This window comes from Citrobacter sp. Cf116 (assembly GCF_030336505.1).
In the GTDB taxonomy this organism is placed as follows: Bacteria; Pseudomonadota; Gammaproteobacteria; order Enterobacterales; family Enterobacteriaceae; genus Citrobacter; species Citrobacter freundii.
Window position 1 is genome coordinate 1 of the sequence record NZ_JAOWEQ010000024.1, and the last position, 115,343, is coordinate 115,343.

At 52.1% G+C, this 115,343-nt stretch carries 113 protein-coding genes, 1 tRNA gene and 1 other annotated feature (1 of these 115 running past the window's edge); of the genes, 71 read left to right on the top strand and 43 right to left on the bottom strand.

Translation table 11 applies throughout. The annotated features are described in order from the left end of the window. Positions 1-215 precede the first annotated feature (215 nt). Both OGV74_RS01215 and mdtD read left to right on the top strand, forming a co-directional pair. On the top strand, positions 216-920 hold the full coding sequence (locus OGV74_RS01215; RefSeq protein WP_003023753.1) for a FadR/GntR family transcriptional regulator: 705 nt from the start codon (positions 216-218) through the stop codon (positions 918-920). Position 921: 1 nt separating this feature from the next. Continuing rightward, the gene (gene mdtD / locus OGV74_RS01220; RefSeq protein WP_003840564.1) at positions 922-2,349 is read left to right on the top strand and encodes a multidrug transporter subunit MdtD; all 1,428 of its coding nucleotides are present in this window, start codon (positions 922-924) and stop codon (positions 2,347-2,349) included. Here the strand turns inward: mdtD and rbsR are convergent. The 7 genes from rbsR to kup all read right to left on the bottom strand — a co-directional run bounded on the left by rbsR (position 2,315) and on the right by kup (position 10,261). Beyond that, positions 2,315-3,307, bottom strand: a complete 993-nt coding sequence (gene rbsR / locus OGV74_RS01225) for a ribose operon transcriptional repressor RbsR (RefSeq protein ID WP_003023757.1) — start codon at positions 3,305-3,307, stop codon at positions 2,315-2,317. The two genes, mdtD and rbsR, sit on opposite strands and share 35 nt — an antisense overlap. Before the next feature lie 3 nt (positions 3,308-3,310). After that, positions 3,311-4,240 (bottom strand): ribokinase, encoded by a 930-nt coding sequence (gene rbsK, locus OGV74_RS01230; protein ID WP_003023758.1) that lies wholly within the window; start codon positions 4,238-4,240, stop codon positions 3,311-3,313. Positions 4,241-4,381: 141 nt separating this feature from the next. After that, positions 4,382-5,272 carry a ribose ABC transporter substrate-binding protein RbsB gene (gene rbsB / locus OGV74_RS01235; RefSeq protein WP_003023760.1) on the bottom strand — a complete coding sequence of 297 codons (891 nt, stop codon included), beginning with the start codon at positions 5,270-5,272 and terminating at the stop codon, positions 4,382-4,384. Between the two features lie 24 nt (positions 5,273-5,296). Then, on the bottom strand, positions 5,297-6,262 hold the full coding sequence (gene rbsC / locus OGV74_RS01240) for a ribose ABC transporter permease (RefSeq protein WP_003023762.1): 966 nt from the start codon (positions 6,260-6,262) through the stop codon (positions 5,297-5,299). A 5-nt stretch (positions 6,263-6,267) separates the two neighbouring features. After that, positions 6,268-7,773, bottom strand: a complete 1,506-nt coding sequence (rbsA, locus tag OGV74_RS01245; protein ID WP_003023764.1) for a ribose ABC transporter ATP-binding protein RbsA — start codon at positions 7,771-7,773, stop codon at positions 6,268-6,270. Positions 7,774-7,780: 7 nt separating this feature from the next. Then, on the bottom strand, positions 7,781-8,200 hold the full coding sequence (gene rbsD / locus OGV74_RS01250; protein WP_003023766.1) for a D-ribose pyranase: 420 nt from the start codon (positions 8,198-8,200) through the stop codon (positions 7,781-7,783). Between the two features lie 192 nt (positions 8,201-8,392). Then, positions 8,393-10,261 carry a low affinity potassium transporter Kup gene (kup, locus tag OGV74_RS01255; RefSeq protein WP_003023768.1) on the bottom strand — a complete coding sequence of 623 codons (1,869 nt, stop codon included), beginning with the start codon at positions 10,259-10,261 and terminating at the stop codon, positions 8,393-8,395. A gap of 329 nt (positions 10,262-10,590) precedes the next feature. On the opposite strand from kup, the gene ravA reads away from it, so the two are divergent. Both ravA and viaA read left to right on the top strand, forming a co-directional pair. After that, positions 10,591-12,087 carry an ATPase RavA gene (gene ravA / locus OGV74_RS01260; RefSeq protein ID WP_048217015.1) on the top strand — a complete coding sequence of 499 codons (1,497 nt, stop codon included), beginning with the start codon at positions 10,591-10,593 and terminating at the stop codon, positions 12,085-12,087. Then, positions 12,081-13,532 carry an ATPase RavA stimulator ViaA gene (viaA, locus tag OGV74_RS01265; protein WP_086504704.1) on the top strand — a complete coding sequence of 484 codons (1,452 nt, stop codon included), beginning with the start codon at positions 12,081-12,083 and terminating at the stop codon, positions 13,530-13,532. The genes ravA and viaA overlap by 7 nt, the downstream gene beginning before the upstream one ends. A 3-nt stretch (positions 13,533-13,535) precedes the next feature. Here the strand turns inward: viaA and asnA are convergent, their stop codons facing one another. Further along, positions 13,536-14,528 (bottom strand): aspartate--ammonia ligase, encoded by a 993-nt coding sequence (gene asnA, locus OGV74_RS01270; protein WP_003827009.1) that lies wholly within the window; start codon positions 14,526-14,528, stop codon positions 13,536-13,538. 151 nt (positions 14,529-14,679) lie between these two features. Between asnA and asnC the strand changes: the two genes are divergently transcribed. The 20 genes from asnC (at position 14,680) to phoU (ending at position 35,165) form a co-directional block, all read left to right on the top strand. Then, on the top strand, positions 14,680-15,138 hold the full coding sequence (gene asnC, locus OGV74_RS01275) for a transcriptional regulator AsnC (protein ID WP_003023780.1): 459 nt from the start codon (positions 14,680-14,682) through the stop codon (positions 15,136-15,138). 88 nt (positions 15,139-15,226) lie between these two features. Continuing rightward, positions 15,227-15,676, top strand: coding sequence for an FMN-binding protein MioC (gene mioC / locus OGV74_RS01280; RefSeq protein ID WP_003023782.1), 450 nt, complete (start codon positions 15,227-15,229; stop codon positions 15,674-15,676). A 372-nt stretch (positions 15,677-16,048) separates the two neighbouring features. Next, entirely contained in the window at positions 16,049-17,938 is a 1,890-nt protein-coding gene (mnmG, locus tag OGV74_RS01285; RefSeq protein ID WP_003023784.1) for a tRNA uridine-5-carboxymethylaminomethyl(34) synthesis enzyme MnmG, read from the top strand. Between the two features lie 101 nt (positions 17,939-18,039). Further along, the gene (rsmG, locus tag OGV74_RS01290; protein WP_003023788.1) at positions 18,040-18,663 is read left to right on the top strand and encodes a 16S rRNA (guanine(527)-N(7))-methyltransferase RsmG; all 624 of its coding nucleotides are present in this window, start codon (positions 18,040-18,042) and stop codon (positions 18,661-18,663) included. Positions 18,664-19,277: 614 nt separating this feature from the next. Then, positions 19,278-19,658, top strand: a complete 381-nt coding sequence (atpI, locus tag OGV74_RS01295) for a F0F1 ATP synthase subunit I (protein ID WP_003023790.1) — start codon at positions 19,278-19,280, stop codon at positions 19,656-19,658. A gap of 7 nt (positions 19,659-19,665) precedes the next feature. Continuing rightward, positions 19,666-20,481, top strand: coding sequence for a F0F1 ATP synthase subunit A (gene atpB / locus OGV74_RS01300; RefSeq protein ID WP_003023792.1), 816 nt, complete (start codon positions 19,666-19,668; stop codon positions 20,479-20,481). A gap of 46 nt (positions 20,482-20,527) precedes the next feature. Then, the gene (gene atpE / locus OGV74_RS01305) at positions 20,528-20,767 is read left to right on the top strand and encodes a F0F1 ATP synthase subunit C (protein WP_003023794.1); all 240 of its coding nucleotides are present in this window, start codon (positions 20,528-20,530) and stop codon (positions 20,765-20,767) included. Between the two features lie 59 nt (positions 20,768-20,826). Then, complete coding sequence (gene atpF, locus OGV74_RS01310; protein ID WP_003023796.1) at positions 20,827-21,297, top strand: F0F1 ATP synthase subunit B; 471 nt, start codon at positions 20,827-20,829, stop codon at positions 21,295-21,297. A gap of 14 nt (positions 21,298-21,311) precedes the next feature. Next, the gene (gene atpH / locus OGV74_RS01315) at positions 21,312-21,845 is read left to right on the top strand and encodes a F0F1 ATP synthase subunit delta (protein WP_003023799.1); all 534 of its coding nucleotides are present in this window, start codon (positions 21,312-21,314) and stop codon (positions 21,843-21,845) included. Between the two features lie 12 nt (positions 21,846-21,857). After that, on the top strand, positions 21,858-23,399 hold the full coding sequence (gene atpA / locus OGV74_RS01320; RefSeq protein WP_003023802.1) for a F0F1 ATP synthase subunit alpha: 1,542 nt from the start codon (positions 21,858-21,860) through the stop codon (positions 23,397-23,399). A 50-nt stretch (positions 23,400-23,449) separates the two neighbouring features. Beyond that, positions 23,450-24,313 (top strand): F0F1 ATP synthase subunit gamma, encoded by an 864-nt coding sequence (gene atpG, locus OGV74_RS01325; protein ID WP_003023804.1) that lies wholly within the window; start codon positions 23,450-23,452, stop codon positions 24,311-24,313. Between the two features lie 26 nt (positions 24,314-24,339). After that, the gene (gene atpD, locus OGV74_RS01330; RefSeq protein ID WP_003023806.1) at positions 24,340-25,722 is read left to right on the top strand and encodes a F0F1 ATP synthase subunit beta; all 1,383 of its coding nucleotides are present in this window, start codon (positions 24,340-24,342) and stop codon (positions 25,720-25,722) included. 20 nt (positions 25,723-25,742) lie between these two features. Beyond that, positions 25,743-26,162: a F0F1 ATP synthase subunit epsilon gene (locus OGV74_RS01335; protein WP_003023809.1), complete on the top strand. Its 420-nt coding sequence runs from the start codon at positions 25,743-25,745 to the stop codon at positions 26,160-26,162. Positions 26,163-26,810: 648 nt separating this feature from the next. After that, on the top strand, positions 26,811-28,181 hold the full coding sequence (gene glmU, locus OGV74_RS01340) for a bifunctional UDP-N-acetylglucosamine diphosphorylase/glucosamine-1-phosphate N-acetyltransferase GlmU (protein ID WP_003023811.1): 1,371 nt from the start codon (positions 26,811-26,813) through the stop codon (positions 28,179-28,181). A 224-nt stretch (positions 28,182-28,405) separates the two neighbouring features. Then, positions 28,406-30,235 (top strand): glutamine--fructose-6-phosphate transaminase (isomerizing), encoded by a 1,830-nt coding sequence (glmS, locus tag OGV74_RS01345; RefSeq protein WP_086504702.1) that lies wholly within the window; start codon positions 28,406-28,408, stop codon positions 30,233-30,235. A 335-nt stretch (positions 30,236-30,570) separates the two neighbouring features. Further along, positions 30,571-31,611, top strand: a complete 1,041-nt coding sequence (gene pstS, locus OGV74_RS01350; RefSeq protein ID WP_003023814.1) for a phosphate ABC transporter substrate-binding protein PstS — start codon at positions 30,571-30,573, stop codon at positions 31,609-31,611. Between the two features lie 144 nt (positions 31,612-31,755). Continuing rightward, positions 31,756-32,715, top strand: coding sequence for a phosphate ABC transporter permease PstC (pstC, locus tag OGV74_RS01355; protein ID WP_003023817.1), 960 nt, complete (start codon positions 31,756-31,758; stop codon positions 32,713-32,715). After that, complete coding sequence (pstA, locus tag OGV74_RS01360) at positions 32,715-33,605, top strand: phosphate ABC transporter permease PstA (protein WP_003023819.1); 891 nt, start codon at positions 32,715-32,717, stop codon at positions 33,603-33,605. Before pstC ends, pstA begins: the two co-directional genes overlap by 1 nt. A gap of 46 nt (positions 33,606-33,651) precedes the next feature. Beyond that, entirely contained in the window at positions 33,652-34,425 is a 774-nt protein-coding gene (gene pstB, locus OGV74_RS01365; protein ID WP_003023821.1) for a phosphate ABC transporter ATP-binding protein PstB, read from the top strand. 14 nt (positions 34,426-34,439) lie between these two features. After that, complete coding sequence (gene phoU / locus OGV74_RS01370; protein WP_003023824.1) at positions 34,440-35,165, top strand: phosphate signaling complex protein PhoU; 726 nt, start codon at positions 34,440-34,442, stop codon at positions 35,163-35,165. 84 nt (positions 35,166-35,249) lie between these two features. Here phoU and yieH read toward each other — a convergent pair whose 3' ends face one another. After that, positions 35,250-35,915 (bottom strand): 6-phosphogluconate phosphatase, encoded by a 666-nt coding sequence (gene yieH / locus OGV74_RS01375; protein WP_016151219.1) that lies wholly within the window; start codon positions 35,913-35,915, stop codon positions 35,250-35,252. A 167-nt stretch (positions 35,916-36,082) separates the two neighbouring features. Here yieH and adeP point away from each other — a divergent pair, with 167 nt between their 5' ends. After that, the gene (gene adeP / locus OGV74_RS01380; protein ID WP_003023830.1) at positions 36,083-37,420 is read left to right on the top strand and encodes an adenine permease AdeP; all 1,338 of its coding nucleotides are present in this window, start codon (positions 36,083-36,085) and stop codon (positions 37,418-37,420) included. A gap of 54 nt (positions 37,421-37,474) precedes the next feature. Here adeP and OGV74_RS01385 read toward each other — a convergent pair whose 3' ends face one another. The 10 genes from OGV74_RS01385 to OGV74_RS23345 form a co-directional block, all read right to left on the bottom strand. After that, a complete protein-coding gene (locus OGV74_RS01385) occupies positions 37,475-38,041 on the bottom strand; it encodes an NADPH-dependent FMN reductase (RefSeq protein WP_003023832.1) in 567 nt (188 codons plus the stop codon). A gap of 30 nt (positions 38,042-38,071) precedes the next feature. Then, positions 38,072-38,818: a 4'-phosphopantetheinyl transferase family protein gene (locus OGV74_RS01390; protein WP_086504701.1), complete on the bottom strand. Its 747-nt coding sequence runs from the start codon at positions 38,816-38,818 to the stop codon at positions 38,072-38,074. A 166-nt stretch (positions 38,819-38,984) separates the two neighbouring features. After that, positions 38,985-39,944 carry an HTH-type transcriptional regulator YidZ gene (gene yidZ / locus OGV74_RS01395; RefSeq protein WP_003023837.1) on the bottom strand — a complete coding sequence of 320 codons (960 nt, stop codon included), beginning with the start codon at positions 39,942-39,944 and terminating at the stop codon, positions 38,985-38,987. Then, positions 39,913-41,094, bottom strand: a complete 1,182-nt coding sequence (locus tag OGV74_RS01400; protein ID WP_286520164.1) for an MFS transporter — start codon at positions 41,092-41,094, stop codon at positions 39,913-39,915. The genes yidZ and OGV74_RS01400 overlap by 32 nt, the downstream gene beginning before the upstream one ends. Before the next feature lie 182 nt (positions 41,095-41,276). After that, positions 41,277-42,641: a tRNA uridine-5-carboxymethylaminomethyl(34) synthesis GTPase MnmE gene (mnmE, locus tag OGV74_RS01405; RefSeq protein WP_003840593.1), complete on the bottom strand. Its 1,365-nt coding sequence runs from the start codon at positions 42,639-42,641 to the stop codon at positions 41,277-41,279. 105 nt (positions 42,642-42,746) lie between these two features. Next, complete coding sequence (gene yidC, locus OGV74_RS01410; protein WP_003023844.1) at positions 42,747-44,393, bottom strand: membrane protein insertase YidC; 1,647 nt, start codon at positions 44,391-44,393, stop codon at positions 42,747-42,749. Positions 44,394-44,395: 2 nt separating this feature from the next. Next, positions 44,396-44,653: a membrane protein insertion efficiency factor YidD gene (gene yidD / locus OGV74_RS01415; RefSeq protein ID WP_003023846.1), complete on the bottom strand. Its 258-nt coding sequence runs from the start codon at positions 44,651-44,653 to the stop codon at positions 44,396-44,398. Beyond that, entirely contained in the window at positions 44,617-44,976 is a 360-nt protein-coding gene (gene rnpA / locus OGV74_RS01420; protein ID WP_003844432.1) for a ribonuclease P protein component, read from the bottom strand. Before rnpA ends, yidD begins: the two co-directional genes overlap by 37 nt. A gap of 17 nt (positions 44,977-44,993) precedes the next feature. Further along, entirely contained in the window at positions 44,994-45,134 is a 141-nt protein-coding gene (gene rpmH, locus OGV74_RS01425; protein ID WP_003023858.1) for a 50S ribosomal protein L34, read from the bottom strand. 228 nt (positions 45,135-45,362) lie between these two features. Then, entirely contained in the window at positions 45,363-45,518 is a 156-nt protein-coding gene (locus OGV74_RS23345; protein ID WP_418219453.1) for a hypothetical protein, read from the bottom strand. Positions 45,519-45,740: 222 nt separating this feature from the next. On the opposite strand from OGV74_RS23345, the gene dnaA reads away from it, so the two are divergent. The 5 genes from dnaA to yidA all read left to right on the top strand — a co-directional run bounded on the left by dnaA (position 45,741) and on the right by yidA (position 52,736). Continuing rightward, the gene (gene dnaA / locus OGV74_RS01430) at positions 45,741-47,144 is read left to right on the top strand and encodes a chromosomal replication initiator protein DnaA (protein ID WP_003023861.1); all 1,404 of its coding nucleotides are present in this window, start codon (positions 45,741-45,743) and stop codon (positions 47,142-47,144) included. Positions 47,145-47,148: 4 nt separating this feature from the next. After that, positions 47,149-48,249, top strand: a complete 1,101-nt coding sequence (dnaN, locus tag OGV74_RS01435; protein ID WP_003023863.1) for a DNA polymerase III subunit beta — start codon at positions 47,149-47,151, stop codon at positions 48,247-48,249. After that, on the top strand, positions 48,249-49,322 hold the full coding sequence (gene recF / locus OGV74_RS01440) for a DNA replication/repair protein RecF (RefSeq protein ID WP_003023865.1): 1,074 nt from the start codon (positions 48,249-48,251) through the stop codon (positions 49,320-49,322). Before dnaN ends, recF begins: the two co-directional genes overlap by 1 nt. A 28-nt stretch (positions 49,323-49,350) precedes the next feature. Continuing rightward, positions 49,351-51,765, top strand: coding sequence for a DNA topoisomerase (ATP-hydrolyzing) subunit B (gene gyrB, locus OGV74_RS01445; RefSeq protein ID WP_086504700.1), 2,415 nt, complete (start codon positions 49,351-49,353; stop codon positions 51,763-51,765). A 158-nt stretch (positions 51,766-51,923) separates the two neighbouring features. Next, entirely contained in the window at positions 51,924-52,736 is an 813-nt protein-coding gene (yidA, locus tag OGV74_RS01450) for a sugar-phosphatase (protein ID WP_003840602.1), read from the top strand. A 4-nt stretch (positions 52,737-52,740) separates the two neighbouring features. On the opposite strand, the gene cbrA is transcribed toward yidA, so the two are convergent. After that, entirely contained in the window at positions 52,741-53,859 is a 1,119-nt protein-coding gene (cbrA, locus tag OGV74_RS01455) for a colicin M resistance lipid reductase CbrA (RefSeq protein ID WP_086504699.1), read from the bottom strand. 99 nt (positions 53,860-53,958) lie between these two features. On the opposite strand from cbrA, the gene OGV74_RS01460 reads away from it, so the two are divergent. Next, on the top strand, positions 53,959-55,185 hold the full coding sequence (locus OGV74_RS01460; RefSeq protein ID WP_286520168.1) for a YidR family protein: 1,227 nt from the start codon (positions 53,959-53,961) through the stop codon (positions 55,183-55,185). A gap of 1 nt (position 55,186) precedes the next feature. Here the strand turns inward: OGV74_RS01460 and OGV74_RS01465 are convergent, their stop codons facing one another. Further along, on the bottom strand, positions 55,187-55,519 hold the full coding sequence (locus OGV74_RS01465) for a YceK/YidQ family lipoprotein (protein ID WP_003023879.1): 333 nt from the start codon (positions 55,517-55,519) through the stop codon (positions 55,187-55,189). A gap of 238 nt (positions 55,520-55,757) precedes the next feature. Next, positions 55,758-55,830 (top strand) — a sequence feature (ROSE (Repression Of Heat Shock gene Expression) occurs in the 5'-region of heat shock genes and acts as an RNA thermometer to modulate expression.). On the opposite strand from OGV74_RS01465, the gene ibpA reads away from it, so the two are divergent. The 6 genes from ibpA (at position 55,824) to OGV74_RS01495 (ending at position 59,956) form a co-directional block, all read left to right on the top strand. Continuing rightward, complete coding sequence (ibpA, locus tag OGV74_RS01470; protein WP_003023882.1) at positions 55,824-56,237, top strand: small heat shock chaperone IbpA; 414 nt, start codon at positions 55,824-55,826, stop codon at positions 56,235-56,237. (Overlaps the previous feature by 7 nt.) 92 nt (positions 56,238-56,329) lie before the next feature. Further along, positions 56,330-56,758, top strand: a complete 429-nt coding sequence (ibpB, locus tag OGV74_RS01475; RefSeq protein ID WP_003023884.1) for a small heat shock chaperone IbpB — start codon at positions 56,330-56,332, stop codon at positions 56,756-56,758. Positions 56,759-56,882: 124 nt separating this feature from the next. Next, entirely contained in the window at positions 56,883-58,544 is a 1,662-nt protein-coding gene (locus tag OGV74_RS01480) for a putative transporter (protein WP_286520169.1), read from the top strand. A gap of 185 nt (positions 58,545-58,729) precedes the next feature. After that, positions 58,730-59,077 carry a YidH family protein gene (locus OGV74_RS01485; RefSeq protein WP_003023888.1) on the top strand — a complete coding sequence of 116 codons (348 nt, stop codon included), beginning with the start codon at positions 58,730-58,732 and terminating at the stop codon, positions 59,075-59,077. After that, positions 59,067-59,429 (top strand): DUF202 domain-containing protein, encoded by a 363-nt coding sequence (locus tag OGV74_RS01490; protein WP_003023890.1) that lies wholly within the window; start codon positions 59,067-59,069, stop codon positions 59,427-59,429. The genes OGV74_RS01485 and OGV74_RS01490 overlap by 11 nt, the downstream gene beginning before the upstream one ends. 14 nt (positions 59,430-59,443) lie before the next feature. Further along, positions 59,444-59,956, top strand: a complete 513-nt coding sequence (locus OGV74_RS01495; RefSeq protein ID WP_003023893.1) for a radical SAM protein — start codon at positions 59,444-59,446, stop codon at positions 59,954-59,956. 2 nt (positions 59,957-59,958) lie between these two features. On the opposite strand, the gene dsdA is transcribed toward OGV74_RS01495, so the two are convergent. Together dsdA and dsdX are read right to left on the bottom strand one after the other, a co-directional pair. Then, entirely contained in the window at positions 59,959-61,281 is a 1,323-nt protein-coding gene (gene dsdA, locus OGV74_RS01500) for a D-serine ammonia-lyase (protein WP_086504698.1), read from the bottom strand. A 17-nt stretch (positions 61,282-61,298) separates the two neighbouring features. Next, entirely contained in the window at positions 61,299-62,636 is a 1,338-nt protein-coding gene (gene dsdX / locus OGV74_RS01505; RefSeq protein ID WP_086504697.1) for a D-serine transporter DsdX, read from the bottom strand. A 229-nt stretch (positions 62,637-62,865) separates the two neighbouring features. Here dsdX and dsdC point away from each other — a divergent pair, with 229 nt between their 5' ends. Then, positions 62,866-63,792 carry a DNA-binding transcriptional regulator DsdC gene (gene dsdC / locus OGV74_RS01510; protein WP_048218936.1) on the top strand — a complete coding sequence of 309 codons (927 nt, stop codon included), beginning with the start codon at positions 62,866-62,868 and terminating at the stop codon, positions 63,790-63,792. 78 nt (positions 63,793-63,870) lie between these two features. After that, a complete protein-coding gene (locus OGV74_RS01515) occupies positions 63,871-64,953 on the top strand; it encodes a cellulase family glycosylhydrolase (RefSeq protein ID WP_086504979.1) in 1,083 nt (360 codons plus the stop codon). Here the strand turns inward: OGV74_RS01515 and emrD are convergent. From emrD to tisB, 3 genes are all read right to left on the bottom strand, one after another. Next, complete coding sequence (gene emrD, locus OGV74_RS01520; RefSeq protein ID WP_044714253.1) at positions 64,880-66,064, bottom strand: multidrug efflux MFS transporter EmrD; 1,185 nt, start codon at positions 66,062-66,064, stop codon at positions 64,880-64,882. The two genes, OGV74_RS01515 and emrD, sit on opposite strands and share 74 nt — an antisense overlap. A gap of 193 nt (positions 66,065-66,257) precedes the next feature. Beyond that, complete coding sequence (locus tag OGV74_RS01525) at positions 66,258-67,091, bottom strand: EamA family transporter (RefSeq protein WP_071687108.1); 834 nt, start codon at positions 67,089-67,091, stop codon at positions 66,258-66,260. A 123-nt stretch (positions 67,092-67,214) separates the two neighbouring features. Further along, a complete protein-coding gene (gene tisB / locus OGV74_RS01530; RefSeq protein ID WP_003840643.1) occupies positions 67,215-67,304 on the bottom strand; it encodes a type I toxin-antitoxin system toxin TisB in 90 nt (29 codons plus the stop codon). Positions 67,305-67,825: 521 nt separating this feature from the next. Between tisB and ivbL the strand changes: the two genes are divergently transcribed. From ivbL to ilvN, 3 genes are all read left to right on the top strand, one after another. Next, on the top strand, positions 67,826-67,930 hold the full coding sequence (gene ivbL / locus OGV74_RS01535; protein ID WP_286520175.1) for an ilvB operon leader peptide IvbL: 105 nt from the start codon (positions 67,826-67,828) through the stop codon (positions 67,928-67,930). A 107-nt stretch (positions 67,931-68,037) separates the two neighbouring features. After that, entirely contained in the window at positions 68,038-69,726 is a 1,689-nt protein-coding gene (gene ilvB / locus OGV74_RS01540) for an acetolactate synthase large subunit (RefSeq protein ID WP_003023911.1), read from the top strand. 3 nt (positions 69,727-69,729) lie between these two features. Next, complete coding sequence (ilvN, locus tag OGV74_RS01545; protein ID WP_003023914.1) at positions 69,730-70,020, top strand: acetolactate synthase small subunit; 291 nt, start codon at positions 69,730-69,732, stop codon at positions 70,018-70,020. Between the two features lies 1 nt (position 70,021). On the opposite strand, the gene OGV74_RS01550 is transcribed toward ilvN, so the two are convergent. Then, positions 70,022-70,807: a DeoR family transcriptional regulator gene (locus tag OGV74_RS01550; protein ID WP_003023916.1), complete on the bottom strand. Its 786-nt coding sequence runs from the start codon at positions 70,805-70,807 to the stop codon at positions 70,022-70,024. Between the two features lie 323 nt (positions 70,808-71,130). Here OGV74_RS01550 and rbsK (OGV74_RS01555) point away from each other — a divergent pair, with 323 nt between their 5' ends. The 8 genes from rbsK (OGV74_RS01555) (at position 71,131) to OGV74_RS01590 (ending at position 80,116) form a co-directional block, all read left to right on the top strand. Beyond that, on the top strand, positions 71,131-72,051 hold the full coding sequence (rbsK, locus tag OGV74_RS01555; RefSeq protein ID WP_003844463.1) for a ribokinase: 921 nt from the start codon (positions 71,131-71,133) through the stop codon (positions 72,049-72,051). Positions 72,052-72,078: 27 nt separating this feature from the next. Then, on the top strand, positions 72,079-73,395 hold the full coding sequence (fucP, locus tag OGV74_RS01560; RefSeq protein ID WP_003023919.1) for an L-fucose:H+ symporter permease: 1,317 nt from the start codon (positions 72,079-72,081) through the stop codon (positions 73,393-73,395). A gap of 11 nt (positions 73,396-73,406) precedes the next feature. Then, positions 73,407-74,420: an aldose 1-epimerase family protein gene (locus OGV74_RS01565; RefSeq protein ID WP_071687106.1), complete on the top strand. Its 1,014-nt coding sequence runs from the start codon at positions 73,407-73,409 to the stop codon at positions 74,418-74,420. A 153-nt stretch (positions 74,421-74,573) separates the two neighbouring features. Next, positions 74,574-75,167, top strand: coding sequence for a response regulator transcription factor UhpA (gene uhpA, locus OGV74_RS01570; protein WP_003023923.1), 594 nt, complete (start codon positions 74,574-74,576; stop codon positions 75,165-75,167). Further along, positions 75,164-76,666 carry a signal transduction histidine-protein kinase/phosphatase UhpB gene (gene uhpB, locus OGV74_RS01575; RefSeq protein WP_086504696.1) on the top strand — a complete coding sequence of 501 codons (1,503 nt, stop codon included), beginning with the start codon at positions 75,164-75,166 and terminating at the stop codon, positions 76,664-76,666. Before uhpA ends, uhpB begins: the two co-directional genes overlap by 4 nt. Positions 76,667-76,675: 9 nt before the next feature. After that, complete coding sequence (locus OGV74_RS01580; RefSeq protein ID WP_003023927.1) at positions 76,676-78,004, top strand: MFS transporter; 1,329 nt, start codon at positions 76,676-76,678, stop codon at positions 78,002-78,004. A 142-nt stretch (positions 78,005-78,146) separates the two neighbouring features. Beyond that, positions 78,147-79,538 (top strand): hexose-6-phosphate:phosphate antiporter UhpT, encoded by a 1,392-nt coding sequence (gene uhpT, locus OGV74_RS01585; RefSeq protein WP_003023929.1) that lies wholly within the window; start codon positions 78,147-78,149, stop codon positions 79,536-79,538. Positions 79,539-79,663: 125 nt separating this feature from the next. Beyond that, positions 79,664-80,116, top strand: coding sequence for a DUF1198 family protein (locus tag OGV74_RS01590; RefSeq protein ID WP_003023933.1), 453 nt, complete (start codon positions 79,664-79,666; stop codon positions 80,114-80,116). Between the two features lie 66 nt (positions 80,117-80,182). Here OGV74_RS01590 and OGV74_RS01595 read toward each other — a convergent pair whose 3' ends face one another. Together OGV74_RS01595 and OGV74_RS01600 are read right to left on the bottom strand one after the other, a co-directional pair. Next, positions 80,183-80,506, bottom strand: coding sequence for a helix-turn-helix domain-containing protein (locus tag OGV74_RS01595; RefSeq protein WP_086504695.1), 324 nt, complete (start codon positions 80,504-80,506; stop codon positions 80,183-80,185). Beyond that, entirely contained in the window at positions 80,490-80,849 is a 360-nt protein-coding gene (locus tag OGV74_RS01600) for a type II toxin-antitoxin system RelE/ParE family toxin (protein ID WP_032937135.1), read from the bottom strand. The genes OGV74_RS01595 and OGV74_RS01600 overlap by 17 nt, the downstream gene beginning before the upstream one ends. A 214-nt stretch (positions 80,850-81,063) precedes the next feature. On the opposite strand from OGV74_RS01600, the gene nepI reads away from it, so the two are divergent. After that, positions 81,064-82,254 (top strand): purine ribonucleoside efflux pump NepI, encoded by a 1,191-nt coding sequence (nepI, locus tag OGV74_RS01605; protein WP_032937137.1) that lies wholly within the window; start codon positions 81,064-81,066, stop codon positions 82,252-82,254. A 49-nt stretch (positions 82,255-82,303) separates the two neighbouring features. Here nepI and gmuD read toward each other — a convergent pair whose 3' ends face one another. Together gmuD and OGV74_RS01615 are read right to left on the bottom strand one after the other, a co-directional pair. Beyond that, positions 82,304-83,686, bottom strand: coding sequence for a 6-phospho-beta-glucosidase GmuD (gene gmuD, locus OGV74_RS01610; RefSeq protein ID WP_286520180.1), 1,383 nt, complete (start codon positions 83,684-83,686; stop codon positions 82,304-82,306). 94 nt (positions 83,687-83,780) lie between these two features. After that, a complete protein-coding gene (locus OGV74_RS01615) occupies positions 83,781-84,074 on the bottom strand; it encodes a YicS family protein (protein WP_008323809.1) in 294 nt (97 codons plus the stop codon). A gap of 130 nt (positions 84,075-84,204) precedes the next feature. Here OGV74_RS01615 and OGV74_RS01620 point away from each other — a divergent pair, with 130 nt between their 5' ends. From OGV74_RS01620 to nlpA, 10 genes are all read left to right on the top strand, one after another. Further along, a complete protein-coding gene (locus tag OGV74_RS01620) occupies positions 84,205-84,621 on the top strand; it encodes a GNAT family N-acetyltransferase (RefSeq protein WP_003023951.1) in 417 nt (138 codons plus the stop codon). A gap of 90 nt (positions 84,622-84,711) precedes the next feature. Continuing rightward, positions 84,712-87,510 carry a transcriptional regulator DagR gene (dagR, locus tag OGV74_RS01625; RefSeq protein WP_086504694.1) on the top strand — a complete coding sequence of 933 codons (2,799 nt, stop codon included), beginning with the start codon at positions 84,712-84,714 and terminating at the stop codon, positions 87,508-87,510. Positions 87,511-87,630: 120 nt separating this feature from the next. Beyond that, a complete protein-coding gene (locus tag OGV74_RS01630) occupies positions 87,631-88,056 on the top strand; it encodes a PTS sugar transporter subunit IIA (RefSeq protein WP_003023957.1) in 426 nt (141 codons plus the stop codon). 12 nt (positions 88,057-88,068) lie between these two features. Further along, positions 88,069-88,554 carry a PTS sugar transporter subunit IIB gene (locus OGV74_RS01635; RefSeq protein ID WP_003023959.1) on the top strand — a complete coding sequence of 162 codons (486 nt, stop codon included), beginning with the start codon at positions 88,069-88,071 and terminating at the stop codon, positions 88,552-88,554. Positions 88,555-88,579: 25 nt separating this feature from the next. After that, positions 88,580-89,329, top strand: a complete 750-nt coding sequence (locus OGV74_RS01640) for a PTS mannose/fructose/sorbose/N-acetylgalactosamine transporter subunit IIC (protein ID WP_003023960.1) — start codon at positions 88,580-88,582, stop codon at positions 89,327-89,329. Beyond that, on the top strand, positions 89,326-90,186 hold the full coding sequence (locus tag OGV74_RS01645) for a PTS system mannose/fructose/sorbose family transporter subunit IID (RefSeq protein ID WP_005121522.1): 861 nt from the start codon (positions 89,326-89,328) through the stop codon (positions 90,184-90,186). The genes OGV74_RS01640 and OGV74_RS01645 overlap by 4 nt, the downstream gene beginning before the upstream one ends. Positions 90,187-90,189: 3 nt before the next feature. Beyond that, entirely contained in the window at positions 90,190-91,299 is a 1,110-nt protein-coding gene (gene dgaE, locus OGV74_RS01650) for a D-glucosaminate-6-phosphate ammonia lyase (protein ID WP_032950567.1), read from the top strand. After that, a complete protein-coding gene (dagF, locus tag OGV74_RS01655; RefSeq protein ID WP_086504693.1) occupies positions 91,286-92,029 on the top strand; it encodes a 2-dehydro-3-deoxy-phosphogluconate aldolase in 744 nt (247 codons plus the stop codon). Before dgaE ends, dagF begins: the two co-directional genes overlap by 14 nt. 210 nt (positions 92,030-92,239) lie before the next feature. Beyond that, positions 92,240-93,178, top strand: a complete 939-nt coding sequence (locus tag OGV74_RS01660) for an Rpn family recombination-promoting nuclease/putative transposase (RefSeq protein WP_086504692.1) — start codon at positions 92,240-92,242, stop codon at positions 93,176-93,178. A 123-nt stretch (positions 93,179-93,301) separates the two neighbouring features. Then, positions 93,302-94,120 (top strand): lipoprotein NlpA, encoded by an 819-nt coding sequence (gene nlpA, locus OGV74_RS01665; RefSeq protein ID WP_048217041.1) that lies wholly within the window; start codon positions 93,302-93,304, stop codon positions 94,118-94,120. Between the two features lie 28 nt (positions 94,121-94,148). Here nlpA and OGV74_RS01670 read toward each other — a convergent pair whose 3' ends face one another. The 3 genes from OGV74_RS01670 to OGV74_RS01680 form a co-directional block, all read right to left on the bottom strand. Next, complete coding sequence (locus OGV74_RS01670; RefSeq protein WP_003023973.1) at positions 94,149-95,051, bottom strand: carboxylate/amino acid/amine transporter; 903 nt, start codon at positions 95,049-95,051, stop codon at positions 94,149-94,151. Positions 95,052-95,169: 118 nt separating this feature from the next. After that, positions 95,170-95,475: a putative quinol monooxygenase gene (locus OGV74_RS01675; protein WP_071696258.1), complete on the bottom strand. Its 306-nt coding sequence runs from the start codon at positions 95,473-95,475 to the stop codon at positions 95,170-95,172. 1 nt (position 95,476) lies between these two features. Continuing rightward, complete coding sequence (locus OGV74_RS01680) at positions 95,477-96,484, bottom strand: zinc-binding alcohol dehydrogenase family protein (RefSeq protein ID WP_032937145.1); 1,008 nt, start codon at positions 96,482-96,484, stop codon at positions 95,477-95,479. 104 nt (positions 96,485-96,588) lie between these two features. On the opposite strand from OGV74_RS01680, the gene OGV74_RS01685 reads away from it, so the two are divergent. Further along, entirely contained in the window at positions 96,589-97,491 is a 903-nt protein-coding gene (locus OGV74_RS01685; protein ID WP_003844479.1) for a LysR family transcriptional regulator, read from the top strand. Positions 97,492-97,527: 36 nt separating this feature from the next. Here OGV74_RS01685 and OGV74_RS01690 read toward each other — a convergent pair whose 3' ends face one another. The 3 genes from OGV74_RS01690 to OGV74_RS01700 form a co-directional block, all read right to left on the bottom strand. After that, positions 97,528-99,024 carry a C69 family dipeptidase gene (locus OGV74_RS01690; protein WP_005121531.1) on the bottom strand — a complete coding sequence of 499 codons (1,497 nt, stop codon included), beginning with the start codon at positions 99,022-99,024 and terminating at the stop codon, positions 97,528-97,530. Between the two features lie 342 nt (positions 99,025-99,366). Beyond that, entirely contained in the window at positions 99,367-99,831 is a 465-nt protein-coding gene (locus OGV74_RS01695) for a hypothetical protein (protein WP_032950552.1), read from the bottom strand. Continuing rightward, positions 99,831-100,601: a winged helix-turn-helix domain-containing protein gene (locus tag OGV74_RS01700; RefSeq protein ID WP_286520311.1), complete on the bottom strand. Its 771-nt coding sequence runs from the start codon at positions 100,599-100,601 to the stop codon at positions 99,831-99,833. The genes OGV74_RS01695 and OGV74_RS01700 overlap by 1 nt, the downstream gene beginning before the upstream one ends. A gap of 576 nt (positions 100,602-101,177) precedes the next feature. Here OGV74_RS01700 and OGV74_RS01705 point away from each other — a divergent pair. Beyond that, on the top strand, positions 101,178-101,795 hold the full coding sequence (locus OGV74_RS01705; protein WP_003023988.1) for a helix-turn-helix transcriptional regulator: 618 nt from the start codon (positions 101,178-101,180) through the stop codon (positions 101,793-101,795). A 74-nt stretch (positions 101,796-101,869) separates the two neighbouring features. After that, positions 101,870-104,674, top strand: coding sequence for an intestinal colonization autotransporter adhesin MisL (gene misL / locus OGV74_RS01710; protein WP_086504690.1), 2,805 nt, complete (start codon positions 101,870-101,872; stop codon positions 104,672-104,674). Between the two features lie 115 nt (positions 104,675-104,789). Here the strand turns inward: misL and OGV74_RS01715 are convergent, their stop codons facing one another. The 3 genes from OGV74_RS01715 to OGV74_RS01725 form a co-directional block, all read right to left on the bottom strand. Continuing rightward, the gene (locus tag OGV74_RS01715; protein WP_086504689.1) at positions 104,790-105,164 is read right to left on the bottom strand and encodes a Rap1a/Tai family immunity protein; all 375 of its coding nucleotides are present in this window, start codon (positions 105,162-105,164) and stop codon (positions 104,790-104,792) included. 405 nt (positions 105,165-105,569) lie between these two features. After that, a complete protein-coding gene (locus OGV74_RS01720) occupies positions 105,570-105,746 on the bottom strand; it encodes a hypothetical protein (RefSeq protein WP_016151199.1) in 177 nt (58 codons plus the stop codon). Positions 105,747-105,923: 177 nt separating this feature from the next. After that, positions 105,924-106,154 (bottom strand): SymE family type I addiction module toxin, encoded by a 231-nt coding sequence (locus OGV74_RS01725; protein ID WP_286520188.1) that lies wholly within the window; start codon positions 106,152-106,154, stop codon positions 105,924-105,926. A 128-nt stretch (positions 106,155-106,282) separates the two neighbouring features. On the opposite strand from OGV74_RS01725, the gene OGV74_RS01730 reads away from it, so the two are divergent. Continuing rightward, positions 106,283-106,444: a YlcI/YnfO family protein gene (locus OGV74_RS01730; RefSeq protein WP_071701125.1), complete on the top strand. Its 162-nt coding sequence runs from the start codon at positions 106,283-106,285 to the stop codon at positions 106,442-106,444. A 10-nt stretch (positions 106,445-106,454) separates the two neighbouring features. Here the strand turns inward: OGV74_RS01730 and OGV74_RS01735 are convergent, their stop codons facing one another. The 3 genes from OGV74_RS01735 to OGV74_RS01745 form a co-directional block, all read right to left on the bottom strand. Beyond that, complete coding sequence (locus tag OGV74_RS01735; protein WP_048241889.1) at positions 106,455-106,862, bottom strand: hypothetical protein; 408 nt, start codon at positions 106,860-106,862, stop codon at positions 106,455-106,457. Next, the gene (locus OGV74_RS01740) at positions 106,849-107,688 is read right to left on the bottom strand and encodes a hypothetical protein (RefSeq protein ID WP_286520195.1); all 840 of its coding nucleotides are present in this window, start codon (positions 107,686-107,688) and stop codon (positions 106,849-106,851) included. The genes OGV74_RS01735 and OGV74_RS01740 overlap by 14 nt, the downstream gene beginning before the upstream one ends. An 87-nt stretch (positions 107,689-107,775) precedes the next feature. Beyond that, positions 107,776-107,870, bottom strand: a tRNA-Sec gene (locus OGV74_RS01745). Positions 107,871-108,161: 291 nt separating this feature from the next. Here OGV74_RS01745 and OGV74_RS01750 point away from each other — a divergent pair. From OGV74_RS01750 to OGV74_RS01775, 6 genes are all read left to right on the top strand, one after another. After that, positions 108,162-109,544: a glycoside-pentoside-hexuronide family transporter gene (locus tag OGV74_RS01750; protein WP_086504688.1), complete on the top strand. Its 1,383-nt coding sequence runs from the start codon at positions 108,162-108,164 to the stop codon at positions 109,542-109,544. A 10-nt stretch (positions 109,545-109,554) separates the two neighbouring features. Next, positions 109,555-111,873 carry an alpha-xylosidase gene (yicI, locus tag OGV74_RS01755; RefSeq protein ID WP_086504687.1) on the top strand — a complete coding sequence of 773 codons (2,319 nt, stop codon included), beginning with the start codon at positions 109,555-109,557 and terminating at the stop codon, positions 111,871-111,873. A gap of 322 nt (positions 111,874-112,195) precedes the next feature. Beyond that, positions 112,196-113,749, top strand: a complete 1,554-nt coding sequence (locus tag OGV74_RS01760) for a BglG family transcription antiterminator (RefSeq protein ID WP_003024005.1) — start codon at positions 112,196-112,198, stop codon at positions 113,747-113,749. Positions 113,750-113,775: 26 nt separating this feature from the next. Next, the gene (locus tag OGV74_RS01765) at positions 113,776-114,246 is read left to right on the top strand and encodes a PTS sugar transporter subunit IIA (RefSeq protein WP_003024008.1); all 471 of its coding nucleotides are present in this window, start codon (positions 113,776-113,778) and stop codon (positions 114,244-114,246) included. A 19-nt stretch (positions 114,247-114,265) separates the two neighbouring features. Next, positions 114,266-114,586: a PTS fructose transporter subunit IIB gene (locus OGV74_RS01770; RefSeq protein WP_003844521.1), complete on the top strand. Its 321-nt coding sequence runs from the start codon at positions 114,266-114,268 to the stop codon at positions 114,584-114,586. A 26-nt stretch (positions 114,587-114,612) separates the two neighbouring features. Beyond that, positions 114,613-115,343: the 5' portion of a PTS fructose transporter subunit IIC gene (locus OGV74_RS01775; RefSeq protein ID WP_086504686.1), read on the top strand. 361 nt of this gene lie beyond the right edge of the window; the window shows 731 of its 1,092 coding nt (coding positions 1-731); the start codon lies at positions 114,613-114,615; the stop codon falls past the right edge of the window.

Consider the following 115,343-nt stretch of genomic DNA (forward strand, 5'->3'; position numbering starts at 1 on the left):
GCTTGTAATCCGTTGTTCCGTGTCAGTGGAGGCGCATTATAGGGAGTTATTTCAGGCTGACAAGGGGAAATTTAAAATAACTTTCTGAGTGCGTGTTTTTTCACCAAAACAACCATTAACATGCCATAAAATAAGCAAATTGCCGTTTTTGCAGCCGCAATCACACTTCCAGGTGGCATACTAATGAATAAGAAAAAGAGTAAGGAAGAACATTCATGCCGTTAAATGCCCAACAGCTAGCCGCACAGAAAAACTTGTCCTACGTTCTGGCCGAAAAGCTGGCTCAGCGAATATTAAAAGGTGAATACGCGCCGGGCGCTATATTGCCTGGCGAAATAGAGCTGGGCGATCAGTTTGGTGTGAGTCGCACCGCGGTAAGAGAGGCGGTAAAAACGTTAACGGCAAAAGGTATGGTATTACCACGCCCACGTATCGGCACACGCGTCATGCCGCAAGCAAACTGGAACTTCCTCGACCAGGAGCTGCTCACCTGGTGGATGACGGAAGATAATTTCCCGCAGGTCATTAAACATTTTCTGGTGATGCGTATCAGCCTGGAGCCTCAGGCGTGTTTACTGGCGGCGACTATTGGTACGGCTGAACAGAAAGCGCACCTCAACACGCTGATGGAAGAGATGGTCGAGCTGAAAAGAAACTTCAGACGCGAACGCTGGATTGAGGTTGATATCGCCTGGCATGAACACATCTATGAAATGAGTGCGAATCCGTTCCTTATTTCCTTTGCATCTCTGTTCCATTCGGTTTACCAGACCTACTTTACCTCTATTACCTATAACGATGTGGTGAAACTGGATTTGCACCAGGCCATTGTCGATGCAATAGATGATAACGATGGCGATCGCGCCTTTGCTGCTTGTCAGGCATTGCTGATAGCACCGAACGTGCTACCGGATAAATAATATGTCAGAAAAGAAATCACGCAGTATGGCCGGGCTACCGTGGATAGCAGCCATGGCCTTTTTTATGCAGGCACTAGACGCCACTATCCTCAATACCGCCCTACCCGCAATAGCACATAGTCTTAACCGCTCTCCGCTCGCCATGCAGTCGGCCATAATCAGCTATACCCTGACGGTCGCGATGCTGATCCCGGTAAGTGGTTGGTTGGCAGACCGATTTGGTACCCGACGCGTCTTTATGATTGCTGTTAGCCTGTTTACGTTGGGATCGCTGGCCTGTGCGCTGTCCAGCTCCCTAAGCGAGCTGGTGATTTTCCGTGTCATTCAGGGGATCGGTGGCGCCATGATGATGCCCGTTGCCCGTCTGGCGTTATTGCGTGCCTACCCTCGCAGTGAACTGCTTCCCGTGCTTAACTTCGTCACCATGCCTGGACTTGTGGGGCCGATTTTAGGTCCGGTATTGGGCGGTGTACTGGTTACATGGGCCAGTTGGCACTGGATCTTCCTGATTAATATTCCAATTGGCATTGCCGGTATCTTCTATGCTCGCAAATATATGCCGAACTTCACCACCCCACGCCGCGGTTTTGATATGACCGGTTTCTTTCTGTTTGGTTTGAGCCTGGTGTTGTTTTCCAGCGGCGTTGAATTGTTCGGTGAGAAGCTTGTCGCTACCTGGGTCGCACTCGGTATTATTCTTGCCAGTGTGTTGTTACTACTCGCCTATATTCGCCATGCTCGTCGTCACCCAACGCCACTTATATCTCTTCCAATATTTAAGACTCGAACCTTTTCTGTTGGGATCGCCGGCAACCTCGCCACTCGCCTGGGCACAGGCTGCGTGCCCTTCTTAATGCCGCTGATGTTGCAGGTAGGCTTTGGATATCCGGCTCTGATAGCCGGTTGTATGATGGCGCCAACGGCGTTGGGTTCAATTCTGGCAAAATCCATGGTGACGCAGGTTCTGCGCAAACTCGGCTACAGGACCACATTGGTGGGTGTTACGGTTTTTATCGGCCTGATGATTGCGCAGTTCGCTTTGCAATCTCCTGCCATGCCGGTCTGGATGCTGATCCTGCCGCTGTTCATTTTAGGTATGGCGATGTCCACCCAGTTTACCTCAATGAATACTATCACTCTGGCGGATCTGACCGATGAAAACGCCAGCAGCGGCAACAGCGTATTGGCCGTTACTCAGCAGTTATCAATCAGTTTAGGGGTTGCCATCAGCGCCGCCGTTCTGCGTATCTATGAAGGTATGGAAGGAACCAATACGGTCGAGCAGTTCCACTACACCTTTATGACGATGGGCGCGATCACGGTAATATCCGCGCTGATGTTCATGCTGCTAAAAGCCAAAGATGGACGTAACCTGATCAAAGATCGGCACAAGCCTAAACCGACCCCCGCTCCATCAAAACAGGAGTAAGCTGCAAACGCTGTTGTTGTAATGCGGGCTGGGCCATCCGATGGATTAATACATCGATGGCCAGTTCGCCCAATTCATCTTTTGGTTGATGTATGGTCGTCAGCGGAGGCGTCATATAGCGCGCCAGCTCGATATCATCATAACCCACCACCGCCATATCCTGCGGAATGCGCAATCCCGACTGGTACAGAGCCTGATACGCGCCAACAGCCATTGCATCATTGCCGGTAAAAACGGCCTGCGGTCGCTGTTTATGCGACAGCAACGTTTGCATAGCTTCAAAGCCGCCACCAAACTCAAAGTCACCGGTAATCTCGTAGCCTTCCGGGACAGGCAAGCCCGCCCGCTTCATTGCCGCTCGATATCCTTCCAGACGCAAACGCGCCGGGGTTTTATCCAGCGGCCCGGTGATGCAAGCAATGCGCGTAAAACCTTTTTCGATAAGATGCTGCGTGGCTAAATCCCCGCCCAGCAGGGAGTTATCCTGAATCAGATCGCTTTCACCATCAAAGGGCGACCAGTCCATCATCACTGTCGGTATAGAAGGATAACGCTGCATTATCTCTCTGGAAGGCTGATGTGTTTCCGTGCAGAGCAGCAGCAAACCATCCACGCGTTTTTGCATTAGCGTTTCCAGATTACGGTTCATGCGCTGTTCATCGCCTTCGGTATTGCACAGCACCAGGCTGTAGCCGCGCTCAAAACAGCTACGTTCAACGCCGCGCACCAGCTCAGAATAGAAGGGATTGGTACTGGCAGTGATTAACATGCCAATCGTGCGGGTCTGGTTTAACTTGAGGCTACGCGCCAGCGCGGAGGGAGCGTAGTTAAGCGCTTTAATCGCAGCTTCTACTTTGTCAGTGACAGACTCACTGACAAAGCGATCTTTATTAATGACGTGAGAAACCGTCGACGTGGAAACACCCGCCAGGCGGGCGACGTCCTTCATTGTAGCCAAGCGTTACCTCTGTTGACTTAAAAACGCTTCTATTTCTTCGCGCCACGGAACGGAAGGCTGTGCGCCTTTACGGGTAACCGCAATCGCCGCAGCGGCATGCGCAAAACGGATCGCTTCAGGCAGTGGAGTCTCTTCCAGTAACGCTGTAATTAACGCGCCATTAAAGGTGTCTCCGGCGGCAATAGTATCAACGGCTTCCACTTTAAAACCGGGTACTCGCTGACCTTCGCCATTCACGCTGGCCCACACACCGCGACTCCCTAAGGTAATCAGTACAGTATGGATTCCTTTAGCATGCAATGCCTGCGCCGCTTTGGCCGCGTCTTCATCATTTTCAACCCGGATCCCCGTCAGCTTTTCAGCCTCGGTTTCATTCGGGGTAATAATATCTACCAGCGCCAACAGCTCGTCAGAAAGTTCACGTGCCGGAGCCGGATTTAGGGCGACCATGGTCTTATTTTGATGTGCAATCTTTGCCGCAGCCAGAACGCTTTCGATCGGCGACTCTAGCTGCATCAGTAAAGCGGACGCCTGCGCAATACGCTCATGCTGTGCTTCCACCAGCGCTGGCGAAAGAGCTGCGTTAGCTCCAGCATGAATGCCGATAACGTTCTCACCTTCACCATTCACAAAAATCAACGCAACACCGGTCGATTCCCCCGAAATTACGCTAATCGGCGCAATATCAATGTTGTCTTTGGCTAACTGTTTACGCACACTTTCGCCAATATCATCATCGCCCGTACAGGCAATGAATGCGATATTCGCGCCACTACGACCCGCAGCAACAGCCTGATTCGCGCCTTTACCGCCAAATGCGACCTGATAATGACTACCGGTTACGGTTTCACCAGGTGTCGGGAAAGAGTTAAGGTTAAGGATGTGATCGGCATTGATACTGCCAAGAACAACGAGGTTGCCTGCGGTTTTCATATTTGGTGTTCCAAGTCAAAGTGCGCCACCGGGTTAGGGTGGCGCGTGCCCTGCTTTTCTTTTTACGCTTTCATCCCCAAAACCAGATACGGGGATGGCGTATTTATGTCTCCATCAGGCCGCGAGCGACCTGAATCGGTATTACTGCTTGATGACCAGCTTCAGGTCAACCGGATATTTAGCCTGAACCTTCTCGCCTTTCAGGACTTTATCCGCAGTCTCAACGCCTTTCGCGCCGATCTGATCCGGCAACTGAGCAATGGTCGCAGCCAGTTTGCCATCATTTACTGCTTTTTCGCCATCTGGAGTGCCGTCAAATCCAACCACCATCACATCAGATTTACCCGCGGTTTGCAGTGCGCGCAGCGCACCCAGCGCCATTTCATCGTTCTGAGCAAATACGGCCTGCACATCAGGATGCGCGGTCAGCAGGTTCTGCATAACGTTCAGACCTTTAGTGCGGTCGAAGTCTGCCGGCTGGCTGGCCAGGACGTTAAATTTGTGTGCCGCAACGGCCTGCTGGAAACCTTCGCCACGCTCACGCGCCGCAGAAGTACCGGCAATCCCCTGCAGTTCGATAACTTTCGCGCCTTCACCTGCTTTCTTCGCGATGTAATCACCCGCAATTTTGCCGCCCAACACGTTATCAGACGCAATGTGGCTTACCACTTCGCCTTTGGAGGCAACACGGTCAAGGGTAATAACCGGAATTTTTGCCTGGTTAGCCATCTTCACAGCATTACCAACGGCATCAGAGTCGGTTGGGTTGATCAGCAGAATTTTAGTTCCACGAACCGTTAAGTCCTGAACGTTAGCCAGCTCTTTCGCCGGGTTGTTCTGCGAGTCCAGAATCACCAGGTTGTAACCCAGCTTATCCGCCTCTTTTTGCGCCCCATCCTTCAGAGAAACAAAGAACGGGTTATTGAGGGTGGAGACCACCAGCGCAATGGTATCTTTCGCCATCGCATTCGCACTCACGGTGGCGCTTAGCGCAACAGCAGAAACCAGGGTAGCCAGTTTTTTCATGTTCATATTTAAGATGTCCTGTAATCGTTGTTACTGCTTTTTGTTGTCTACCAGTACCGCCAGCAAAATCACCACCGCTTTGACGATCATCTGGTAATAGGAGGATACACCTAACAAATTCAACCCATTATTGAGGAAACCAAGAATCAATGCGCCGATCAGCGTCCCAACAATTCGTCCTTTACCACCCGCCAGGCTAGTTCCGCCTAATACCACCGCAGCGATAGCATCCAACTCATAGCCAGTACCTGCCGTCGGTTGCGCAGAGGAGAGGCGCGCAACTTCAATGATGCCCGCCAGCGATGCCAGCAGACCGCACAGTGAGTAAACGATAATTTTGATTTTACTGACGCTGATACCGGACAGACGCGTTGCCGCTTCGTTACCGCCCAGCGCATAGATATAACGCCCCAGACGCGTGTGGTGCAGCATGTACCACGCCGCGAGGAAGACAATCCCCATGATCCACACCGGCGTAGGGACGCCTAACGGACGACCAATCCCGAACCAGCCAAACAGATCGGCATTGTCAGTAAACCCGGTGTTTACCGGACTGCCGTTGGTGTAGACCATGGTCACACCGCGCAGCAGCAGCATCATAACCAGAGTCGCGATAAACGCCTGCACGCGACCTTTCGCGACAATCACCCCGGTTACCGCGCCAATGGCAGCGCCGAGCGCCAGGGCCGCAGCAACAGCCACCAGCGCATTGACTTCAATCCCTACAATCGAAGCCGCAACCGCACCGGTCAGCGCCAGCAAGGAACCGACGGACAGATCGATACCCGACGTCAGGATAACCAGCGTCATGCCAACCGCCATGATGGCGTTCACCGACGTTTGCTGAAGAATGTTGAACAGGTTATTAACGGTAAAAAAGTTAGGGCTCATGGTGGAAACAATCGCGATCAGCACTAACAGAGCGATGAGCGACTTTTGCTCCAGAAGCCATGCTTTAGTGAAATAACGGCGACCAGAAACAGCCTGGGTAGTCATCTTTTTTACTCCTGATTCACGCGATTAAGCTTGCCCACAGCGGCAGCCATTAATACTTCCTGAGTGGCCTGCTCGCGAGTGAATTCACCGCCGAGATGCCCTTCATGCATAACGATAATTCGATCGCTCATGCCCAATACTTCTGGCATCTCAGAAGAGACCAGAATGATACTCAGCCCATCGGCCTTAAACTGGTTGATAAGCTGATAGATTTCTTTCTTGGCCCCAACGTCAACGCCGCGCGTTGGTTCATCAAGGATCAGCACTTTTGGCCGGGTCATCAGACCGCGCGCAATCGCCACTTTCTGCTGGTTACCGCCGGAGAGCAGGCCGATAGCCTGTTCCATCGATGGCGTTTTAACATTGAACAGGCGAATAAAATCCCCTACCGCCTGCTGCTCATCTTTATGTTTAAGGCTTCCGCCTGCACGGCTGAAATAGCGCAGCGCGGTCAGTGACATGTTCTCTTTCACCGACATGCCGAGCACTAAACCATCGCGTTTACGGTCTTCAGAAATATAGACGATGCCGTTAGCCAGTCCATCCTGCGGCGAACGGGTGACAACTTCATGGCCATCAAGCGTGACGTAGCCGCTGGTGCGTGGCAATGCGCCGTACAACACTTTCATCAGCTCGGTACGTCCGGCCCCCATCAGCCCCGATACGCCAAGGATCTCGCCTTTACGCAGCGTGAATGACACATCGTTTACGCCAGGACCGCACAGATTATCGACCTTCAGGCGAATATCACCCGGCGCTTTTTCCAGACGCGGGTACTGATCTTCCAGCTTACGTCCCACCATCATTTCAATCAGCGAGTCTTCGGTAAGCGATGCGACTTCACGCTCGGCAATAAACTGCCCGTCGCGGAAGACTGTTACGTCATCGCAAATCTCGAAGATCTCTTTCATGCGGTGAGAAATATAGACAATGCCGCGTCCCTGGGATTTCAGTTCGCGAATGACGCGGAACAGGGATTCGGTTTCAGTATCGGTGAGGGCATCCGTCGGTTCATCCATAATGATGACCTTCGATTCAAAGCTCAGCACTTTAGCAATTTCGACCATCTGCTGATCGCCAATCGACAACTCACCGACCAGCCTGTCGCTTTTAAAGCGCAGATTGAGTTTGGCGAGCAGCAGATCGGCTTCGGCGTACATCTTCTTCCAGTCAATTTTGCCAAAGCGATTCACAAACTCACGACCGAGAAAAATGTTTTCAGCGATAGTGAGTTGCGGGATCAGGTTCAGCTCCTGGTGGATGATACCGATTCCGGCTTCCTGGGAGGATTTCGGGCCGTTAAAGGTGGTCTCTTTCCCCAGCCACAATAAGGAACCGGCATCACGGGTGTAGATTCCGGTCAGCACCTTCATCATGGTGGATTTACCCGCACCGTTTTCGCCCACCAGCGCCATTACGCGGCCTGGGTAGACATTCAGCGCGGCGCCGGATAGCGCTTTTACGCCCGGGAACGCTTTATCGATCCCTTTGAGTTGCAGTAATGCGTTCATGATGGCCTCAGAACGTGACGCCAGCACAGAGAATAATATTCGCATACGGAGAACACTCTCCGCTGCGAATTACCGCCTGACTGTCTGCGGTTTGTTTTTTGAATTGTTCATGCGTGGTGTAACGAATTTCTATGGTGTTTCCCTGGTGTTGTTGCAGTTGCTCAATGTGGCTGAGCAACGTTTCGTGGAGTTGCGGATTATGTTGTTTAATTTCCGACGCGAGAATGGCCGCCTCGACCTGCATTTCACGTGTGACCACATCCAGTACCTGCATAAAAGAAGGTACGCCCTGGGTTAATGCCATATCGATACGCGTTGTGCTGTTCGGGATGGGTAAACCTGCATCACACACCACCAGCGTATCGGTATGCCCCAGACGGGAGATCACCGATGAAATTTCAGAGTTGAGTACCGTGCCTTTCTTCATTTTCTTTCCCCACTAGCGAAACGTTTCGCTGGAGATAAGTGTAGTGCGAAGAGTGGACAGAAAACCACCGCGACGTTACGAAAATGTGATCGCCATCGAAACGTTTCGCAAGGATTATCATTAGATGAAATGAAAACTGGGAGGGGCAAAACAAAACGCCCCCTTTCGCGATAAAAGAGGGCGTCGATGAGATTAAATCTCGACCTGAGTACCGAGCTCAATAACCCGGTTCGGTGGGATTTCAAACTGGTCCGGCGCACGCAGCGCATTGCGCTGTAACAGCAGATACAGCTTACCGCGCAGACGCAAGTACCATGGTCGTTTGCCGACAATCAGCGACTCGTGCGACATGAAGAAGGAGGTTTCCATCATCCGGCAGCTTAAGCCTTCCAGACCGCAGCGATGGAACACTTCCTCCACGTTCGGCGTTTCACGCCAACCGTAGCTGGCAACTACGCGCCAGAAGGTGGGCGATAACTGCTCAATCTGCACCCTACGCACGTTGTGAACATAGGGCGCATCTTCCGTGCGCAGCGTCAGCAGAATAACGCGCTCATGCAGCACCTTGTTATGTTTGAGGTTATGCAGAAGCGCAAACGGGATGACGTTCAGTGCGCGGGACATATATACAGCCGTTCCCGGCACGCGTACCGGTGGTGATTTCTCCAGAGAAGCAATCATCGCCTCCAGAGAGTTACCGTGCTCATGCATACGACGCAGCAGACGGAAGCGTTCACTTTTCCAGGTGGTCATGATGGTGAACATCACCAGACCCAGCGTCAGAGGCAGCCAACCGCCGGAAATCAGTTTATCGAGGTTCGCGGAGAACAGCGGAACATCGACGCACAAGAATGCCACCAGGATCAGGAAGACGAAGTATTTATTCCAGTGCCAGTTTTTGCGCGCCACGGTGGTCGACAAAATAGAGGTCAGCACCATCGTCCCCGTTACCGCAATCCCGTACGCCGCGGCCAGATTACTGGAGTGTTCAAAACTCACAATCACGATAACCACCGCAAAATAGAGCATCCAGTTAACGAAAGGAATGTAGATCTGGCCCGACTCCATTTCCGAGGTATGGATAATGCGCATTGGCGATAAATATCCCAAACGCACGGCCTGACGCGTCAGCGAGAACACACCGGAGATAACCGCCTGCGAAGCGATTACCGTCGCCAGCGCAGCGAGGATCAGTAGCGGGATCAACGCCCAGTCTGGCGCCAACAGGAAGAACGGGTTTTTGATCGCTTCAGGATGCTTTAACAGTAGCGCCCCCTGACCAAAATAGTTCAGTACCAGTGAAGGCAACACCACAGAGAACCATGCCAGGCGAATCGGCAACTTACCGAAGTGGCCCATATCCGCATACAGCGCTTCAACACCGGTAATCGACAACACCACCGCACCCAGCGCAATAAAAGACAACGTTTTGAATTCGAGGAAGAAATGCACAGCCCAATACGGATTTAGCGCCTGCAGTACTTCCGGATTGCCAATAATACTGCGTACGCCTAAAACCGCCAGCGTCAGGAACCACAGCAGCATAATCGGCGCAAACAGCTTACCGACCATGCCGGTACCGTGTTTTTGAATCAAAAACAGCAGGGTCAGTACGATTATCGAGAGCGGAACAATCCAGGTATCCAGTTGCGGGGCAATAATCTCCAGACCTTCAATCGCAGACATCACAGAAATAGCTGGCGTAATCACCACTTCACCATAGAAGAAGCTGCCGCCTATCAATCCCATAATGACCAGCATGGAGGTTGTTCGTGCCGAGGTATTGCGCCCGGCCAATGACATCAGCGTCAGGATCCCGCCTTCTCCGGCGTTATCTGCGCGCATGACAAACGTCAGGTATTTAATGGAGACAACAAAGATCAGCAGCCAGAAAATCAGCGAGAGAAAACCAAATACGGCATCACGTTCAACGCCAAAACCAAACTGGCCGGACAAACATTCACGAAGCGTATAAAGTGGGCTGGTACCAATATCACCGTAGACAACCCCAATGGCTGCAAGGGTAATCGCAGACAATGATTGTTTATTATCAGTGCTCATAGACTCGTCTTTCGTTTATACACATCATCTTTCAAGCCACTCCGTGTGGGCTGCATTCGTTATTCCCCCCATCCCAGGAGAAAACTCCATTGCCGCCTTGGTGCAGCTTGATTGATTTGGTGTATATATAAGAAATGTGTGCGTCGTCCCTTGGCCCACAAAAAGGCGCACAGTATGCACGATTAATCACAAAATCGTACCCCTAAATGAGACCAGATTAATCTGGCTCAAAGAAAAATAAGCGCACCTTCAGTCTATTACTGCAATGGTGTGAAGCATCTATACTCGCAGTTTATGCAGTACATTTGGCGAAAGGACGCCACTTCATTATGGCTCACCCACATTTATTAGCGGAAAGAATTTCCCGTCTGAGCAATGCGCTGGAAAAGGGACTTTTTGAACGTAGCCACGCCATTCGTCTGTGTCTGCTGGCAGCACTCAGCGGCGAGAGCGTTTTCTTATTAGGGCCCCCGGGGATCGCAAAGAGCTTAATTGCCCGCCGACTGAAGTTTGCCTTCCAAAATGCACGCGCTTTTGAATACCTGATGACGCGCTTCTCTACGCCGGAAGAAGTTTTCGGCCCGCTGTCCATTCAGGCCCTTAAAGACGAAGGTCGCTATGAACGCTTAACGGCGGGCTATCTTCCTGAAGCTGAAATCGTTTTTCTCGATGAAATCTGGAAAGCAGGCCCGGCAATTCTTAACACCCTGCTGACCGCCATTAACGAACGTCACTTTCGCAACGGCGCGTATGAAGAAAAAATTCCGATGCGTCTGCTGGTGGCCGCTTCCAACGAACTGCCTGAAGCCGACAGCAGCCTGGAAGCGCTGTACGACCGTATGCTGATTCGTCTGTGGCTGGATAAAGTTCAGGACAAGGCCAATTTCCGCTCCATGCTGCTAAGTCAGCAGGATGAAAGCGACAACCCGGTCCCCGCATCATTGCAGGTGACGGATGAAGAGTATCACCAGTGGCAAAAAGACATTGGCGCCATCAAGCTTCCCGATCGCGTGTTTGAGCTTATTTTCACCCTACGCCAGCAGTTGGACACGCTACCGAATGCCCCCTACGTGTCCGATCGTCGCTGGAAAAAAGCGATCCGCTTACTCCAGGCCAGCGCTTTCTTTAGCGGACGTGATGCGGTAGTACCTATCGACCTGATCCTGCTGAAAGATTGTCTGTGGTACGACGCGCAAAGCCTGAATCTGATGCAACAGCAGCTTGAAATATTGATGACCGGACACGCCTGGCAGCAGCAAGCCATGCTGACGCGCCTGGGCAGTATTGTGCAGCGCCGCATTCAACTCCAGCAGCAACAAAGCGACAAAACGGCGTTCACGGTAATCCGTCAGGGTGGCATGTTCAGTCGTCGTCCTCATTATGATTTACCACCGGAAGCTACGTCCTCAGTCGTGACATTACTGCTACAAAAGCCATTAAAGCTGCATGATATGGAAGTTATCCATATTGCTTTCGAACGCAGTGCGCTGGAACTGTGGCTAACAAAAGGCGGTGAAATCCGCGGAAAATTAAACGGGATCGGCTTTGCCCAAACGCTGAATATGGAAGTCGATAGTGCACAGCATCTGGTTGTGCGCGATGTCAGTTTACAGGGTTCTCGCCTGGCGATGCCGGGGGCTTCGCAAGAGAGTATGCCCGCAGAGATAAAACAGGAGCTTGAAGCGCTCGATAACGAGTGGCATCAGCAGCACAGCGCATTCAGCGAACAGCAAAAATGCCTGTTTATTCATAGCGACTGGTTAGGCCGCATTGAGGCCAGCCTGCAGGATGTCGGGGCGCAAATCCGCCAGGCGCAACAATGCTGACCCTTGATACACTCAACATAATGCTGGCAGTCAGCGAAGAGGCGATGATCGAAGAGATGATCGTCGCCCTGTTGGCTTCCCCAAAGATGGTGGTATTTTTTAAAAAATTTCCTCGCCTTAAAAAAGCGATCACTGACGATATTCCCCGCTGGCGCGAATCTTTGCGTAGCCGCCTCAAAGATACCCATGTGCCGCCAGAGTTGGCAGAAGAGGTCATTTGTTATCAACAAAGCCAGCTCCTCTCTCATGCGCAGTTTATCGTTCAACTACCGCAAATATTATCGCTATTGCACCGACTCCATTCGCCCTGGGCTGGGCAAGCGCAGCAACTGGTCAATGACAACAGCACCTTTACGCCCGCCCTGCATACGCTTTTTCTCCAGCGCTGGCGCCTGAGCCTGGTGGTGCAAACCACAACGCTGAATCAGCAACTGCTGGAAGAAGAGCGCGAGCATTTGCTCAGTGAAGTACAGGAACGGATGACCCTTAGCGGACAACTGGAACCCATTCTGGCGGAAAATGATAACGCTGCAGGCCGGTTGTGGGATATGAGCGCGGGCCAAATCAAGCGCGGTGATTATCAGTTGATGGTGAAATACGGCGAATTTCTGACGCAACAACCCGAACTCCAGCGCCTGGCCGAGCAGTTAGGTCGTTCCAGAGAGGCGAAATCCGTGCCGCGTAAAGATGCGCCAATGGAAACCTTCCGTACCCTGGTGCGCGAACCGGCAACCGTCCCGGAGCAGGTGGATGGCATCCAGCAAAGTGACGATATCCTGCGCCTGCTACCGCCAGAATTGGCCACGTTGGGCATTACCGAACTGGAATACGAGTTCTACCGACGGCTGGTGGAAAAGCAACTGCTGACCTACCGCCTGCACGGCGAAGCATGGCGTGAGAAGGTAACAGAACGTCCGGTGGTGCATCAGGATTTTGATGAGCAGCCGCGCGGACCTTTTATCGTCTGCGTTGATACGTCAGGATCGATGGGCGGATTTAATGAGCAGTGTGCGAAAGCCTTTTGCCTGGCGCTAATGCGCGTCGCCCTTGCCGATAACCGGCGCTGTTTCATTATGCTGTTTTCAACAGAAGTGGTGCGCTATGAGCTTTCCGGCCCAGAGGGCATCGAACAGGCGATCCGCTTTTTAAGTCAGCGCTTTCGTGGCGGCACTGATATTGCCAGCTGTTTTCGCGCCATTATTGAACGCATGCAGGGTCGGGAATGGTTTGATGCCGATGCAGTGGTTATCTCAGATTTTATCGCTCAGCGATTGCCCGATGAAGTCGTCAGCAAAGTGGGGGAATTACAGCGGGTACACCAGCACCGTTTTCATGCGGTAGCGATGTCAGCACATGGCAAACCCGGCATCATGCGCATTTTCGATCATATCTGGCGCTTTGATACCGGGATGCGAAGCCGCCTGCTCAGACGCTGGCGGCGTTAATTGTTATAGCAGAGAAGCGACGCTTTCACGTACCTGGGCCGGCCATACGCCACACTGAACCTGGCCAATGTGCGGTAATTGCAGCAACAGCATGGTCAGACGCGACTGCCCAATCCCCCCACCAATCGTCTGCGGCATTTCACCACGCAGCAGCGCCTGGTGCCATTCCAGACTCAGGCGATCTTCATCACCGGTCAAAGACAGCTGGTGTTTCAGAGCGTCAGCATCCACACGGATCCCCATAGAAGACAGCTCAAACGCATCTTCCAGAACCGGGTTCCAGACCAGAATATCACCGTTCAGACCGGCATGACCCAGCTCAGACGCTGAACTCCAGTCATCATAATCCGGCGCACGTACATCATGACGGTGACCGTCACTGAGTTTACCGCCGATCCCTACCAGGAATACCGCGCCCAGCTCTTTAGCGATCGCACGTTCACGACCTTTTGCGTCAAGATCCGGATAACGAGATAGCAGCTCCTGGCTATGAACAAAGTGGATCTGCTCTGGCAGGAACGGTGCCAGACCAAACTCTTTGCTAACCGCAGCTTCGGTGGCCTTAATTCCCGCCCAGATAGCCTCTACCGTGCTTTTCAGAGTGGAGAATTGACGCTCACCGTCGCCCATCACGCGCTCCCAGTCCCACTGGTCAACGTACACTGAGTGCAGCGGGGAGAGGCGATCTTCATCGGGACGCAGGGCTTTCATGTGCGTGTACAGCCCCTCGCCTGCGCTAAAGTCGTGTTGTCCTAACGTTTGACGCTTCCACTTAGCCAGTGAATGAACCACTTCGAATTGAGCGTCTGGCAATGCTTTAACCTTCACCTGCACCGCTTTTTCACAGCCCGACAAGTTATCCTGCGTGCCATCTCCAACGCGGCTGAGGATCGGAGCCTGAACTTCGATCAGACCTAAACGCTCTTCCAGCTGGCGAGAAAAATGAGATTTTACGAAGCTAATTTGACGTTGTTTGGCAATGTAAGCGGTTTTCATTATGTGTACTCCTGTGTCCTGTTGCCTATGATTAAGCAACAGAATGGAGGTAATATTCAATAATCAACAAACAAAAAGCCGACTTCGATTTTGATTCGTTAAAATTAACGACTAAAATAGAGGGAATCATTAATCTACATAAGAAAAACCTATGGAAAATTATCAGATCGACAATCTGGACCGCGGCATTCTTGATGCCCTGATGGAAAATGCCCGTACTGCCTACGCAGAATTAGCCAAACAGTTCGGCGTCAGCCCAGGAACAATTCACGTTCGCGTAGAAAAGATGAAGCAGGCCGGGATCATTACCGGCGCGCGGATTGATGTTAGTCCCAAACAATTGGGTTACGACGTCGGCTGCTTTATCGGCATCATTCTGAAAAGTGCGAAAGACTATCCGTCAGCACTTGCAAGACTGGAAAGCCTCGATGAAGTGACCGAAGCGTATTACACCACCGGGCACTACAGCATCTTTATTAAGGTAATGTGCAAATCGATCGACGCGTTGCAGCAGGTACTTATCAACAAGATCCAAACAATTGACGAAATTCAGTCCACTGAAACCCTGATCGTCTTGCAGAACCCGATTATGCGTACCATCAAGCCATGATCGGTTTTTTTAATCCCCTATTTTTCCACAGGTAGATCCCAGCTCGCACACAGCGTACAATACGCCCTCTTTATAAAGGTGGGCGATCATGGCAGACATCACTCTTATCAGCGGTAGTACGCTTGGCAGTGCGGAATATGTAGCAGAGCATCTGGCTGAAAAGCTGGACGACGCCGGTTTTTCCAGCGAAATACTGCATGGGCCAATGCTTGAAGAGGTTCCGACTGACGGGATCTGGCTGATTATCAGCTCCACACACGGAGCAGGAGACATTCCTGACAACCTGCAGCCTTTATATGATGCCTTACGCGAGCAGAAACCGAACCTGTCACAAGTGCACTTTGGTGCAATCGGGATCGGCAGTCGTGAATATGACACCTTTTGCGGCGCAATCGACAAGCTGGAAGCCGAATTGAAAGCCTGTGGGGCAAAACAGATCGGCGAAACGCTCAGGATCAACGTACTGGAACATGAAATACCGGAAGATCCGGCTGAAATTTGGCTGGGATCGTGGCATCCGTTGCTCAGAGATTTGTAAAGATCGTACTTTTTTATGTGGATAACTCTGGTTAAAAGCTTGGATCAACCGGTAGTTATCCCAAGAACAACCGTTGTTCAGTTTTTGAGTTGTGTATAACCCTTCATTCTGATCCCAGCTTATACGGACCAGGATCACCGATCATTCACAGCTAATGATCCTCAGCAACCTGTTGATCTTACTTAAAGGATCGACCTTATCCACAGAAAGGTGCGATCCTAATAAGAGATCACAATAAAACAGATCTCTAAATAAAAAGATCTTCTTTTTAATACCCAGGATCCCAGGTCTTTCTCCATCGACTAAAGTTGAGTAGAATCCACGGCCCGGGCTTCAATCCATTTTCACACCGCGTTATGCGAGGCAATCACCATGTTTTATCAGGATCCTTTTGACGTCATCATCATTGGCGGGGGTCATGCAGGCACCGAGGCCGCAATGGCCGCGGCGCGAATGGGTCAACAGACTCTGCTTTTGACACACAATATCGACACTCTGGGACAGATGAGCTGCAACCCGGCGATCGGCGGTATTGGGAAGGGACACCTGGTAAAAGAAGTGGATGCGCTTGGTGGGTTGATGGCAAAAGCGATCGACCATGCGGGTATCCAGTTTAGGATACTAAACGCCAGCAAAGGGCCTGCCGTTCGTGCTACTCGCGCTCAAGCCGATCGTGTGCTCTATCGACAGGCGGTACGTACCGCACTGGAGAATCAACCCAACCTGATGATCTTCCAACAAGCGGTTGAAGATCTGATTGTTGAAAACGATCGTGTCGTGGGCGCAGTGACCCAAATGGGACTGAAGTTCCGTGCCAAAGCGGTCGTGTTAACCGTGGGGACTTTCCTCGACGGCAAAATTCATATTGGTCTGGACAACTACAGCGGTGGCCGCGCTGGCGATCCGCCGTCTATTCCGCTGTCACGTCGTCTGCGTGAACTGCCGCTGCGTGTCAGTCGCCTGAAAACCGGTACACCGCCGCGAATCGATGCGCGCACGATTGATTTCAGCGTGCTCGGCCAGCAAAACAGCGATAACCCGATGCCGGTCTTCTCATTCCTGGGCGATGCTTCTCAACATCCGCGCCAGATGCCGTGTTACATCACGCATACCAATGAAAAAACCCATGATGTGATCCGTAATAACCTCGATCGTAGCCCGATGTACGCAGGCGTGATCGAAGGTATCGGCCCACGCTATTGCCCGTCGATCGAAGACAAAGTGATGCGCTTTGCCGATCGTAACCAGCATCAGATCTTCCTCGAACCGGAAGGACTGACGTCTAACGAAATTTACCCGAATGGCATCTCCACCAGCCTGCCGTTCGATGTGCAGATGCAAATTGTCCGTTCCATGCAGGGGATGGAAAATGCCAGAATCGTCCGTCCTGGCTACGCGATTGAGTACGATTTCTTCGATCCGCGCGACCTGAAACCTACTCTGGAAAGCAAATTCATCCAGGGTCTGTTCTTTGCTGGTCAGATCAACGGTACGACCGGTTATGAAGAAGCTGCCGCGCAAGGGATGCTGGCTGGTCTGAACGCCGCACGCTTATCTGCTGACAAAGACGGCTGGGCGCCGCGCCGCGATCAGGCTTATCTTGGTGTGCTGGTGGACGATCTGTGTACGCTGGGCACCAAAGAACCGTACCGCATGTTCACCTCACGCGCGGAATACCGTTTGATGCTGCGCGAAGATAACGCCGACCTGCGTCTGACCGAAATTGGTCGTGAGCTGGGACTGGTGGACGATGAGCGTTGGGCTCGCTTCAACGAGAAGCTGGAGCGTATTGAACAAGAACGCCAGCGTCTCAAATCAACCTGGGTGAATCCGTTAGCGGAGTCCGCTGCAGAAGTGAATGCTCACCTGGCGACACCTCTGTCACGTGAAGCGAGCGGTGAAGATCTGCTGCGTCGCCCGGATATGACCTATGCTCAGTTGACCTCTTTATCTGCGTTTGCACCTGCGCTTGATGATGCTCAGGCCGCGGAACAGGTTGAAATTCAGGTGAAATACGAAGGATATATCGCCCGTCAGCAGGAAGAGATCGAGAGACAACAGCGTAATGAGAACACCTTGTTGCCTGCAACGCTGGATTATCGTCAGGTCTCCGGCTTGTCGAATGAGGTCATTGCCAAACTGAACGATCACAAACCGGTATCGATCGGCCAGGCATCGCGTATTTCCGGCGTAACACCTGCCGCCATCTCCATTCTGCTGGTATGGCTGAAAAAACAAGGTATGCTGCGTCGCAGCGCTTGATATCACTTTTTGGCGGGAGTGCTTCGTTTGCCCGCCCTACAAATTTGTCGGCCCGATAAGCGACAGCGCGTCGGGCAATAGATTATTTACAGGTAACGACCGTGCTCAACAAACTCTCTCGTCTGCTGGCAGATGCCGGTATTTCTCTTACCGATCACCAGAAAAATCAGCTGATTGCGTATGTCGATATGCTGCATAAATGGAACAAAGCGTACAACCTGACGTCGGTGCGTGATCCCAACGAAATGCTGGTGCGCCATATTCTGGACAGCATTGTCGTCGCGCCGTACCTGAAGGGCGAGCGTTTTATCGATGTCGGCACTGGTCCGGGCCTACCGGGAATCCCTCTCTCCATCGTACGTCCTGAAGCGCATTTCACACTGCTGGATAGCCTGGGAAAACGCGTTCGTTTCTTGCGCCAGGTGCAGCATGAGCTTGCGCTTACTAACATCACTCCAGTGCAAAGTCGCGTTGAAGAATTCCCTTCAGAGCCGCCGTTTGATGGGGTGATTAGCCGTGCTTTCGCGTCACTCAATGATATGGTGAGCTGGTGCCATCATTTGCCTGGTCAGGAAGGGCGTTTTTATGCGCTAAAAGGGCAGTTGCCTGAAGATGAAATTGCCTCGTTGCCTGCAGAATTCAGCGTCGAGTCGGTCGAAAAATTACGCGTTCCGCAACTGGATGGTGAACGTCATCTGGTGGTTATTAAGCCAAACAAAATTTAATTTTTATCAAAAAAAATAGAAAAAAAACGGTTCTTTGGGTGTTAAAAGTCATAAGGAATAGTGTGGTTAAATGTCGTTACATTTCACTAATGCCTTACGGTTTTGCATCATAACTATAACGTACCGTTTTTTGTTAAAAGTGAAACAAGTCAGCTGTGAAAATATCAGCCTGCTAAAAATAGAATCAAAGAATCACCGCTCGTGTTAATTTTTTATTATAAATGTCAATGGGTGGTTTTTTTGTTGTTATTCGCTATTTTTAAAACAGTAACGAATTTTAGGCTTAAATATCAAAAAGTTGAAATGGCATCATTTGCCAAGTAAATAAATAGTGCTGGGGCGAATATGCTTAATATGTGATCTGGTGCACGCTTTGCAGCCAGTGTTTACGCGGCTTTTGCAGTTTTGCATGATCGTTCACAGTTTGCATAAAAGTGATAAATGTGGCGTAGCGAAAAATATTTAAACATTTATTCACTTTTTAGCTACTTATTGTTTGAAATCGAGAAGGCGCACCGTATAATTTGACCGCTTTTTGATGCTTGACTCTAAGCCATAAAGAACGTTTTATACGACACGCGGCATACCTCGAAGGGAGCAGGAGTAAAAACGTGATGTCTATGTCGCTCTTGAGTCGAAACGTTGCTCGTAAGCTTTTGCTCACACAGTTTCTGGCGGTAATAGCAAGTGGACTGCTATTTAGCCTCAAAGACCCTTTCTGGGGCATCTCCGCATTGTGCGGTGGATTGGCAGTGTTACTGCCTAATGTGTTGTTTATGATATTTGCCTGGCGTCACCAGGCACATACACCAGCTAAAGGCCGAGTAGCCTGGACGTTCGCTTTCGGCGAAGCCTTCAAGGTATTAGCTATGCTGGTGTTGTTGGTGGTGGCGTTGGCTGTTTTGAAAGCGGTATTCATGCCGCTGATCGTTACGTGGGTTTTGGTGCTGGTGGTTCAGATACTGGCGCCGGCTGTAATTAACAACAAAGGGTAAAGGCATCATGGCTTCAGAAAATATGACGCCGCAGGATTACATAGGACACCATCTGAATAACCTTCAGTTGGACCTACGTACATTCTCGCTGGTGGATCCGCACAACCCCCCAGCCACCTTCTGGACGCTCAATATTGACTCCATTTTCTTCTCGGTGGTTCTGGGTCTGTTGTTCCTGCTTATGTTCCGTAGCGTAGCCAAAAAGGCGACCAGCGGCGTACCAGGTAAATTTCAGACTGCGATTGAGCTGGTAATCGGCTTTGTGCATGGTAGCGTGAAAGACATGTACCATGGCAAAAGCAAGCTGATTGCTCCGCTGGCCCTGACGATTTTCGTCTGGGTATTCCTGATGAACTTGATGGATTTGCTGCCTATCGACCTGCTGCCGTACATCGGTGAGCATATCTTTGGCCTACCGGCTCTGCGTGTGGTTCCGTCTGCTGACGTGAACATCACCCTGTCGATGGCGCTGGGCGTATTTATCCTCATTCTGTTCTACAGCATCAAAATGAAAGGCATCGGTGGCTTCGCGAAAGAGTTGACACTGCAGCCGTTCAATCACTGGGCGTTCATCCCTGTCAACTTAATCCTTGAAGGGGTAAGCCTGCTGTCCAAACCAATCTCACTTGGTCTGCGACTGTTCGGTAACATGTACGCTGGTGAGCTGATTTTCATTCTGATTGCTGGTCTGTTGCCGTGGTGGTCACAGTGGATCCTGAATGTGCCGTGGGCCATTTTCCACATACTGATTATCACGCTGCAAGCCTTCATATTTATGGTTCTGACGATTGTCTATCTGTCGATGGCATCTGAAGAGCATTAATTTACCAACACTACTACGTTTTAACTGAAACAAACTGGAGACTGTCATGGAAAACCTGAATATGGATCTGCTGTACATTGCTGCCGCTGTGATGATGGGTCTGGCGGCAATCGGTGCTGCGATCGGTATCGGCATCCTCGGGGGTAAATTCCTGGAAGGCGCAGCGCGTCAACCGGATCTGATTCCTCTGCTGCGTACTCAGTTCTTTATCGTTATGGGTCTGGTGGATGCAATCCCAATGATCGCTGTAGGTCTGGGTCTGTACGTGATGTTTGCTGTCGCGTAGTAAGCGTTGCTTGAATTAAGAGCAATATCAGAACGTTAACTAGATAGAGGCATTGTGCTGTGAATCTTAACGCAACAATCCTCGGCCAGGCCATCGCGTTTGTCCTGTTCGTTCTGTTCTGCATGAAGTACGTATGGCCGCCTTTAATGGCTGCCATCGAAAAACGTCAAAAAGAAATTGCTGACGGCCTTGCTTCTGCAGAACGAGCACATAAGGATCTTGACCTTGCAAAGGCCAGCGCGACCGACCAGCTGAAAAAAGCGAAGGCGGAAGCTCAGGTAATCATCGAGCAGGCGAACAAACGCCGTGCTCAGATCCTGGACGAAGCTAAAACTGAAGCAGAGCAGGAACGTACTAAAATCGTGGCACAGGCGCAGGCGGAAATTGAAGCCGAGCGTAAACGTGCTCGCGAAGAGCTGCGTAAGCAAGTTGCTATCCTGGCTGTTGCTGGCGCCGAGAAGATCATCGAACGTTCCGTGGATGAAGCTGCTAATAGCGACATCGTGGACAAACTTGTCGCTGAACTGTAAGGAGGGAGGGGCTGATGTCTGAATTTGTTACGGTAGCTCGCCCCTACGCCAAAGCAGCTTTTGACTTTGCCGTTGAGCACCAAAGCGTTGACCGTTGGCAGGATATGCTGATGTTTGCCGCTGAGGTGACAAAAAACGAACAAATGGCAGAGCTTCTCTCTGGCGCGCTGGCGCCGGAAACGCTCGCTGAGTCGTTTATCGCCGTATGCGGTGAGCAACTGGACGAAAGCGGCCAAAACCTGATTCGGGTAATGGCTGAAAATAACCGTCTGAATGCGCTCCCGGATGTTCTTGAGCAGTTTATTCACCTGCGTGCAGCCAGTGAGGCTATCTCTGAGGTAGAAGTTACTTCTGCCAATGCACTGAGTGATGAACAGCTTAAGAAGATTAGCGCAGCGATGGAAAAACGTCTGTCACGCAAAGTTAAGCTGAATTGCAAAATCGATAAGTCTGTAATGGCAGGCGTAATCATCCGAGCGGGTGATATGGTCATTGATGGCAGCGTACGCGGCCGTCTTGAACGCCTTGCAGACGTCTTGCAGTCTTAAGGGGACTGGAGCATGCAACTGAATTCCACCGAAATCAGCGAACTGATCAAGCAGCGCATTGCTCAGTTCAATGTTGTGAGCGAAGCTCACAACGAAGGTACTATTGTTTCTGTAAGTGACGGTGTTATCCGCATTCACGGCTTGGCCGATTGTATGCAGGGTGAGATGATTTCCCTGCCGGGTAACCGTTACGCTATCGCACTGAACCTGGAGCGCGACTCCGTAGGTGCAGTTGTGATGGGTCCATACGCTGACCTCGCCGAAGGCATGAAGGTTAAGTGTACGGGTCGTATTCTGGAAGTTCCGGTTGGCCGTGGCCTGCTGGGTCGTGTGGTGAACACTCTGGGTTCCCCGATTGACGGTAAAGGTCCGGTTGATAACGATGGCTTCTCGCCAATCGAAGTTATCGCACCAGGCGTAATCGAACGTCAGTCCGTCGACCAACCAGTACAGACCGGTTATAAATCTGTTGATGCCATGATCCCAATCGGTCGTGGCCAGCGTGAGCTGATCATCGGTGACCGTCAGACAGGTAAAACCGCGATGGCAATCGATGCCATCATCAACCAGCGTGATTCCGGCATCAAATGTGTGTACGTGGCTATCGGCCAGAAAGCGTCCACCATTTCTAACGTGGTTCGTAAACTGGAAGAACACGGCGCACTGTCCAACACCATCGTTGTTGTGGCGACCGCGTCTGAATCTGCTGCACTGCAATACCTGGCGCCATATGCCGGTTGCGCAATGGGCGAATACTTCCGTGACCGCGGTGAAGATGCACTGATCGTTTACGATGACCTGTCTAAACAGGCTGTTGCTTACCGTCAGGTTTCCCTGCTGCTGCGTCGTCCACCAGGACGTGAAGCATTCCCGGGCGACGTATTTTACCTCCACTCCCGTCTGCTGGAACGCGCATCCCGCGTAAACGCGGAATACGTTGAGAAGTTCACCAATGGTGAAGTTAAAGGTAAAACTGGCTCCCTGACCGCTCTGCCGATTATCGAAACCCAGGCGGGTGACGTTTCTGCGTTCGTTCCGACCAACGTAATTTCTATTACCGATGGTCAGATCTTCCTGGAAACCAACCTATTTAACTCCGGTATTCGTCCGGCAGTTAACCCGGGTATCTCCGTATCTCGTGTTGGTGGTGCAGCGCAGACCAAGATCATCAAGAAACTGTCCGGTGGTATTCGTACCGCACTGGCGCAGTATCGTGAACTGGCAGCGTTTTCTCAGTTCGCTTCCGACCTGGATGAAGCTACTCGTAAGCAGCTGAGCCACGGTCAGAAAGTAACTGAACTGCTGAAGCAGAAACAGTATGCGCCAATGTCTGTTGCACAGCAGGGTGTGGTGCTGTTCGCGGCTGAACGCGGTTACCTCGAAGATGTGGAACTGGCGAAAATCGGTAGCTTCGAAGCCGCTCTGCTGGCTTACGTTGACCGTGACCACGCTCCGCTGATGCAAGAGATCAACCAGTCCGGTGGCTATAACGATGAAATCGAAGGCAAGCTGAAAGCTATCCTCGATTCCTTCAAGGCAACCCAGTCCTGGTAACGTCTGGCGGTCTGCTTTAGGGTGGACCGCAAGGCATTGAGGAGAAGCTCATGGCCGGCGCAAAAGAGATACGTAGTAAGATCGCAAGCGTCCAGAACACGCAGAAGATCACTAAAGCGATGGAGATGGTCGCCGCTTCCAAAATGCGTAAATCGCAGGATCGCATGGCGGCCAGCCGTCCTTATGCAGAGACCATGCGCAAAGTGATTGGTCACCTTGCGAATGGTAATCTGGAATATAAGCACCCTTACCTGGAAGAACGCGACGTTAAACGCGTGGGCTACCTGGTGGTGTCGACCGACCGTGGTCTGTGCGGTGGCTTGAACATTAACCTGTTCAAAAAGCTGCTGGCGGATATGAAAACATGGTCCGATAAAGGCGTTCAGTGCGATATCGCAATGATCGGCTCTAAGGGCGTGTCTTTCTTTAACTCCGTTGGCGGTAATGTGATTGCTCAGGTAACCGGTATGGGGGATAACCCTTCCCTGTCCGAACTGATCGGTCCGGTTAAAGTGATGCTGCAGGCCTACGATGAAGGTCGCCTGGACAGACTGTACGTTGTCAGCAACAAATTTATTAACACCATGTCTCAGACGCCAACCATCACCCAACTGCTGCCTCTGCCGGCATCAGATGATGATGAATTGAAGCGTAAATCCTGGGATTACCTGTATGAGCCAGACCCGAAAGCGCTGCTGGATACCCTGCTGCGTCGTTATGTCGAGTCTCAGGTTTATCAGGGCGTGGTAGAAAACCTGGCCAGCGAGCAGGCCGCACGTATGGTGGCGATGAAAGCCGCGACCGACAATGGCGGCAGCCTGATTAAAGAGCTGCAGTTGGTATACAACAAAGCTCGTCAGGCCAGCATTACTCAGGAACTCACCGAAATCGTCGGTGGTGCATCCGCGGTATAACCAGGTTAATTCGTAGAGGATTCAAGATGGCTACTGGAAAAATTGTCCAGGTAATCGGCGCCGTGGTTGACGTCGAATTCCCTCAGGATGCCGTACCGCGCGTGTACGATGCTCTTGAGGTTATGAATGGTAAAGAGAGCCTGGTGCTGGAAGTTCAGCAGCAGCTCGGCGGCGGTATCGTACGTACCATCGCCATGGGTTCTTCTGACGGTCTGCGTCGTGGTCTGGAAGTTAAAGACCTCGAGCACCCGATCGAAGTCCCGGTAGGTAAAGCAACGCTGGGTCGTATCATGAACGTCCTGGGTCACCCGATCGACATGAAAGGCGATATCGGTGAAGAAGAGCGTTGGGCTATCCACCGTGCAGCACCTTCCTACGAAGAGCTGTCAAGCTCTCAGGAACTGCTGGAAACTGGTATCAAAGTTATCGACCTGATGTGTCCGTTCGCTAAGGGCGGTAAAGTTGGTCTGTTCGGTGGTGCGGGTGTAGGTAAAACCGTAAACATGATGGAGCTGATCCGTAACATCGCGATCGAACACTCCGGTTACTCCGTGTTTGCGGGCGTAGGTGAACGTACTCGTGAGGGTAACGACTTCTACCACGAAATGACCGACTCCAACGTTCTGGACAAAGTATCCCTGGTATATGGCCAGATGAACGAGCCGCCGGGAAACCGTCTGCGTGTTGCGCTGACCGGTCTGACCATGGCTGAGAAGTTCCGTGACGAAGGTCGTGACGTTCTGCTGTTCGTTGATAACATCTATCGTTACACCCTGGCCGGTACAGAAGTATCTGCACTGCTGGGTCGTATGCCATCAGCGGTAGGCTACCAGCCGACCCTGGCGGAAGAGATGGGTGTTCTGCAGGAACGTATCACCTCCACCAAAACCGGTTCTATCACCTCCGTTCAGGCGGTATACGTACCAGCGGATGACTTGACTGACCCATCCCCAGCAACCACCTTTGCTCACTTGGATGCAACCGTGGTACTGAGCCGTCAGATCGCATCTCTGGGTATCTACCCGGCAGTTGACCCGCTGGACTCCACCAGCCGTCAGCTGGATCCGCTGGTTGTTGGTCAGGAACACTACGACACCGCGCGTGGCGTACAGTCCCTGCTGCAGCGTTATCAGGAACTGAAAGACATCATCGCCATCCTGGGTATGGATGAACTGTCTGAAGAAGATAAACTGGTGGTAGCTCGCGCACGTAAGATTCAGCGCTTCCTGTCCCAGCCGTTCTTCGTTGCGGAAGTATTCACCGGTTCTCCGGGCAAATACGTTTCCCTGAAAGACACCATCCGTGGCTTTAAAGGCATCATGGAAGGCGAATACGACCACCTGCCAGAGCAGGCGTTCTACATGGTTGGTTCTATCGACGAAGCCGTGGAAAAAGCCAAAAAACTTTAACGCCTTAATCGGAGGGTGATATGGCAATGACTTACCACCTGGACGTCGTCAGCGCAGAGCAACAAATGTTCTCTGGTCTGGTCGAGAAAATCCAGGTAACGGGTAGTGAAGGTGAACTGGGTATTTTCCCGGGTCACGCACCGCTGCTCACCGCCATTAAGCCTGGTATGATCCGCATCGTTAAACAGTTCGGTCATGAAGAGTTTATCTACCTGTCCGGCGGCATTCTCGAAGTGCAGCCTGGCAGCGTGACCGTTCTGGCTGATACCGCGATTCGCGGACAGGATCTCGATGAAGCGAGAGCCCTGGAAGCGAAGCGTAAGGCTGAAGAGCACATCAAGAGCTCTCATGGTGACGTGGATTACGCTCAGGCATCTGCGGAACTGGCCAAAGCGATCGCGAAACTGCGCGTAATCGAGTTGACCAAAAAAGCGATGTAACACCGGCTTGAAAAGCACAAAGGCCAGTCTGGTTTCCAGGCTGGCTTTTTTTGCTTTTGCTGCAAGAACATTTAAATTGAAAACTGTTTTGTGATTTAGATCATAAAAATATTGATTGGCTAAAAAATGCGGCGTAGACTCTTTTTGTGTGATGTATGTCACATAATAAAATCAGATAAAAAGAGATGCCAACATGAAATTACTCAATAAAATCATCGCCATGTTCAGCAATATGAGCTTTTAGACTTTACCTGCCTGTCCTGTGGCGCGATGCTTGATATGGTTTATCAGTCAGCGCCACTTGTTGTTATAAATCCCCTCCCCCTACTCTTCTCCCTCAACTTTTTATTTCGCGTACGCATTTTCGGTTTCTCACTGAATCACATAAATAAAATCGGGCTTTGCATGTGTAACTCTTTATTCATGCGGTGAAAAAATAGCAAAAACATTAACCTAAGGCTTTAATAAGAGCAGCCCCCAGGTTTTTGGCAGACAAAAGACACTGATTTAGACGAAAATAGTGAGTTATCAGATGGGGAATTACCCCTGTTGAACGTTTTATCTTCGGTCCATTTCACGATGAAAAAAATGTAGTATTTTCAATGTGAAACGGTATAAATTCGTTCTCAAATTACAGTCAGGACGTGTATGTTGAATAAAGCTATGAGCGTCGTGATCCTTGCCGCAGGCAAAGGCACGCGTATGTATTCCGATCTCCCTAAAGTGCTGCATACCCTCGCAGGAAAACCGATGGTTCAGCATGTCATTGATGCTGCTAATGAATTAGGTGCGACTCACGTACATCTGGTCTACGGGCACGGTGGTGATTTGCTCAAGCAGACGCTGAAAGATGGCAATCTGAACTGGGTTCTGCAGGCGGAACAGTTGGGTACCGGCCATGCAATGCAGCAGGCGGCGCCATTCTTTGGTGATGATGAAGACATTTTAATGCTCTATGGCGATGTGCCGCTGATCTCTACCGATACCTTACGTCGCCTGCGTGAAGCCAAACCGCAGGGCGGCATTGGCTTGCTAACGGTAAAACTTGATGACCCAACCGGTTATGGCCGAATTACCCGCGATAACGGCAATGTCACGGGTATCGTTGAGCATAAAGATGCCACCGACGAGCAGCGTCAAATCCAGGAAATAAACACTGGTATCCTGATTGCCAACGGCGCTGACATGAAGCGTTGGCTGTCTAAACTGACCAACAACAACGTGCAGGGTGAATACTACATCACCGATATCATCGCGATGGCGTATCAGGAAGGACGTGAAATTGCTGCAGTACATCCGGCACGCATTAGCGAAACTGAAGGGGTGAATAACCGTCTTCAGCTATCCCGTCTGGAACGTGTTTATCAGTCCGAGCAGGCAGAAAAACTGCTGCTGGCAGGCGTGATGCTGCGCGATCCGGCACGTTTTGATCTTCGCGGTACGCTTATTCACGGGCGCGATGTTGAAATTGATACTAACGTTATCATTGAAGGTAACGTAACCGTTGGGGATCGCGTCAAGATTGGCGCCGGTTGCATCATCAAAAACAGCGTGATTGGTGAGGGTTGCGAGCTTAGCCCATACAGTGTGGTGGAAGATGCGCATCTGGAAGCCGCTTGCACCATTGGTCCATTCGCACGTCTGCGCCCGGGTGCTGAGCTGCAGGAAGGCGCACACGTGGGTAACTTCGTCGAAATGAAAAAAGCGCGTCTGGGTAAAGGCTCCAAAGCCGGTCATTTGACCTACCTGGGTGATGCGGAAATTGGCGATAACGTGAATATCGGCGCGGGTACGATTACCTGCAACTACGATGGCGCCAATAAGTTTAAAACCATTATTGGTGATGATGTGTTTGTGGGTTCTGATACTCAGCTGGTGGCGCCTGTCACCGTGGGTAAAGGTGCAACGATCGCCGCCGGAACCACCGTAACGCGTAATGTCGCCGATAATGAACTGGTATTAAGCCGTGTACCTCAAGTCCATAAACAGGGCTGGCAGCGTCCGGTGAAGAAGAAGTAAGTGATTTTTGCCAGATGGCGGCCTACGTGCGGTGACGTTCTGTAGGCCTGATAAGCGTAAGCGCCATCAGGCAGACAAGAGATGAGGGGATAACATAATCCTCCGCTCAACAAGCAATACCATAAAAATAACCCCACTCTCTACAAGGCTCGGGGCGCCCGAAATGGGCAAATACAGGTCAGCGACAACGACAGGCATAATGCCTAAATTCGGAATCAAAAAATATGTGTGGAATTGTTGGCGCTATCGCGCAGCGTGATGTAGCTGAAATCCTTCTCGAAGGTTTACGTCGTCTGGAATATCGTGGTTATGACTCTGCTGGTCTGGCCGTCGTCGATGCTGAAGGTAACATGACCCGTCTGCGTCGTCTGGGTAAAGTGCAGATGCTGACTGCTGCTGCGGAAGAACATCCGTTGCATGGTGGTACAGGTATCGCTCACACCCGCTGGGCTACACACGGTGAACCTTCAGAAGCGAACGCGCATCCCCATGTTTCTGAACACATTGTTGTGGTGCATAACGGCATCATTGAAAACCATGAACCACTGCGTGAGCTGTTGAAAACGCGTGGCTATACCTTTGTTTCTGAAACCGACACCGAAGTGATTGCTCACCTGGTGCACTGGGAACTGGAACAGGGTGGAACGCTGCGTGAAGCCGTGCTGCGTACTATTCCGCAGCTGCGCGGTGCCTACGGCACGGTGATCATGGATACCCGTAATCCGGAAACCCTGCTGGCGGCCCGTTCTGGTAGCCCGCTGGTGATTGGTCTGGGTATGGGCGAAAACTTCATCGCTTCCGATCAGCTGGCGCTGCTGCCGGTAACCCGTCGCTTCATCTTCCTGGAAGAGGGTGACATCGCGGAAGTGACTCGTCGTTCTGTCTCTATTTTCGACAAGTCTGGCGCAGAAGTTAAACGTCAGGATATCGAATCGAATCTGCAGTATGACGCGGGCGAAAAAGGTATTTATCGCCACTACATGCAGAAAGAGATCTACGAACAGCCGAACGCGATTAAAAATACGCTGACCGGGCGCATTAACCACGGTGAAGTGGATTTTAGCGAGCTGGGGTCGCGTGCCAACGAGCTGCTGTCTCAGGTTGAGCATATCCAGATTATCGCCTGCGGTACGTCGTACAACTCCGGTATGGTGTCCCGTTACTGGTTTGAATCACTGGCGGGTATTCCTTGTGATGTCGAAATCGCTTCCGAATTCCGCTATCGCAAATCTGCCGTGCGTCGTAACAGCCTGATGATTACCCTTTCTCAGTCTGGTGAAACGGCGGATACCCTGGCGGGCCTGCGCTTATCCAAAGAGCTGGGCTATCTGGGCTCGCTGGCTATCTGTAACGTTCCGGGCTCCTCTCTGGTGCGTGAATCTGACCTGGCGATGATGACCAATGCCGGTACCGAAATCGGTGTGGCCTCCACGAAGGCATTTACCACTCAGCTGACCGTTCTGCTGATGCTGGTGGCGAAACTGTCCCGTCTGAAAGGCCTTGATGCGTCTATTGAGCAGGAGATCGTTCACGGTCTGCAGGCGCTGCCGAGTCGTATTGAGCAGATGTTGTCTCAGGACAAACGCATTGCCGCTCTGGCAGAAGGTTTCTCTGATAAACACCATGCGCTGTTCCTCGGCCGTGGCGATCAGTATCCAATTGCGCTGGAAGGCGCGCTGAAGCTGAAAGAGATCTCTTATATTCACGCTGAAGCTTATGCCGCAGGTGAACTGAAACACGGTCCGCTGGCGCTGATTGATGCCGATATGCCGGTTATCGTGGTTGCGCCGAACAACGAACTGTTGGAAAAACTGAAATCCAACATTGAAGAAGTTCGCGCCCGTGGCGGTCAGCTGTACGTCTTTGCTGACCAGGACGCTGGCTTTACCAGCAGCGAAAACATGCACATCATCGAGATGCCGCATGTGGAAGAGGTGATTGCACCGATCTTCTACACCGTTCCGCTGCAGCTGCTGGCGTATCATGTGGCACTGATTAAAGGCACCGACGTCGATCAGCCGCGTAACCTGGCGAAGTCAGTTACCGTAGAGTAATCCGTGCTTAACTGAACTGGAAATGCCCTGCTATAAGCGGGGCATTTTTTTAAACTTGTTCTGTTTTTAATCAATTATCCCGCCTGTTTTATGTGACAAACCGTCATCTTCAACTACTGTTTTCAGTGTCATAAAAAGAAAATTTTAACGAAATGTTATTGTCATGATAGCGACTAACTTTTTGTTTTGAATTTGTTTTTAGATAAAAAAACTTCCCGTATTTTTCGTTGTCATAAAACTGTCATATTTCGTACATTTAACTGTCACCTGTTTGTCCTATTTTGCTCACAGTAGCAACTCAAACAACGATTTACGAAAACCGTGCAGGAGACATTATGAAAGTTATGCGTACCACTGTCGCAACTGTTGTCGCCGCGACCTTATCCATGAGCGCGTTCTCTGCGTTTGCAGCAGCGAGCCTGACAGGTGCAGGTGCAACCTTCCCTGCGCCAGTGTATGCCAAATGGGCAGATACCTATCAGAAAGAGACCGGTAGCAAAGTAAACTACCAGGGTATCGGCTCCTCCGGTGGTGTAAAACAAATTACGGCCAATACCGTTGATTTCGGCGCTTCTGATGCACCGCTGTCTGACGAAAAACTGGCGCAAGAAGGTCTGTTCCAGTTCCCGACCGTGATCGGTGGCGTAGTGCTGGCTGTGAATATCCCGGGCCTGAAATCCGGCGAGCTGGTGCTGGACGGTAAAACGCTGGGTGACATCTACCTCGGTAAAATTAAGAAGTGGGATGATGAAGCCATCACCAAACTGAACCCGGGTCTGAAGCTGCCTTCACAGAATATCGCCGTTGTGCGTCGCGCTGACGGTTCCGGTACTTCCTTCGTTTTCACCAGCTACCTGGCAAAAGTAAACGAAGAGTGGAAATCTAAAATTGGTTCCGGCTCTACTGTGAACTGGCCGACCGGTCTGGGCGGTAAAGGTAACGACGGTATCGCTGCGTTCGTACAGCGTCTGCCGGGTTCTATCGGTTACGTTGAGTACGCTTACGCTAAGCAGAACAACCTGGCGTACACCAAGCTGGTCTCTGCTGATGGCAAACCGGTAAGCCCGACAGAAGAGAGCTTTGCTAACGCCGCAAAAGGCGCTGACTGGAGCAAAACTTTCGCTCAGGATCTGACTAACCAGAAAGGTGACGACGCGTGGCCAATCACCTCCACCACCTTCATCCTGGTCCATAAAGAGTCGAAGAAACCAGAGCAGAGCGCAGAAGTGCTGAAGTTCTTCGACTGGGCGTACAAAAATGGCGGCAAACAGGCTAACGACCTGGATTACGCCAGCCTGCCGGACAGCGTGGTTGAGCAGGTTCGTGCTGCATGGAAGACCAACGTGAAAGACAGCAGCGGTAAAGCGCTGTACTAATAGAATATCTTTAACGAGTTGGCGGATGGCGCTACGCTTATCCGCCCTACGGTTTCGACTGTAGGCCCGCTTTGTAGGCCGGATAAGCGTAGCGCCATCCGGCATGGGCAACTTCGTAAACGCGTTTAACTTAAAGAGTGATTTATGGCTGCAACCAAGCCTGCTTTTAACCCACCGGGTAAAAAGGGTGACATGATCTTCAGCGCGCTGGTAAGACTGGCTGCGCTGATTGTGCTATTGATGTTGGGTGGCATTATTGTCTCTCTGGTTATCTCCTCCTGGCCAAGCATTCAGAAATTTGGTTTCTCCTTTCTGTGGACCAAAGACTGGGATGCGCCGAACGATATCTACGGTGCTTTAGTACCGATTTACGGTACGCTGGTTACCTCACTTATTGCACTGCTGATTGCCGTTCCGGTGAGTTTCGGCATTGCGCTGTTCCTGACTGAACTTGCACCTGGCTGGCTGCGTCGCCCGCTGGGCATCGCTATTGAACTGCTGGCGGCAATTCCGAGTATCGTGTACGGCATGTGGGGGCTGTTTATCTTTGCCCCGCTGTTTGCGACTTATTTCCAGGAGCCAGTCGGAAACATCCTTTCCAACATTCCGTTTGTTGGCGCACTGTTCTCCGGCCCAGCTTTTGGTATCGGTATTCTGGCGGCTGGCGTGATCCTCGCCATCATGATCATCCCGTACATTGCGGCGGTTATGCGTGATGTGTTCGAACAAACGCCGGTACTTATGAAAGAGTCGGCCTACGGCATCGGCTGTACCACCTGGGAAGTTATCTGGCGTATCGTCCTGCCGTTCACTAAAAACGGTGTAATTGGCGGCGTGATGCTGGGTCTGGGGCGTGCGCTGGGTGAAACCATGGCGGTGACCTTTATCATCGGTAACACCTACCAGCTCGATAGCGCCTCGCTGTACATGCCGGGCAACAGTATTACCTCTGCGCTGGCGAATGAATTTGCCGAAGCGGAATCTGGGCTGCACGTTGCAGCGTTGATGGAGCTGGGTCTGATTCTGTTTGTGATCACCTTCATCGTGCTGGCTGCGTCTAAGTTCATGATCATGCGCCTTGCGAAGAACGAGGGGGCACGCTAATGGCTACGCTTGAAATGCAAAACACCGCTCAGCTTGCGGAATCCCGCCGTAAAATGCAGGCGCGTCGTCGTCTGAAAAACCGCATCGCGCTGACGCTCTCTATGGCGACCATGGCGTTCGGTCTGTTCTGGCTCATTTGGATCCTGATGTCCACGATCACCCGCGGTATTGACGGTATGTCGCTGGCGCTGTTCACCGAAATGACGCCGCCGCCGAATACGGCGGGTGGTGGTCTGGCGAACGCCCTGGCCGGTAGCGGTCTGTTGATTCTGTGGGCGACCGTGTTTGGTACCCCGCTCGGCATTATGGCGGGTATCTACCTGGCGGAGTATGGGCGTAAGTCCTGGCTGGCTGAGGTCATCCGCTTTATCAATGACATCCTGCTTTCTGCGCCATCCATCGTGGTCGGTCTGTTCGTTTACACCATCGTGGTAGCAAAAATGGAGCATTTCTCCGGCTGGGCGGGCGTGATCGCGCTGGCGCTGCTGCAGGTGCCTATTGTTATTCGTACCACAGAGAACATGCTCAAGCTGGTGCCAGATAGCCTGCGTGAAGCCGCCTATGCACTGGGTACGCCGAAATGGAAGATGATTTCTGCGATCACCCTGAAGGCATCTGTCTCGGGCATCATTACAGGTGTTCTGTTAGCAATTGCTCGTATCGCAGGTGAAACGGCTCCGCTGCTGTTTACGTCGCTCTCCAACCAGTTCTGGAGCACTGACATGATGCAGCCTATCGCCAACCTGCCGGTCACTATCTTTAAGTTTGCGATGAGCCCGTTTGCTGAGTGGCAGCAACTGGCCTGGGCCGGGGTACTGATTATTACCCTGTGCGTACTGCTGCTGAACATTCTGGCGCGCGTCATTTTCGCGAAGAAGAAACACGGTTAATTTTTACGGCGTGGCTGATGCGGCGCCGGATGAGGAAAAGATTGAAATGAGTATGGTTGATACTGCCCCAGGTAAGATTCAGGTTCGTGATTTGAACTTCTACTATGGCAAATTCCATGCCCTGAAGAACATCAACCTGGATATTGCTAAAAACCAGGTAACGGCGTTTATCGGGCCTTCTGGCTGTGGTAAATCGACGCTGCTGCGTACGTTCAACAAAATGTTTGAACTGTACCCGGAGCAGCGTGCGGAAGGTGAAATTCTGCTGGATGGCGACAATATTCTCACCAATACCCAGGATATCGCTCTGCTGCGAGCCAAAGTGGGCATGGTATTCCAGAAGCCCACGCCGTTCCCGATGTCCATCTACGACAACATCGCTTTTGGCGTACGTCTGTTTGAGAAACTCTCGCGTGCGGATATGGACGAACGCGTGCAGTGGGCATTGACCAAGGCCGCATTGTGGAATGAAACCAAAGATAAATTACACCAGAGCGGGTACTCTCTCTCGGGTGGTCAGCAGCAGCGACTGTGTATTGCGCGTGGCATCGCCATTCGCCCGGAAGTGCTTCTGCTTGATGAGCCATGTTCAGCGCTCGACCCTATTTCTACCGGGCGTATCGAAGAGCTGATCACTGAGCTGAAAGAGGATTACACCGTCGTTATCGTTACCCACAACATGCAGCAGGCTGCGCGTTGTTCCGATCACACGGCATTTATGTACCTGGGCGAGTTGATTGAGTTCAGTAACACGGACGATCTGTTCACCAAGCCCGCGAAGAAACAAACTGAAGATTACATCACCGGTCGTTACGGCTGATTCAGGAGCTTGTTGTGGATAACCTTAACCTTAATAAACATATTTCCGGCCAGTTCAATGCAGAGCTGGAAAGCATCCGTACCCAGGTGATGACCATGGGCGGCATGGTCGAGCAGCAGCTTTCTGATGCAATCACGGCGATGCACAACCAGGACAGCGAGCTGGCGAAGCGCGTCATTGAAGGCGATAAGAACGTCAACATGATGGAGGTGGCGATCGACGAAGCCTGCGTGCGTATCATCGCCAAGCGTCAACCGACAGCGAGCGACCTGCGTCTGGTGATGGCGATTATCAAAACCATCGCTGAGCTGGAACGTATTGGCGACGTGGCAGATAAAATTTGCCGCACCGCGCTGGAGAAGTTCTCGCAACAGCACCAGCCGCTGCTGGTAAGTCTGGAGTCGCTGGGTCGTCACACCGTGCAGATGCTGCACGACGTGTTGGATGCGTTTGCGCGTATGGATCTCGACGAAGCGGTACGTATTTATCGCGAAGATAAGAAAGTTGACCAGGAGTATGAAGGCATCGTGCGTCAGCTGATGACTTATATGATGGAAGACCCACGTACCATTCCAAGCGTGCTGACCGCGCTGTTCTGCGCACGTTCCATCGAACGTATCGGTGACCGCTGCCAGAATATCTGCGAATACATCTTCTATTTCGTGAAGGGACAAGACTTCCGTCACGTGGGCGGCGATGAGCTGGATAAGTTGCTGGCGGGCAAAGATCCTAAAGAGTGATAAAAACGTAGAAAGTAGGCCGGATAAGCGTTAGCGCCATCCGGCAATTGCCCGGTGGCGCAAGCTTACCGGGCCTACAAAAAATTACCGGGTAATATCCCAACCCCGCGCCTTCCACAATTCCGGCAACTGTGTCAGATCGGTAAAGGTCGTGACTTTTGGATGATCGATCGGTTTGTTATGCGGATCGGCGCAGAAGTAGAACACTTCCATCCCCGCCGCAATCCCCGCCTGCGCGCCTGCGCTGGAATCATCAACCAGAATGCAGTTCTCAACATTAACGTCCATTGCTTTTGCCGCATGGAACATTAGGGCCGGATCGGGCTTCCAGCGTTGGATATCGTAGCCGCTGAACAGTAAATCAGGAAAATGGTGCAACATGCCCAACTTACCCAGCGAATGCTGCATTTTGCTGACCGGACCGTTAGACACCACGCACATTGGCACAGCCATGCTGTCCAGCAGCGTGTTCGCACCAGCAATGACTTCCAGCTCGGTATCGAACAGACGTGCGACCTCAGCGCGGTAAACAGGTTCTAAATCGGCTTTTGCCAGTTCGACACCGTGCTCTTCGTTGATAATGTCGATGATCTCGTACAGCTTTACCCCCTTGAAGCGTTTGAAAATTTCTTCAAGATCGAGCGTAATGCCAAACGCCTGGAACATGCTGACATACGCGCGAGAACAAATCACTTCACTGTCGACAAGGGTACCGTCACAGTCAAAAAATACGGCTTCTATCTGGGACATGTCATTTCCGTTTTAACAAGTTTAACGTTTTCGTAATGCATTATTGGGCGACGCAATCGTTGCCGTATAAGCAAAATCAATGAAAAAAGTTGCTCATAACCCAACCCTATTGTCGCATTTTGGTATAGGATAGCGACGAATTTTCCCTCCTTGTTCGGAAATTGATAATGAGTCAACAACACACAACCCAGGCTTCTGGCCAGGGGATGCTGGAACGCGTGTTCAAACTGCGCGAACATGGCACGACGGCACGGACCGAAGTGATTGCCGGTTTAACCACCTTCCTGACGATGGTGTATATCGTTTTTGTTAACCCGCAAATTCTTGGCGTGGCTGGCATGGATACCAGCGCCGTCTTTGTTACCACCTGCCTTATTGCTGCCTTTGGTAGCATCCTGATGGGGCTATTTGCTAACCTGCCGGTCGCACTTGCGCCTGCTATGGGCCTGAACGCATTTTTCGCTTTCGTGGTCGTCGGCGCGATGGGCCTGTCATGGCAGATCGGTATGGGTGCTATCTTCTGGGGCGCGGTAGGTCTGCTGCTGTTGACCATTTTCCGTGTACGTTACTGGATGATTGCTAATATCCCAGTTAGTCTGCGAGTGGGGATCACCAGCGGTATCGGTCTGTTCATCGGCATGATGGGGCTGAAAAACGCAGGTGTTATCGTCGCCAACAAAGACACGCTGGTGTCTATCGGTAACCTGACGTCCCACAGCGTACTTCTCGGTATTCTGGGCTTCTTTATCATCGCGATTCTGGCGTCACGTAATATTCATGCGGCGGTGCTGATTTCCATCATTGTAACCACGCTGCTGGGCTGGATGCTGGGTGATGTCCATTACAACGGTATCGTTTCTGCGCCGCCGAGCGTGATGTCCGTTATCGGACATGTCGATCTGGCCGGTTCGTTTAACATTGGTCTGGCGGGTGTGATTTTCTCGTTCATGCTGGTCAACCTGTTTGACTCCTCCGGTACGCTGATTGGCGTGACGGATAAAGCCGGTCTGGCGGACGCGAAGGGCAAGTTTCCACGCATGAAGCAGGCGCTGTATGTGGATAGCGTGTCGTCGGTTACCGGGGCGTTTATCGGGACTTCTTCCGTTACCGCCTATATTGAATCCTCTTCCGGGGTGTCGGTTGGTGGCCGTACCGGCCTGACGGCAGTCGTCGTTGGCCTGCTGTTCCTGCTGGTTATCTTCCTGTCGCCGCTGGCGGGTATGGTACCGGGCTATGCAGCAGCAGGTGCGCTGATTTATGTTGGCGTGCTGATGACATCAAGCCTGTCACGCGTGAAGTGGGATGATCTGACTGAAGCGGTTCCGGCGTTTATTACCGCTGTGATGATGCCGTTTAGCTTCTCAATTACCGAAGGTATTGCGCTGGGCTTTATCTCTTACTGCGTGATGAAAATCGGTACTGGACGTTTCCGCGATCTCAGCCCGTGCGTCATCGTTGTCGCGCTGCTGTTTGTACTGAAGATTGTGTTTATCGACGCGCACTAAAATATCGGTCTGGACAACTGCCCGCCAGGCATCGTTGCTGGCGGGCGTTTTCTTTTAGGCTTTCACGCGTTGGATGTAGTCGCCAAATGCGGTCAACTGGCCGGTCAGATGGTCCAGCGTGCTTTGGTCAATCACTTCACCCGTCTGCGGATCCACCTTGTTTTGAATGACCCCGCCCATAAATTCCGGCTTGTTCATTACCATGGCGTCGAGGAACACCAGGATTTGACGCAGATGGTACTGGCAGCGCGCGCCGCCAATGGCACCCATGGAGCTGGTCTGGATCAGCACCGGTTTGCCGGATAATGGCTGATCGGGCAGGCGAGACAGCCAGTCGATGGCGTTCTTCAGTCCGCCCGGAACAGAATAGTTATATTCAGGTGTGACGATGACGACACCGTCAGCCTTTCTGATTTGCTCAGCCAGTGCTTCTACGCTGGCCGGAAAACCTTCTTCCTGCTGGAGATCGGCATCGTACAGTGGGATATCACCAATCGACGGTAACGCGCTCACTTCCATTCCTGCGGGAGCAATCTTGGGCAGTGTACGGGCAACCATTCCATTAAACGAACCTTTGCGCAGACTTCCCAGTAACGTAACAACATTCAATGTTTCAGACATGGTGACTCCTGTTTCATCATGAAGGTTAAATCAAAGCGTATGGCTTTTCGCTGCGCATAATTGAGAGAACCGGATCAGACGACCCGTTGGCTCATTGGCGCGAGTCTGGATATCAGGCAAACTTATCCAGTCCTGCTGACCATCAAACTCCCAAACCTTGAGTTTTTCAATGGCTGGCGAAACCGCAACCGACCACACCAGCACATCTTCCGCATCGCAAATGGCTTCAATCTGCGCAACATGGGCACATTTCAGGCGTCCTGCGCCGGGTAAAAGCTGGAGTTCGCGCGGATCGTCATTGCATACATCGCCAGTGAGTTTGAGTACGCTCTGGCGCAATGTAATGAGCTGCGCGCGCGCTTCATTGGGGTCGTTTTGATTATTGATCCACAGGTTTTCGTTACTGGAGAAGCGCCACGTTTCCGCTGAATTTGGATTGTTAAACCCGCGGGTTGCCCGCTGAAGTTCCATATCCAGGCCGCACGTTCCTTCAGTCGTTAGCACAACGCCGACGATATTTCCGGCATAAGAGATCGAAAATCCCGGTAGATTCTTATCGCGAAAAACGGGCTTACCTTTCGCCTCAGTAACAATCTCAGGCAATGTGCTGGTGCCGTAAAGCATGAACATCAGTTCGGCGAGAAGACTTCGGGAGGCCAGGAAGCGTGTTCGGCGGTGGGCGGGTAGATCTCTTGCTTCAATGTGACATGGAGTAGGGAGACGAACTGAAACCAGGTGTCCCTCCGTAAGAATCCCTCTGGCAAAATGTGTCGCCATTTTTCGCTCCGTGATTAATGGTCCGTGATTATCACCAGAGTAACATTTACACGGCTTCCGGGCAGGCTTTGCTGCCCAAAAAATAAGCGGAAATGGGATACATTACGCGATATTTACATTTCTGTTGCCAGAATGGTCGATTTAGAAACACCAAAATGACGGATCGTCAGGATATATCGCGATAAAGCGCCTTGATCGTGTCTTTTAGCCAGACGATCTTAGGATTGTGGCTGTTGCGTTTATGCCAAAGAAGAGTGAACGGTACGCGCATTTTTTCCAGTTGCGCCGTATCAAATGGCATCGGCCGCGCAACGAGTGGAAGCTGGTGGAGTTGGTTATAACGCTGGCAATAAACCGGGGCGGTGGCAATCAGCGCGTGATCTGGCTGCGCTGCCATAAACAGCGATTGCTCAAAACCAGGCAGACATAACGCGATATTGCGTGCGCGTCCCATTTCTTGCAGGACTTCATCCAGCGCCCAAGTATCGCTTTGCTCCCAGCTAATGCTGATGTGCGGATAGCGCAGAAAGGTGTCCAGATTCCACTCTTCCTGCAGTGCGGGATGATCTTCACGTAGCCAGACACAGGGCAGATCGGAAAACAGCACTTCATGGTCGATCGACAATGGCAACAAACTCAGCAGTTCGCGCGAACGCGGATGACTTTCGCGCCCGGTGAAGCCAATATCCACTTCACCGCGAATAATGGCATCCAGCGAATCATAGTCCCAGTTGCGTATTTTGATCGTCGCCTGAGGATAGCGCTGGTAAATCTGCCGGGAGAGCGCGTTGAACATGATCATCACCAGTGGCGTTTCGGCCACCAGATCAAACTTCAGCCCGCGCGGCGATTCATGGTGCGGCTTATCGAGCAGCTGATTGCCCATTTGCATCCATTCAGCCAGGCTCTGCTCCATGCTGACCATCAGCGGCGTCGGCGATAGCCCCAGCGGGGTGTTCACAAACAAGGGATCGTCAAACCAGGCCCGCAGCTTCGACAGCGACTTACTGACCGCCGACGGTGTGACGTTCATCCGTTTAGCGGTTTTAGTGACGCTGCGTTCCTGCATCAACAGCTGCAGGCAGAGCAATAAATTAAGATCGAGACTGCTGAGGGATTTCTTCATGAGTTGGCGCGGACCGGTTAGGTGCAACAGTGATAATCAGCATGATACTCACTATGCTACAGCCAATCAGAATCCCGATCAGCATATTCAGCGCATCAAGGCCAAGAACAGCCGCCAGCCAAATCCACAGCGAGGAACCGCAAACCTGTGCAATACCTAATGCCGAGCTGGCGACGCCCGCGCGCAGCGAGAACGGTCCCAGCGCCTGGCTCATCGCAACACCGAAACCGACCGAGAATCCGGCGCAGATTAAGGTTAACCCGAACAACGTTACCGCGTGTGAAGTAGCAAGGGTTAACACCACGCCAGCACACAGAAAGAGCACCTGCGAGGTCAGCATCATAACGCGAGGCTTAAACACGCTCAGGGCGAATGGCGTAGAGAAAGAGACCGCCATACTGATGCCAGCGGTCATGGCCATGGTAGTGGCGTACTCGCCGCGGTCGAAGCCCATCACTTCCATCAGCAGCACCGGAGACGTATTCACGAAGGTCAGGATCACCGACACGCTAAGGGTGGTAATGGCCAGACGGCTTAAGAAAAAGCGGTTTACCAGTGATTCGGTTGTGTGGTTCTTTTCCATCGTCGCCATAAGCGTTGCTGGGCGCGATTCTTGCAGGACAAACACCGACAGCAGGCAAACAGCCACACCCATTCCCATCATCGTGTAGAACAGGCTCTGCCACGGGTATTTGAGCATGATCAGATGCCCCATCACCGGAGCCAGCACCGGCACGATACAGGTAATACCGTTCAACAACGACAGTACCTTCGCCCGGCGACGATCGTCGAGCGTATCGCGCAGAATAGCGAAAGCCACCACATAGCAGCAGCCGGCGCCCACACCCTGAATAAAGCGGCCTACCAGGAACGGCGTACCGCTCTCGGCAAATGAACACAGCGCAGAGGCGAAAATAAAGATGAGTGCACCGACAATAGCGACTGGTTTACGTCCTGACTGGTCGGCAACTTTTCCGGCGAAAAGCATCGCCGTCGCCATTCCCGCCAGATAAACCGAAAACGCGATATGCAGTTGCGCCTCGCTGGCCTGTAGATCGGCCGCAATACGGGGCAGCCCCACCAGATACATATCAATACCGGCAGGATAAAGAAGAACCAGGGCGAAACTGCAGATTAGAAAGCGTGTCATAGCGACCTCATGAGAAATGTGGCGCTAAGCATACGGTCAGAGAGTCAACTGCACGAGTTGCCATTTGGACAACAGTGATTTCCGCATGGGAAATTGTTGTTGCCGGATGGCGGTGTAAACGCCTTATCCGGCCTACAGGGCCTGTAGGCCCGGCAAGCATCGCGCCACCGGGCAATACAACGTTACTTACCAATACAGAAGCTGGAGAAAATTCGTCCCAGCAGATCGTCGGAGGTAAATTCCCCGGTGATCTCACTGAGGTTCTGCTGCGCCAGACGTAGCTCCTCTGCCAGCAATTCTCCGGCCCATGCGCCGAGAAGTTGGGCTTTACCCTGCTCAAGATGCTCCGCCGCTTCTGCCAGTGCCTGCAGGTGACGACGACGCGCCAGGAAGCCACCTTCCATATTGGTTTCAAAGCCCATGCTCTGTTTGAGATGGTTACGCAGTACGTCAACACCTTCACCGGTACGTGCGGAGAGACGAACCAGTGAGTGGCCATTTACTTCGCTAAGGCCCAGCGTCTCACCGGTAATATCCGCTTTGTTACGCACCACGGTAATCGGCAGTTTGGCTGGCAGACGGGCAATAAAGTCTGGCCAGATGTCAGCTGGGTCCACGGCGTCGGTGGTGGTGCCATCCACCATAAACAGCACACGGTCGGCTTGTTCGATTTCCTGCCAGGCACGTTCGATACCAATGCGTTCAACTTCATCGCTGGCATCGCGCAAACCGGCAGTATCGATGATGTGCAGCGGCATACCGTCGATATGAATATGCTCACGCAGTACGTCGCGAGTCGTCCCCGCAATGTCGGTCACAATAGCCGCCTCACGGCCTGCCAGCGCGTTCAGCAGGCTCGATTTCCCGGCGTTAGGGCGACCGGCAATGACTACCTTCATCCCTTCGCGCAGCAGGCTACCCTGACGCGCTTCGGCACGTACGGCATCAAGATCGCTGATAACGTTATTGAGCTGCGCTTCAATCTTGCCGTCAGACAGGAAGTCGATTTCTTCATCCGGGAAGTCGATCGCCGCTTCCACATAGATGCGCAGGTGAGTGAGCGCTTCCACAAGATGATTTACCCGTGCGGAAAATGCACCCTGCAACGAGTTCAGCGCCGAGCGAGCGGCTTGCTCCGAGCTGGCATCGATCAGGTCGGCAATCGCCTCGGCCTGGGCTAAATCGAGCTTATCATTGAGAAACGCGCGCTCGGAGAATTCACCGGGTCTGGCAATGCGCAGCCCGGGAATGGTCAGAATACGTTTGAGCAGCAGGTCAAGAATCACCGGACCTCCGTGGCCCTGAAGCTCTAAAACGTCTTCGCCGGTAAAGGAGTTCGGGCCGGGGAACCACAGGGCAATCCCCTGATCCAGCGTGCTGCCATCCGCGTCTTTAAACGGCAGATAATCGGCATAACGCGGTTTGGGTAGTTTCCCCAGTACGGTTTCTGCGACCTCACGCGCCTTCAGGCCGGAGATACGCAGGATACCCACGCCACCACGTCCCGGTGGGGTGGCCTGAGCGACGATGGTGTCGTTATGGCTCATGGTTTGTCTCTTCTTAATGCAATAAAAAAGGCGGTCTAATGACCGCCCTTTACTTTATGTTCCGTTTGCCGGATGGCGGCTTCGCCTAATCCGGCCTACACCGAATCAGGAGTTTTTCTTCTCGCGGCTATGCAGGCCACGCTTCTCCAGACCACGGTAAATCAGCTGCTGCTGAATAATGGTTACCAGGTTGCTGACGATATAGTACAGCACCAGACCTGACGGGAACCACAGGAAGAACACGGTGAAGATGACCGGCATAAAGGTCATGATCTTCTGCTGCATCGGGTCGGTTACGGTGGTCGGAGACATCTTCTGAATGAAGAACATCGTCACGCCCATCAGAATTGGCAGAATGTAGTACGGGTCCTGTGCAGACAGGTCATGGATCCACAGAGCGAACGGTGCATGACGCAGTTCAATGGAGCCCATCAGCATGTAGTACAACGCCAGGAAGATTGGCATCTGGATGATCAGCGGGAAGCAGCCGCCCAGCGGGTTAACCTTCTCAGCTTTGTACAGGGCCATCATTTCCTGGCTCTGACGCTGTTTGTCATCGCCCAGACGCTCACGCATTGCCTGAATCTTCGGCTGCAGCATACGCATCTTCGCCATGGAGGTGTACTGCGCTTTGGTCAGCGGGTACATGATGCCACGAACGATAAAGGTGATAACGATGATGGAGAAGCCCCAGTTACCCAGGAAGCTATGGATCCACTTCAGCAGTTTAAACAGCGGCTGAGAAATGAACCACAACCAGCCGTAATCCACGGTCAGATCCAGGTGCGGTGCAACGGCCGCCATTTTATCCTGAATTTCCGGGCCGACCCACAGGGTACTGGTCATCGCGCCAGTCTGGCCAGGCTGTACCAGTACCGGTTGTGACTTATAGCCGATAGCGGCAATGCCGTTACCCAGGTTAGCGGTATAGAAGTTGTTGGTGCCGTCGTTACGCGGAACCCATGCCGTTGCGAAATACTGTTGCAGCATTGCGACCCAGCCGTCTTTAGCATTGACGTTCAGGTTTTCGTTTTCAGCAATGGTGTCGAATTTGTATTTCTCATACTTCTCATCCGGCGTGGAGTACGCCGCGCCGCGGAAGGTGTGCAGCGCAAAGTTGCTGCTACCTGTGTCGCGATGAGATGGCAGATTGATGGATTGCTTCAGCTGACCAAAGGTGGAGACTTCCAGCGGTTTTTCGCCGGCGTTCTGCACGCTGTAGTTAACGTTGACAGCATATTCACCACGCTTGAGTACAAACGTTTTAGTGAATGTGTTACCCGCTGCGTCAGTATAGGTCATCGGGATCTGCAGTTCGTTCTGACCGTCAGCCAGTACAAACGCGTCTTTCTCGACGTTGTACAGCGGACGCGGGCCGTTAGCCGGGTTATCCGGGCCGTCACGACCTGTCAGGCCACTCTGTGCCTGATAGATGAACTGTGGCGTGGTTTCCAGTAACTGGAACGGTTCGGTAGAACCGAGTTCTTTCGGGTAAGCTGGCAGTGAAGCCTGTTCCACATCACCACCACGGGTGTTGATGGTCAGATCAAGCACGTCAGTTTTAACCGTAATCAGTTTCCCCTGGCCACTGGCCGGTACGCCCTGGTCTGCGGCGCTACCCGCTGCGGTGGTCGTTGTCTGCGTGGTCTGTTGGGCCTGAGGTTGCGGGTTTTTATCCTGCTCCCAGGCTTGCCAGATCATGAAAGACACGAACAGCAAAGCGATGACTAAAAGATTGCGTTGCGAATCCATCGTTAGTGTTCTCTGGTATCAAATGGTCCGGGCGGGACGGGATCGTCACCACCAGGGTGTAAAGGGTGGCATTTTAATACGCGTTTCACCGTCAACCAACTGCCTTTTATCACTCCAAACCTGCGCAATGCCTCAATTCCGTAGCTCGAACAGGTTGGAGTGAAACGGCAATGCGGCCCAAGCAGCGGACTGATCAGGCGTTGATAGACCCGAATGAGGGCTATCAGGACCCGCGAGCCAGGCGACAATGGCGACGCCATAATTTTTCCAACGCTTCCGAGAGAGCACGGTTATCGAGGTCAGCAACCCCTTTTTTCGCCACCACCACGAAATCCATTGCTGGAAGCTCGTGCTGACGTAAACGGAAGCTTTCACGCGTCAGACGTTTAATCCGATTGCGTTCATGCGCACGTTTAACATTTTTCTTGGCGACTGTAAGACCGATACGGGGATGCCCCAGCGAATTCAGGCGGCCGAGGATGGTGATTTGCGGCGTGCCAGCCCGTTGTGGCTGCTGGAAGACGAATGTGAAATGAGTGGGAGTTAACAAACGTAACTCCCTGGGAAATGCGAGCTTAACCACTCAGGGGCTAGCTTTTATTACTTAGAAACGGTCAGACGAGAACGGCCTTTAGCACGACGACGTGCCAGAACCTGACGACCATTTTTATTAGCCATACGAGCACGGAAGCCGTGAGAACGGTTGCGCTTCAGTACAGACGGTTGAAAAGTGCGTTTCATGGCGATTTCTACCTAAACTTGAATAAATTCACTGACTTTTGCGTATACCCGAACGAATTTCGAACGACTTACGCCACAGTGTGGGTGATTAAAGAGGCCGGATTGTAATAATTGTACACTCCGGAGTCAATTCTCTTTCCTTATTTCCCGCTTTTTTCCGCATGGTTTCGCGTAAAAAACAGGCAGCGTTGACGCCGTAAGGCGACCGTTACTCGCTGGGGGTAAGAATTATACGGGCTGGTGGATAAAGCGCAAGGATCGCTCGGGATCTTTATTAGATCGTTTAAGCAGTAAAGCATCTTTACTCATTAATTTTTTCAATATGCGCGCTAAAACCTGCAGCACTTCTCCAGGATCGTTTACACTTAGCCGATTCTGGATCATCCTGTGGATAAATCGGGAAGAATCTGTGAGAAACAGAAGATCTCTTTCTCAGTTTACGCTATGATCCGCGGTCCTGATCGTTTCAATGGATCCTGATCGGGTAAAAATTGCAGATAGCAATTCGCACGTCACCCTTTGCATAGGGTCTTGTCGGTGTGCGTCAACAATCATGAATGTTTCAGCCTTTGTCATTTATCGACTTTTGTTCGAGTGGAGTCCGCCGTGTCACTTTCGCTTTGGCAGCAGTGTCTTGCCCGATTGCAGGATGAGTTACCAGCCACAGAGTTCAGTATGTGGATACGCCCGTTGCAGGCGGAACTGAGCGATAACACGCTGGCTTTGTACGCGCCAAACCGTTTCGTGCTCGATTGGGTAAGGGATAAATACCTTAATAATATTAATGGATTACTCAATAATTTCTGTGGAGCGGATGCCCCACAGCTGCGCTTTGAAGTCGGTACTAAACCCGTCACGCAAACGCTGAAAACGCCGGTCAACAACGTTGTTGCGCCCGCCCACGTGACTCAGCAAGTGCAACCACAACGTGCTGCTCCGGCGGCGCGTCCAGGCTGGGATAACGTCCCGGCTCCGGCAGAACCTACCTATCGTTCTAACGTCAACGTCAAACACACGTTTGATAACTTCGTTGAAGGTAAATCTAACCAACTGGCGCGCGCGGCGGCACGTCAGGTGGCGGACAATCCTGGCGGCGCCTACAATCCGTTATTCCTTTATGGCGGTACGGGCCTGGGTAAAACTCACCTGCTGCACGCTGTCGGTAACGGCATTATGGCGCGTAAGCCAAACGCCAAAGTGGTGTATATGCACTCCGAGCGTTTTGTGCAGGACATGGTCAAAGCCCTGCAAAACAATGCGATCGAAGAGTTTAAACGCTACTACCGTTCCGTTGACGCGCTGCTGATTGACGATATCCAATTCTTCGCGAATAAAGAGCGATCGCAGGAAGAGTTTTTCCACACCTTTAACGCCCTGCTGGAAGGCAATCAGCAGATCATCCTGACCTCGGATCGCTATCCGAAGGAGATCAACGGCGTTGAAGATCGTCTGAAATCCCGTTTTGGCTGGGGACTGACTGTCGCGATCGAACCGCCTGAACTGGAAACGCGTGTTGCGATCCTGATGAAAAAAGCCGACGAAAACGACATTCGTCTGCCGGGTGAAGTAGCGTTCTTTATTGCCAAGCGTCTACGCTCTAACGTACGTGAGCTGGAAGGCGCACTGAACCGCGTGATCGCCAACGCCAATTTTACCGGCCGGGCGATTACTATCGATTTCGTGCGTGAAGCGCTGCGCGATCTGCTGGCTTTGCAGGAAAAGCTGGTCACCATCGACAATATCCAGAAGACGGTGGCGGAGTATTACAAAATCAAAATTGCGGATCTGCTTTCTAAGCGTCGATCTCGCTCGGTAGCTCGTCCGCGCCAGATGGCGATGGCGCTGGCAAAAGAGCTCACTAACCACAGTCTGCCGGAAATTGGCGACGCGTTTGGTGGGCGTGACCATACTACCGTGCTTCATGCCTGCCGCAAGATTGAGCAGTTGCGTGAAGAAAGCCATGATATTAAAGAAGATTTCTCCAATTTAATCAGAACATTATCTTCGTGACGCTATGAAATTTACCGTTGAACGTGAACATTTATTAAAACCGCTTCAGCAGGTCAGCGGCCCGCTGGGTGGACGTCCTACACTGCCGATCCTCGGAAACCTGCTGCTGCAGGTTGCTGACGGCACCCTTTCGCTTACCGGTACCGATCTCGAAATGGAGATGGTGGCGCGCGTGGCGCTGATCCAGCCTCATGAACCTGGTGCGACCACCGTACCGGCGCGTAAATTCTTCGATATTTGCCGTGGATTACCAGAAGGGGCGGAAATTGCCGTTCAACTGGAAGGCGACCGTATGCTGGTGCGTTCTGGCCGCAGCCGTTTCTCGCTGTCTACGCTGCCTGCCGCCGACTTCCCGAATCTGGACGACTGGCAGAGCGAAGTCGAATTCACCCTGCCACAGGCGACAATGAAGCGCCTGATTGAAGCCACGCAGTTTTCGATGGCGCATCAGGACGTGCGTTACTACTTAAACGGCATGCTGTTTGAAACCGAAGGGGAAGAGTTGCGTACCGTGGCGACCGACGGTCACCGCCTGGCGGTCTGTTCAATGCCTGTCGGTCAGCCGTTGCCTAGCCATTCGGTGATCGTACCGCGTAAAGGTGTGATTGAACTGATGCGTATGCTCGACGGCGGCGATAACCCGCTGCGCGTGCAGATTGGCAGCAACAATATTCGTGCGCACGTTGGTGACTTCATCTTTACTTCCAAGCTGGTTGACGGTCGTTTCCCGGATTATCGACGCGTATTGCCGAAGAATCCGGACAAACATCTGGAAGCCGGTTGCGATATCCTCAAACAGGCGTTTGCGCGTGCGGCGATTCTCTCCAACGAGAAATTCCGTGGCGTGCGTCTGTATGTCAGCGAAAACCAGCTCAAAATCACTGCCAACAACCCGGAGCAGGAAGAAGCAGAAGAAATTCTGGATGTTTCCTATCCTGGTACTGAACTGGAAATCGGCTTTAACGTTAGCTACGTACTGGACGTTCTGAACGCGCTGAAGTGCGAAAACGTGCGTATTCTGCTGACCGATTCCGTCTCCAGTGTACAAATTGAAGATGCAGCCAGCCAGAGCGCGGCTTACGTTGTTATGCCAATGAGACTGTAATGTCGCTGACCCGCCTGTTGATCCGCGATTTTCGCAATATCGAAAATGCGGATCTCGCTTTATCTCCCGGCTTTAACTTTCTGGTAGGCGCTAACGGCAGCGGCAAAACCAGCGTGCTGGAAGCTATCTATACGCTCGGCCATGGTCGGGCGTTTCGCAGTTTGCAGATTGGCCGCGTGATTCGCCACGAGCAGGAGTCGTTTGTTTTACACGGGCGTTTGCAGGGTGAAGAACGTGAGACGTCGATTGGCCTGACGAAAGACAAACTGGGTGACAGCAAAGTGCGCATTGACGGCACTGACGGGCACAAGGTCGCGGAACTGGCGCACCTGATGCCGATGCAGTTGATCACGCCTGAGGGGTTTACTTTACTCAATGGCGGCCCCAAATACAGAAGAGCATTCCTTGACTGGGGATGCTTTCACAATGAAGCCGGATTTTTCACCGCCTGGAGTAACCTGAAGCGACTGCTCAAGCAGCGCAATGCAGCGCTGCGCCAGGTGAGTCGTTATGAGCAACTGCGCCCGTGGGATAAAGAACTGATCCCACTGGCGGAACAAATCAGCACCTGGCGCGCGGAGTACAGCGCCGGTATCGCGCAGGATATGGCGGATACCTGCCAGCAGTTTCTTCCCGAGTTTTCTCTCTCCTTCTCTTTCCAGCGCGGCTGGGAGAAAGAGACAGATTACGCCGAAGTGCTGGAACGTAGTTTTGAACGCGATCGCATGTTGACCTACACCGCGCACGGTCCGCATAAGGCGGATTTCCGCATTCGCGCCGACGGTGCGCCGGTGGAAGATACGTTGTCGCGTGGGCAGCTCAAGCTGCTGATGTGCGCCTTACGTCTGGCGCAAGGGGAGTTCCTGACCCGCGAAAGCGGACGGCGCTGCCTGTACCTGATAGATGATTTTGCCTCTGAACTGGATGATGCGCGTCGCGGGCTGCTGGCCAGCCGCTTAAAAGCCACGCAATCTCAGGTCTTTGTCAGCGCAATTAGCGCTGAACACGTTATAGACATGTCCGATGAAAATTCGAAGATGTTTACCGTGGAAAAGGGTAAAATAACGGATTAACCCAAGATAAAATGAGCGAGAAACGTTGATGTCGAATTCTTATGACTCCTCCAGTATCAAAGTCCTGAAAGGACTGGATGCGGTGCGTAAGCGCCCGGGTATGTATATCGGCGACACGGATGACGGCACCGGTCTGCACCACATGGTATTTGAGGTGGTAGATAACGCTATCGACGAAGCGCTCGCGGGTCACTGTAAAGATATCGTGGTAACGATTCACGCTGATAACTCCGTGTCCGTTACCGATGATGGCCGTGGTATCCCAACCGGTATTCACCCGGAAGAGGGCGTTTCGGCGGCGGAAGTTATCATGACCGTTCTGCACGCAGGCGGTAAATTCGATGATAACTCCTATAAAGTTTCCGGCGGTCTGCACGGTGTGGGTGTTTCCGTCGTTAACGCCCTGTCACAGAAGCTGGAACTGGTGATTCGTCGCGAAGGCAAAGTGCATCAGCAAACTTACGTGCACGGTGTGCCGCAGGCGCCGCTGGCAGTAACTGGCGAAACAGAAATGACGGGGACTCAGGTCCGTTTCTGGCCAAGCCACGAAACCTTTACCAACGTCGTTGAGTTCGAATACGACATTCTGGCGAAGCGTCTGCGTGAGCTGTCATTCCTGAACTCCGGCGTCTCTATTCGTCTGCGCGACAAGCGCGACGGCAAAGAAGATCATTTCCACTACGAAGGCGGCATCAAGGCGTTTGTTGAATACCTCAACAAAAACAAAACGCCGATCCACCCGAATATCTTCTACTTCTCCACTGAAAAAGACGGTATCGGCGTTGAAGTTGCGCTGCAGTGGAACGATGGTTTCCAGGAAAACATCTACTGCTTCACCAACAACATTCCGCAGCGTGACGGCGGTACTCACCTTGCAGGCTTCCGTGCGGCGATGACCCGTACCCTGAACGCCTATATGGACAAAGAAGGCTACAGCAAAAAAGCGAAAGTCAGCGCTACCGGTGACGATGCCCGTGAAGGCCTGATTGCCGTTGTTTCCGTGAAAGTACCGGATCCGAAGTTCTCCTCACAGACCAAAGACAAGCTGGTCTCCTCTGAGGTGAAATCGGCGGTAGAACAGCAGATGAACGAACTGCTGAGCGAATACCTGCTGGAAAACCCGTCTGACGCGAAAATCGTTGTCGGCAAAATCATTGATGCTGCGCGTGCTCGTGAAGCTGCACGTCGCGCGCGTGAAATGACCCGTCGTAAAGGCGCGCTGGACTTAGCGGGTCTGCCGGGCAAACTGGCGGACTGTCAGGAACGCGACCCGGCGTTGTCCGAACTGTACCTGGTGGAAGGGGACTCCGCGGGCGGTTCTGCGAAGCAGGGCCGTAACCGTAAAAACCAGGCGATTCTGCCGCTGAAGGGTAAAATTCTTAACGTTGAGAAGGCGCGTTTCGACAAGATGCTCTCTTCTCAGGAAGTGGCGACGCTGATCACCGCGCTGGGCTGCGGCATCGGTCGCGACGAGTACAACCCGGACAAACTGCGTTATCACAGCATCATCATCATGACCGATGCGGACGTCGACGGCTCGCACATCCGTACGCTGCTGTTGACCTTCTTCTATCGTCAGATGCCGGAAATCGTTGAGCGCGGCCACGTTTACATTGCACAGCCGCCGCTGTACAAAGTGAAGAAAGGCAAGCAGGAACAGTACATCAAAGACGATGAAGCGATGGATCAGTACCAGATCTCTATCGCCCTTGATGGCGCCACGCTGCACACCAACGCCAGCGCACCAGCCCTGGCGGGTGAAGCGTTAGAAAAACTGGTTTCTGAATACAACGCGACGCAGAAAATGATTGGCCGTATGGAACGTCGTTTCCCGAAAGCGCTGCTGAAAGAACTGGTTTATCAACCGACGCTGCCGGAAGCTGATTTGGCAAACGAACAGAACGTTACCCGCTGGGTTAATGCGCTGATTACCGAGCTGAACGAAAAAGAACAGCACGGTAGCCTGTGGAAGTTTGATATCCACCACAACGCAGAGCAGAACCTGTTTGAACCGATTGTGCGCGTCCGTACTCACGGTGTGGATACCGACTACGTTCTGGACCACGAGTTTGTGACTGGTGGCGAATACCGTCGTATTTGTACGCTTGGCGAGAAGCTGCGTGGACTGATCGAAGACGATGCGTTTATCGAACGTGGCGAGCGTCGCCAGCCGGTTGCCAGCTTCGAGCAGGCGCTGGAATGGCTGCAGAAAGAGTCACGTCGCGGCCTCGCTATCCAGCGTTATAAAGGTCTGGGCGAGATGAACCCGGAACAGCTGTGGGAAACCACCATGGATCCGGAAAGCCGTCGTATGCTGCGCGTTACCGTGAAGGATGCGATTGCTGCCGACCAGCTGTTCACCACGCTGATGGGCGACGCCGTTGAACCGCGTCGCGCGTTTATCGAAGAGAATGCCCTGAAAGCGGCGAACATCGATATCTAATCGTGCGTTGTTAAACATACCCGGTTGTTTGCGCAACCGGGTATTTTTTTGCCCAAAAAAGAGGAATCTCGATTCCCCTTTCTATCCCCCTTTTCGTAGCTGTTTTTTGAGCGGAATCGCGTTAGCATGAGGACGGACTCATTTAATCCGGGGAACTCATGGCTATCAAACTTATTGCTATCGACATGGATGGCACACTTCTGCTGCCCGATCACACCATTTCACCTGCGGTCAAAACGGCGATTGCCGCGGCGCGCGCGCGTGGCGTGAATGTGGTGCTGACCACGGGACGCCCGTATGCCGGCGTTCACAGCTATCTGAAAGAACTACATATGGAACAGCCCGGTGACTACTGCATTACCTACAACGGTGCGCTGGTGCAGAAAGCTGGAGATGGCAGTACCGTAGCGCAAACTGCGTTAAGCTATGACGATTATCGCTACCTGGAGCAGCTTTCCCGGGAAGTTGGCTCACATTTCCACGCCCTCGATCGCAACACGTTGTATACCGCGAACCGTGATATCAGCTACTACACGGTGCACGAATCGTTTGTCGCGACCATCCCGCTGGTGTTCTGTGAAGCCGAGAAAATGGATCCAGAAACCCAGTTCCTGAAAGTGATGATGATTGATGAACCGGAGATCCTCGATAAAGCCATCTCGCGCATCCCAGCAGAAGTAAAAGAGAAGTACACCGTATTGAAAAGTGCGCCGTATTTCCTCGAAATCCTCGATAAACGCGTCAATAAAGGGACGGGCGTAAAATCGCTGGCCGATGCGTTAGGTATTAAAGCCGAAGAGGTGATGGCGATAGGCGATCAGGAAAACGACATCGCGATGATTGAATACGCAGGCGTGGGCGTTGCTATGGACAACGCTATTCCATCAGTCAAAGAAATCGCCAACTTCGTGACCAAATCCAACCTCGAAGATGGCGTCGCGTATGCCATTGAGAAATTTGCGCTGAATTAAGAAATTATGGGCAAGTGCCTTGTTTCATTTGCCCTGTTTCAGCCATGATTTGTGGTGCTGAATGGTCTCCCTGGGGAATATGCGCCACGCCGCTGCGCATTATCCATTTCCGAGAAAATGCTGATGTGAGTGCCCGGCTTTTCAGGATTTTGCCATACAGTTTGAGACGTAACCTGTGGGTGGCTTTACGGTAAGCGTGATTCATATCAGGTGCATCCTGTAGCAGTACCGATTTGAGGATCTCCGCGCTGTCCAGCGCATAGCTAATCCCTTCCAGCGAGCTGGCGCTGATAAAACCGGCAGCTTCGCCAATCAAAAACGCATTGTCTTCACCGCAGACGAAATCCTTCCAGCGTGAGGGGAACAGCACCGTACATTTTTCACTTTTCACTGGTTTGCCGAACTGGAAATGGAACGCTTTCAGCTTCTCCTTCAGCGCGTCAAAGCGTGCCTGTCCGTCCTTCATGGGGTAGGCGCCACCAAAGATAAAATAGCCATCTTTGCTGATACTCCATGAATAACAGTCAGTTGCATCGTTATCAAAAATACAGGAATAGAACGGCACAGGATGTTTCTCCGCAAACCATTGTTGAATAGCGACATATTTACGGATTTGGTGCTGGGGATAGAGATGACGGCGCACCAGTGAATTCGCACCGTCTGCCCCCACCAGATAACGCGCGGTGATCTGCTGCTCCCAACCGTCGGCGCGGAAGATAACATGCCATTTATCGCCCTCGCGCCAGATTTTCCGACACAGGCTGTCGTGATACACCTGTACATCGTCAGGGATGAGAGATTTAAGCCATAAATCAAAAGCATGGCGGTTGATATTAATGTAGCTGCGCTGGTAGTTACGCGTCAAAGAAGCGGCAACATCAATAGTTTTAACGCTAAAAATCTGCGGGTTGGCGATGACATCAACGGGTAAGGTTATACCATCGCGGATAAACGAACGCTGGGCGTCCGGGGCCAGCAGACCGCCGCAGGGTTTAGTGAAACCTTCGTTGCCGCATTGGCGTTTTTTATCCAACGCAATCACGCGCATTTTTCCGCTCAACTGCCGCGCCAGCGCTGCGCCTGCCGGACCTAATCCGATAATCGCCACGTCAAAATGTTCCATCTTTCTGTCCGCAAAAATGAAGATGGCGATACGCTAAAGCCTGAAAGTGAAGTGCTTGTGAAGTATGATTGCTTTAATCGTCTTGTATCAGGGCATCCCATGAAGCAAATCACCTTTACGCCGCGTAATCATCAGCTTACCAATATTAACACCTGGACACCGGACAGCCAGTGGCTGGTCTTTGATGTGCGTCCTTCTGGCGCCTCCTTTACCGGTGAAACAATTGAGCGCGTCAATATCCATACTGGCGAACTGGAGGTGATTTACCGGGCTACTCAGGGAGCGCACGTTGGCGTGGTGACCGTTCATCCAAAGTCGGAAAAATATGTATTCATTCATGGGCCTGAAAATCCTGATGAAACATGGTATTACGATTTCCATCATCGTCGTGGGGTGATTGTTACGCAGGCTGGGGTGGAGAATCTGGATGCGATGGATATTACCGCGCCGTACACGCCAGGCGCGCTGCGTGGCGGGAGTCATGTGCATGTCTTTAGCCCAAACGGTGAGTTTGTCAGTTTCACCTATAACGACCATGTTTTGCATGAGCGCTCGGCGGCGCTGGATTTACGCAACGTCGGCGTGGCTGCACCGTATGGGCCGGTGAAGGTCTTCGCGCAGCATCCGCGTGAATACAGTGGCAGCCATTGGTGCGTGCTGGTGAGCCAGACGACACCAACGCCAAAACCGGGTAGCGATGAGATTAACCGTGCCTATGAAGAGGGCTGGGTAGGAGAAAATAGGCTGGCGTTTATCGGCGATACGTTGTCAGTGAATGGCGAAAAAGTACCGGAATTGTTTATTGTCGATTTGCCACTGGATGAAAACGACTGGAAACAGCCGGGGGACGCGCCTCTGGAGGGGACTGACATGACCATGCCTGCGCCGCCATCCGGTATTTGTCAACGTCGCCTGACGTTTACCCATGAGCGCGTCTTCCCGGGGCTAGTGAATCAACCTCGCCATTGGGTACGCAGTAATCCAAAGGCGTCTGAGATTGCGTTTTTAATGCGTGATGACAGCGGTATTGTGCAGTTATGGCTGATTTCCCCACAGGGGGGAGCACCGCGTCAGCTTACCCAATGCACTACGAATATTCAGTCAGCCTTAAACTGGCACCCATCGGGGAAATGGCTGGGATTTGTACTGGAGAACAGAATTGCTTGTTGTGATGTTCAAACGGGCAAGATTGATTTTTTAACGGAACGGCATGGTAACCCGCCGTCGGCCGATGCGATCGTCTTCTCCCCTGATGGTCGACAGGTTGCGTGGATGGAAGACGTCGAGGGTTTCCGCCAGCTGTGGGTGACTGAAACCGGGCGTTAACTTATGGAGCGGACATTTCTGCCGGGGGAATAACGGCGTTCGTGGCCTGGGTTCTCTCCTCGCTCTTTTCTACGCGGGATCTCACCGAGTTGTCTTTGCGAAAGAGATCCCACGGTAGCAATACCGTATCGAGCACCGCGGTGAAAGGCATATCCAGAATCGCCAGTGACTTGGTTCCCCAGTTCGTATCACTTTCGCTAATCATTGTGGCACTGGCTCGCGTGCCAGGATATGTCCCTTCTTTGCCACCGGTATGCGACATGATGCTGGAACAGCCGCTTACAAACGCCATCCCACTACACATCGTCAGTGTTACCAACATTTTTTTAATCATCATTTATTCATCTGTATTTATCGTGTTTGCATGGTGAGTTAAAGCGATCCGTTGCGAAAATAACATCACCATTTCGTCGCACTGTGGCGGCCATCGCGATTTAACGAGAACAACTGCTCCCCCCAGTGTATGCAATAGACAACAAACTGCAAAAAAAGTCAGATGAATACGCTTGAAAAGTTTGTATTAAGACCCATTTTTAGAGTGTAGACAAATGAAGGGCATGCCTGATGGGTGTCCTGGCTACCTGACCTGTCCATGATGGAAGGTCAATTATTCTCGCTGATTTCAGGAGCTATTAATTATGCGTAACTTTGATTTATCCCCGCTGTACCGTTCTGCTATTGGTTTTGACCGTCTGTTTAACCTGCTGGAAAACAATCAGGGCCAAAGCAATGGCGGCTACCCTCCGTACAACGTTGAGCTGGTAGACGAAAACCATTACCGCATTGCAATTGCCGTTGCCGGTTTTGCTGAAAGCGAACTGGAAATTACTGCCCAGGATAATCTGCTGGTGGTGAAAGGCGCCCATGCGGACGATCAAAAGGAACGTACTTACCTGTATCAGGGTATTGCCGAGCGCAACTTCGAACGTAAGTTCCAGTTAGCGGAGAACATTCATGTTCGCGGCGCAAACCTGGTAAATGGTCTGCTGTATATCGATCTTGAGCGCGTGATTCCTGAAGCGAATAAGCCGCGCCGCATCGAAATCAACTAATTCTATAGGCCGCTTCAGGCGGCCTTACTAAGTCATCGGCTTGCCGTCAGGGAGCCGAAAGGTACCTACTCGCTTCTTAGAAGGAGATTATTATGCGTAACTACGATTTATCCCCACTGCTGCGTCAATGGATCGGTTTTGACAAACTGGCCAATGCTTTGCAAAACACCGGTGAAAGCCAGAGCTTCCCGCCTTATAACATCGAAAAGAGCGATGATAACCACTACCGCATTACCCTTGCGTTAGCCGGTTTCCGCCAGGACGATTTGGATATTCAACTGGAAGGCACGCGCCTGACCGTGAAAGGTACGCCGCAGCAGCCGGAAAAAGAGACCAAATGGTTGCACCAGGGGCTGGTCATTCAGCCGTTCAGCCTGAGCTTTACGCTGGCTGAAAATATGGAGGTCTCCGGCGCAAGCTTCACTAACGGCTTGCTGCATATCGATTTGACCCGGAATGAACCTGAAGCCATTGCTCCACAACGTATCGCTATCAGCGAACGTCCCGCATTAAATAGTTAAATAGCTCCATGCCTTTGCCCCGCCAGAAATGACGGGGCTTTTTTGTGCTTTACCACCCATACATTGCGACTGTACTCTGCGAGAATCCATTTACTTAATGATGTTATTCACAGGGAACAAGATAATGAGTGATATAGCATTGACGGTCAGCGTTCTGGCATTAGTGGCAGTTGTCGGATTATGGATCGGCAACATAAAAATACGTGGTGTTGGTTTTGGCATCGGAGGCGTGCTGTTCGGCGGTATTATTGTCGGGCATTTTGTCGATCAGGCAGGGATGACCCTGAGCGGCGACATGCTGCATTTTATTCAGGAATTTGGCCTGATCCTGTTCGTCTACACCATCGGTATCCAGGTCGGACCGGGCTTTTTTGCGTCATTGCGCGTTTCGGGCCTGCGGCTGAATCTGTTTGCCGTGCTGATTGTCATCATGGGTGGCCTGGTCACCGCGATTCTGCATAAGCTTTTTGCCATTCCTCTTCCCGTGGTACTGGGTATATTCTCCGGGGCGGTCACCAATACCCCGGCGTTGGGAGCCGGGCAGCAAATTCTGCGCGATCTGGGTACCCCTGGCGATGTGGTTGACCAGATGGGGATGAGCTATGCCATGGCTTATCCTTTCGGCATTTGCGGAATTTTACTCACCATGTGGCTGATGCGCCTTATTTTCCGCGTTAACGTCGATGCTGAAGCCCAGCAGCATGAATCCACGCTAACCAACGGGCACGCACTGATTCAGACGATGAACATCCGTGTGGAAAACCCAAACATCAACAATATGGCAATTCAGGATGTCCCGATTCTGAACAGCGACAAAATCATCTGCTCGCGTCTGAAACGTGACGAGACATTGATGGTACCGTCGCCAGGGACAGTTATCCAGATGGGCGACCTGTTACACCTGGTCGGGCAGCCAGCCGATCTGCACAACGCGCAGGTGGTGATTGGTCAGGAGGTGGACACATCGTTGTCGACGCGCGGGACTGATTTACGCGTTGAGCGCGTGGTGGTGACCAACGAACAAGTGCTGGGTAAACGTATCCGCGATCTGCACTTTAAAGAACGTTACGACGTGGTGATCTCCCGCCTGAACCGTGCGGGGGTTGAGCTGGTAGCCAGCAGCGACGCCAGCCTGCAATTCGGGGATATCCTCAATCTGGTTGGGCGCCCTTCGTCGATTGACACCGTTGCCAATGTTGTTGGTAACGCGCAGCAAAAACTGCAGCAGGTGCAGATGCTGCCGGTATTTATCGGTATCGGACTGGGTGTTCTGCTGGGGTCAATACCGCTGTTTATCCCGGGTTTCCCGGTGGCGTTGAAGCTGGGGCTGGCCGGTGGGCCGCTGATTATGGCTTTGATTCTTGGACGTATTGGCAGCATCGGTAAGCTGTACTGGTTTATGCCTCCCAGCGCTAACCTGGCGCTGCGAGAGTTGGGTATCGTACTGTTTCTCGCGGTGGTTGGTCTGAAGTCAGGCGGTGATTTTGTTCATACCCTGACGCAAGGCGATGGTCTGAGCTGGGTGGGCTACGGTATTTTCATTACCGCGATTCCGCTCATTACCGTGGGCTTGCTGGCACGGATTTTCGCCAAAATGAACTATCTGACGCTGTGCGGCATGCTGGCCGGCTCAATGACCGATCCTCCTGCGCTGGCGTTTGCTAACAACCTGCATGCCACCAGCGGGGCGGCAGCGCTCTCCTACGCCACCGTTTATCCGCTGGTCATGTTCCTGAGGATTATCACCCCGCAATTGCTGGCGGTGCTCTTCTGGGGATTAGGTTAAAACTGACTTATCCGGCCTGCATCTCCTGTAGGCCGGATAAAACGCAACTCGCCATCCGGCATTACAAACACCCTCTCTCTTTTCCATTGTCTCATCACCCGACTCGCCCTTTCGTTTGAGAATCAGGTTCATACTCCTTAACTGTTCCGGTATAACGACCAGACAACAATATTTAAGGAGCTGTCATGAAGATTTCTCGCCTTGGGGAAGCACCGGACTATCGCTTCTCGCTGGCAAATGAACGTACCTTTCTGGCGTGGATCCGCACCGCGCTCGGATTTCTGGCTGCGGGGGTTGGCCTTGATCAACTGGCCCCGGATTTTGCCACGCCGGTCATCCGTGAGGCGCTTGCCTTGTTGCTGTGTCTGTTTGCCGGCGGTCTGGCGATCTACGGCTACCTGCGCTGGCTACGTAACGAAAAGGCGATGCGACTGAAAGAGGACTTGCCCTACACCCACAGCCTGCTGATTATCAGCGTTATGCTGACTATTGTGGCAGTGATTGTCATGACGCTGGTGCTGTATGCCGGATAGCCGCAAATCGCGACGTATCGCCGACCCGGGGTTACAACCGGAGCGAACATCGCTGGCCTGGTTTCGTACCCTGCTGGGTTATGGTGCGTTAATGGCGCTGGCGCTGAAGCACAACTGGCATCAGGCGGGCTTCCTGTTTTGGGTTTCAATTGTGGTGCTGGCGATGGTGGGAATCGTACTTTGGCGCTATACCCGCAGCCGTAATCTGATGGATGTTACACATAGCGATTTTTCTGAATCTCGTGCGGTGCGTGACAAATTTATGATCTCCCTCGCGGTGTTATCCCTCGCAATACTGTTTGCTGTAACGCATGTTCGCCAACTTATCGTATTTATCGGGAATTTTGCATGACAGGATGTGAGAACATGGATGTTAGTGATGATGTTTTAAACGTGGTGATTGACCACCAGAAGTGTTTACAACCAGTTGAAGTGTACCGTGGTTTGCAACAAGGAAATGTTCGCCTGGTACAGTTTATTCCGCTGGTTAAGCACGATGGCTCAGGTCATCTGACAGACGAATCGGTTACGTCTGAGGCGTGGGGCCGATTTTTAATTACGATATTTGATATCTGGGTACGTGAAGATATTAATCAGATATCTATCCAGCTTTTCGACAAAACGCTCCGCCAGTGGTGTGGTCTGGCAGCACAAATTGAACGACAGACCATGTCATCAATGAATACGCGTTGCCAAACATGCTCATTGTTTCAATATTACCATGGTGATTGTCCTGCGTACTGCGAGGAAAATGGAAAGGGCGTGCTGTGTGCAGGATATCAGGCTTTCTTCAACCATACCGCACCGCATATGCGCGTGATGCGTGACCTGCTTAAGCAGCATCGCTCACCGATGGAGCTGATGGCGATGCTGCGCTGAGATTAGCGCCCTTTCGCCAGGTATTGCGCCATCTCGGTTTCCGGCACCATGCCGCCGCCGGTTGCCCACACCAGATGGGTGGCGTTATTGAGCTGATCCGCGCTGAAGCCATGCATCTGCTGGTAATCCGTGGAGGCGCAAACGTGCTGAGGGCCAGCCATGCCTGCCAGCGCCGACGGCTCAAGACGAATGCCTTCTTCCTGCGCCAGCCAGCCCAGCATATCGTACATTGTCTGATCGTCCAGGGTGTACAGACCGTCGAGCAGACGCTCCATCGCCCGGCCAACAAAGCCCGAGGCGCGACCCACCGCCAGCCCATCCGCCGCCGTCAGGTTGTCGATACCGATGTCCTGTACGGAAATGGTATCGTGCAGCCCGGTGTAAATCCCCAGCAGCATGCACGGTGAATGAGTCGGTTCAGCGAAGAAGCAGTGCACGTTATCGCCGAATGCCAGCTTCAGGCCAAATGCCACGCCGCCAGGGCCGCCACCGACGCCGCACGGTAGGTAGACAAACAGAGGATGATCGGCATCCACCACGCGCCCCTGCTGGGCAAACTGCGCTTTCAGACGCTGACCGGCGACCGCATAGCCTAAGAACAGCGTGCGGGAATTTTCATCATCGATAAAGAAACAGTTCGGATCGGACTCTGCCGCCTTACGACCTTGTTCAACCGCCACGCCGTAATCTTCTTCGTACTCCACTACCGTCACGCCGTGGCTGCGCAGCTTGGCTTTTTTCCACGCGCGGGCGTCGGCAGACATATGCACCGTGACGTTAAAGCCAATGCGGGCACTCATGATACCAATCGACATCCCCAGGTTGCCGGTGGAGCCAACCGCGATGCTGTACTGGCTGAAAAACTGTTTGAACTCCGGCGAAAGCAGAACGCGGTAATCGTCTTTGGTGGTCAGCAGACCGGCTTCCAGCGCCAGTTTTTCCGCATGGGTCAGTACTTCATAAATGCCGCCACGCGCTTTAATCGAGCCTGAAATCGGCAAATGACTGTCTTTCTTCAGCAGGAGTTCGCCGTTAATGTGCTGCCCGAACGCTTTTTCCAGCCGTTTTTGCATGTCCGGGATTGCGGCCAGCTCAGATTCGATAATGCCACCGGTGGCGGCGGTTTCCGGGAAGGCCTGCGCCAGATACGGTGCGAAGCGCGTCAGACGCGCGTGGGCATCCTCAACGTCGTGTGCTGTCAGGCCAACATACGGTAAACCTTCCGCAAGAGAGGTGGTGCCAGGGTTAAACCAGGTTGTCTCTTTCAGAGCCACCAGATCTTCCACTAAAGGATGCTGGGCGATAAGTGTTTGAATGTTTTCCATAGTCAGTCTCTTCGCGCTTAGATAATAAAGGAAAGCAGGAATGTGCAAGCCAGTGCAATAACGGACGCAATAAATGTCGCGGTCGTATAGTATTTGAACGTTTCATTCAGGGTGGCGCCGCAATACTGCTTCACCAGCCAGAACAGGGAATCGGTGACGATCGTGCAGCCAATAGCGCCGGAACCGATGGCAATGGCGATGATTTCCGGGCTAACGTTGGGATAGAGCGGCAGCATCGGTGCCACAATTGCCGTCGCGCCCATCATCGCCACCGTGGCGGAACCCACCGCGGCATGCAGGATTAACGCCACCAGCCACGCCAGCAGAATCGGATGCATATGCATGTTTGAGAGGATCAGCGCCAGAGTATCCGCCAGCCCGCTGCTCTTGAGGATAGCGTTGAATGCGCCGCCTGCACCGATAATCAGCAGAATGTTAGCAATCGAGCCAAAACCGTTTTCGGTGTGGGTCAGCAGCGCTCCCATACCAATGTGTTGACGCAGGCCGAGAATGTAGTAGGCCACGAAGACGGCGATAAACATCGCGGTGATCGGGTTACCAATAAACTCCAGCAGCGTATACAGCGTACTGCCTTTCGCCATGTTCAGCTCAGCGACGGTTTTGACCAGCATCAGGCCAATCGGCAGCAGTACAGTAAACAGCGTCGCCCCCAGCGATGGCAGTGAACTTTCGTCGCGCACTTTCAGGTCGGAAAACTCAGCCGGTACCGGTTTAAATGGCAGACGGTTACCGAGGAATTTCAGGTACAGCGGCCCACCGACAAGCGAAGCCATTAAACCCACCAGTAAGCCGTAGACAATCACGGTGCCAATGTCTGCGCCCAGCTTATTCGCCACGAACAGGGCGGCCGGATGCGGAGGTACGACGCAGTGTACCGCCATCAGCGCCGTACACAGCGGAATCGCCAGCTTCAGTAATGAGGTATTGGTTTTTTTAGCAATCGAAAAGGCCAGTGGAATCAACAGCACCACGCCGACCTCAACGAACAGCGTGATCCCGCAAATTAGCCCGACCAGCACCATAATGACGTCGGCGGAAAGCCAGCGGCAGCGCTGCAGCGTCAGACCGATGCGTTCGGCCGCGCCGGACACTTCCATCATTTTGCCCAGAATGGTCCCAAGGCCAATAACCGCCGCGAGGAAGCCCAGCGTACCGCCGATGCCGCTCTCAATGGCATTGACCATATCCAGCGGCCCCATCCCCATCATCGTACCCACGAAGAAACTGGCTAACAGCAACGCCAGAAACGGGTGGAATTTGAACTTCACGATGGTCAAAACGATTAACACGATGCTTATCAGCAGCGTGCTCACAACCCAGATTTGAGAGTGCATAGCTCACCTTGCCCTGTGATTAATATAAGGTTATTGGACAAAAATAAGGCACCGTCTGACAAACGATATAAATCTCCTTTCACATGAGGCAGATTGCATCAAGTGAGTGATTTACGTCTAATTACGCTATGTTTATGCGATATGGTTCACCTTGATTCATCTTTATGCTGATTTTTGCAGCGAAGTTTTTTACACTCCGGCGAATGAATCAGGAGGACTGGAGGTGAGTTTGGATCCCCTACGCGAGGTCAGAAACCGGCTGCTCAATGGCTGGCAGCTGTCAAAGCTGTATACTTTTGAAGTGGCGGCCCGGCATCAGTCGTTTGCGCTGGCGGCAGATGAGCTGTCGTTAAGCCCCAGCGCCGTCAGCCATCGCATTAATCAACTGGAAGATGAACTGGGCATTCAGCTGTTTGTCCGTTCGCACCGTAAAGTGGAACTCACCCACGAGGGTAAGCGGGTATTCTGGGCGCTGAAATCGTCGCTGGATACGCTGAATCAGGAAATCCTCGATATTAAAAATCAGGAGTTGTCCGGGACGCTCACCGTCTACTCTCGACCTTCTATCGCCCAGTGCTGGCTGGTTCCGGCGCTCGGTGACTTTACCCGTCGCTACCCGTCAATTTCACTGACCATCCTGACCGGCAACGACAACGTCAATCTGCAGCGTGCCGGGGTCGATCTGGCTATCTATTTTGACGATGCGCCTTCCGCGCAGCTTACGCACCACTTCCTGATGGATGAAGAGATCCTGCCGGTATGCAGCCCGGACTTCGCTCGCCGCCATGACCTTACCGGTTCGTTAGTGAATTTGCCGCACTGCACCTTGCTGCACGACAGACAGGCATGGAGTAACGACTCAGGAACCGATGAATGGCACAGCTGGGCGCAGCATTTTACGGCGAATTTGCCGACATCATCGGGGATTGGTTTCGATCGTTCTGATTTAGCGGTAATTGCCGCCATGAACCATATCGGCGTGGCGATGGGCCGAAAGCGGCTGGTGCAAAAACGTCTCGACAGCGGAGAACTGGTCGCGCCTTTTGGCGATATGGCGTTGAAATGCCATCAGCATTACTACATCACCACGCTGCCCGGCAGGCAGTGGCCGAAAATCGAGGCGTTTATTAGCTGGCTTCAGGAACAGGTTAAATAAGCGGACCGCGAATATTTTTTACGCTTTCTCTCTACACGGAAAGTGAAAAAGCGTGCTAAATACGTGATATCACTCCTGATGATTTGCGTAAGGACGACCGTGTTAAAGCCGATTGTTTCCCTTTTACTGTTGGCCAGCGCCACCGTGTGTGCCGCGCAACCTGCGCTGACGGCGGCGCAGTATGCGCAGCAGCTTGGCGTTGGGATGGACGTAGATTGGGCGCGCACCGATCGGGGTATCCGTGAATTCGATCCGCTGGTAGTGCGGGACTACAAGGCGAAAGGATTGGCCCACGTACGCATTCGCGTAGCGGGAGAGCCTACGGAGGCGCGGCTGATTCATCTGCGCAAGCTGGTGGAAGCCTGCGAGCAGTATGGCGTGATCCCGATCATTGCCTATCAGGCAGACGAATATAAAAAAGACCCCAGCGCCGGGAACGAAAAAGAGGTGGTTAACTGGTGGGTGGCGGTGGCGCATTACTTTGGTCAACGCTCGCCGTTGCTGGGGTTCGACCTGATCTACGACCCCTCTGATAAGCTCAACCATAATCAGGCGTCGCTCAATCGCGTGTATGACAAAGCCATTCGAACCATCCATGCCATCGATCCACAGCGAATGATTTTTATCGCGCCGAAACTACATGCCGCTCCGGAAGATTTGGCCAACCTAAAGCTACCGCAGCAAAGTCAGAATACGGTGCTGGCCCAATGGCATATTTTTCCGTGGGGACCGCTGAAAAATAACGGCAAATATCCGTGGACCTCAGGAACTGCGGCAGAAAAGGCCGCCATTCGCGCCCGTATCAATACCGCCATTCATTGGCAGCAGAAAACCGGGCATGTCAGTTGGGTAGGGGGCTGGTCGCCGGGAGAAACCATCAGAAACGCGCCTTCTGCCTCGCAAATGGCGTTTGCCCGCTTTATGGCGTGCGAGCTGAAAAAAGCGAAAATTCCCTATGCTATCAATGCGGATACGCAGTTCTATGATGGTGAGGAGGGGGCCTGGCGTCCGGCGCTGGAGCCGTTACTGACGACGATTATCGCGCCAGAATGCGAAAAGCCCGGCGATAAGCCGGGCCATCATACGCTTAAACCGCCTGTCCCTGATGCGACACGCGTGACGCCAGCGGAAGCCAGCAAACAAAAATCAACAGCCCCATAAGGGTCATCAGCAGGCCCAGACTGGCTTGCCCGGTCTGCGGCAGCATGGCAGAGAACCACGCCAGCACGCCGGAACCAATGTTCTGTAATCCCCCAACCAGCGCGCCAGCAGTGCCTGCCAGGAACGGGAAAGGCTCCATTGCACCGCTGGTTGCCAGCGGAAACAACATTCCGGCGCCGAAGAAAAATAGTGCGGCAGGAACCAGCAGCGTCCAGACGTTCATCACGTCAAACAGCCCTGGGATCCACATCATTAAACCCGCTACCAGACAGCAGGTCACCGACTGCCACATTAGCGTCGAGAAACGTTTATTCGGGCGACCGGCGAACCATGCGCCGAAAAACGCCGCCGGGATGGGCAGGATAAACAGGATACTGACCACCATGCTGCTTAGACCGAGACGTGCGCCCAATAATACTCCGGAGCAGGCCTCAAAGACCGCAACACCCGCCAGACCACCGATCAACATCAGCACGTAACAGGTGAAAGCGCTATTACCAAACAGGGTTTTGTAGCTGGCGATCAGCTGTGGACGCGGCGCACCTGCAGGGCGCGTTTCCGGCATCCAGCGTGCCATGCTAAACGTCACGCCCGCACACAGAATCAACAGAAAAATATAGCAGGCGCGCCAGTTCCACACTGTATCCAGCACACCGCCAATCAGCGGAGCTAACAGCGGACTGACCAGAATCCCCATGTTTAACAGACTATTGGCGTGGCGCAGCTGCGTGCCTTCGTACAGATCGCGCGGTAACGTTCGCGCCATCACACCGCCGACGCCCGTTCCCATCCCCTGGATGGCACTGGCGATAATCAGTACCGTCAGGCTATGCGTGGTAATCGCGACCAGCGTGGCCAGCATAAAAATAGACATCCCGGCGAGGATAACCGGGCGGCGGCCAACGCGGTCTGAAAGGGGACCATAAACCAGTTGTGATAGACCATAGGTCAACAGATAGGCGGCCATTACGCTTTGCACCGCCCCTTCGCGAACGTTCAGTTCACGCGCCATATCAGCAATCGCGGGGATATAAATGGTTTGCGCCATCTGACCTACCGCCACCAGTAATACCAACATCAACAACAAATTGACGCTTCTATGCCTTTTCATTTCGCTGATTACTTTTAAAAAAGAGAAAAAAGAAGAATAAGGTGCTGCACTTTCCCGTAAATGCGCGTGGAATCTACCACAACAGAAAAAGAAGGCCAGATAGTGGGCTGGAATGTTTATGTGATAGACGGCAGGAAATGTAAACAAAAAGCGGCAACAAATGTTGCCGGATTGCATCGGGTTTACAACGCGATCATGATAAGCGTAGTAAAACTGCGCCTACGGCAATACCTGCAGCCGCGACAAGACGTATTCCGGCAACCGTCTCTTTCAGTAGCAGCCACGCGAGCAGCGCGCCAAACAGGATAGAGGTTTCACGCAGCGCCGCGACTACCGCCAACGGAGCCTGGGTCATGGCCCACAGCGCCAGGCCGTAAGAACCCATTGTGCCAATGCCACCAAGAATACCTTTCTTCCACTGCTGTACAAGATAGCGCGACGCTTCCCGGCGTCTGGCGATCATCGCCCAGCCCAGCAGGCAGGAGCCGTTCAGAAAGAAGGTCCACAGCGTATAACCCAGCGCGGTTTCTGATAAACGTACGCCGGTGCCATCAACCAGCGTATAACCGGCGATAAAGCAGGCGTTAATGAGCGCCAGGATAATCCCGCGTTGCGAACCGCTGCGTCCGTTAAATGCCATCCCGAGAATAGCCAGACAGATGGTGGCAATCCCCACCCAGGCGAGTAGCGAGAGGCTATCACCAAGAAACAGGACGCTGATAATCGCGACCAGCAGTGGCGCTGTGCCGCGCATCAGAGGATAGGTCTGGCTCATATCCGAAACCTGATAGGTTTTAGCGACCAGGACGGTATAGACCACCTGTAATGCGGTTGAGACAGCTAAAAACGGCAGGCTGGCGGCAGAGGGTTGCGGCGCAAAGGGTAAACAAATCAGCGCCATAATCGCAGCGGTTCCGCTGACGCTGATCGCCGAGTACAGCTTGTCGTTTCCCGCTTTTACGATGGCATTCCAGCTGGCATGCAGCAGTGCGGCGAACAGCAAAATGCAGAAAACAGAAAGCGTCATGGCGTAATTCTTCCCTGAGGATGTCATAAAAACGTAACATATTGACGCGATACAAGCACCAGGGAGAAGGTGAAAGGGGAGCGGAGTGTTATCCGCCCCCCTTAGGTGCGACTTGAATCTGAATTACTTAATGTATTTCAGAACGGCATCAAGGAGTTGCAGTGCTGCAACAATGAGTTTGAGGATAAGAATAGCGATATCCACGAGGCTCATACGCTCTCCTTTTGGTACAAGGAGCACGGTGCTGACGTACCTCGCCGCTGCCTGTTGCCAGCACCTTTGTTGACATAACACAGTGTGCTCACGCGGGGGTTAAGGCGCTGACGGCACCACCCGTTTCAGCCAGGACTTTGATGCGCCGGTTTACGATGCGGCCCCCGCATAACACATTGCGTACCGAGACATTATAGATAAATACTGTATAAATTAACAGTATTTTATGGACGTTACGCTATTCATGTTCCATACTCAAAAACATCAAAATTCGTGCCGAAATTGCGTGTTCTTCGTAGAACGCGTATACTTTTTTCGTTGACATAACACAGTGTGTTCGGCGGCTACCAACCGCACAACGCTGAAAAAACCTCGCTCCGGCGGGGTTTTTTGTTTTTGCACGACATACAATGAAATGTGATCGTTGAAGCATTTTTGTGCAGATGAAAATTTTTCCATTGTCACGCTGAAAAACCTGTGTTTGTATAAATCCAGTTAATCAACAAACAGACAGGTCCCTAATGAACCCTTCCATGCTGACTGCGACCCTACTAAAAACTGCGCCATCTCGCGCAGCGTTCGTCGTGCGTGTGGTGGTGGTCGTGGTCGTCGGCAATGCGCCGTAGGGTCCGAATCAACACACGATTCCAAAACCCCGCCGGCGCAAACCGGGCGGGGTTTTTCGTTTCAGAGACCTGCCCAGAGCAAAGGCCCAGAATAAAAGGACTGGAGCATGGCAATTTCGGGCATAACATCCAAGCGTACGCGTTTTACGGGCGCAGAATTCATCGTTCATTTCCTGGAACGTCAGGGGATTCAGGTCGTCACCGGTATTCCAGGTGGCTCGATTCTTCCCGTCTATGACGCTTTAAGCCAAAGCACACAAATCCGTCATATCCTGGCGCGCCACGAGCAGGGCGCGGGGTTTATCGCGCAGGGAATGGCGAGAACCGATGGCAAACCCGCTGTCTGTATGGCCTGTAGCGGACCGGGCGCAACCAACCTGGTAACCGCCATTGCCGATGCGCGTCTGGATTCCATCCCGCTGGTGTGTATCACCGGGCAGGTTCCGGCCTCAATGATCGGCACCGACGCTTTCCAGGAAGTCGACACCTACGGCATCTCTATCCCCATCACTAAGCATAACTATCTGGTCCGCCATATCAGTGAATTACCGCAGGTCATGAGCGATGCGTTCCGCATTGCGCAGTCCGGACGTCCAGGCCCGGTGTGGATAGACATTCCTAAGGATATTCAAACCGCTGTTTTTGACATTGAAGAGATGCCGGAGCCCGCGCAGAAAATGGCGGCACCAGCGTTCAGCCAGGACAGCATTCGCGATGCTGCAGCTATGATTAACGCCGCCAAACGCCCGGTGCTGTACCTCGGCGGCGGCGTAATTAACGCGCCGGAACGTGTTCGTGAGCTGGCCGAAAAAGCAAAACTGCCTACCACCATGACCTTGATGGCGCTCGGTATGCTGCCAAAAGCGCATCCGCTGTCGTTAGGCATGCTGGGCATGCATGGCGCACGCAGCACCAACTTTATTCTGCAAGAAGCGGATTTACTGATTGTTCTGGGCGCACGTTTTGATGACCGGGCGATTGGTAAAACCGAACAGTTCTGCCCGAATGCCAAAATCATCCACGTGGATATTGACCGCGCGGAGCTGGGTAAAATCAAACAGCCGCATGTGGCGATCCAGGCAGATGTCGATGAGGTTCTGGCACAATTGCTCCCGCAGATTGAAGCGCAGCCGCGTGAAGAGTGGCATCAACTGGTGTCTGACCTGCAGCAAGAATTTCCGTGCACGATCCCCCAGGAAAAAAATCCGCTCAGCCACTATGGATTGATCAACGCCGTGGCTGCCTGCGTAGACGACAGCGCCATTATCACCACCGACGTAGGCCAGCATCAGATGTGGGCGGCACAGGCTTACCCGCTGAATCGTCCACGCCAGTGGCTGACCTCCGGCGGCCTGGGCACCATGGGCTTTGGCCTGCCTGCGGCGATTGGTGCGGCCCTGGCTAACCCAGACAAAAAAGTGCTGTGCTTCTCCGGCGATGGCAGCCTGATGATGAATATTCAGGAAATGGCCACCGCCAGCGAAAATCAGCTGGATATTAAAATCATTCTGATGAATAACGAAGCGTTAGGTCTTGTATATCAACAGCAGAGTCTGTTCTATAAGCAGGGTGTTTTTGCCGCGACCTATCCGGGGATGATTAACTTTATGCAGATAGCTGCCGGGTTTGGTCTCGAAACCTGCGATCTGAATAACGAAGCGGACCCACAGGCAGCGTTGCAGGAGATTATTAATCGCCCTGGACCTGCGCTGATCCACGTGCGCATCGATGCCGAAGAAAAAGTGTACCCGATGGTGCCGCCGGGTGCGGCAAACACAGAAATGGTGGGGGAATAAGCCATGCAACAGCAGACTCATGACAACGTAATCCTGGAACTCACCGTACGTAACCATCCGGGCGTAATGACTCACGTTTGCGGCCTGTTCGCCCGTCGTGCGTTCAACGTAGAAGGCATCCTCTGTCTACCGATTCAGGACAGCGATAAGAGCCGCATCTGGCTACTGGTCAACGACGATCAACGTCTTGAGCAGATGATAAGCCAGATCGACAAGCTTGAAGATGTGGTGAAAGTGGCCCGCAATCAGTCCGATCCGTCGATGTTTAACAAAATCACCGTGTTCTTTGAGTGAGTTAGTCGCCGTCTGAATCCGGGGTGATCACTTTGACAGAGCCGTTCCGGCAGTGGGTTGCGTAATCTGCCGGTAACGGACGGTCGCTTATCAGTACGTCAAAGGTGGAGAGTGGACCAATGCTGGCGGGGGCGACCTCATCGAACAGGGCGTGGCGCGTCAGCAGAATTTTGCGTAATCCGCGTTCCATTGCTTTGCGTTTTGTGGCTAGATCGTCCGGATTGAACCAGCTAACGCCGAAATGCTCATGGACGCCGCTGGCGGAGATGAATACTTTTCGTGGGTTGAGCGCATCCAGCGGAGAGGGGGTGCTGGTATCGTAAAAGGCGTCACTTTTCGCCCGATAGGTGCCTCCGCAAAGAATCACCGTGGCGTTGGGTTTTTCATTTAGCGCCACGAATACCCGGTGCGAGTAGCAAATTCCGGTAAAGGAAATATCATCCGGGATCATGCTGACCACCAACGGCATTTCCGCACCATTATCAAAAAAGACCAGATCATTTTCACTTACCAGTCCCGCGGCCAGAATGGCAACCGGTAAATCGTCGCGGTGATACTGTTTTTGCGCAGGCACTGGGGCATTAACGATGGCGGCGGGCTTGTTCACCATCACAATGTAACCACCGAGCAGCGTAAGCGGTAACGGCTCGTCATCCTGACTGAGATCCCGACGAATAGTCATCACGGAAACTTCCAGCATTCGTGCCGCCTCTTTCAGATGGATTCGGTCGGTCTTCTTCAACAATTCCATCAGACGTCGAATACGTTCTTTTTGCTTAGTTTCCATGTGCTTCTCCACGAATCATGTTCCCATGTTCCTTCAGTAACATTTTTGTGTTTCTGAGAACATGGCATTGCCGCATTACTATACGTCTGACTATTCGGAAATAAAAGCGTGTTTTTTCACGTTTTATTGATTATATCCATTAACTTTCAGTCAATTGTAAGCAACTTCATTATTTGTAGTGTGATGGGGGCGCAACATTTAGCGTAATAAATAAACAATAAAATGATCTTCCAATCGCGATCCTAGTCACAAATGATACGAAAGTAACATGATAATGTTATTTTAATATCATTGTAGTGTGATTGTTTCTGAGAGGTAGTAAAATGGATATCGCGGTTATTGGCTCCAACATGGTGGATCTCATCACCTACATCAACCAGATGCCCAAAGAAGGGGAAACGCTGGAAGCGCCGGCGTTCAAAATTGGCTGCGGGGGCAAAGGCGCAAATCAGGCCGTTGCGGCTGCTAAGCTCAATTCCAAAGTACTGATGCTGACAAAAGTCGGTGATGATATTTTTGCGGATAACACTATTCGCAATCTCGAATCCTGGGGGATTAATACCACCTATGTCGAAAAGGTACCCTGCACCAGCAGCGGTGTCGCACCGATCTTTGTTAATGCGAACTCCAGCAACAGTATTCTGATTATTAAAGGAGCGAACAAATTTCTCTCCCCGGAAGATATCGATCGTGCGGCGGAAGATCTGAAAAAATGTCAGCTTATTGTCCTGCAACTGGAAGTGCAGCTGGAAACCGTTTATCACGCGATTGAATTTGGCAAAAAACACGGTATTGAAGTGTTACTAAATCCCGCCCCTGCATTACGGGAATTAGATATGTCTTATGCCTGTAAATGTGATTTTTTTGTGCCGAACGAAACCGAGCTGGAAATATTAACCGGTATGCCAGTGGATACTTATGACCATATTCGCGCAGCGGCACGTTCTCTGGTTGATAAAGGTCTGAACAATATTATCGTCACCATGGGTGAGAAAGGTGCGTTGTGGATGACGCGTGACCAGGAAGTCCATGTTCCGGCGTTTAAAGTGAACGCTGTCGATACCAGTGGCGCAGGCGACGCTTTCATCGGTTGTTTTGCCCATTATTACGTTCAAAGCGGTGATGTCGAAGCCGCCATGAAAAAAGCCGTTCTCTTCGCTGCATTTAGCGTTACCGGGAAAGGCACTCAATCATCTTATCCAAGCATCGAACAATTTAATGAGTTTCTTACCTTAAACGAATAATACTCCTGCATTGTAAAAGGTAGCACTATGAACGATAAAAACATCATTCAGATGCCCGACGGCTATCTGAATAAGACGCCTCTGTTCCAGTTTATTTTGTTATCCTGTTTATTCCCATTATGGGGATGCGCAGCCGCATTAAATGATATTCTGATTACGCAATTCAAAAGCGTATTTTCACTCAGCAACTTTGCTTCGGCATTAGTGCAGAGTGCCTTTTATGGCGGTTATTTTTTAATTGCGATTCCAGCATCATTGGTGATTAAAAAGACCAGCTATAAAATCGCCATCTTAATGGGACTGACGCTTTATATTGTTGGCTGTACGCTCTTTTTCCCGGCATCGCACATGGCCACTTACACCATGTTCCTCGCGGCAATTTTTGCGATTGCGATTGGCCTGAGCTTCCTGGAAACGGCAGCTAATACCTACAGCTCCATGATTGGCCCAAAAGCGTATGCCACTTTACGCCTGAACATCAGCCAGACCTTTTACCCCATTGGCGCAGCTGCCGGTATTCTGCTGGGCAAATATCTGGTCTTCTCTGAAGGCGAGAGTCTGGAAAAACAGATGGCTGGGATGAACGCGGAACAGATCCACAACTTTAAAGTGTTGATGCTGGAAAATACCCTTGAGCCTTACAAGTACATGATTATGGTACTGGTTGTGGTGATGGTGTTGTTCCTGCTGACACGCTTCCCGACCTGCAAAGTCGCGCAAACGGCGAGTCATAAGCGTCCGTCAGCGATGGACACGCTGCGTTATCTGGCCAGCAATGCCCGTTTCCGTCGTGGAATTGTGGCGCAGTTCCTGTACGTGGGGATGCAGGTCGCGGTATGGTCATTCACCATCCGTCTGGCGCTGGAATTAGGTGATATTAACGAGCGTGACGCCTCAACCTTCATGGTCTATAGCTTTGCCTGCTTCTTTATCGGCAAGTTTATCGCCAACATATTGATGACGCGCTTCAATCCGGAAAAAGTGCTGATCCTATACTCCATTATTGGCGCGCTGTTCCTCGTCTATGTTGCGCTGGCGCCAAGCTTCAGTGCCGTGTACGTCGCCGTGCTGGTGAGCGTCCTGTTTGGACCCTGCTGGGCGACAATCTACGCCGGTACGCTGGATACTGTGGATAACGAGCATACTGAAATGGCGGGAGCTGTCATTGTCATGGCGATTGTCGGTGCTGCGGTAGTTCCGGCAATTCAGGGCTATGTGGCTGATATGTTCCACTCGCTGCAACTTTCGTTCCTGGTCTCCATGCTGTGCTTCGTGTACGTCGGTATCTACTTCTGGCGTGAAAGCAAAGTACGCAACAATCTGGCTGAAGCGACGGTTTCCTGAGGAGAACGATCATGACAACACGTATCACGCTGTGGCGGGAACTCTTTGCAGAGCATCCGCGAATCTTACTGAAAAATAGCGATTTCATGGTTACCGCGTTTCGTTATGCCAGCGGTGTGGAAGGTCTGAAGATAGAAAACAGTCGTGGACATCTGGTTATTCTGCCCTGGATGGGGCAGATGATCTGGGATGCGCAGTTTGACGGGCATGATCTGACCATGCGCAACATGTTCAGTCAGCCAAAACCGGCTGCAGAAGTGGTCGCGACCTACGGCTGCTTTGCTTTCCACTCGGGGCTATTGGCTAATGGCTGCCCGTCGCCGGAAGATTCTCACCCGCTGCATGGTGAAATGGCCTGTGCTGCGATGGATGAGGCCTGGCTGGAGCTGGAAGGCGAGAATTTGCGCGTGAGCGGACGCTACGAGTATGTGATGGGGTTCGGTCATCATTATCAGGCGTATCCTGCGGTGGTCATGCGCAAGGCGAGCGCGCTGTTTGATATTCAGATGTCGGTCACTAACCTCGCTTCAGTGGCAATGCCTTTGCAGTACATGTGCCATATGAACTATGCCTACGTCCCGGAAGCGACCTTCAGCCAGAATATCCCGGATGAAGCCATAACGCTGCGTGAATCGGTACCCGCACATGTTAAGCCTACCGAGCAGTGGCTGGCGTTTAATCAGCGGATTATTCAGGGTGAGACTTCGCTGATGCGCCTTAATGAACCCGATTTTTACGATCCGGAAATCGTTTTCTTCGCTGACCAACTGGATAGATACACAGATAAGCCTGAATTTAGCATGATCGCACCTGATGGCACCACGTTCGTGACGCGTTTCTCCAGCGCGGAGCTGAATTATGTCACCCGTTGGGTCCTCTATAACGGCGATCAGCAGGTGGCAGCCTTCGCCCTACCCGCGACTTGTCGCCCCGAAGGCTTCCTGGCAGCGGAGCGAAACGGGACGTTGATTCAGATAGAACCGAAACACACCCGCACATTTACCGTCACAACGGGCATAGCATGATCGCTCAAGGCTTGAACAGCAACGCGCTTATCGTTAAGGTAAGCGCTTTTGCTGGATGGCGGTATTAATGCCTTATCCGGCCTACAACGGCACCCGCCCGTAGGCCTGATAAGCGCAGCGCCATCAGGCATGTCTTAGCGCCAGGATGAATCCATGATTACCGTTGCCCTTATTGACGACCACCTTATCGTCCGCTCCGGCTTTGCCCAACTGCTGGGGCTGGAACCTGATTTGCAGGTGGTGGCTGAGTTTGGCTCAGGCAGTGAGGCGCTGGCGGGATTACCGGGGCGCGGCGTGCAGGTCTGTATCTGTGATATCTCGATGCCAGATATCTCCGGTCTTGAACTGTTAAGCCAGTTGCCAAAAGGAATGGCGATTATCATGCTCTCCGTCCACGACAGCCCGGCGCTGGTGGAGCAGGCGCTCAACGCGGGCGCGCGTGGTTTCCTTTCTAAACGCTGTAGCCCGGATGAGCTGATCGCAGCGGTGCATACCGTTGCGACCGGCGGCTGTTACCTGACGCCGGACATCGCCGTCAAACTGGCGGCTGGTCGCCAGGATCCGCTCACCAAACGCGAACGTCAGGTGGCGGAAAAACTGGCACAAGGTATGGCGGTCAAAGAGATTGCTGCTGAACTGGGTCTGTCGCCGAAAACGGTGCACGTGCATCGCGCCAACCTGATGGAAAAGCTGGGCGTCAGCAACGACGTCGAACTGGCCCGCCGGATGTTTGACGGCTGGCAATGAACACGCTCTGTTCCCGGTTAATCACCGTTGTTGCCTGCTTCTTTATCTTCTCTGCCGCGTGGTTTTGCCTGTGGAGCATCAGCCTGCATCTGGTTGAGCGCCCGGAGCTGGCAGTACTGCTGTTTCCGTTTGGCCTGCGTCTGGGGCTGATGCTGCAATGTCCACGTGGCTACTGGCCGGTGTTGTTGGGCGCGGAATGGCTGCTTCTTTTCTGGTTGGTACAGGAAGTGGTGCTGGCCCATTTGCCACTTTTGATGATCGGCAGCTTCCTCACGTTACTCCCGGTGATGCTGATATCGCGATACCGCCATCAGCGTGACTGGCGTACGCTGCTGTTGCAGGGCGCGGCGCTTACGGCGGCGGCATTGCTGCAATCGCTGCCCTGGCTTGGGCAGGGTGAAGAGGCATGGAACGCGTTGCTGCTGACGCTCACCGGCGGATTAACGCTGGCGCCGATCTGCCTGGTGTTCTGGCACTATCTGACCAGCACCACCTGGCTGCCGCTGGGCCCTGCGGTGGTGTCGCAGCCGGTGAACTGGCGCGGGCGGCATCTGGTCTGGTACCTGCTGCTGTTTAGCGTCAGCCTGTGGCTACAGCTCGGTTTACCCGCCGAGCTTTCGCGCTTCACACCGTTTTGCCTCGCGTTGCCGATCATTGCGCTGGCCTGGCACTACGGCTGGCAGGGGGCGCTGATTGCGACGCTGATGAACGCCATCGCGCTGATTGCCAGCCAGACCTGGCACGATCATCCCGTCGACCTGTTGCTCTCGCTGCTGGTGCAAAGCCTGACCGGGCTGCTGCTCGGCGCGGGCATTCAGCGTCTGCGTGAGCTTAACCAGTCGCTGCAAAACGAATTAGCGCGCAACCATCGTCTGGCTGAACGCCTGCTGGAGACCGAAGAGAGCGTGCGCCGGGACGTGGCGCGCGAACTGCATGATGATATCGGCCAGACCATCACCGCCATTCGTACCCAGGCGGGTATTGTCCAGCGCCTGGCGCCGGAAAACGCAGGGGTGAAGCGTAGCGGGGCACACATCGAACAACTTTCTCTCGGCGTGTACGATTCGGTGCGTCGCCTGTTAGGCCGCCTGCGACCACGCCAGTTGGACGATCTCACGCTGGAACAGGCCATCCGCTCATTGATGCGCGAAATGGAGCTGGAAAGCCGCGGCATCGTCAGCCATCTGGACTGGCGAATTGACGAATCTGCACTCAGCGAAAGCCAGCGGGTGACGCTGTTTCGCGTCTGTCAGGAAGGACTGAACAACATCGTTAAGCACGCCAACGCCAGCGCGGTGACGCTTCAGGGCTGGCAACAGGATGAACGGCTGATGCTGGTGATTGAGGACGACGGCAGCGGCCTGCCGCCGGGGTCGAATCAGCATGGATTTGGCCTCACCGGGATGCGTGAACGGATTAGCGCCCTCGGAGGATCGCTGTCGATTTCCTGTACGCACGGCACGCGGGTCAGCGTGTCACTGCCTCAACGTTATGTGTAAGGAGCGGCCATGTTTGCGTTTTTAAAAGCCCCGGCCAATGCGCCGCTCATCACCGACAAGCAGGAAGTGGATGCCCGCTATCGCTATTGGCGGCGGCATATCCTGACCACCATTTGGCTCGGCTACGCGCTGTTCTATTTCACACGCAAAAGCTTCAATGCCGCCGTACCGGATATCCTCACCAGCGGCGTGCTGACCCGCAGCGATATTGGGCTACTGGCGACGCTGTTTTACATCACCTACGGCCTGTCGAAGTTTGTTTCCGGTATCGTCAGCGACCGCTCCAACGCCCGCTATTTTATGGGCATCGGGCTGATCGCCACCGGCGTGGTGAACATTTTGTTTGGATTCTCTACCTCACTGTGGGCCTTTGCGGTGCTGTGGGCGCTGAACGCCTTTTTCCAGGGCTGGGGGTCGCCGGTCTGCGCGCGTTTATTGACCGCGTGGTATTCGCGTACCGAGCGCGGTGGCTGGTGGGCGCTGTGGAATACCGCGCACAACGTCGGCGGGGCGCTGATCCCTATCGTGATGGCGGCGACAGCGCTGCACTACGGCTGGCGCGCCGGGATGATGATCGCTGGGCTGCTGGCGATTGTGGTGGGGGTTTTCCTCTGCTGGCGGCTGCGCGACAGACCGCAGGCGATTGGTCTGCCGCCGATTGGCGACTGGCGGCATGATGAGCTAGAAATTGCTCAGCAGCAGGAAGGTGCAGGGCTGAGCCGCAAAGAGATCCTCACCCGCTATGTGCTGCTGAATCCTTATATCTGGCTGCTGTCACTGTGTTATGTGCTGGTGTACGTGGTCCGCGCCGCGATCAACGACTGGGGCAATCTGTACATGTCGGAGACGCTCGGTGTGGATCTGGTGACTGCCAATACCGCCGTGACCATGTTCGAACTGGGTGGATTTGTCGGTGCGCTGGTGGCGGGGTGGGGCTCGGACAAGCTGTTTAACGGCAACCGCGGTCCAATGAACCTTATTTTTGCCGCCGGAATTTTGCTCTCCGTTGGTTCGCTGTGGCTGATGCCGTTCGCCAGCTACGTGATGCAGGCAGCGTGCTTTTTCACCACCGGATTCTTCGTCTTCGGCCCGCAGATGCTGATCGGCATGGCGGCAGCGGAGTGTTCGCACAAAGAGGCGGCAGGTGCAGCAACCGGTTTTGTTGGGCTGTTTGCCTATCTGGGGGCATCGCTCTCCGGCTGGCCCCTGGCGAAGGTGATGGAGGTCTGGCACTGGACCGGGTTTTTTGTGGTGATCGCCATTGCGGCGGGGATTTCCGCGCTGCTGCTGCTGCCGTTTTTAAACGCCCAGGCTCCGCGCGATCTCAACGAAGCGTGATGCACCTCACCTTTTTGCCCTGAGTGGGGCAAAACTAAGAAATTTTCCCGGTTTCACCTGGACGCTGTCTCAGGCACGTCTCCCGGCTAATTTTTACAATGCCTGCTATTCGCAGGTATAAAAATTAGCTCGGGAGTGTCAAATGCTGGCCTTTCTCAACCAGGTGCGCAAGCCGACCCTGGATCTGCCGCTCGATGTGCGGCGCAAAATGTGGTTCAAACCGTTCATGCAGTCCTATCTGGTGGTCTTTATCGGCTACCTGACCATGTACCTGATCCGCAAAAACTTCAACATCGCGCAGAACGACATGATCTCCACCTACGGGCTGAGCATGACGCAACTGGGGATGATTGGCCTGGGCTTCTCCATCACCTACGGCGTGGGAAAAACGCTGGTTTCCTACTACGCGGACGGCAAAAACACCAAGCAGTTCCTGCCGTTTATGCTGATCCTCTCTGCCATCTGTATGCTCGGCTTCAGCGCCAGCATGGGCGCGGGTTCAACCAGCCTGTTTCTGATGATCGCCTTCTATGCGCTGAGTGGTTTCTTCCAGAGTACCGGCGGCTCGTGTAGCTATTCCACCATCACCAAATGGACGCCGCGTCGCAAGCGGGGTTCTTACCTCGGTATGTGGAACATCTCCCACAACCTCGGCGGTGCGGGTGCGGCAGGCGTGGCGCTGTTTGGCGCTAACTATCTGTTCGACGGTCACGTCATCGGGATGTTTATCTTCCCGTCGATTATCGCGCTGATTGTTGGTTTTATCGGCCTGCGCTACGGCAGTGACTCCCCGGAATCTTATGGTCTTGGTAAAGCTGAAGAGTTGTTCGGTGAGGAGATCAGCGAAGAAGACAAAGAGACCGAAGAAAACGAGATGACGAAATGGCAGATCTTTGTTGAGTACGTGCTGAAAAACAAAGTGATCTGGCTGTTATGTTTCTCGAACATCTTCCTGTACGTGGTGCGTATCGGTATTGACCAGTGGTCCACTGTCTACGCCTTCCAGGAGCTAAAGCTCTCCAAAGAAGTGGCGATTCAGGGCTTTACCCTGTTTGAAGTGGGCGCGCTGGTCGGCACGCTGCTGTGGGGTTGGCTCTCTGACCTGGCGAATGGTCGCCGTGCGCTGGTGGCCTGCGTGGCGCTGGCGTTGATTATCGCCACCCTGGGCGTTTATCAGCACGCCAGCAACCAGTACGTTTATCTGGCTTCGCTGTTTGCACTGGGCTTCCTGGTATTTGGTCCGCAGTTGTTAATCGGCGTTGCGGCAGTCGGATTTGTACCGAAAAAAGCGATCGGCGCAGCCGATGGGATTAAAGGTACCTTTGCTTATCTGATTGGTGACAGCTTCGCCAAGCTTGGTCTGGGGATGATTGCCGACGGCACGCCGATTTTCGGCCTCACCGGCTGGGCAGGAACCTTCGCCGCGCTGGACACCGCCGCCATCGGTTGTATCTGTCTGATGGCCATCGTGGCCGTGTTTGAAGAACGTAAAATTCGCCGCGAGAAAAAGATTCAACAACTGAAAGTCGCTTAAGTTAAGTGTGCATTGGTAACTTTTGCCCGCCTTAATGGCGGGCTTTTTTATGCCGTGGCGTTCATCCATCGACAGCGATAAATTTGCCGCTATGATGGACATCCTGTCTGGTAATGGATGTGCGCATGATTTGGATAATGTTGGCCACCCTGGTGGTTGTTTTTGTGGTGGGATTTCGGGTGCTAACGTCCGGGTCGCGGCGGGCAATTCGCCGTCTGAGCGAGCGACTGAACATTGATGTCGTGCCAGTAGAATCGATGATCGATCAGATGGGAAAAGTACAGGGTGAGGCTTTTTTACAGTACCTCCACCGCCCTGATGAATCACATCTGCAAAATGCGGCCCAGGTGCTGTTGATCTGGCAAATAGTGATTGTCGACGGCAGTGAGCCGAATCTGCTGCAGTGGCACCGTTGGCTGCAAAAAGCTCGGCTGGCCGCGCCGATTACCGATGCGCAGGTGCGTCTGGCGCTCGGTTTTTTGCGCGAAATGGAGCCGGATATGCAGGAGCTTAATGCGTTTCAAATGCGCTATAACGCCTTTTTCCAGCCCGAAGATGGTGTGCATTGGTTGCATTGATAGTCATGCCTGATGGCGTTACGGTTCTCAGGTCGACAAAACGTGTCGCTATCTGGCAGTGGCTAATTACATCAGAACGTCCAGGCCATGTTTTTGCACGATGCTGAGTAGTTTTAATGACATCCCACCAGGTCGTTTAGCTCCGCTCTCCCATTTTTGCACTGTCGATACGCTGGTGTTCAGATAACGGGCAAAAACGGGTTGGCTTACATTTAGCTTTTCACGCAATGCTTTAATCTCAGTCGGTTGAAGATCTTCCACGTGACTAAGTCTGGCTTTGTCAAAATCGCGCATCGTTTCCTGTGGAATTGCACCAACGCTAAATAATCCAGAAGCTGCGCTATGGATGGCTTCAAAGGCAGGGCTTTTGAATTTATTCTTTGCTGTCATGACAGACCTCTACCAGTTCTTTACTCTGAATCAGTGCTGCTATTTTCATATCACCGAGGCTTGCATAATGCTTCGCCAGTTCACGAAAGCCGCTTAACTCGCTACTGTTAATATTTGCTATGTTCTGCTTGGCGTACAAGAACGTATAAAACCAATGCTCTCCGCCTTTCGCAAGGATGATGGCGCGATCGCGATTTTGATTAAGCCGCTTTTTATAAACTCCTCCGCCGAGATTGTCTGCTCTTCCCTGAAGAGTGGCGGCTATTGCTTCACATAATTCATTGTCATTAATTGCATGAGATTTCGCTTCCCTGGTAAACCATTTGGTTTTGAACACTCGCATCGGGTTGACATCCTGTAACCATAAATATAGCACCTGGTGATATACTATGCATTTAGTTAGCTGTAAAAAGGGGAAAAATCAGCCACGTTCGGAATGTGCGAGCCTCTACGCAAGTGACAATGCAAAACGGTAGAGTTGCTGAAACGTTAAATACGTCACAAATTTAATGTTACACTGCGTAACTTTTCTACAATAACCCCACGCAGGTAACAAAATGAGTGAAGCTGTTGAACAAAAATCCCGCGCTGAGGCAAATTCCCGACCTAACTGGTCGGCGGTATTTGCCGTGGCGTTCTGTGTTGCCTGCCTGATAACCGTTGAGTTTCTGCCCGTTAGCCTGTTAACGCCGATGGCGCAGGATCTGGGGATTTCTGAAGGTGTGGCGGGGCAATCGGTGACCGTGACGGCATTTGTCGCCATGTTCGCCAGCCTGTTTGTGACGCAAATTATTCAGGCGACCGATCGTCGCTATGTGGTGATCCTGTTTTCGGTGCTGCTGACGCTTTCCTGTCTGCTGGTTTCCTTTGCCAATTCTTTTTCGCTGCTGCTCGTTGGCCGCGCCTGTCTCGGTCTGGCGCTTGGTGGCTTCTGGGCGATGTCGGCGTCGCTGACCATGCGTCTGGTTCCCGCACGTACGGTACCGAAAGCGCTGTCGGTTATTTTTGGCGCAGTCTCAATCGCGCTGGTGATTGCCGCGCCGTTGGGGAGCTTTTTAGGCGGCATTATCGGCTGGCGTAATGTGTTTAATGCGGCGGCGGTGATGGGCGTTCTGTGCACAATTTGGGTGGTGAGAGCGTTGCCTTCGCTGCCTGGCGAGCCTTCGCATCAGAAACAAAACATGTTCAGCCTGTTGCAGCGACCGGGGGTGATGGCCGGGATGATTGCCATCTTCATGTCCTTTGCCGGGCAGTTCGCCTTCTTTACCTATATTCGCCCGATCTATATGAATCTGGCGGGCTTTGACGTTGATGGCCTGACGCTGGTGCTGCTGAGCTTCGGTATTGCCAGCTTTGTTGGTACGTCGCTTTCGTCGATGATTTTGAAGCGTTCGGTCAAACTGGCGTTAGCCGGTGCGCCACTGGTGCTGGCGCTCAGTGCACTGGTCCTGATTCTGTGGGGCAGTGACAAAGTGGTGGCGGCGGGTATTGCGATTATCTGGGGACTGTTGTTTGCGCTGGTACCGGTCGGCTGGTCGACGTGGATCACGCGCTCGCTTGCCGATCAGGCAGAAAAAGCCGGATCGGTGCAGGTCGCCGTGATCCAGCTTGCCAATACCTGTGGGGCTGCGGTGGGAGGCTATGCGCTCGATACTCTCGGATTGCTGTCACCCCTGATGCTTTCCGGCAGTCTGATGCTGCTGACGGCGCTTCTGGTGGCAGCAAAAGTTCGCATAAAGGGTATGTAATAAACTAAAGCTCGGTATGCCGGATCGCTATCCGGCATCCTGGTTATTTTTAATTAAAACCATTGTTTTCGGCAGTATGGGCAAACCATTCGCCGCTCTTTTTCACCGTACGTTTTTGCGTGTCTAAATCTAACTGAACAAAACCGTAGCGGTTTTTATATCCGTTGAGCCAGGACCAGTTATCAATAAAAGTCCACATATGGTAGCCAAGACAATTACAACCTTCGCTGATGCCTTTATGTAGCCATTTAAGATGCTCAGAAACAAATTCAATGCGGTAGCTGTCGTTGATCTGGTCATGCTCAACGAAACGCTGCTCATTTTCCACACCCATACCGTTTTCAGAAATAAAGCAGCGCGGGTTGCCGTAATTATCACGAAGATTAGTAATAATATCGTAAATACCAGGCTCATAAATTTCCCAGCCACGGTAAGGGTTCATTTTACGCCCCGGCATTTCGTAATAATCAAACAGCCACTCCGGCATAAACGGCGCATTTGGATTGACCGCAGTATCACGACATTTCACGCGACGCGGCTGATAATAATTGATACCGAGCAGGTCGATTTTCCCCTCGGCGATGAGCTGACTGTCGCCTGGCTGACAGGTTGGTAGCTGATCGTACTCTTTCAGCAATTCGACCAGATCCGCCGGATATTCCCCTTTTAGTACCGGGTCAAGGAAGCTGCGGTTAAACAGCAGATCCGCATGGTGCGCGGCTTTCACATCCGCCGGGTGCTGAGAGCGTGGATAAGAGGGCGTCAGATTTAGGATCACACCGATCTCACCGCCGTAGTTTCCGGCGCGATACGCCCGTACCGCTGTGGAATGCGCCAGTACAGTGTGATACGCCACGGTGGCCGCGCGTTTGAAATCCACCACGTTAGGGTAATGGAAGTCATACAGATAGCCGCCTTCCACCGGGACAATCGGCTCGTTAAAGGTGAACCAGTGCTTAACCCGGTTACCGAATAAGTTAAAACAGGTCTGCGCGTAGCGGCCAAACGCCTCAACCACCTCACGGTTTTCCCAGCCGCCTTTCTCCTGCATCACCATTGGCATGTCAAAGTGGAACAGGGTGATAAATGGCGTAATGCCTTGCGCCAGCAGCTCGTCGATGACGTTGTTATAGAATTCGACGGCTTCCGGATTAACATCGCCGGTACCGTCCGGGATCAGGCGTGACCAGCTCAGCGACGTACGGAAGCTGTTGTGCTTCAACTGTTTGAGCAGTGCGATATCCTGTTTCCAGTGCTGATAAAACGTTGAGGTGTCCGCCGGACCAACCCCCTGATGGAAACGACCTGGCTGGCGGTCGAACCACACGTCCCACGTGGTCTGGCTTTTGCCGCCGTTCAGGCTATCCCCTTCGGTTTGCAGTGCCGAGCAGGCACTGCCCCACAAGAAGTTTTCTGGAAAACGGTATCGCATTGTTATTGCTCCATTGCTATTTATACGTTCTGGCAACAATACGTGTTTTTGCGACACAGAAACCGGTTACAGTGCTCATTTTACAACAAGATGTTTATAAATCCGGGCATTCAACTTTGCCAAGTGCTTCCCAGTAGTTGTTCTGGTTATTTCTTTGTATTGCCAGAATAGCCTCGCGGATATGCTGCTGATTACGTGTATCAGACATAATCGTTTTTTCCCACACGTCATCGGAGGGTGATCCCTGTGGGGTACAAATCTTGCGTAAGTCCTTCAATACAGTATTTTTTTCATGAACGGACTGTAGAGAGCCGTAAGCCGAATCGGCCTGCGCTAAACCCGACAGCGTGAAAAGAATGGCAATAAGCGGTAAAGCGGCTCGTTTCATGATAATAATCCTTGTTGTCGATGCGCATCATCTCAAGAGTAAGTGTAGACGGCATGCGCCTCACTCATCAGCCTGTGTTAATTTCTAAACAAATAATCAGCCAGAAGTTGTATTTTTTCAGGAGGATAGGATGCAAATACAGATTACAGATACCATTACTGAAGACGATCAAAATGCCCTGCTTGCCGGATTGCGCGCCTACAACCGCCAGTTCCTGAGAACCACCAATTTTGGCGACCTGGCGGTGTACTGGCGCGATGAAAGCAATGAAATTCTGGGCGGGCTGATTGGCAAAATCAAAGGCGAATGGCTGTGTATTGATTTCCTGTGGATGCATGATTCGCTGCGCAAAGGCGGTTACGGCACAAAATTGATGCAGGCTGCCGAGCAGACAGCGCGTGAGAGAGGATGCCTGCATGCGCTGGTGGATACCATGAGTTTCCAGGCGCTGCCGTTTTATCAGAAAAATGGCTATCAGCTGCAAATGACCCTCGATAACTTTCCGGAAACCGGCTCCGCGCGGCATTATTTGTCGAAAACGTTTTGATGACCGAAAGGTCTGGACGCCGCCTCACTTTCTTGCGCAGCAGAATAGTGTATGTTCTGAACAATCATTTATTTCTTAAGCGGTAAAGAGATGAGACGGATTGAGATAATACTGGGGGAGCTGGAACGGCTGACGCGAGGACTGAATCTTGCTCATCTGGCGCAGGAAACGGCGTTCACAGCAGAAGCTATCGGCTTTAACCTCGGACTGGCGCGCAACTCGGTCAGTAAAGATCTCAATCAGCTCTGGAACGACGGCCTGGCGATTAAAAGCCGCGGACGCCCGGTATTCTTTCTGCATCGTCAGACGATTGAAACGCTGCTGGGGCGCAAACTGGATGAGTCCGAGCGTGAAGTGCAAACCGTTGCCGACCTGTTGCCTGTTCAGGAAAACCAGGCGACAGACGATCCCTTTTCTGGCCTGATTGGTTACGATCGCAGCCTGCGCGACGCGGTAGAAAAAGGCCGCGCGGCGGTGCTGTATCCCCACGGGCTGCACGTTCTGCTGACCGGTCCCTCCGGCGTCGGCAAAACCTTTTTTGCCGAACTGATGCATCGTTTCGCCTGCGAACGCGCAGTGGGAGCGTCGCCGCCGCTGGTTTACTTTAACTGCGCGGAATACGCCCATAACCCGGAGTTGCTTTCTTCGCACCTGTTTGGTCATCGACAGGGGGCATTTACCGGCGCAAATGAAAATAAACCCGGTCTGGTCGAGCAAGCCGACGGTGGCTATCTGCTGCTCGACGAAGTGCATCGTCTGCCGTATGAAGGTCAGGAAAAGCTATTTTCTATTCTCGACAAAGGCGAATACCGGCCGCTGGGTTCCAGCGCCGTGGCGCGGTCAATCTCGGTTCGTCTGATATGTGCGACCACCGAACCGGTAAGTTCGGCGTTGCTGCGCACTTTCCAGCGACGTATTCAGGTATGTATCGATCTCCCCGGCATCCGCCAGCGTTCGGTGGAAGAGCAGGTTGAACTGATCGTTGGCTTCTTACAGCGTGAGAGCCGCAAAATCGAGCGTACGATAAGCATCGACCGTACCTTGCTGCTCTGGCTGTTGAACAAGCCGCTGGAAGGCAACATTGGTCAGCTTAAGAGCGACATTCAGTTTCTCTGCGCCCAGGCCTGGGCCTCAGGGATGACCGAGCACAGCGACACGCTACAGCTGGATAAACGTCTGACCGAGATCCCCTTTAACGCCACGCCGGAACAACGTCTGTTGGTTGGAGCGCTGTTCGAAGGCAAAGAACACCTGAGCATCGATGCCCGCACGCTGCCTGCGCTGAAAAATTCGCTGGCCACCGGAGCCGAAATTGAAGAGAGCGATCTCTTCTACAGCTTCCTGACCCGCGAATATATCAACCTGCGTAACAGCAACGTGCCGCCAGCCGAAACGCTGGCAATCCTCAAAAACAAGCTCAGTTCGATATTTGAATATGGTCTCTACAGCCGCGACAGCGTGGCGCATCCTCCGCGCTATGGCGATCAGATTGAAGAGCGAGTCACGCTGTTGATCGGCTGCGTTGAACAGGTGCTCGGTTTCACGCTGCCGGAGAATCTGGTTAACCCGCTGCGCAAACACTTCCTGGCGCTGATTGGCTATGTGCAGCGCGGCCTTATTCCGCAACTTTATTCTTCCAGCCTGATCCTCGATCGCTGCAAAGATGAATACGACAACGCCACGCTGCTATGCCGGAAAATCAATGAGCTACTGCATATTCAATGTCCGGCGACGGAAGTGGTCTGGCTGTGCCTGTTCCTCAAAGAGTGTCGCCATTACCGCCAACGGATTGACGCCAGTCCTGACTGCGGGGTGATTTTGATTGCCCACGGTGCGACGACCGCCACAAGTCAGGCGCAGTACGTGAATCGCGTGCTGGAGCGCGAGGTGTTCAGCGCTATCGATATGCCTTTCGAGCAGTCGGTGCACGACACGCTGGAAGCCCTGACGCAGATGATCCAGACCCGGCAATATCGCCGATTGATCCTGATGGTGGATATTGGCTCGCTGGTCCATTTTGGCAGCACGATCAGTAAGTTATTCCAGATAGACGTACTGCTAATGCCCAATATCACGCTCACCAGCCTGCTGGAGATTGGGCTGGATTTAAGCTACGAAACCAGCGACTTGCCGCAGCTGGCGGCGTTGATGCAGAGCAAAAATATTCCCTGTCAGCTGTGTACTCCGCAGCAGGAAAACAGCGGTAAAGTGCTGGTTATCTCCTGCATCACCGGGATGGGAACGGCAGAAAAAATCAAAAAGGTGCTGGAAGAGAGCTTCGGTGAGTTAATGTCGCAGGATACGCGGATGGTGATCCTCGATTACAACGAAGTTCGCAGCCTGGAGCGCGTGCAGCAGGCGATTAACGCCAGTGAACGCCTGGCGGGAATAGTGGGCACTTTCCAGCCAGGACTGCCGGATATTCCGTTTATCTCGCTCGAGGAGCTGTTCTCTGAGCAAGGCCCCGAGCTGGTACTCAGCCTGCTGACGCCAGATCTCTCCAGCAGCGAACGCCGTCTGGAGATGGAGCGCAGCGCGATGCGCTTTATCAGCGCGTTGACTATGGAGAGCATCATTAACCATATTTCGGTGCTCAACCCGCAGCGTATTCTCAAAGAGATGGAAGGCGTGCTGAATCATCTGACCACCGCGCTTTCGCTGAAACCGAGTCGTCAGGTGACACTGCGCTTCCTGATCCACTGCTGCTGTATGGTCGAGCGTATCGTGATTAACCGCAAACCGTTACAGATGGCGCTGGAGAACAAACCGGATCTGGATAATCGCGCGTTTAGTGTCATTAAATCCGCTTTCCTGCCGATCGAAGAGGCCTATGCTATTCGCTTATCGGACGCGGAATATTTTTATATCTACGAACTGCTGTATAGCTAATCCCTTTACTGGCGCGGCTTTCTGCCTCGCCAGCGCTCCTCTCCTCCCCGCGTGACACAAATTCTGGCACAGCCTTTGCTCTGTTTACCTATGTCTATGTAATCGAGCCAGGAGGCCATTTTGACTACCACTGAATCCTTGCCCCAGATCCTGCTGCTGACCCATGGCGGCTGGGGGCAACAGCTTTGCAACAGCCTGCGCATGGTGATGGGTGAAATCAAAGGCGTGACGGAAATTGCGCTGATGCCCGTTGATACGCTCGGCGAGTTTTATCAGCGCGTCGAAGCCGTAGTGAAAACCATGCCGGAAGGCTCACTGATCCTGACCGATTTTATTGGCGGCACCACCTCCAACGTGGCGGCGCGGCTGAGCGCCGATTACCCGGTGGCTGTTATTTCCGGGCTCAACGCCTCTTTGCTGCTGGAGGCGCTCGACAAACGCGAGCATGGCCAGTTGACCACCTGCGTGGCTGAACTGGTCGACGCCGGGCGTAGCAGTTGCCTGGACGTTGTCGCCCACGTGCGTCAATTACAACAATCACAATAAGGAATAAACATCATGGCAAACATCGTCTTATGTCGTATCGATAGCCGTCTGATTCATGGACAAGTGGTGACCAAATGGGTTGGGCAATCTCAGGCCAACCGGATTGCGGTGGTTAGCGATGAGCTGGATGCCGATCCGTTTATGAAAAACATCTACCTGATGGCCGCGCCGCCAAACATCAAAGTGGATTGCTTTGGTAACCAAAGTTTTGCGGCCGCCTGGAAAGAAAACCAGCTTGGTGACGGCAAAGTGCTGGTGCTGTTCCCTTCTCTGGCGGCGGTTCAGGAAGCGGTCCAGTTGGGGTTTGACGTCACTACCATTCAGGTCGGTGGGCTGGGCGGTGGGCCAAACCGCAAAGCGGTATTCCAGAACATTACGCTGGATGAAAAAGACGTCGGCATTCTGAGCGACCTGAAAAATCGTGGGATTCAGGTGTTCTTCCAGACTATCCCGGAAGATAAGCCTCAGTCGCTGGACGATATCCTGAAAAAATTCTAATTCTTTGATAACAGGGTACTTAACTATGGATACTTTAGTCTTTGCAAGCCTGATGGGGCTGTATTACTGGTTTGCCCGTTTACGCCTTGGCTACACCTTCTCCGCTATGCTGCTGCAACCGGTCGTGATTGCCGTATTCGTTGGCCTGCTGTTAGGCAACATGGAAACGGCGATGATCATCGGTGCCGGTATGCAGCTGGTTTATCTCGGCGTGACCTCTACGCCAGGCGGTAACGTCCCGTCGGATCCGGCGCTGGCCGCCTGTATTTCAATTCCTATCGCTGTGAAGGCCGGAATGGACCCGAACCTGGCTATCGCGCTGGCGATCCCGTTTGGCGTCATCGGCGTGTTCCTCGACCAGCTGCGCCGCACGTTAAACGCGGCATGGGTGCATATGGCCGACAAACATGCGGAAACGGCCAACATGGCGGGCATCATGCGCTGTGCATTCCTCTACCCGGCGTTGCTTGGCCTTGTACTGCGTTTCCCGGTGGTTTTCGCCGCCAACTATTTTGGTCAGGACGTGGTGGAAAGCTTCCTCAAGCTGATGCCGCACTGGCTGACGCACTCCTTTGAAATTATGGGCGGCATTCTGCCAGCGTTGGGCTTCGCCATCACCATTATGGTGATCGGTAAAAAGAGCCTGCTGCCGTGGTTTATCGGCGGATTCTTCGCAGTGCTGTACCTGAAGGTGGACATCATGGCGATGGCAATCTTTGGTACCTGCGTGGCTTTCCTGATTAAAGGTCTGGCGAAAAATGAAGGAGCAGCATGATGAGCAGCGACGTAATGCAACATGAACTGGTGGAGCGTGCGCGTGAAAGCGGCACGCTGACCAAAGCAGACATCACCAAAGCCTGGTTTATCTACTGGCTGGGCGCGGAAGTTTCCAGCTCCTATGAGCGTTTGCAGAGCCTGATTTTCTGCGCCTCGATGACGCCGATCATCAAAAAGCTCTACCCGCAAAAAGAGGAACAGGTAGAAGCGCTGAAACGACATCTGAACTTCTTCAACTCAGAGCAGACGTTCGGGGCGGTGATTCAGGGGATCTCCATTGCGATGGAGGAACAGAAAACCCGCGGCGAGCCGATCAGCGATGCCTCAATTACCGGGATTAAAACCGGGCTAATGGGACCGCTGGCTGGGATGGGGGACTCCATCATCTGGGCCGCCGTGATGCCGCTGTTAATTGCCATTTTTATCCCGTTCGCCGCCAATGGCAGCGCGATGGGCGGAATTGTACCGTTAATCCTCTACCCGGCCATTACGTTGGCAATCAGCTACGGTATGGTGCACAAAGGCTATACGCTGGGACGTGACTCGATTATCGGTCTGCTGCAGGGAGGGCGAATTAAGGAACTGATCTACGGCGCGAACGTACTGGGCCTGATCATGATGGGCGCACTTTCTGCGAGCTACGTCAAGATCACCACGCCGTTAAAACTCAGCGCCCTGAAAGGCTCTGAAGTGGTGGTTCAGCAAATCCTCGACTCTATTGCCCCCGGTCTGTTGCCGCTGGCGGCGGTGTTCGCCATTTATTTCTATCTGGTGAAGAAAGGGCCGCGTTACACCACGATTTTGCTGTCGATTGTCGCACTCAGCGTGGTCTGCTCGCTGCTGGGAGTGTTGTAAGCCATGACACAGAATATCTACCAACAATTGGGGCTAAAACAGGTCATTAACGCCTGCGGCAAGATGACGATTCTGGGCGTTTCCAGCGTCGCGCCGGAAGTGATGCAAGCCACCGCGCGGGCAGCTTCGGCCTTTGTTGAAATTGACCGGCTGGTGGACCGTACCGGTGAATTGGTTTCCCGCTACACCGGCGCGGAGGACAGCTATGTTACTTCGTGCGCCTCGGCGGGTATTGCGATTGCCGTTGCCGCCGCCATTACCCGCGGTGACCAGGCTAGTGTCACGCTGATGCCGGACAGCGCGGGTATGGCCAATGAAGTGGTCATGCTGCGCGGGCATAACGTTGACTACGGTGCGCCCATCACCAGCGCGATCCGCTTAGGCGGCGGACGGGTGGTGGAGGTTGGCTCAAGTAATCTGGCGGCCCGCTGGCAGCTGGAGAGCGCGATTACCGATAACACCGCCGCGCTGCTGTACGTGAAATCGCACCACTGCGTGCAGAAAGGCATGTTGAGCATTGCAGACTTCGTACGGGTTGCGCAGGTTCATAACCTGCCGCTGATTGTCGATGCCGCCGCCGAGGAAGACTTACACGCCTGGGTGGCGAGCGGGGCGGATATGGTGGTCTACAGCGGAGCAAAAGCCTTTAACGCTCCGACCTCCGGGTTTATCACCGGGAAGAAACAGTGGATTGCCGCGTGTAAAGCGCAGCACCACGGAATTGCCCGGGCGATGAAGATCGGCAAAGAGAATATGGTCGGGCTGGTGTATGCCCTGGAAAACTATCATCAGGGGCAAACCGTGGTCACCGCCGAAGAGCTTCGCCCCGTGGCGCAGGCGATTTCAGCGATTCGCGGACTGGATGCGGATATTGAGCAGGACGAAGCCGGGCGCGCCATCTGGCGGATTCGTATTCGGGTGAATGCACAAGAGCTGGGGATGGATGCTTACGCCGTAGAAGCGCAGCTGCGAGAGGGTGATATCGCGATTTACGCTCGCCGTTACAACCTTCATCAGGGCGTCTTTAGTCTTGACCCGCGTACGGTCGCAGAAGGGGAAATGGCACTGATCGTGGCCCGACTAAAGGAGATTGCAGACCATGCAGCACATTAATTTTTATCGCAATAAAGTGGCTATTAACGTGCTGGCGAAGGATATCGCCAACGCCCGGGAAATCTATGATGCTGCCGAAGGTCACGCGGTGATCGGCATTCTTTCGGCGCAGTTCTCCTCGGTTGAGGAAGGGGTTAAGGAAGTAAAACGCTGGATGGTCGACGTGCCGTCGATTTCCGTGGGGCTGGGGGCGGGCGACCCGGCGCAGTATTACAAAGCGGCAATGATTGCCTCACAGGTCCATCCGGCACACGTCAACCAGACCTTTACCGGTTGTGGGTTTGCGGCAGGCGCCTTGGCGGCAACGGGCGGTGAACAGACCCATATCAACGCGTTAGTCAGTCCCACGGGCACGCCGGGGGAAGTGTTGATCTCCACTGGCGTCAGCAGCAGCCAGGGCACGCCAGCCCGCGTTTCCTGTGATGCAGCGGTACGTATGATGCTGGACTCTGGCGCGCATGCGGCGAAGTTCTTCCCAATGGGCGGTGAGCAGTCCCTGCCTGAGTTGTACGCACTGGCGACGACAGCGGCGCGCAACGGCATGACGTTGATTGAGCCGACCGGCGGTATCGATCTCGATAACTTCGGCATTATCCTGCAATCCTGTCTGAAAGCAGGAGTACCGCGCGTCATGCCACATGTTTACAGCTCGATTATCGACCCACAGACCGGTAATACCCGGCCTGCAGATATCATCAGGTTGATGGAGATAGTCAAAGCCCTGGTGTGATGTTGCTATCGTTGGAGAGCGAAAAGAGAATGCCCGGAGGTGCTCACGCCTACCGGGCATTTTTGCGAACATCATTCATGGAAAATGAATGCATTGCAGCAGCATCTATTTATCCTCGAAAGCGCCTCGCAAAGGGGTAATTTCCCTGATGTGGTCTGTGCCACTGGCGAGTAATGTCCCGTCATCTTGTTCTTCCGGTGACGGACCGCCATGCAAAAACCAACAACATCTACACCGCATGATGCGGTGTTTAAAAAATTCTTAGGCCATCCAGATACGGCGCGGGATTTTCTTGATACCTATCTTCCTTCGTCATTACATGAGCTTTGCGATCTGGATACACTGAAACTGGAACCCGGGAGTTTTATTGAGGAGGATCTGCGTGCCAGTTATTCCGATGTTCTGTGGTCGCTAAAAACTAGAACCGGTAAAGGCTATATCTACGCGTTGATTGAACACCAGAGTTCATCGGATGTTCATATGGCATTTCGGATGATGCGTTACGCCATTGCCGCGATGCAAAATCACCTTGATGCAGGACACAAAACGCTGCCACTGGTGGTGCCAATACTTTTTTACCATGGCGTTGACAGCCCGTATCCGTACTCGCTGTGTTGGTTGGATGAATTTGACGATCCAGAAACCGCACGGCAGCTTTATGGTTCAGCCTTCCCGCTGGTAGACATTACGGCGCTGTCTGATGATGAGATTATGCAGCATCGGCGGATGGCGCTACTTGAGCTTGTCCAGAAGCATATACGTGAACGTGACCTGATGGTGCTGGTGGATAACCTGGTTGCTCTGCTGGTTAAGGGATACGCTAATGACAGCCAGGTAGAAACGCTATTTAATTATCTGATGCAGTCTGGCAGCGCACCGCGTTTCGAGGCGTTTATTCGCGAGGTGGCTTTACGCGTTCCCCAACACAAGGAGAGATTAATGACGATTGCAGAATGTTTACGTGAATCAGGGCGAAGAACGGGTCATTACTGTGGCTTACAAGAGGGATTACAAAAGGGCAAGATTGAAGGCAAACAAGACGAAGCGTTGCGGATAGCCCATGCCATGCTGGAGAAGGGGATCGATCGTGAACTGGTGCTAATTATCACCGGGCTTTCAAGTGATGAACTAACGGCATCTTCCGACTAATGTATCTTTTTCCCGTTATGCTTTTTTCTTCTTGCTGATGCTTTTTCGTTTTTTAAACCGCAGCGGCCTTGCCGCTATAGTCATTTCATTACTCATCAGACGGTTATTGCAAAAGGATAAAACGTGAAGCTGAAGATACCTTTTTTCGGGGCCGGGGCGGCGGTATTACTGGCGGGATTATTGCTGGCAGGATGCGATCAACAGAGCAGTGATGCAAAGCATATCAAAGTGGGTGTGATTAACGGTGCCGAGCAGGATGTGGCGGAGGTCGCGAAGAAAGTCGCTAAAGAAAAATATGGCCTTGAGGTGGAGCTGGTGGGTTTTAGCGGTTCTCTGCTGCCTAACGATGCCACTAATCATGGTGAGCTGGATGCCAATGTCTTCCAGCATCGTCCGTTCCTCGAACAAGATAATAAAGCACACGACTATAAGCTGGTTGCGGTGGGCAATACCTTTGTGTTCCCGATGGCAGGGTATTCGAAGAAAATCAAAACCGTCGCTGAACTTAAAGACGGTTCAACGATTGCGATACCTAACGATCCAACCAACCTCGGGCGGGCGCTGTTGCTGCTGCAAAAAGAGAAGTTAATTACGCTGAAAGCGGATACCGGCCTGCTGCCAACAGCGTTGGATATCACTGATAATCCGCGGCATCTGAAAATTATGGAACTGGAAGGCGCGCAGTTGCCGCGCGTATTGGACGATCAGAAAGTGGATGTAGCGATTATCAGTACCACCTACATCCAGCAAACCGGTCTTTCCCCGGTACATGACAGCGTATTTATCGAAGACAAAAACTCACCGTACGTGAACATCCTGGTGGCGCGAGAAGACAACAAAGATGCCGAGAATGTGAAAGAATTCCTGCAATCTTATCAGTCACCGGAAGTGGCAAAGGCGGCAGAAACTATCTTTAACGGCGGCGCGGTTCCGGGTTGGTAATCGTGACCCGTTGCCGCGCCGGTTGGGGTTAAACCGCTCTGGCGCGGCGACGTGAGTCCATTGAGATCAGTACTACCGATGAGAGGATTAAAAGCGTGCCCAGCCAGTCTGGCAGGGTAAACGTAATACCTAACAACAGTAGTGACAGCAACGCGCTGCTCAACGGTTCTGCGCAGCTTAAAATGCTCGCTTTCGGTCCGCCAATCATCTGCGCGCCTTTCAGGTACAGGCTAAACGTCAGCGACGTGCCGATGACCACCAGATAGAAAAACGCCAGAATCAAACTGCCATTCACCACGAAATTAGTGCCCTGTCCGGCATAAAACGGCAGCAGGATCATGCCGCCGATTAACATACTCCAGCCGACGACCGGCAGCGTGCCGTAGCGCGCGATAAGCGTTGAGGGGTAGGTGGTGTAGAACGCGGCGGCAAACGCCGAAGCAATTCCCCAGAACAGCGCGGCAGGTGAGATAGACAGCGACGTTGGGTTACCGTGGGTGACCAGTAAGAAGGTGCCGATGAGCGAGGTGAAGATTGCGGTCAGCACTAAAATCCCCGGTCGTGCTTTGCGCACCACGGAAAACCACGCCACGATAATGGTCGGTGACAAAAATTGCAGCACCGTCGCGGTGGCGGCGTTGGATTTTTCAATGGTCAGCAGAAAGGTGAGCTGTACGGTGAGCGCTCCAACTACGGAAAAAATCAGCAGGCTGATGGCGTCTTTGCGGTTTTTGATAATGGAGAACACTTTGTCGCCGTGAACGAAAGAGAGCATCAGCAGAATCAGCCCGGCGAAAATCAGACGTGTCATGGTCAGAAACTGCGACGACATCTGACTTTGCTCCATGATGTACTGCGCGCAAACGCCTGAACTTCCCCACAATACGGCGGCAATCAGGACGTTCATCATCCCTCTTCTGGTGGAACTCATCTTTCCCTCGGCATGTTGTTTTGTTTTATTTGTGTGCAGGCATCATAGCAGAGATAGCGAAGCGAGTGAGACATGACTGGTGTAGCCCCCCACGCGGCAGGGGGCTTCGGCAGTTATTTTATGGCGCAATCGGCGTCAGATAATCCAGCCGTAGCGGTTCGGCTAGCAGATCGTTCATTTGTAGAATGAACGCCTGGAAATGTGGCAGAGCGATATGTTCGTCCAGACCGGTCTGTCCCCGCCAGGATTCGCGTACGTAGAATACATCCGGCGTGTCGCGTAACTGGAACAGGGCATATTCAATATTGCCCGGCTCCCGGCGAGTAGGCAGTAACAGAGCCTGCAGTGCCTGTTTCAGTGCATCGATTTTCCCTGGTTTGGCTTTCAGTACCGCAATAATTGAAATCACTTCTGAATCGGACATGTTAAAACCCCTCCAGCACAATCTTGCCGACCGAGCGACCGGTTTCAATTTGCGCGTGGGCTTTTTGCAGATTTGCCGCGGTGATCGCGCCAAAATGTTCGCCCAGCGTGGTGCGGAGGGTGTTGCTGTCGATCAGCTGTGCCACGCGGGTCAGTAACTGATGCTGCGCAATGATGTCGTGGGTGGTAAACATCGAACGGGTAAACATAAACTCCCAGTGCAGCGAAATGCTTTTGGCCTTCAGCGGACGCGCATCGAGAGTGTGCGGATCGTCAATCAACGCCAGTTTGCCCTGCGGTGCCAGGGCGGCAATAATTTGCGAATAGTGCTGCTCGGTATTGTTCAGGCTGGCAACGTGCGTCACCTCTTTAATGCCTATCCGTGCCAGCTCTTCCGTTAACGGCTTGCTGTGGTCAATCACATGATGAGCGCCCGCTTCACGAACCCATTTCTGGCTCTGAGGACGTGATGCCGTACCGATGACGGTCATTTTGGTCAGCTTACTGGCCAGTTGCGTCAGAATAGAACCGACGCCGCCAGCCGCGCCAACGATCAATAACACATCATCTTCATTGCTATTCTCCTCAACGCCCAGACGGTCGAACAGCATTTCCCAGGCGGTGATGGCGGTCAGCGGCAGCGCCGCAGCAGAAGCATTATCCAGTGTTTTTGGCTTCAGCGCGGTAATACGTTCATCAACCAGCTGAAATTCGCTGTTACTGCCAGCGCGGCCCAGCGCTCCGGCGTACCAGACTTCATCGCCAGGTGTGAACAGGGTGACGGCTTCACCCACGGACTTCACCACGCCAACGGCGTCCCAGCCCAGAACGCGCGGCACATCGGCGTTAAAACCTTCGCGAACCTTGGTATCAACGGGATTGACGGAAATGGCTTTCACTTCAACCAGCAGATCGTGCCCGGTAGCGACTGGCATGGGCAGGTCAATTTCTTGTAAAAATTCAATGTTATTGCCGTCGGTCGCGGCGCGGGTAATAGCGATGGCTTTCATGGTCTCTCCGGTCACAGGAATCAGTTGAATAATTCGATGGTAAACCGGTAGCAGAACGGGAAAAATAGCCCTACGGCGACAGGACTTATACTCGGGGAGTGAAAATGTTCCGGCTTGAAGATCTCACGTTGTTTGTCCGCGCCGCGGCGCTGAATAGTTTTAGCGATGCCGCGCGAGAAGTCGGCGTTCAGCCTGCTCAGGTCAGTTCAGCTATCAAACGCCTGGAGTCTACATTGGCTATCCGCTTGTTCGCCCGCTCCACGCGCAGCCTACGCCTGACGCCGGAGGGCGAGGTCTGGCTACCCTATGCCCGCCAGATGCTTGACGTGATGCATGCCGGGCTGCAAAAAATTCAAACCCCAGAAGATGAAGTTTCTGGCACGCTGCAAATCGCCGTGCCTTCCGATCTTGGCCGTAACCTGCTGCTGCCGGTCTTTCAGTCGTTTCGACGCCGCTATCCCGCGCTGCGCCTGCGGATTTTTTTCTCCGATCAGGTGACGGATGTCTTTAAAGACCCCGTCGATGTTGCGTTTCGCTATGGCAATACCGAAGACGCTTCATACATTGCGCTGCCCGTTGCACCGAGTAATCGACGTGTGCTGGTGGCATCACCGGAATGGGTTGCACAAAACGGCGCGCCGCAAACCCCGGATGATTTAACACAGCTCAACGCCATGACCTTCGTATTACGCGGCCGCCTGCACGATCGCTGGACGTTTACGCGCAACGGCGAGGTCAGTAGTGTGCAGGTTAACGGCACCATTATGAGCGACGATGCGGAAGTGATCCGACGGCTGGCAATTGCCGGGGAAGGTGTGGCGTACAAGTCGTGGCTGGATGTCAGCGAAGATGTGCGTGACGGTCGATTACAACTGCTGATGCCGGATTATCAGGGGGAGAAAGTCCCGCTGAATATGATTTGCCCCCATCGGAAGCAGCTTTCAAGAGCAGTCCGTCTGCTGCACGACGCAGTGAAGGCGCGGTGTGAAATGCTGGCGCAAAGCTAATAAGCGCTTTACGCCAGAATACTATCGCGTCGTTACTCAGTCTTTTTTCGCAGCGTTTGCAAAGAAGATATCAGACTGAATGTCTTTGGTGCGGATGGTAAATAGCTGATTAGTCAGATCTTCCGTCAGCTTCTCGGCGTCGGCCATGATGCGCAGGTTGAAGTCATTCAGCATCTTATCGGCGGCTGGTTTATCGGTTTTCGCCATCTTCAGATACTCTGCTTCAACCTCTTTTTGCTCCTTGGCCACTTTGTCTTCCCACGCTTTGTAGGCTTTTTTGACGATTGGCGCGAGCTTCGGATAATCGGTCATCGTCAGCGTTTGTAATTTACGATATTTCCAGTAGATAGACTGATCGTCCGCTTTATCGGTACCCATCGTATAGTTAGCCGGATATGCTTTCAGGCCGCTGTAGTACGGAACAAAGGCGGTGAGATCAGCCATGCCCAAACCAATGTAGGTCGTTTCACCGATCTCTTTTGGCAACCACGGACGGACCTGCATAACATGCGCTTCATAGGTGCGGAAGACGCTGACCGGACGCCATGGCTCTTTGCCGTTCAGACCGTTGGTGTAGGGGTCATGGCTGGTGCCTTCATAATGGTTACGCAGTACGGCCTTCACATCGTCCAGTGTCATTTTCTTCTCTGGCGTCATGAAGACCGGGAATTCGCGCCCTTTGGCCATATCCTGGTTTACGGAAGGATTGAACTCTTTCTGGATGGTCCAAACGCGAGGGTCGTTATACGTGCGGTCACGCTCATCATCACGGGTATAGGCTTTGGAGAAGTTGAATTTACCGTCTTTTGCCGGTTCGTACAGACCCTTTTCGGTCGCAAATTGAATCAGGTTTTTTGACGCCATCATGTCCGGGTTTTTCGGATCGTAATCCTGTAAGCGGCCCTGATTACCGGTGGCAAAATACTGGTTATTTGGCAGGCGCTGCGCCATCCACTGATGACCGCTGCCGGTTTCCAGATACCAGATCTCGTTATCGTCGACGACGGCAACGCCAAAGCCTTCGCCTGCGCCGACGGTCTCAACGATATGGCCCAGTAGCGCCACGGCTTCACGCGCGGTTTTACTCTGCGACAGCAGAATATCCGGAATATCATCTTCGGTGATCCCTTTATCCTCAACGTAAGGGTCGGCGGCCAGCGCTTTTGGTGAGGCAAAAATAGATTCTGTGCCGCTCACGCCAACGCCCAGCTCGTTAAATCCGGTCGCGCCGTGCAACTGGGTTTTCCAGTTTGGAACCGTGGTATAGCGAAGAGAGTTTTTGGGTAGCGGCCAGGTAAAGTCATTCGCACCGTTATGTGCTTTGGTGCTGTATACCCCGGTCTGATTCTGTTTTGCCGGGTGAATGACAAAATGTTGCGCTTTCAGGGCATCGCTGTCAGCGCTACGGGCAACCAGCATCGAGCCGTCCGCTGATGCTTCGTTACCGACCAGCAGGGTCGTACAAGCAAAACCTGATGAAACAACGGCCAAATTTATAGAAAGTGCAATCAGGCACTTTTTAAAAGTAAACATTACGTATCCCTCATATGTACGCCAAAAATACACCGGAAACATACCGTTTCCTGAAATGCGATAACGTCTGAACCCTCAGACATTGCTCGCGAGAGAGATAAACGCCCCTGCCCACGCCTTCTCCAAATAACCATCCGTAGATTGAAGTCTTCTGGACAAAATAAAACGCCCGTTTCGCTTAATTATTACGCAATGGATATCGTGATATTCAGGATGTTTCCTGATTCGGGATGAAGAATAGCAATGGGTTATTAGAGGATTCAGTGACCCATGTCGCGTAAGTTGATGATGGAAAATATGAATTCCATTGAGGGGGCGCGCTTTTTGTTTCCGGATATGACGTTACCTCTTGCGGCAATACAGCGAGGGTACATTGGAGCTGGCAAAGATCCATGCGCCCTTATACTCTTCCATGACCAGACTCAGGGTTTGTCCGCTTTGGCGGTAAAAACCGGGTAAGGTGTTGTTAATATCCGTTTCATCGGCGCTGTCTGCGAAGGTTTTGACCACCTGCATCGCCTGTAGCACCCGGGCTTCGTGCTGTCTGGTGTAGTTGAAATAAATGTTCCTGCTGATGTCTGAGGTATTACGTCCATAAAGTTTTCCGGTAATGGTGGCCAAACCTGCATTATCGTACATCCGAAACGATAACGTACCGGCAAAGCGATTGCTGCCAATATTCCATTCCATGTTGCCGATACAACTCAGCGGCTTTTCGGCAAAGCGTGAATACCATAGCCACCCGCCTGAACCGAGCAACGTCGCCAGACCGATTACCAGCAAAATAAGGTGATGTATTTTTTTCATTACCCGCGCATCCAGTAATAGTGGGTAGCACAAAACGCGTTAGCATCTATCCGCGCATCTTTATCACAGACAAATGCCACGATCCTCTCTGCTTTGCGGTAGCCGGAAAGGAAGACGTGCTTGTTGTTTTCACAGAGATAGGGATGCAGTTGCATCAGATTGAAATAATTCTCCTGGTCGTGCTCATTCGGTGAGTAATAAATTTTACAGTTTTGCCGAGAGGGAACTTGCATAGAAACAGACACGAATTTACTAAACGGCATAACAGGACGCGTCTGATACCACACCAGCCAGATAATCAGGGTGGCAATAACGATGCCCGTGCTAAATATAATGTACCACCAGGGGCCCCGCGTCGTTTGTTGAGGCGCGGGAGAAATTATCTTTGGGGGCGCGTAATCCTCAATAACCGGTGGCTGGTAAACTTCACTTTGAGGATGTGTTATCGCCTCAATCTGCGTATTTTCATTTAATGTAAGCCCGCGCCGGGAAATTGTTTTCACCGTATCTCTCGGCAGACCCACATCCGCCAGAGCATTACGTAGCGTCAGAATAGCCTGGTAAAATGTGTTGGTGGTGGTCACATTATTTCTCTCACCCCAGCCCACTTTAATCAACGTGTTCTGAGAAACAATGTCACTTGCGTGAGTAATTAAATAGAGAAAACAGAGCGAGGCTGGGAGCTGAAGTTGTATTGCTCTCCCTGTCTGTCGATTGACCAGGCTTTTGTTATCAGGATTAAATTCGACCAACTGATTGATAAGGTACAATTGCCCAGCCCTCAGTAACCAAAACGTATCACCGCATGTGCCAACACTTACCTTAAATTTTACATCCAAATCGATAATATGCCTCACTCTTTGTACGTGATCGCAGATAAGAATTTCATTTAAGAGTTAAATGTTCTTTACATACAATGTGTTAGCTGAGTAAGTTCTTAGGTAAAATTAACTAATGTTAAATAATGAGAATTCATTACAGGTTTATCTGAATTATCATTATATTTATCCACAGCACTTCAAGGTTGATTGAGTTATCAGTATTGTGTAATTAATGAGTATCGTTTACATCGGTTGTTTTTTTAGCAAATAGTGCTTTTTTGGGATTTATCCTATGGTTTTAATTTATGCATAAAATTCCTAATGCCCAGACTGTTATTCTGAGATAAGGCACAAAAAAGCTTAGCGCAATCGTATTAATCACAGTCCATACTTATTAGCGCATCAGGAGTTTATTACATTTTATTAGCGCCACTGTTATTAACTGACAAGGAATGTCGTACGTGTCGGATTGACACATTTATTTACCAATGAAATATTTATGGAAAAATAACAGGAGTCATTTTGATGAAGAGATCACCATCACAGAGTGTTCGTTGCATAAGCTGTGAATTATCCTGTCAATTATTTCCGGATGCTGCGGTTCGCGCCAGTTACTGTCACCGTGCCGCTTTTGCTATCTGGCCTGAGGGAAATGGCTTTCTGCAAAAAGGAATTATTGAAAAACTTCTGCTTAATAATCAAAATCATTTGTCGCGCGGGTTTATTTTTGTGGACTTCTCTTTCCCGAACCTGCGCCTGTTTGCCGACCCGCAATGGGTTGATCGTCTGGCTTATAGCGGCATGCATATTGTTTTGATAGCGGACCGGAACCTGGCGCCGTTAGCCAACTACTGGCTGTCGAAAAGCAATAAAATACAAGGGATTATATATTCTGATGATGATGATGACGTACAGCATCAGAAAATGAGACGATTATTTACCGGTCATCTCGCTAACAGTAAACGTGGGCGCACACTCAACTATACAGAAATGATATTACTGAAGCGATTTGTCTCAGGAAAAAGTATTCAGCAAATTACCCAAATAGATAATATTGATATTAAGAAAATATATGTCTATAAGCTCCGGCTTGAAGATAAGTTGGGCCATAGTATTCATAAAATACTATCGAATATTTTATAACGCATTTCTGATTTTTATTATTTCACATCCTTGCGATGTGGTGGACGCTCTACGCCTAATAGCAGGAGGCTAATATGCCAAATCCCAAATCTTACTCTCGTATTGCCATCGCGGTTTCAGCCGCATTAACTTCTATGGTATTTTCGGCCCATGCAGCCTGGATTGATGTTGATAGTCTTCCTTCCAGCGGTCTGGTTAGTAGTCTGCCTCCGGAGTTGCAGGCTTTATTTCCTGCACAGGCGAATGCCAGTTTCGCTAAAACCAGCGCTACGCCGAATTATGTTTATCAGTGGAGTGCCGGCACCATTCCCGTTTTTGGTCATGGATTAACGCTGAATGGGCCGGGAGCAGAAGCCTTCGAACACTCCATTACCGTTATTCAGAACAGTGCGACGGGTAGCCCGGGTGTTATTTTTGGTGATGACCTGACGATCCGCACACAGTCGAAGAATGCTGCCAACAATGGTAAAGATGTTGACGGTATTCGCACGCACGGGGCTAATACGCCGGATAACCCGGTCTTTATCATCACCGGAGATCGCACCAGCATTTATGTGGACGGTCAGGATGGTGACGGTATTAACGCCGGTTACAACTCCTATAGCCAGGGTTGGAAAGGTTCAGCCAACATATATGTCGGCGACGATCTGTATATTCAAACCACCGGTTATCAGGGGCGTGGTATCACTGCAAACGCAATGAAAGACGCTACGCAGGCCAAAAATACGATTGTCGTCGGCGACCGGGCACACATTGTGACGATAGGTGACAGTTCAGAAGGTCTCCGCACCGGGCAGAGTGGTTCCTCGATCCGCCTTGGTGATGACGCCACTATCGAGACGTCGGGTGCTTCCTCGACAGGGATCTATGCCGCCTCATCTTCCAAAACGGAACTGGGCAAAAATGCCACGATTACGGTCAACGGCGTTAGCGCACATGCGGTTTATTCCACCAATGCGACCGTGAATCTCGGCGAAAACGCGACGATCAACGTAAACAATTCGGCGAAAGCGGCGTCATACAGCAAGGCCCCACGCGGCCTATATGCGACTTCACGCGGGGCAATAAACCTGGCTGGCGGTGCCGCCATTACCATGGCGGGCAATCACAGCAATGAAAGTTATGCCATCAGTACCGAAACGGGCGGCTCCGTAGATGGCTCTGCTGGCGGGCGCTTCCTCATCGATGGCGATCTTCATGCCGCTGGCGCGACTGCTGCAACCAGCAGCCTGCCACAGCAAAACAGTACCATTACGCTCAACATGACCGACAACTCGCTGTGGAGTGGGGCGTCATACATCACCAGCGTCACGGCCGGAACGGGGGTTATCTCGCTGCAAATGAGCGATGCGACCTGGAACATGACCAACAGCTCAACGCTCACCGACCTGACGCTGAACGGCGGGTCAGTGGTGAATTTTGGGCATACTGACGGCGAACCGTGGCAGACGCTTACCATTAATGAAGATTTCACCGGCAACGGCGGCAAACTGGTTTTCAATACCGTCCTGAATGACGACACCTCCGAAACCGACAAGCTGAAAGTGCTCGGCAACACCGCGGGTAATGCGTTTGTGGCGGTGAACAACATTGGCGGAACCGGGGCGCAGACCGTTGAAGGTATTGAGATCATCGAAGTAGCCGGTAATTCTGACGGTGCTTTTGAGAAAGCAGGTCGTATTGTTGCCGGTGCGTACGACTATAACGTGGTGCAAAAGGGCAGCAACTGGTATCTGACCAGCTTTATTCCTGCTCCGCCGGATCCGGAAGAACCGGACCCGGTCGATCCGCATGACCCAGACCCTGTTGATCCGGACCCGGTTGACCCCATTGATCCAGACCCGGTCGATCCTGTAGACCCGATCATCCCTGAGCCGGAAGAACCTGTTGCGCCTCCTGTTACTGAGCAGCAATACCGTCCGGAAGCAGGCAGTTATCTGGCGAACAACTATGCCGCTAACACGCTGTTTATGACCCGACTGCACGATCGTCTGGGAGAGACGCAGTACATCGACATGCTGACGGGCGAGAAAAAAGTCACCAGTATGTGGATGCGTAACGTCGGGGCGCATACCCGCTTCAAAGACGGTAGCGGGCAGTTGAAAACCCAAAGCAACAGCTATGTGTTGCAGTTAGGCGGCGATCTGGCGCAGTGGAGTAGCGACGGTCTCGACCGTTGGCACATCGGCGCAATGGCAGGTTACGCCAACAGCCAGAACCGCACGCAGTCCAGCCTGACCGGCTACCATTCACGTGGTCAGGTCACCGGTTACAGCGTAGGGCTGTACGGCACATGGTATGCCAATGACGCAGACAAAACCGGCACCTACGTGGACACCTGGATGCTGTACAACTGGTTTGATAACAAGGTGATGGGCCAGGAGCAGGCGACAGAGAAATACAAATCCAGCGGGATAACCGCTTCGGTAGAAGCCGGTTACAGCTTCAAACTGGGTGAAAACGAGCGCAACAGCTACTGGCTGCAACCGAAAGCGCAGGTGGTGTGGATGGACGTGCAGGCCGACAGCCACCGCGAAGCGAACGGTACCCGCGTGAAAGACAACACCGATGGCAACCTGATGACCCGTCTGGGTGTGAAAGCCTTTATCAACGGTCACAACGCCATCGACGACGGTAAATCACGCGAGTTCCAGCCGTTTGTCGAAGCCAACTGGATCCACAACACGCAGACGACCAGCGTGAAGATGGATGATGTGAGCAACGACATGCGCGGCACCAAAAACATCGGCGAACTGAAAGTCGGCGTAGAAGGGCAAATCACTCCGCGCCTCAATGTGTGGAGCAACGTGGCCCAACAGATCGGCGACAAAGGCTACAGCGATACCCGCGGTATGCTGGGCGTGAAATACAATTTCTGACGGGATTGTAAGTAACAGAAAAGCCGCTGATTAATGGGTCAGCGGCTTTATTTTTTGGGGAAGCGGTAGATCGGATAAGCGTTAGCGCCATCCAGTAAATAAGCTGCGTACAGCGCTAGCTATTACTATTTTTGTTACAAGCAAGTTCTTTGCCCAAAGCAATCATGGCCAATTCAGAAGGACTGTATTTTGTTCGTTCTTTAGGATGGGTCTGGAGGTAATTACCAACAATATCAGCTTCCTGTCCAATGGTTATGCTTTCATTACAGATGATATTTTCTTTTGATAGTGTCCCCGCTACACCGGCAACAAAAGACATATACATCACTGCTGTCTGTTCATCCCGAACATTCAAATAATCAAAACCTTTCTCATACAACTGATAACCGTGATAAAGCGAGTTGCCGTCGATATTCAATGTCGATTTTGCCAGTACAGGCGTTGAAAAACAGAGCAATAACACGACAGGAATGGCAATTTTACTGATCATACGAGCACCAGCCGCCCTTATGGTGTGAGCCAGTACCGCCGTGCGGGTGTTCTCCTTTCGGGCATGCGAAAACAGTAGATGATGCGGTGATAGTGACGAGAGCGATAACCATTGCCATGAATACGTTTTTCATATGTAACCCAATAATCTAATTTATTAGAAACGAGGCTGTCCCTTCCTGATTAAAGAAAAAGGATGCCTGTGTATTTTTAGCGGGATTATAATATGGTGTTTATTGTGCTGTCATGTTTATCGTTTGGCATAGGCTATCAGGATAGTATTTTTATTATGATTTTTAGTGTAGTGATTGAATGATTTCTAATGCGTTTCTGATTCATGGATAATGAGTTGCTGCTTCAAATATCATAATTATTGATTTTTGCCCGTAAGTTTATAATGCTTTTTTCATTTATTAGGCTCCATTAATTCATCAAAGAAATTATCGCCATTAACAATATTATCAGAATGAATATCAAATTGTGCACATTGAATCTTGGCTTTCAGTAACTGAATTTTTATTTCTTCGACTTTTTCATCGTCGTCAATCGAAAAGATGGTGTCTGGTTTTTCGTGGTGATTCATTTGTTTGGGTTCCCGTTACACTTTGGCTTCATTTTCCAGGAGAGTAGGCCGGATAAGCACAAGCGCCATCCGGCACCAGGTGAACCTGTAAGTAACGCTTACAGGTTCAGCCGTACTTCACTGGAGAGTCGCCAGCGTGCTCTCAATTCTGTTCAGCTTCTGATTTGCCTCTTGCAGCTAATCCTGCAATCGTTGTTCCTGCTCGCCGTAGACCATCAGGACGATACAGCCGTTCATCACTTTTACGCTAATCTGTTGCCCGGTATCAAACCCTGCCGCACGGAGCCATTTGCCGGAAAGAATAATTTTGGGTGTAGATTTGTCGAAAACATTCGGGCGATATCCCACAATTACCGAACGCTCGGTTCCGGATTGGTCGCTGTCTGGGGTAGAATGTGAATCAGCCATAATCAACTCCTTGATAGTTGGTGAGGTTAGACGCCCTTTAGTGTGACAGCACTGCTGGGCGTTACTTAATTTTAGATTCCGTGTGGTAGGTACCACATGTGTATAAACTAGCCTAAGTGGTACCTACCATGCAAGAGAAAAAGAAACCAAATTTTGACCGCACTAAAAGCACAATGAAGAACATCCGCTTTGAGGATGTTCTTCTGGAGCAGATCGAGAAGGCTGCAGGGAAAGGGAATTTTAGTAAGTGGGTGAAGGAGGCTTGTATAGAACGGTTGAGGAAAAGTTAATGCTATTACTTCATTGAATAAGATCACTTTCTAGTTTTTTGGCTGCCAAACCATCAACAAAAAATCTATAGGATGCGTAAATAAATAAAATTATTTGTCCTATTCCAATAGGAATAGATGGTTTTATTAATAATAAAGTATATAAAACCAAGCTGGGCCCAACTCCTGTCAAAAAAACTTTTGCAATGTACCATTCCCAACCTTCTCTTTTTTTATTTTTTGTTGTTGATATCAATACAGAAGATAAAAACGTTAAGGATTGTCCAAATATAATAAAACTTGCTATGGACCAGTCACTGCTAAGTATTATTTCTTGCCATTTTTTTTCTGATGCCTTTACTATAATCATCAAAGTAAATGGAACAACTACAAATGCATAGGCCGCTAATAAACTCTTTAAATGCTTAGAATAATTCATGCTTAGCCTCATCACTTGATATTATATCCTCAACACTTAAAATAGTTGCTTTTTTTATTTCTGTTTTCTTTTTTGTTTTATATGCTTCGATTTTAACAATTGCAATCATACAGTGTTTAGCTGTGATTACAGGGAACTGCCCTGTTTGATATTTGTTTAGCCATGGTTTATCTTCCATGAATGCTAAATACTGTTTTCCTGTTGTTCGACTACGAACGAGCCACTGCGAATCCCCAAAATTAACAGGCTTGATGATGTCTAAATAATCTTTAACTGTATGTATTATATATTCTCCTTTTAGTTTCATTTCCTCAGGTAAAACTGAGAGCCTCATTCTTGTATTAAGATAATAAACATTATCATCACTACCTGTTTTATGGCCTATTTCGACTGTTTCATTTTTTTCTAAAAGCTGATTTGCAGTTGCAATATCTGAGACTACTTCTGTAAATCTTACTCTATCTATATGAGGCGATATCTTATTGCACTCATTCTTAATTCTTATTTCTTGGTTCTCTATCAATGACTCAATCTTATCAGTTGAATCTAAGTTTTCTAGATCAATAAGATCATTAACTAAATTCATTGATTGTCGGTTAATAAAACTCCCAAATCCATTTGCTATAGAACCTAAAATTGATTTTATTGAACCTCTTTCAATATCAGAAAGTACTAAATCGTAGTTAATGTCAAGATCTAATGTTTTTGCTAATAAATTTCCGTATTTTTTCTGCGCGGAAATATATAGTGCCATCGCTGTAAATATATCTTCTGGTCTTTTTCTTTCTGCATTATAATCTATCTTTATACTAATTTGACTTTCCATGTTCGATCCAATAATAAAAGCACATTGTTTATAGTATAAACATAAAGACGTTTGTCTAGGGAAAGTATAAATAAAATATGAGAATTTTGGCGGAAGATCACAGGAGTCGAACCTGCCCGGGAACGCTGGCGCCCCCAACTGGATTTGAAGTCCAGCCACCTCACCGGAGATGACGATCTTCCGCGCCTCGATTGCTACATGGAGGCGGGGCGCATTATAGCTACTTCCAAACGTTTCCACACCCCCTCACTCACTTTTTTAACTTCCGTTTATCTATACCATGACCAGTTTCATATAAATCCTCAATAAATCCGTTAGTTACATTTCATCACATTTTTTCGACGCTACCCCGATCACAGAAAACAAGAATCGTAATTTGATAACGAGATATCGGAATACCCGCGCTCACAGGGATGGTTTACAAGAACTGTAACCGGTATCAGTGCGTGTGAAAGTGCTAACAAGGATGCGTAATGAAAAGTGAGATTTTGTCCGTTAAAGAGAAGATTGGCTACGGAATGGGCGATGCTGCCAGCCACATTATCTTCGATAATGTCATGTTATATATGATGTTCTTCTATACCGATATTTTTGGTATTCCGGCCGGATTTGTCGGCACCATGTTCTTACTGGCGCGTGCGCTGGATGCCATCTCAGACCCTTGTATGGGGCTGCTTGCCGACCGTACCCGGTCGCGCTGGGGGAAATTCCGCCCGTGGGTGCTGTTTGGCGCGCTCCCGTTTGGTCTGGTCTGTGTGCTCGCCTACAGCACGCCGGATCTCAGCCTGCATGGCAAAATGATTTATGCCGCAATCACCTACACGCTGCTGACCCTGCTTTATACCGTGGTGAATATTCCCTACTGCGCACTGGGCGGTGTTATCACCAATGACCCCACGCAGCGTATCTCCCTGCAATCATGGCGCTTTGTGCTGGCGACGGCGGGCGGCATGCTCTCCACCGTGTTGATGATGCCGCTGGTGGATCTGATTGGCGGCGAGGATAAAGCGTTCGGCTTTCAGGGCGGGATTGCCGTGCTCTCGGTTGTGGCGTTCCTGATGCTGGCATTTTGCTTTTTCACCACCAAAGAACGCGTGGAAGCGCCGCCGAGCAGCAACTCAATGCGTGAAGACCTGCGCGACATCTGGCAGAACGATCAATGGCGCATCGTCGGCCTGCTGACCATTCTCAACATCCTTGCTGTCTGCGTACGCGGCGGGGCGATGATGTATTACGTCACCTGGATTCTGGGCACGCCAGAAGTGTTTGTCGCCTTCCTTACCACCTATTGCGTCGGCAATCTTATCGGCTCTGCGCTGGCAAAACCGCTGACCGACTGGAAATGCAAAGTCAGTGTCTTCTGGTGGACCAACGCCGCGCTGGCGGTCGTCAGTCTGGCGATGTTCTTCGTACCGATGCACGCCAACATCACCATGTTCGTCTTCATCTTCGTGATTGGTGTACTGCATCAGCTCGTGACGCCAATTCAGTGGGTCATGATGTCCGACACAGTGGATTACGGCGAGTGGTGCAACGGAAAGCGTCTGACGGGGATCAGCTTTGCGGGCACGCTGTTCGTACTCAAGCTGGGTCTGGCGCTTGGCGGGGCGATGATCGGCTGGATGCTGGCGGGCGGGGGCTACGACGCCGCAGCGAAAACCCAGAACAGCGCCACCATTAGCATCATCATCGGGCTGTTCACCATTGTTCCGGCTATTTGCTACCTGCTGAGTGCCGTGATTGCCAAACGCTTCTATACCCTTAAAACCCCGTATCTGACTGAAATCATGAGCCAACTGGCTCAGGGTGCGCGCCGCAATCAGCAGGATTTTACGACGAAAGAATTACAGAACTAAGGAACCGACAATGAAAATTAGCGATGGAAACTGGCTGATTCAGCCCGGTCTGAACGTGATTAACCCGATTCAGGTATTCGAGGTCGAACAGCAGGGTAACGAGATGATTGTCTACGTTGCGCCGCGCGATGTGCGCGAACGTACCTGGCAACTGGATACCCCATTGTTTACCCTGCGCTTCTTCTCGCCGCAGGAAGGCGTGGTAGGTGTGCGTATGACGCACTTCCAGGGGGCGTTGGATACCGGTCCGCATTACCCGCTAAATGTGCTGCAGGATGTGAAGGTCGAGATGCAGAACACCGCTGAATTTGCCGAACTGAAGAGCGGTAACTTGAGCGTGCGCGTGACTAAAGGTGAGTTCTGGTCGCTGGACTTCCTGCGTAACGGCGAACGTATTACCGGCAGTCAGCTGAAAAATAACGGCTACGTGCAGGATACCAACAGCGGGAAAAACTATATGTTTGAGCGCCTGGATCTCGGTGTCGGGGAAACGGTATATGGTCTGGGCGAACGCTTTACCGCACTGGTGCGTAACGGGCAAACGGTAGAAACCTGGAACCGCGACGGCGGCACCAGCACCGAGCAATCTTACAAGAACATCCCGTTCTATATCACCAACCGCGGTTACGGCGTACTGGTGAACCATCCGCAGTGCGTGTCGTTTGAAATCGGCTCTGAGAAAGTGTCGAAAGTGCAGTTCAGCGTGGAAAGCGAGTATCTGGAATACTTCGTTATCGACGGCCCAACGCCGAAGGACGTGTTGAACCGTTATACCCAATTCACTGGCCGTCCCGCGCTGCCGCCTGCCTGGTCGTTCGGCCTGTGGCTGACCACGTCGTTCACCACCAATTATGACGAAGCGACGGTCAACAGCTTTATCGACGGGATGGCCGAGCGCAATCTGCCGCTGCACGTTTTTCACTTTGACTGCTTCTGGATGAAAGCCTTCCAGTGGTGCGACTTTGAGTGGGATCCGGTGACCTTCCCGGACCCGGAAGGCATGATCCGTCGCCTGAAAGATAAAGGGCTGAGGGTTTGCGTGTGGATCAACCCGTATATCGGGCAAAAATCACCGATTTTCAACGAGCTGAAAGAGAAGGGGTATCTGCTCAAGCGGCCGGATGGTTCCCTGTGGCAATGGGATAAATGGCAGCCGGGCCTGGCGATTTATGACTTCACTAATCCGCAAGCCTGTGAGTGGTATGCCAACAAGCTGAAAGGTCTGGTGGATATCGGCGTTGACTGCTTCAAAACTGACTTTGGTGAACGCATTCCTACTGACGTTCAGTGGTTTGACGGTGCCGATCCGCAGAAAATGCACAACCATTATGCGTACATCTACAACGAACTGGTGTGGAACGTGCTGAAAGAGACTGTCGGTGAAGAAGAGGCGGTCCTGTTTGCCCGTTCAGCTTCGGTCGGCGCGCAGCAGTTTCCGGTGCATTGGGGCGGCGACTGCTATGCCAACTATGAATCGATGGCCGAAAGCCTGCGCGGCGGGTTGTCCATTGGTCTGTCCGGATTTGGCTTCTGGAGTCACGATATTGGCGGCTTTGAGAATACCGCCCCAGCGCACGTCTACAAGCGCTGGTGTGCGTTCGGGCTGCTCTCCAGCCATAGTCGTCTGCACGGGAGCAAATCCTACCGTGTGCCGTGGGCGTACGATGACGAATCCTGCGATGTGGTGCGCTATTTCACCGAGCAGAAATGCCGCATGATGCCGTACCTGTATCGCGAAGCGGCGCGCGCCAATGAGCTCGGAACGCCGATGATGCGCGCAATGATGCTGGAGTTCCCGGACGATCCGGCATGTGATTACCTCGACCGCCAGTACATGCTGGGCGATAGCGTGATGGTTGCGCCGGTGTTTAGCGAGGCGGGTGATGTGCAGTTCTACCTGCCGGAAGGACGCTGGACGCATCTGTGGCGTAACGACGAGGTGTCTGGCAGCCGCTGGCATAAGCAGCAGCATGACTTCCTGAGCCTGCCAGTCTACGTGCGTGAGAACACCCTGCTGGCGCTGGGCAGCAATGACCAGAAGCCGGACTACGCCTGGCACGAAGGAACCGCGTTCCAGCTGTTCCATCTGCAAGATGGCCGGGAAGCGGTGTGTGAAGTACCTGCGATGGACGGCTCGGTTATCTTCACGCTGAAGGCGACGCGTGTAGGTAATACCATCACTGTGAAAGGGAATGGTGAGGCACGTAACTGGACGCTGTGCCTGCGTAATATTCAGAAAATTGGCGGCATTAAATGCGGGTCGCATATGGACAGTGAGCTGGGTGTAGTTATTACTCCACAGGGCAGTGAGCTGACGATTACCTTGTAAGCATGTGTCGACGTGGTGCCGGATGCGTTTTATCCGGCCCACGCTGCGAGCAACATTCCAGATCTGAAAATCCAAAACATCCTGAATTAAATTTTTATCTCTGCATATTTGCGAGCGGTATCACTCTGATTCGCGCGAAAAATGTGATCTGCGCCGTAAATATCTCACTATTTCCTCTTTTTGTCTTATTTCTGTCCGGATTACTGGACACGATTTAGTATTGTTGACGCATCGTAGTCCTCTTATATTTATCATCACGGATTACACGTGGAGCATAAGCGCTTCTTTAGCTATTTAATCTGGTGTGTGATAAGGGTAAATAATGCAAATGATTACCTCGCGACAAAACAGATTATTAAAGTTTCTTCTGTCTAAGAAGGAATATGTCACGCTGCTGAAAATTGCCGAGTATTTATCTGTTTCAGAGAAAACTGTGCAGCGCGATCTGCGCTTACTGGAACCATGGTTATCAGAATGGAAAATAACCATCGATAAACGTGCTGGTGCTGGGGTGATATTAAGTTCCGATAATATTACCGACCTTTTATATATGGATCAGTTATTAGGATCGGAAGGTGATGATACTGACGGCATGATGAATAATTCACGGCGAGTCAAGATAGCCTCACAATTATTAAGCGAAACGCCGCATGAAACGTCGATCAGTAAATTATCCGAACGTTATTTCATTAGTAGCGCATCGATTGTTAACGATCTGAAAGTAATTGAATCCTGGATTACCCCACTTGGCCTGTCGTTGATTCGCAGTCAGAGCGGCACGCATATCGAAGGCAGCGAGAGCGGTGTACGCCAGGCGATGGCGTCGCTGATTAACGGCGTGATTAACCATAATGAACCTGGTAACGTGGTTTATTCACGCCTTGACCCGGGCAGTTATAAAGCCTTAGTGCATTACTTTGGCGAAGAAGATGTTTTATTTGTCCAGACGTTATTGCAGGAAATGGAGAACGACCTGTGCTGGTCTCTGGGCGAGCCTTATTACGTCAATATCTTTACCCATATTTTGATCATGATGTACCGCATCACGCGGGGCAATGCGCTGCCGAGAAAAGATGAAAATATCACCTCATGTGACGAGAATATTTTTTCCATTGCCAGTCGGATGATTCAACATATTGAAAAACGCATTGCCCACCCGCTGCCGGAAGACGAAGTCTGGTTTATTTATCAATACATTATCTCTTCCGGCGTGGTAATTGAAGAGCATAACGACGTGAGCGTGATTGGCCATATGCACTCCAGCGACGAAGCGCGTTTGATTACCCATCGGTTGATTGCCTCCTTTGCCGAGATGGTCGACAGCGATCTTAGCCAGGACACGGCGCTTTATGACGGATTGCTGATCCACATTAAGCCGCTGATTAACCGCCTGAACTACCAGATCCGCATTCGTAATCCGCTGCTGGAGGATATTAAAGGCGAGTTGCAGGACGTGTGGCGTCTGACCCAGTGCGCGGTGAATCGGGTGTTTAGCGGTTGGGGCGAGCGGCCCGTGTCGGAAGATGAGGTGGGATATTTAACCGTGCATTTTCAAGCCGCAATGGAGCGGCAGATAGCGCGTAAGCGTGTGCTGCTGGTCTGCTCAACCGGTATTGGCACCTCTCACTTACTCAAAAGCCGTATTCTGCGCGCCTTTCCGGACTGGACTATCGTCGGCGTGGTATCGGCAGGCAGCCTGCCCTCCGTACTGACTGACGATATTGAACTGGTGGTATCGACGATAAATTTACCTGCCGTTGCTATGCCGGTCGTGTATGTCACCGCCTTTTTCAATGATGCAGATATTAAGCGGGTAACAGAAACGGTTATTACGGAAAAATTACATCGGGCGACGTCGCTGGTCGTCGAAAATTAATGTCTGAACTCCATGAGGTATGATTGATGGACATCACGAAAATACTCAATACAAATCGCGTTATTTTGGACATGAAGGCCACAAACAAAACGGAGGCTATTGAGGAACTGACGGATATTCTGCAGAAAGATGGGGCAATTAGCTGTCGGGAAACGTTTATTCAGGATGTCTGGCAGCGTGAATCAGAAGGCTCGACCGGCTTCGAAAATCATATTGCGATCCCGCACGGGAAATCCTCGGCGGTGGTCAATACCACGCTGGCAATTGGGCGTACCCGCCAGGATATTCCCTGGGAAACCCTGGATGGCAGCAACGTGCGCTGCATCATTCTGTTTGCCGTACGTCTTGAAGATCAAAACACTACACATATTCGTCTGCTTTCGCAGGTTGCCGGCGCGTTGGCGGATGACGACATTATTGAACAACTGTTAGTCGAAAGCAGTCCACAGAAAATTATTGAGCTTTTTAGCCAATATGCTGAATCCAATGTCTGCTAAATAAAAAGTGGAGCATGTTATGAATATTGTTTGTGTTGCCGCCTGTACGGCGGGTATTGCGCACACCTATATTGCCCGTGAGAAGCTAATTAAAGGTGCTAAAGCGCTTGGTCATAATATAAGAGTTGAAACCCAGGGAACTATCGGCACGGAGAACGAACTGCTGACAGAGGATATTTCTGCAGCTGATGTCGTAATTCTTGCTGTTGATGTCAAAATAAAAGGGGAGGAACGATTTTCAAATAAACGCATCGTACGAGTGAAAACCGAAATCGTCATAAAATCGCCAATTCAGTTTCTTGAAAAGGTCGAAAAATCATTAGTTAATAATAACCAGTAGCGATCCTCATTCTGGAGGGGTTTCACATGAGTGAAAATAAAATTCCGCTATCTCAGGAAATAAAAAGACATTTATTAACGGGGATTTCGTGGATGATCCCGTTAATTGTCGCCGCCGGGATCTGTATTGCTCTCGGGCAAATACTTGGCGGCACTAACGTGGGTGAAAAAACAGGAACCATACCCTGGATGCTCAACCAGATTGGCGGCTGGGGGATGGGGTTAATCGTACCGCTGATCAGTGCGGCGATTGCGTACTCCATTGCCGATCGTCCCGGATTTGCGCCGGGCCTGATTGTCGGCTTTGTTTGCGGCGAAATTCATACCGGTTTTATCGGCGGGATGCTGGGCGGGTTCCTGGTCGGTTATACCGTACTGCTACTTAAGCGCTATATCCGTTTGCCACAGTCGATGCAGGGGCTGATGCCCATCATGGTGTTGCCGGTACTGAGTACCGTCATTGGCGGCCTGTTGATGATGACGCTGATTGGCAAGCCGATAGCCTGGCTGCAGGACGCGTTGATTCATCTGCTGGAGTCCATGCAGGGCGGATCCCGCTTTCTGATGGGCGCTATCCTCGGTGCGATGGCGACATTCGACTTCGGCGGACCGGTGAATAAAACCATGTCGCTGTTTGCTGACGGCATGCTGGTCAGCGGTGTGTACGGTCCGGAAGCGGTGAAGTTTGTTGGTTCGATGATCCCTCCGTTCGGCATTACGCTCTCTTTCCTGCTGACGCGTCACAAATACACCCGTGC

Bases quoted from the DNA above. Each gene is read 5' to 3' on its own strand.
- OGV74_RS01215 (WP_003023753.1), top strand. From the start codon at position 216: ATGCCGTTAAATGCCCAACAGCTAGCCGCACAGAAAAACTTGTCCTAC.
- mdtD (WP_003840564.1), top strand. From the start codon at position 922: ATGTCAGAAAAGAAATCACGCAGTATGGCCGGGCTACCGTGGATAGCA.
- rbsK (WP_003023758.1), bottom strand. From the start codon at position 4,240: ATGAAAACCGCAGGCAACCTCGTTGTTCTTGGCAGTATCAATGCCGAT.
- rbsB (WP_003023760.1), bottom strand. From the start codon at position 5,272: ATGAACATGAAAAAACTGGCTACCCTGGTTTCTGCTGTTGCGCTAAGC.
- rbsC (WP_003023762.1), bottom strand. From the start codon at position 6,262: ATGACTACCCAGGCTGTTTCTGGTCGCCGTTATTTCACTAAAGCATGG.
- rbsA (WP_003023764.1), bottom strand. From the start codon at position 7,773: ATGAACGCATTACTGCAACTCAAAGGGATCGATAAAGCGTTCCCGGGC.
- rbsD (WP_003023766.1), bottom strand. From the start codon at position 8,200: ATGAAGAAAGGCACGGTACTCAACTCTGAAATTTCATCGGTGATCTCC.
- kup (WP_003023768.1), bottom strand. From the start codon at position 10,261: ATGAGCACTGATAATAAACAATCATTGTCTGCGATTACCCTTGCAGCC.
- ravA (WP_048217015.1), top strand. From the start codon at position 10,591: ATGGCTCACCCACATTTATTAGCGGAAAGAATTTCCCGTCTGAGCAAT.
- viaA (WP_086504704.1), top strand. From the start codon at position 12,081: ATGCTGACCCTTGATACACTCAACATAATGCTGGCAGTCAGCGAAGAG.
- asnA (WP_003827009.1), bottom strand. From the start codon at position 14,528: ATGAAAACCGCTTACATTGCCAAACAACGTCAAATTAGCTTCGTAAAA.
- asnC (WP_003023780.1), top strand. From the start codon at position 14,680: ATGGAAAATTATCAGATCGACAATCTGGACCGCGGCATTCTTGATGCC.
- mioC (WP_003023782.1), top strand. From the start codon at position 15,227: ATGGCAGACATCACTCTTATCAGCGGTAGTACGCTTGGCAGTGCGGAA.
- mnmG (WP_003023784.1), top strand. From the start codon at position 16,049: ATGTTTTATCAGGATCCTTTTGACGTCATCATCATTGGCGGGGGTCAT.
- atpI (WP_003023790.1), top strand. From the start codon at position 19,278: ATGTCTATGTCGCTCTTGAGTCGAAACGTTGCTCGTAAGCTTTTGCTC.
- atpB (WP_003023792.1), top strand. From the start codon at position 19,666: ATGGCTTCAGAAAATATGACGCCGCAGGATTACATAGGACACCATCTG.
- atpE (WP_003023794.1), top strand. From the start codon at position 20,528: ATGGAAAACCTGAATATGGATCTGCTGTACATTGCTGCCGCTGTGATG.
- atpH (WP_003023799.1), top strand. From the start codon at position 21,312: ATGTCTGAATTTGTTACGGTAGCTCGCCCCTACGCCAAAGCAGCTTTT.
- atpA (WP_003023802.1), top strand. From the start codon at position 21,858: ATGCAACTGAATTCCACCGAAATCAGCGAACTGATCAAGCAGCGCATT.
- atpG (WP_003023804.1), top strand. From the start codon at position 23,450: ATGGCCGGCGCAAAAGAGATACGTAGTAAGATCGCAAGCGTCCAGAAC.
- atpD (WP_003023806.1), top strand. From the start codon at position 24,340: ATGGCTACTGGAAAAATTGTCCAGGTAATCGGCGCCGTGGTTGACGTC.
- OGV74_RS01335 (WP_003023809.1), top strand. From the start codon at position 25,743: ATGGCAATGACTTACCACCTGGACGTCGTCAGCGCAGAGCAACAAATG.
- glmU (WP_003023811.1), top strand. From the start codon at position 26,811: ATGTTGAATAAAGCTATGAGCGTCGTGATCCTTGCCGCAGGCAAAGGC.
- glmS (WP_086504702.1), top strand. From the start codon at position 28,406: ATGTGTGGAATTGTTGGCGCTATCGCGCAGCGTGATGTAGCTGAAATC.
- pstS (WP_003023814.1), top strand. From the start codon at position 30,571: ATGAAAGTTATGCGTACCACTGTCGCAACTGTTGTCGCCGCGACCTTA.
- pstC (WP_003023817.1), top strand. From the start codon at position 31,756: ATGGCTGCAACCAAGCCTGCTTTTAACCCACCGGGTAAAAAGGGTGAC.
- pstA (WP_003023819.1), top strand. From the start codon at position 32,715: ATGGCTACGCTTGAAATGCAAAACACCGCTCAGCTTGCGGAATCCCGC.
- pstB (WP_003023821.1), top strand. From the start codon at position 33,652: ATGAGTATGGTTGATACTGCCCCAGGTAAGATTCAGGTTCGTGATTTG.
- yieH (WP_016151219.1), bottom strand. From the start codon at position 35,915: ATGTCCCAGATAGAAGCCGTATTTTTTGACTGTGACGGTACCCTTGTC.
- adeP (WP_003023830.1), top strand. From the start codon at position 36,083: ATGAGTCAACAACACACAACCCAGGCTTCTGGCCAGGGGATGCTGGAA.
- OGV74_RS01385 (WP_003023832.1), bottom strand. From the start codon at position 38,041: ATGTCTGAAACATTGAATGTTGTTACGTTACTGGGAAGTCTGCGCAAA.
- OGV74_RS01390 (WP_086504701.1), bottom strand. From the start codon at position 38,818: ATGGCGACACATTTTGCCAGAGGGATTCTTACGGAGGGACACCTGGTT.
- yidZ (WP_003023837.1), bottom strand. From the start codon at position 39,944: ATGAAGAAATCCCTCAGCAGTCTCGATCTTAATTTATTGCTCTGCCTG.
- OGV74_RS01400 (WP_286520164.1), bottom strand. From the start codon at position 41,094: ATGACACGCTTTCTAATCTGCAGTTTCGCCCTGGTTCTTCTTTATCCT.
- mnmE (WP_003840593.1), bottom strand. From the start codon at position 42,641: ATGAGCCATAACGACACCATCGTCGCTCAGGCCACCCCACCGGGACGT.
- yidC (WP_003023844.1), bottom strand. From the start codon at position 44,393: ATGGATTCGCAACGCAATCTTTTAGTCATCGCTTTGCTGTTCGTGTCT.
- yidD (WP_003023846.1), bottom strand. From the start codon at position 44,653: ATGGCGTCGCCATTGTCGCCTGGCTCGCGGGTCCTGATAGCCCTCATT.
- rpmH (WP_003023858.1), bottom strand. From the start codon at position 45,134: ATGAAACGCACTTTTCAACCGTCTGTACTGAAGCGCAACCGTTCTCAC.
- OGV74_RS23345 (WP_418219453.1), bottom strand. From the start codon at position 45,518: ATGATCCAGAATCGGCTAAGTGTAAACGATCCTGGAGAAGTGCTGCAG.
- dnaN (WP_003023863.1), top strand. From the start codon at position 47,149: ATGAAATTTACCGTTGAACGTGAACATTTATTAAAACCGCTTCAGCAG.
- recF (WP_003023865.1), top strand. From the start codon at position 48,249: ATGTCGCTGACCCGCCTGTTGATCCGCGATTTTCGCAATATCGAAAAT.
- gyrB (WP_086504700.1), top strand. From the start codon at position 49,351: ATGTCGAATTCTTATGACTCCTCCAGTATCAAAGTCCTGAAAGGACTG.
- yidA (WP_003840602.1), top strand. From the start codon at position 51,924: ATGGCTATCAAACTTATTGCTATCGACATGGATGGCACACTTCTGCTG.
- cbrA (WP_086504699.1), bottom strand. From the start codon at position 53,859: ATGGAACATTTTGACGTGGCGATTATCGGATTAGGTCCGGCAGGCGCA.
- OGV74_RS01460 (WP_286520168.1), top strand. From the start codon at position 53,959: ATGAAGCAAATCACCTTTACGCCGCGTAATCATCAGCTTACCAATATT.
- OGV74_RS01465 (WP_003023879.1), bottom strand. From the start codon at position 55,519: ATGATTAAAAAAATGTTGGTAACACTGACGATGTGTAGTGGGATGGCG.
- ibpA (WP_003023882.1), top strand. From the start codon at position 55,824: ATGCGTAACTTTGATTTATCCCCGCTGTACCGTTCTGCTATTGGTTTT.
- ibpB (WP_003023884.1), top strand. From the start codon at position 56,330: ATGCGTAACTACGATTTATCCCCACTGCTGCGTCAATGGATCGGTTTT.
- OGV74_RS01480 (WP_286520169.1), top strand. From the start codon at position 56,883: ATGAGTGATATAGCATTGACGGTCAGCGTTCTGGCATTAGTGGCAGTT.
- OGV74_RS01485 (WP_003023888.1), top strand. From the start codon at position 58,730: ATGAAGATTTCTCGCCTTGGGGAAGCACCGGACTATCGCTTCTCGCTG.
- OGV74_RS01490 (WP_003023890.1), top strand. From the start codon at position 59,067: ATGCCGGATAGCCGCAAATCGCGACGTATCGCCGACCCGGGGTTACAA.
- OGV74_RS01495 (WP_003023893.1), top strand. From the start codon at position 59,444: ATGGATGTTAGTGATGATGTTTTAAACGTGGTGATTGACCACCAGAAG.
- dsdA (WP_086504698.1), bottom strand. From the start codon at position 61,281: ATGGAAAACATTCAAACACTTATCGCCCAGCATCCTTTAGTGGAAGAT.
- dsdX (WP_086504697.1), bottom strand. From the start codon at position 62,636: ATGCACTCTCAAATCTGGGTTGTGAGCACGCTGCTGATAAGCATCGTG.
- OGV74_RS01515 (WP_086504979.1), top strand. From the start codon at position 63,871: ATGATTTGCGTAAGGACGACCGTGTTAAAGCCGATTGTTTCCCTTTTA.
- emrD (WP_044714253.1), bottom strand. From the start codon at position 66,064: ATGAAAAGGCATAGAAGCGTCAATTTGTTGTTGATGTTGGTATTACTG.
- OGV74_RS01525 (WP_071687108.1), bottom strand. From the start codon at position 67,091: ATGACGCTTTCTGTTTTCTGCATTTTGCTGTTCGCCGCACTGCTGCAT.
- tisB (WP_003840643.1), bottom strand. From the start codon at position 67,304: ATGAGCCTCGTGGATATCGCTATTCTTATCCTCAAACTCATTGTTGCA.
- ivbL (WP_286520175.1), top strand. From the start codon at position 67,826: ATGAACCCTTCCATGCTGACTGCGACCCTACTAAAAACTGCGCCATCT.
- ilvB (WP_003023911.1), top strand. From the start codon at position 68,038: ATGGCAATTTCGGGCATAACATCCAAGCGTACGCGTTTTACGGGCGCA.
- ilvN (WP_003023914.1), top strand. From the start codon at position 69,730: ATGCAACAGCAGACTCATGACAACGTAATCCTGGAACTCACCGTACGT.
- OGV74_RS01550 (WP_003023916.1), bottom strand. From the start codon at position 70,807: ATGGAAACTAAGCAAAAAGAACGTATTCGACGTCTGATGGAATTGTTG.
- rbsK (WP_003844463.1), top strand. From the start codon at position 71,131: ATGGATATCGCGGTTATTGGCTCCAACATGGTGGATCTCATCACCTAC.
- fucP (WP_003023919.1), top strand. From the start codon at position 72,079: ATGAACGATAAAAACATCATTCAGATGCCCGACGGCTATCTGAATAAG.
- OGV74_RS01565 (WP_071687106.1), top strand. From the start codon at position 73,407: ATGACAACACGTATCACGCTGTGGCGGGAACTCTTTGCAGAGCATCCG.
- uhpA (WP_003023923.1), top strand. From the start codon at position 74,574: ATGATTACCGTTGCCCTTATTGACGACCACCTTATCGTCCGCTCCGGC.
- uhpB (WP_086504696.1), top strand. From the start codon at position 75,164: ATGAACACGCTCTGTTCCCGGTTAATCACCGTTGTTGCCTGCTTCTTT.
- OGV74_RS01580 (WP_003023927.1), top strand. From the start codon at position 76,676: ATGTTTGCGTTTTTAAAAGCCCCGGCCAATGCGCCGCTCATCACCGAC.
- uhpT (WP_003023929.1), top strand. From the start codon at position 78,147: ATGCTGGCCTTTCTCAACCAGGTGCGCAAGCCGACCCTGGATCTGCCG.
- OGV74_RS01590 (WP_003023933.1), top strand. From the start codon at position 79,664: ATGATTTGGATAATGTTGGCCACCCTGGTGGTTGTTTTTGTGGTGGGA.
- OGV74_RS01595 (WP_086504695.1), bottom strand. From the start codon at position 80,506: ATGACAGCAAAGAATAAATTCAAAAGCCCTGCCTTTGAAGCCATCCAT.
- OGV74_RS01600 (WP_032937135.1), bottom strand. From the start codon at position 80,849: ATGCGAGTGTTCAAAACCAAATGGTTTACCAGGGAAGCGAAATCTCAT.
- nepI (WP_032937137.1), top strand. From the start codon at position 81,064: ATGAGTGAAGCTGTTGAACAAAAATCCCGCGCTGAGGCAAATTCCCGA.
- gmuD (WP_286520180.1), bottom strand. From the start codon at position 83,686: ATGCGATACCGTTTTCCAGAAAACTTCTTGTGGGGCAGTGCCTGCTCG.
- OGV74_RS01615 (WP_008323809.1), bottom strand. From the start codon at position 84,074: ATGAAACGAGCCGCTTTACCGCTTATTGCCATTCTTTTCACGCTGTCG.
- OGV74_RS01620 (WP_003023951.1), top strand. From the start codon at position 84,205: ATGCAAATACAGATTACAGATACCATTACTGAAGACGATCAAAATGCC.
- dagR (WP_086504694.1), top strand. From the start codon at position 84,712: ATGAGACGGATTGAGATAATACTGGGGGAGCTGGAACGGCTGACGCGA.
- OGV74_RS01635 (WP_003023959.1), top strand. From the start codon at position 88,069: ATGGCAAACATCGTCTTATGTCGTATCGATAGCCGTCTGATTCATGGA.
- OGV74_RS01640 (WP_003023960.1), top strand. From the start codon at position 88,580: ATGGATACTTTAGTCTTTGCAAGCCTGATGGGGCTGTATTACTGGTTT.
- OGV74_RS01645 (WP_005121522.1), top strand. From the start codon at position 89,326: ATGATGAGCAGCGACGTAATGCAACATGAACTGGTGGAGCGTGCGCGT.
- dgaE (WP_032950567.1), top strand. From the start codon at position 90,190: ATGACACAGAATATCTACCAACAATTGGGGCTAAAACAGGTCATTAAC.
- dagF (WP_086504693.1), top strand. From the start codon at position 91,286: ATGCAGCACATTAATTTTTATCGCAATAAAGTGGCTATTAACGTGCTG.
- OGV74_RS01660 (WP_086504692.1), top strand. From the start codon at position 92,240: ATGCAAAAACCAACAACATCTACACCGCATGATGCGGTGTTTAAAAAA.
- OGV74_RS01670 (WP_003023973.1), bottom strand. From the start codon at position 95,051: ATGAGTTCCACCAGAAGAGGGATGATGAACGTCCTGATTGCCGCCGTA.
- OGV74_RS01675 (WP_071696258.1), bottom strand. From the start codon at position 95,475: ATGTCCGATTCAGAAGTGATTTCAATTATTGCGGTACTGAAAGCCAAA.
- OGV74_RS01680 (WP_032937145.1), bottom strand. From the start codon at position 96,484: ATGAAAGCCATCGCTATTACCCGCGCCGCGACCGACGGCAATAACATT.
- OGV74_RS01685 (WP_003844479.1), top strand. From the start codon at position 96,589: ATGTTCCGGCTTGAAGATCTCACGTTGTTTGTCCGCGCCGCGGCGCTG.
- OGV74_RS01690 (WP_005121531.1), bottom strand. From the start codon at position 99,024: ATGTTTACTTTTAAAAAGTGCCTGATTGCACTTTCTATAAATTTGGCC.
- OGV74_RS01695 (WP_032950552.1), bottom strand. From the start codon at position 99,831: ATGAAAAAAATACATCACCTTATTTTGCTGGTAATCGGTCTGGCGACG.
- OGV74_RS01705 (WP_003023988.1), top strand. From the start codon at position 101,178: ATGAAGAGATCACCATCACAGAGTGTTCGTTGCATAAGCTGTGAATTA.
- misL (WP_086504690.1), top strand. From the start codon at position 101,870: ATGCCAAATCCCAAATCTTACTCTCGTATTGCCATCGCGGTTTCAGCC.
- OGV74_RS01715 (WP_086504689.1), bottom strand. From the start codon at position 105,164: ATGATCAGTAAAATTGCCATTCCTGTCGTGTTATTGCTCTGTTTTTCA.
- OGV74_RS01720 (WP_016151199.1), bottom strand. From the start codon at position 105,746: ATGAATCACCACGAAAAACCAGACACCATCTTTTCGATTGACGACGAT.
- OGV74_RS01725 (WP_286520188.1), bottom strand. From the start codon at position 106,154: ATGGCTGATTCACATTCTACCCCAGACAGCGACCAATCCGGAACCGAG.
- OGV74_RS01730 (WP_071701125.1), top strand. From the start codon at position 106,283: ATGCAAGAGAAAAAGAAACCAAATTTTGACCGCACTAAAAGCACAATG.
- OGV74_RS01735 (WP_048241889.1), bottom strand. From the start codon at position 106,862: ATGAATTATTCTAAGCATTTAAAGAGTTTATTAGCGGCCTATGCATTT.
- OGV74_RS01740 (WP_286520195.1), bottom strand. From the start codon at position 107,688: ATGGAAAGTCAAATTAGTATAAAGATAGATTATAATGCAGAAAGAAAA.
- OGV74_RS01750 (WP_086504688.1), top strand. From the start codon at position 108,162: ATGAAAAGTGAGATTTTGTCCGTTAAAGAGAAGATTGGCTACGGAATG.
- yicI (WP_086504687.1), top strand. From the start codon at position 109,555: ATGAAAATTAGCGATGGAAACTGGCTGATTCAGCCCGGTCTGAACGTG.
- OGV74_RS01760 (WP_003024005.1), top strand. From the start codon at position 112,196: ATGCAAATGATTACCTCGCGACAAAACAGATTATTAAAGTTTCTTCTG.
- OGV74_RS01765 (WP_003024008.1), top strand. From the start codon at position 113,776: ATGGACATCACGAAAATACTCAATACAAATCGCGTTATTTTGGACATG.
- OGV74_RS01770 (WP_003844521.1), top strand. From the start codon at position 114,266: ATGAATATTGTTTGTGTTGCCGCCTGTACGGCGGGTATTGCGCACACC.